At 72.3% G+C, this 110,259-nt stretch carries 107 protein-coding genes (1 of these 107 only partly in view); 52 read left to right on the top strand and 55 right to left on the bottom strand.

Going from position 1 to position 110,259, the window contains the following annotated elements; genetic code table 11:
• Nucleotides 1-600, bottom strand: the 5' portion of a protein-coding gene (locus ACWEVS_RS08470; RefSeq protein ID WP_449922455.1) for a magnesium transporter CorA family protein. It extends 447 nt beyond the left edge of the window; only the first 600 of its 1,047 coding nucleotides appear in the window; the start codon lies at nt 598-600; the stop codon falls past the left edge of the window.
• A gap of 441 nt (nt 601-1,041) precedes the next feature.
• Here ACWEVS_RS08470 and ACWEVS_RS08465 point away from each other — a divergent pair, with 441 nt between their 5' ends.
• On the top strand, nt 1,042-1,833 hold the full coding sequence (locus ACWEVS_RS08465; protein WP_452415229.1) for a DUF2785 domain-containing protein: 792 nt from the start codon (nt 1,042-1,044) through the stop codon (nt 1,831-1,833).
• A 181-nt stretch (nt 1,834-2,014) separates the two neighbouring features.
• Here ACWEVS_RS08465 and ACWEVS_RS08460 read toward each other — a convergent pair whose 3' ends face one another.
• Nucleotides 2,015-2,422: an SRPBCC family protein gene (locus tag ACWEVS_RS08460; RefSeq protein WP_452415230.1), complete on the bottom strand. Its 408-nt coding sequence runs from the start codon at nt 2,420-2,422 to the stop codon at nt 2,015-2,017.
• Nucleotides 2,419-3,252, bottom strand: coding sequence for a helix-turn-helix domain-containing protein (locus ACWEVS_RS08455; protein WP_452550603.1), 834 nt, complete (start codon nt 3,250-3,252; stop codon nt 2,419-2,421). The genes ACWEVS_RS08460 and ACWEVS_RS08455 overlap by 4 nt, the downstream gene beginning before the upstream one ends.
• A gap of 285 nt (nt 3,253-3,537) precedes the next feature.
• Here ACWEVS_RS08455 and ACWEVS_RS08450 point away from each other — a divergent pair, with 285 nt between their 5' ends.
• The 4 genes from ACWEVS_RS08450 (at nt 3,538) to ACWEVS_RS08435 (ending at nt 6,572) form a co-directional block, all read left to right on the top strand.
• Entirely contained in the window at nt 3,538-3,903 is a 366-nt protein-coding gene (locus ACWEVS_RS08450; protein ID WP_449922449.1) for a VOC family protein, read from the top strand.
• 493 nt (nt 3,904-4,396) lie between these two features.
• On the top strand, nt 4,397-4,984 hold the full coding sequence (locus tag ACWEVS_RS08445) for an ArsR/SmtB family transcription factor (protein WP_452550601.1): 588 nt from the start codon (nt 4,397-4,399) through the stop codon (nt 4,982-4,984).
• Nucleotides 4,981-5,712 (top strand): SRPBCC family protein, encoded by a 732-nt coding sequence (locus ACWEVS_RS08440; protein WP_452550600.1) that lies wholly within the window; start codon nt 4,981-4,983, stop codon nt 5,710-5,712. The genes ACWEVS_RS08445 and ACWEVS_RS08440 overlap by 4 nt, the downstream gene beginning before the upstream one ends.
• 263 nt (nt 5,713-5,975) lie before the next feature.
• Nucleotides 5,976-6,572, top strand: coding sequence for a dihydrofolate reductase family protein (locus ACWEVS_RS08435; protein WP_449922445.1), 597 nt, complete (start codon nt 5,976-5,978; stop codon nt 6,570-6,572).
• A gap of 414 nt (nt 6,573-6,986) precedes the next feature.
• Here the strand turns inward: ACWEVS_RS08435 and ACWEVS_RS08430 are convergent, their stop codons facing one another.
• Nucleotides 6,987-7,166, bottom strand: coding sequence for a ferredoxin (locus ACWEVS_RS08430; RefSeq protein WP_452550598.1), 180 nt, complete (start codon nt 7,164-7,166; stop codon nt 6,987-6,989).
• On the bottom strand, nt 7,163-9,151 hold the full coding sequence (locus tag ACWEVS_RS08425) for a cytochrome P450 (protein ID WP_452550596.1): 1,989 nt from the start codon (nt 9,149-9,151) through the stop codon (nt 7,163-7,165). The genes ACWEVS_RS08430 and ACWEVS_RS08425 overlap by 4 nt, the downstream gene beginning before the upstream one ends.
• A 937-nt stretch (nt 9,152-10,088) precedes the next feature.
• Between ACWEVS_RS08425 and ACWEVS_RS08420 the strand changes: the two genes are divergently transcribed.
• The 4 genes from ACWEVS_RS08420 (at nt 10,089) to acs (ending at nt 14,766) form a co-directional block, all read left to right on the top strand.
• Nucleotides 10,089-10,430 (top strand): ArsR/SmtB family transcription factor, encoded by a 342-nt coding sequence (locus tag ACWEVS_RS08420; RefSeq protein WP_449922436.1) that lies wholly within the window; start codon nt 10,089-10,091, stop codon nt 10,428-10,430.
• 68 nt (nt 10,431-10,498) lie between these two features.
• Nucleotides 10,499-12,142, top strand: coding sequence for a SulP family inorganic anion transporter (locus tag ACWEVS_RS08415; RefSeq protein WP_452550792.1), 1,644 nt, complete (start codon nt 10,499-10,501; stop codon nt 12,140-12,142).
• A gap of 173 nt (nt 12,143-12,315) precedes the next feature.
• A complete protein-coding gene (locus ACWEVS_RS08410; RefSeq protein WP_449922434.1) occupies nt 12,316-12,603 on the top strand; it encodes a hypothetical protein in 288 nt (95 codons plus the stop codon).
• 57 nt (nt 12,604-12,660) lie between these two features.
• Nucleotides 12,661-14,766 carry an acetate--CoA ligase gene (gene acs / locus ACWEVS_RS08405; RefSeq protein WP_452550594.1) on the top strand — a complete coding sequence of 702 codons (2,106 nt, stop codon included), beginning with the start codon at nt 12,661-12,663 and terminating at the stop codon, nt 14,764-14,766.
• A gap of 102 nt (nt 14,767-14,868) precedes the next feature.
• On the opposite strand, the gene ACWEVS_RS08400 is transcribed toward acs, so the two are convergent.
• The 3 genes from ACWEVS_RS08400 to ACWEVS_RS08390 form a co-directional block, all read right to left on the bottom strand.
• Complete coding sequence (locus ACWEVS_RS08400; RefSeq protein ID WP_452550593.1) at nt 14,869-15,705, bottom strand: sialidase family protein; 837 nt, start codon at nt 15,703-15,705, stop codon at nt 14,869-14,871.
• A 319-nt stretch (nt 15,706-16,024) separates the two neighbouring features.
• On the bottom strand, nt 16,025-17,449 hold the full coding sequence (gndA, locus tag ACWEVS_RS08395) for an NADP-dependent phosphogluconate dehydrogenase (RefSeq protein ID WP_452550591.1): 1,425 nt from the start codon (nt 17,447-17,449) through the stop codon (nt 16,025-16,027).
• A gap of 57 nt (nt 17,450-17,506) precedes the next feature.
• Entirely contained in the window at nt 17,507-18,196 is a 690-nt protein-coding gene (locus tag ACWEVS_RS08390; RefSeq protein ID WP_452550589.1) for an HAD family hydrolase, read from the bottom strand.
• Between the two features lie 84 nt (nt 18,197-18,280).
• Between ACWEVS_RS08390 and ACWEVS_RS08385 the strand changes: the two genes are divergently transcribed.
• Together ACWEVS_RS08385 and ACWEVS_RS08380 are read left to right on the top strand one after the other, a co-directional pair.
• Nucleotides 18,281-18,934 (top strand): NAD(P)H-binding protein, encoded by a 654-nt coding sequence (locus ACWEVS_RS08385; RefSeq protein ID WP_354921290.1) that lies wholly within the window; start codon nt 18,281-18,283, stop codon nt 18,932-18,934.
• A 5-nt stretch (nt 18,935-18,939) separates the two neighbouring features.
• The gene (locus ACWEVS_RS08380; RefSeq protein ID WP_452550587.1) at nt 18,940-19,980 is read left to right on the top strand and encodes an aldo/keto reductase; all 1,041 of its coding nucleotides are present in this window, start codon (nt 18,940-18,942) and stop codon (nt 19,978-19,980) included.
• Here ACWEVS_RS08380 and ACWEVS_RS08375 read toward each other — a convergent pair.
• Nucleotides 19,977-22,502, bottom strand: a complete 2,526-nt coding sequence (locus ACWEVS_RS08375) for an ATP-dependent Clp protease ATP-binding subunit (RefSeq protein WP_452550585.1) — start codon at nt 22,500-22,502, stop codon at nt 19,977-19,979. The genes ACWEVS_RS08380 and ACWEVS_RS08375 overlap by 4 nt on opposite strands.
• A 147-nt stretch (nt 22,503-22,649) precedes the next feature.
• On the opposite strand from ACWEVS_RS08375, the gene ACWEVS_RS08370 reads away from it, so the two are divergent.
• Nucleotides 22,650-23,513, top strand: coding sequence for a hypothetical protein (locus tag ACWEVS_RS08370; protein ID WP_449922419.1), 864 nt, complete (start codon nt 22,650-22,652; stop codon nt 23,511-23,513).
• On the opposite strand, the gene ACWEVS_RS08365 is transcribed toward ACWEVS_RS08370, so the two are convergent.
• Nucleotides 23,492-23,839, bottom strand: a complete 348-nt coding sequence (locus ACWEVS_RS08365) for an MmcQ/YjbR family DNA-binding protein (RefSeq protein WP_449922417.1) — start codon at nt 23,837-23,839, stop codon at nt 23,492-23,494. The genes ACWEVS_RS08370 and ACWEVS_RS08365 overlap by 22 nt on opposite strands.
• Nucleotides 23,840-23,891: 52 nt before the next feature.
• Here ACWEVS_RS08365 and ACWEVS_RS08360 point away from each other — a divergent pair, with 52 nt between their 5' ends.
• The gene (locus ACWEVS_RS08360; RefSeq protein WP_449922415.1) at nt 23,892-24,926 is read left to right on the top strand and encodes an NAD-dependent epimerase/dehydratase family protein; all 1,035 of its coding nucleotides are present in this window, start codon (nt 23,892-23,894) and stop codon (nt 24,924-24,926) included.
• Nucleotides 24,927-25,010: 84 nt separating this feature from the next.
• Here the strand turns inward: ACWEVS_RS08360 and ACWEVS_RS08355 are convergent, their stop codons facing one another.
• Genes ACWEVS_RS08355 through ACWEVS_RS08345 form a run of 3 tightly spaced genes read right to left on the bottom strand, consistent with a single transcriptional unit; the run spans nt 25,011 to nt 30,526 of the window.
• Nucleotides 25,011-25,481, bottom strand: coding sequence for a DUF6789 family protein (locus tag ACWEVS_RS08355; protein ID WP_449922413.1), 471 nt, complete (start codon nt 25,479-25,481; stop codon nt 25,011-25,013).
• Nucleotides 25,482-25,505: 24 nt separating this feature from the next.
• Entirely contained in the window at nt 25,506-26,771 is a 1,266-nt protein-coding gene (locus ACWEVS_RS08350; protein ID WP_452550583.1) for a M1 family metallopeptidase, read from the bottom strand.
• The gene (locus ACWEVS_RS08345) at nt 26,762-30,526 is read right to left on the bottom strand and encodes a Pls/PosA family non-ribosomal peptide synthetase (protein WP_452550581.1); all 3,765 of its coding nucleotides are present in this window, start codon (nt 30,524-30,526) and stop codon (nt 26,762-26,764) included. Before ACWEVS_RS08345 ends, ACWEVS_RS08350 begins: the two co-directional genes overlap by 10 nt.
• 119 nt (nt 30,527-30,645) lie before the next feature.
• Between ACWEVS_RS08345 and ACWEVS_RS08340 the strand changes: the two genes are divergently transcribed.
• Nucleotides 30,646-31,467: a class I SAM-dependent methyltransferase gene (locus tag ACWEVS_RS08340; RefSeq protein ID WP_449922407.1), complete on the top strand. Its 822-nt coding sequence runs from the start codon at nt 30,646-30,648 to the stop codon at nt 31,465-31,467.
• A gap of 6 nt (nt 31,468-31,473) precedes the next feature.
• On the opposite strand, the gene ACWEVS_RS08335 is transcribed toward ACWEVS_RS08340, so the two are convergent.
• Nucleotides 31,474-31,890, bottom strand: coding sequence for a hypothetical protein (locus tag ACWEVS_RS08335; protein WP_449922405.1), 417 nt, complete (start codon nt 31,888-31,890; stop codon nt 31,474-31,476).
• 74 nt (nt 31,891-31,964) lie between these two features.
• Here ACWEVS_RS08335 and ACWEVS_RS08330 point away from each other — a divergent pair, with 74 nt between their 5' ends.
• Nucleotides 31,965-33,194 (top strand): lanthionine synthetase LanC family protein, encoded by a 1,230-nt coding sequence (locus ACWEVS_RS08330; protein WP_452550579.1) that lies wholly within the window; start codon nt 31,965-31,967, stop codon nt 33,192-33,194.
• 44 nt (nt 33,195-33,238) lie between these two features.
• Here ACWEVS_RS08330 and ACWEVS_RS08325 read toward each other — a convergent pair whose 3' ends face one another.
• Nucleotides 33,239-34,654 carry an AAA family ATPase gene (locus ACWEVS_RS08325; RefSeq protein WP_452550578.1) on the bottom strand — a complete coding sequence of 472 codons (1,416 nt, stop codon included), beginning with the start codon at nt 34,652-34,654 and terminating at the stop codon, nt 33,239-33,241.
• Between the two features lie 136 nt (nt 34,655-34,790).
• Between ACWEVS_RS08325 and ACWEVS_RS08320 the strand changes: the two genes are divergently transcribed.
• Nucleotides 34,791-35,312 carry a hypothetical protein gene (locus tag ACWEVS_RS08320; protein ID WP_449922399.1) on the top strand — a complete coding sequence of 174 codons (522 nt, stop codon included), beginning with the start codon at nt 34,791-34,793 and terminating at the stop codon, nt 35,310-35,312.
• A 16-nt stretch (nt 35,313-35,328) separates the two neighbouring features.
• On the opposite strand, the gene ACWEVS_RS08315 is transcribed toward ACWEVS_RS08320, so the two are convergent.
• Nucleotides 35,329-36,075: a nucleotidyltransferase domain-containing protein gene (locus ACWEVS_RS08315; RefSeq protein WP_452550790.1), complete on the bottom strand. Its 747-nt coding sequence runs from the start codon at nt 36,073-36,075 to the stop codon at nt 35,329-35,331.
• Nucleotides 36,075-36,761 carry a nucleotidyltransferase domain-containing protein gene (locus ACWEVS_RS08310; protein WP_452550576.1) on the bottom strand — a complete coding sequence of 229 codons (687 nt, stop codon included), beginning with the start codon at nt 36,759-36,761 and terminating at the stop codon, nt 36,075-36,077. The genes ACWEVS_RS08315 and ACWEVS_RS08310 overlap by 1 nt, the downstream gene beginning before the upstream one ends.
• A gap of 145 nt (nt 36,762-36,906) precedes the next feature.
• Here ACWEVS_RS08310 and ACWEVS_RS08305 point away from each other — a divergent pair, with 145 nt between their 5' ends.
• From ACWEVS_RS08305 to ACWEVS_RS08295, 3 genes are read left to right on the top strand one after another with little or no spacing between them, the layout of a single operon-like run.
• Complete coding sequence (locus ACWEVS_RS08305) at nt 36,907-38,712, top strand: AMP-binding protein (RefSeq protein ID WP_452550574.1); 1,806 nt, start codon at nt 36,907-36,909, stop codon at nt 38,710-38,712.
• 40 nt (nt 38,713-38,752) lie between these two features.
• Complete coding sequence (locus tag ACWEVS_RS08300; RefSeq protein ID WP_452550573.1) at nt 38,753-39,385, top strand: LysE family translocator; 633 nt, start codon at nt 38,753-38,755, stop codon at nt 39,383-39,385.
• A gap of 10 nt (nt 39,386-39,395) precedes the next feature.
• A complete protein-coding gene (locus tag ACWEVS_RS08295) occupies nt 39,396-39,629 on the top strand; it encodes a hypothetical protein (protein WP_354921242.1) in 234 nt (77 codons plus the stop codon).
• A 16-nt stretch (nt 39,630-39,645) separates the two neighbouring features.
• Here the strand turns inward: ACWEVS_RS08295 and ACWEVS_RS08290 are convergent, their stop codons facing one another.
• The gene (locus tag ACWEVS_RS08290) at nt 39,646-40,797 is read right to left on the bottom strand and encodes an MFS transporter (protein WP_452550571.1); all 1,152 of its coding nucleotides are present in this window, start codon (nt 40,795-40,797) and stop codon (nt 39,646-39,648) included.
• Between the two features lie 12 nt (nt 40,798-40,809).
• Nucleotides 40,810-41,304, bottom strand: a complete 495-nt coding sequence (locus ACWEVS_RS08285; RefSeq protein WP_449922390.1) for an FBP domain-containing protein — start codon at nt 41,302-41,304, stop codon at nt 40,810-40,812.
• 66 nt (nt 41,305-41,370) lie between these two features.
• Here ACWEVS_RS08285 and ACWEVS_RS08280 point away from each other — a divergent pair, with 66 nt between their 5' ends.
• Nucleotides 41,371-41,556 carry a TetR-like C-terminal domain-containing protein gene (locus ACWEVS_RS08280; protein ID WP_452550569.1) on the top strand — a complete coding sequence of 62 codons (186 nt, stop codon included), beginning with the start codon at nt 41,371-41,373 and terminating at the stop codon, nt 41,554-41,556.
• A gap of 28 nt (nt 41,557-41,584) precedes the next feature.
• On the opposite strand, the gene ACWEVS_RS08275 is transcribed toward ACWEVS_RS08280, so the two are convergent.
• A complete protein-coding gene (locus ACWEVS_RS08275; protein WP_452550568.1) occupies nt 41,585-42,316 on the bottom strand; it encodes an SDR family NAD(P)-dependent oxidoreductase in 732 nt (243 codons plus the stop codon).
• An 83-nt stretch (nt 42,317-42,399) separates the two neighbouring features.
• Here ACWEVS_RS08275 and ACWEVS_RS08270 point away from each other — a divergent pair, with 83 nt between their 5' ends.
• A complete protein-coding gene (locus ACWEVS_RS08270) occupies nt 42,400-42,978 on the top strand; it encodes a TetR/AcrR family transcriptional regulator (protein ID WP_449922386.1) in 579 nt (192 codons plus the stop codon).
• 102 nt (nt 42,979-43,080) lie between these two features.
• Here the strand turns inward: ACWEVS_RS08270 and ACWEVS_RS08265 are convergent, their stop codons facing one another.
• Nucleotides 43,081-44,787: an asparagine synthase-related protein gene (locus ACWEVS_RS08265; RefSeq protein WP_452550566.1), complete on the bottom strand. Its 1,707-nt coding sequence runs from the start codon at nt 44,785-44,787 to the stop codon at nt 43,081-43,083.
• Nucleotides 44,788-44,953: 166 nt separating this feature from the next.
• On the opposite strand from ACWEVS_RS08265, the gene ACWEVS_RS08260 reads away from it, so the two are divergent.
• Complete coding sequence (locus ACWEVS_RS08260) at nt 44,954-45,424, top strand: pyridoxamine 5'-phosphate oxidase family protein (RefSeq protein ID WP_354921224.1); 471 nt, start codon at nt 44,954-44,956, stop codon at nt 45,422-45,424.
• Between the two features lie 45 nt (nt 45,425-45,469).
• On the opposite strand, the gene ACWEVS_RS08255 is transcribed toward ACWEVS_RS08260, so the two are convergent.
• Nucleotides 45,470-46,231, bottom strand: a complete 762-nt coding sequence (locus ACWEVS_RS08255; RefSeq protein WP_449922381.1) for an SDR family NAD(P)-dependent oxidoreductase — start codon at nt 46,229-46,231, stop codon at nt 45,470-45,472.
• A gap of 101 nt (nt 46,232-46,332) precedes the next feature.
• Entirely contained in the window at nt 46,333-46,776 is a 444-nt protein-coding gene (locus ACWEVS_RS08250; protein WP_452550564.1) for a DNA-binding protein, read from the bottom strand.
• A gap of 122 nt (nt 46,777-46,898) precedes the next feature.
• On the opposite strand from ACWEVS_RS08250, the gene ACWEVS_RS08245 reads away from it, so the two are divergent.
• Nucleotides 46,899-48,203 (top strand): ion channel protein, encoded by a 1,305-nt coding sequence (locus ACWEVS_RS08245; RefSeq protein WP_452550562.1) that lies wholly within the window; start codon nt 46,899-46,901, stop codon nt 48,201-48,203.
• A gap of 279 nt (nt 48,204-48,482) precedes the next feature.
• Nucleotides 48,483-49,469 carry an NAD-dependent epimerase/dehydratase family protein gene (locus ACWEVS_RS08240; RefSeq protein WP_452550560.1) on the top strand — a complete coding sequence of 329 codons (987 nt, stop codon included), beginning with the start codon at nt 48,483-48,485 and terminating at the stop codon, nt 49,467-49,469.
• A gap of 157 nt (nt 49,470-49,626) precedes the next feature.
• Here the strand turns inward: ACWEVS_RS08240 and ACWEVS_RS08235 are convergent, their stop codons facing one another.
• The 4 genes from ACWEVS_RS08235 to ACWEVS_RS08220 form a co-directional block, all read right to left on the bottom strand.
• Entirely contained in the window at nt 49,627-50,337 is a 711-nt protein-coding gene (locus ACWEVS_RS08235) for an SRPBCC family protein (protein ID WP_452415275.1), read from the bottom strand.
• Nucleotides 50,338-50,435: 98 nt separating this feature from the next.
• The gene (locus ACWEVS_RS08230) at nt 50,436-51,626 is read right to left on the bottom strand and encodes an RNA polymerase sigma factor (protein WP_452550559.1); all 1,191 of its coding nucleotides are present in this window, start codon (nt 51,624-51,626) and stop codon (nt 50,436-50,438) included.
• 1 nt (nt 51,627) lies between these two features.
• Nucleotides 51,628-51,969, bottom strand: a complete 342-nt coding sequence (locus tag ACWEVS_RS08225; RefSeq protein WP_452550558.1) for a YciI family protein — start codon at nt 51,967-51,969, stop codon at nt 51,628-51,630.
• A gap of 77 nt (nt 51,970-52,046) precedes the next feature.
• Entirely contained in the window at nt 52,047-53,045 is a 999-nt protein-coding gene (locus ACWEVS_RS08220; protein ID WP_452415281.1) for a GlxA family transcriptional regulator, read from the bottom strand.
• 108 nt (nt 53,046-53,153) lie between these two features.
• On the opposite strand from ACWEVS_RS08220, the gene ACWEVS_RS08215 reads away from it, so the two are divergent.
• Complete coding sequence (locus tag ACWEVS_RS08215) at nt 53,154-54,029, top strand: NAD(P)-dependent oxidoreductase (protein ID WP_452550556.1); 876 nt, start codon at nt 53,154-53,156, stop codon at nt 54,027-54,029.
• A 158-nt stretch (nt 54,030-54,187) separates the two neighbouring features.
• The gene (locus ACWEVS_RS08210) at nt 54,188-56,467 is read left to right on the top strand and encodes a HelD family protein (RefSeq protein WP_452550554.1); all 2,280 of its coding nucleotides are present in this window, start codon (nt 54,188-54,190) and stop codon (nt 56,465-56,467) included.
• A gap of 84 nt (nt 56,468-56,551) precedes the next feature.
• Here ACWEVS_RS08210 and ACWEVS_RS08205 read toward each other — a convergent pair whose 3' ends face one another.
• On the bottom strand, nt 56,552-57,703 hold the full coding sequence (locus tag ACWEVS_RS08205) for an MFS transporter (RefSeq protein WP_452550552.1): 1,152 nt from the start codon (nt 57,701-57,703) through the stop codon (nt 56,552-56,554).
• A 44-nt stretch (nt 57,704-57,747) separates the two neighbouring features.
• Here ACWEVS_RS08205 and ACWEVS_RS08200 point away from each other — a divergent pair, with 44 nt between their 5' ends.
• Nucleotides 57,748-58,125: a MerR family transcriptional regulator gene (locus tag ACWEVS_RS08200; protein WP_449922358.1), complete on the top strand. Its 378-nt coding sequence runs from the start codon at nt 57,748-57,750 to the stop codon at nt 58,123-58,125.
• Here ACWEVS_RS08200 and ACWEVS_RS08195 read toward each other — a convergent pair.
• Nucleotides 58,092-58,601 (bottom strand): MarR family winged helix-turn-helix transcriptional regulator, encoded by a 510-nt coding sequence (locus ACWEVS_RS08195; RefSeq protein WP_354921189.1) that lies wholly within the window; start codon nt 58,599-58,601, stop codon nt 58,092-58,094. The genes ACWEVS_RS08200 and ACWEVS_RS08195 overlap by 34 nt on opposite strands.
• 112 nt (nt 58,602-58,713) lie before the next feature.
• Here ACWEVS_RS08195 and ACWEVS_RS08190 point away from each other — a divergent pair, with 112 nt between their 5' ends.
• The 3 genes from ACWEVS_RS08190 (at nt 58,714) to ACWEVS_RS08180 (ending at nt 64,137) form a co-directional block, all read left to right on the top strand.
• Nucleotides 58,714-61,914: an efflux RND transporter permease subunit gene (locus tag ACWEVS_RS08190; RefSeq protein ID WP_452550549.1), complete on the top strand. Its 3,201-nt coding sequence runs from the start codon at nt 58,714-58,716 to the stop codon at nt 61,912-61,914.
• Between the two features lie 67 nt (nt 61,915-61,981).
• Nucleotides 61,982-63,412 (top strand): adenylosuccinate lyase, encoded by a 1,431-nt coding sequence (gene purB / locus ACWEVS_RS08185; protein ID WP_452550548.1) that lies wholly within the window; start codon nt 61,982-61,984, stop codon nt 63,410-63,412.
• Nucleotides 63,409-64,137 (top strand): GNAT family N-acetyltransferase, encoded by a 729-nt coding sequence (locus ACWEVS_RS08180; protein WP_449922352.1) that lies wholly within the window; start codon nt 63,409-63,411, stop codon nt 64,135-64,137. Before purB ends, ACWEVS_RS08180 begins: the two co-directional genes overlap by 4 nt.
• Here ACWEVS_RS08180 and ACWEVS_RS08175 read toward each other — a convergent pair.
• Nucleotides 64,098-64,478, bottom strand: a complete 381-nt coding sequence (locus ACWEVS_RS08175; RefSeq protein ID WP_452550545.1) for a DUF3817 domain-containing protein — start codon at nt 64,476-64,478, stop codon at nt 64,098-64,100. The two genes, ACWEVS_RS08180 and ACWEVS_RS08175, sit on opposite strands and share 40 nt — an antisense overlap.
• 165 nt (nt 64,479-64,643) lie before the next feature.
• Between ACWEVS_RS08175 and ACWEVS_RS08170 the strand changes: the two genes are divergently transcribed.
• Nucleotides 64,644-65,660: a DUF4037 domain-containing protein gene (locus ACWEVS_RS08170; RefSeq protein WP_452550544.1), complete on the top strand. Its 1,017-nt coding sequence runs from the start codon at nt 64,644-64,646 to the stop codon at nt 65,658-65,660.
• An 82-nt stretch (nt 65,661-65,742) separates the two neighbouring features.
• Here the strand turns inward: ACWEVS_RS08170 and ACWEVS_RS08165 are convergent, their stop codons facing one another.
• Complete coding sequence (locus tag ACWEVS_RS08165) at nt 65,743-66,678, bottom strand: LysR family transcriptional regulator (RefSeq protein WP_449922346.1); 936 nt, start codon at nt 66,676-66,678, stop codon at nt 65,743-65,745.
• 134 nt (nt 66,679-66,812) lie between these two features.
• Here ACWEVS_RS08165 and ACWEVS_RS08160 point away from each other — a divergent pair, with 134 nt between their 5' ends.
• The 3 genes from ACWEVS_RS08160 (at nt 66,813) to ACWEVS_RS08150 (ending at nt 69,235) form a co-directional block, all read left to right on the top strand.
• Nucleotides 66,813-68,057 carry an MFS transporter gene (locus ACWEVS_RS08160; RefSeq protein WP_449922344.1) on the top strand — a complete coding sequence of 415 codons (1,245 nt, stop codon included), beginning with the start codon at nt 66,813-66,815 and terminating at the stop codon, nt 68,055-68,057.
• 235 nt (nt 68,058-68,292) lie between these two features.
• Nucleotides 68,293-68,925, top strand: coding sequence for a cysteine hydrolase family protein (locus tag ACWEVS_RS08155; protein WP_452415300.1), 633 nt, complete (start codon nt 68,293-68,295; stop codon nt 68,923-68,925).
• 43 nt (nt 68,926-68,968) lie between these two features.
• Entirely contained in the window at nt 68,969-69,235 is a 267-nt protein-coding gene (locus tag ACWEVS_RS08150; protein ID WP_452415302.1) for a Tn3 family transposase, read from the top strand.
• Here ACWEVS_RS08150 and ACWEVS_RS08145 read toward each other — a convergent pair.
• A complete protein-coding gene (locus tag ACWEVS_RS08145; protein WP_449922339.1) occupies nt 69,165-69,884 on the bottom strand; it encodes a TetR/AcrR family transcriptional regulator C-terminal domain-containing protein in 720 nt (239 codons plus the stop codon). The two genes, ACWEVS_RS08150 and ACWEVS_RS08145, sit on opposite strands and share 71 nt — an antisense overlap.
• Before the next feature lie 66 nt (nt 69,885-69,950).
• Between ACWEVS_RS08145 and ACWEVS_RS08140 the strand changes: the two genes are divergently transcribed.
• From ACWEVS_RS08140 to ACWEVS_RS08130, 3 genes are all read left to right on the top strand, one after another.
• The gene (locus ACWEVS_RS08140; protein WP_452550542.1) at nt 69,951-71,666 is read left to right on the top strand and encodes an ABC-F family ATP-binding cassette domain-containing protein; all 1,716 of its coding nucleotides are present in this window, start codon (nt 69,951-69,953) and stop codon (nt 71,664-71,666) included.
• A gap of 187 nt (nt 71,667-71,853) precedes the next feature.
• Nucleotides 71,854-72,681, top strand: coding sequence for an alpha/beta fold hydrolase (locus ACWEVS_RS08135; RefSeq protein ID WP_449922335.1), 828 nt, complete (start codon nt 71,854-71,856; stop codon nt 72,679-72,681).
• A gap of 277 nt (nt 72,682-72,958) precedes the next feature.
• Nucleotides 72,959-73,756, top strand: a complete 798-nt coding sequence (locus ACWEVS_RS08130; protein WP_452550540.1) for a putative protein N(5)-glutamine methyltransferase — start codon at nt 72,959-72,961, stop codon at nt 73,754-73,756.
• A 63-nt stretch (nt 73,757-73,819) separates the two neighbouring features.
• On the opposite strand, the gene ACWEVS_RS08125 is transcribed toward ACWEVS_RS08130, so the two are convergent.
• The gene (locus tag ACWEVS_RS08125; protein ID WP_452550539.1) at nt 73,820-74,584 is read right to left on the bottom strand and encodes a MerR family transcriptional regulator; all 765 of its coding nucleotides are present in this window, start codon (nt 74,582-74,584) and stop codon (nt 73,820-73,822) included.
• Nucleotides 74,585-74,665: 81 nt separating this feature from the next.
• Between ACWEVS_RS08125 and ACWEVS_RS08120 the strand changes: the two genes are divergently transcribed.
• From ACWEVS_RS08120 to ACWEVS_RS08105, 4 genes are all read left to right on the top strand, one after another.
• A complete protein-coding gene (locus tag ACWEVS_RS08120; protein ID WP_449922330.1) occupies nt 74,666-75,436 on the top strand; it encodes a MerR family transcriptional regulator in 771 nt (256 codons plus the stop codon).
• A 2-nt stretch (nt 75,437-75,438) separates the two neighbouring features.
• The gene (locus ACWEVS_RS08115) at nt 75,439-75,963 is read left to right on the top strand and encodes a GyrI-like domain-containing protein (RefSeq protein ID WP_449922328.1); all 525 of its coding nucleotides are present in this window, start codon (nt 75,439-75,441) and stop codon (nt 75,961-75,963) included.
• A gap of 190 nt (nt 75,964-76,153) precedes the next feature.
• Complete coding sequence (locus ACWEVS_RS08110; RefSeq protein ID WP_449922326.1) at nt 76,154-76,870, top strand: helix-turn-helix domain-containing protein; 717 nt, start codon at nt 76,154-76,156, stop codon at nt 76,868-76,870.
• Nucleotides 76,871-76,882: 12 nt separating this feature from the next.
• On the top strand, nt 76,883-78,052 hold the full coding sequence (locus tag ACWEVS_RS08105) for a cytochrome P450 (protein ID WP_452550536.1): 1,170 nt from the start codon (nt 76,883-76,885) through the stop codon (nt 78,050-78,052).
• A gap of 371 nt (nt 78,053-78,423) precedes the next feature.
• Here ACWEVS_RS08105 and ACWEVS_RS08100 read toward each other — a convergent pair whose 3' ends face one another.
• From ACWEVS_RS08100 to ACWEVS_RS08070, 7 genes are all read right to left on the bottom strand, one after another.
• Complete coding sequence (locus ACWEVS_RS08100) at nt 78,424-79,053, bottom strand: LysE family translocator (RefSeq protein WP_452415311.1); 630 nt, start codon at nt 79,051-79,053, stop codon at nt 78,424-78,426.
• A 150-nt stretch (nt 79,054-79,203) separates the two neighbouring features.
• Complete coding sequence (locus ACWEVS_RS08095) at nt 79,204-80,235, bottom strand: tyrosine-type recombinase/integrase (protein ID WP_452550534.1); 1,032 nt, start codon at nt 80,233-80,235, stop codon at nt 79,204-79,206.
• A gap of 108 nt (nt 80,236-80,343) precedes the next feature.
• The gene (locus ACWEVS_RS08090) at nt 80,344-81,873 is read right to left on the bottom strand and encodes a helix-turn-helix domain-containing protein (RefSeq protein ID WP_449922319.1); all 1,530 of its coding nucleotides are present in this window, start codon (nt 81,871-81,873) and stop codon (nt 80,344-80,346) included.
• A gap of 49 nt (nt 81,874-81,922) precedes the next feature.
• Nucleotides 81,923-83,596, bottom strand: coding sequence for an enoyl-CoA hydratase-related protein (locus tag ACWEVS_RS08085; RefSeq protein WP_452550532.1), 1,674 nt, complete (start codon nt 83,594-83,596; stop codon nt 81,923-81,925).
• A gap of 384 nt (nt 83,597-83,980) precedes the next feature.
• Nucleotides 83,981-84,223 (bottom strand): hypothetical protein, encoded by a 243-nt coding sequence (locus ACWEVS_RS08080; RefSeq protein ID WP_452550530.1) that lies wholly within the window; start codon nt 84,221-84,223, stop codon nt 83,981-83,983.
• A gap of 17 nt (nt 84,224-84,240) precedes the next feature.
• The gene (locus ACWEVS_RS08075; protein WP_449922317.1) at nt 84,241-84,699 is read right to left on the bottom strand and encodes a ribosomal protein L7/L12; all 459 of its coding nucleotides are present in this window, start codon (nt 84,697-84,699) and stop codon (nt 84,241-84,243) included.
• Between the two features lie 718 nt (nt 84,700-85,417).
• Nucleotides 85,418-85,567, bottom strand: coding sequence for a hypothetical protein (locus ACWEVS_RS08070; RefSeq protein ID WP_452550528.1), 150 nt, complete (start codon nt 85,565-85,567; stop codon nt 85,418-85,420).
• A gap of 306 nt (nt 85,568-85,873) precedes the next feature.
• On the opposite strand from ACWEVS_RS08070, the gene fxlM reads away from it, so the two are divergent.
• Nucleotides 85,874-87,109, top strand: coding sequence for a methyltransferase, FxLD system (gene fxlM / locus ACWEVS_RS08065; protein ID WP_452550526.1), 1,236 nt, complete (start codon nt 85,874-85,876; stop codon nt 87,107-87,109).
• Between the two features lie 846 nt (nt 87,110-87,955).
• On the opposite strand, the gene ACWEVS_RS08060 is transcribed toward fxlM, so the two are convergent.
• Nucleotides 87,956-88,342 carry a nuclear transport factor 2 family protein gene (locus ACWEVS_RS08060; RefSeq protein WP_452550524.1) on the bottom strand — a complete coding sequence of 129 codons (387 nt, stop codon included), beginning with the start codon at nt 88,340-88,342 and terminating at the stop codon, nt 87,956-87,958.
• Between the two features lie 56 nt (nt 88,343-88,398).
• Between ACWEVS_RS08060 and ACWEVS_RS08055 the strand changes: the two genes are divergently transcribed.
• Genes ACWEVS_RS08055 through ACWEVS_RS08045 form a run of 3 tightly spaced genes read left to right on the top strand, consistent with a single transcriptional unit; the run spans nt 88,399 to nt 90,895 of the window.
• Nucleotides 88,399-89,331: an ABC transporter ATP-binding protein gene (locus ACWEVS_RS08055; protein ID WP_449922309.1), complete on the top strand. Its 933-nt coding sequence runs from the start codon at nt 88,399-88,401 to the stop codon at nt 89,329-89,331.
• On the top strand, nt 89,331-90,089 hold the full coding sequence (locus ACWEVS_RS08050) for an ABC transporter permease (RefSeq protein WP_449922307.1): 759 nt from the start codon (nt 89,331-89,333) through the stop codon (nt 90,087-90,089). The genes ACWEVS_RS08055 and ACWEVS_RS08050 overlap by 1 nt, the downstream gene beginning before the upstream one ends.
• Before the next feature lie 2 nt (nt 90,090-90,091).
• The gene (locus ACWEVS_RS08045; RefSeq protein WP_354918504.1) at nt 90,092-90,895 is read left to right on the top strand and encodes an ABC transporter permease; all 804 of its coding nucleotides are present in this window, start codon (nt 90,092-90,094) and stop codon (nt 90,893-90,895) included.
• On the opposite strand, the gene ACWEVS_RS08040 is transcribed toward ACWEVS_RS08045, so the two are convergent.
• Nucleotides 90,874-91,191, bottom strand: a complete 318-nt coding sequence (locus ACWEVS_RS08040; RefSeq protein WP_354918507.1) for a DUF952 domain-containing protein — start codon at nt 91,189-91,191, stop codon at nt 90,874-90,876. The genes ACWEVS_RS08045 and ACWEVS_RS08040 overlap by 22 nt on opposite strands.
• Complete coding sequence (locus ACWEVS_RS08035) at nt 91,188-92,204, bottom strand: aminotransferase class V-fold PLP-dependent enzyme (RefSeq protein WP_449922303.1); 1,017 nt, start codon at nt 92,202-92,204, stop codon at nt 91,188-91,190. The genes ACWEVS_RS08040 and ACWEVS_RS08035 overlap by 4 nt, the downstream gene beginning before the upstream one ends.
• Nucleotides 92,205-92,344: 140 nt before the next feature.
• On the opposite strand from ACWEVS_RS08035, the gene ACWEVS_RS08030 reads away from it, so the two are divergent.
• Both ACWEVS_RS08030 and ACWEVS_RS08025 read left to right on the top strand, forming a co-directional pair.
• Nucleotides 92,345-92,908 carry a GNAT family N-acetyltransferase gene (locus tag ACWEVS_RS08030; protein ID WP_354918513.1) on the top strand — a complete coding sequence of 188 codons (564 nt, stop codon included), beginning with the start codon at nt 92,345-92,347 and terminating at the stop codon, nt 92,906-92,908.
• 1,001 nt (nt 92,909-93,909) lie between these two features.
• The gene (locus ACWEVS_RS08025; RefSeq protein ID WP_449922301.1) at nt 93,910-94,542 is read left to right on the top strand and encodes a class I SAM-dependent methyltransferase; all 633 of its coding nucleotides are present in this window, start codon (nt 93,910-93,912) and stop codon (nt 94,540-94,542) included.
• A 322-nt stretch (nt 94,543-94,864) separates the two neighbouring features.
• On the opposite strand, the gene ACWEVS_RS08020 is transcribed toward ACWEVS_RS08025, so the two are convergent.
• Genes ACWEVS_RS08020 through ACWEVS_RS08010 form a run of 3 tightly spaced genes read right to left on the bottom strand, consistent with a single transcriptional unit; the run spans nt 94,865 to nt 96,404 of the window.
• A complete protein-coding gene (locus tag ACWEVS_RS08020) occupies nt 94,865-95,290 on the bottom strand; it encodes an arsenate reductase ArsC (RefSeq protein WP_452550522.1) in 426 nt (141 codons plus the stop codon).
• Nucleotides 95,287-96,027 (bottom strand): aquaporin, encoded by a 741-nt coding sequence (locus tag ACWEVS_RS08015; protein ID WP_452550521.1) that lies wholly within the window; start codon nt 96,025-96,027, stop codon nt 95,287-95,289. Before ACWEVS_RS08015 ends, ACWEVS_RS08020 begins: the two co-directional genes overlap by 4 nt.
• Nucleotides 96,024-96,404, bottom strand: coding sequence for a metalloregulator ArsR/SmtB family transcription factor (locus ACWEVS_RS08010; protein WP_452550519.1), 381 nt, complete (start codon nt 96,402-96,404; stop codon nt 96,024-96,026). Before ACWEVS_RS08010 ends, ACWEVS_RS08015 begins: the two co-directional genes overlap by 4 nt.
• Before the next feature lie 90 nt (nt 96,405-96,494).
• Between ACWEVS_RS08010 and ACWEVS_RS08005 the strand changes: the two genes are divergently transcribed.
• On the top strand, nt 96,495-96,998 hold the full coding sequence (locus ACWEVS_RS08005; protein ID WP_449922291.1) for an ArsI/CadI family heavy metal resistance metalloenzyme: 504 nt from the start codon (nt 96,495-96,497) through the stop codon (nt 96,996-96,998).
• A gap of 176 nt (nt 96,999-97,174) precedes the next feature.
• Here ACWEVS_RS08005 and ACWEVS_RS08000 read toward each other — a convergent pair whose 3' ends face one another.
• Nucleotides 97,175-98,734, bottom strand: a complete 1,560-nt coding sequence (locus ACWEVS_RS08000; protein ID WP_452550517.1) for an OmpA family protein — start codon at nt 98,732-98,734, stop codon at nt 97,175-97,177.
• Nucleotides 98,735-98,793: 59 nt separating this feature from the next.
• Nucleotides 98,794-99,210, bottom strand: coding sequence for a RidA family protein (locus ACWEVS_RS07995; RefSeq protein WP_452550515.1), 417 nt, complete (start codon nt 99,208-99,210; stop codon nt 98,794-98,796).
• Nucleotides 99,211-99,358: 148 nt separating this feature from the next.
• Between ACWEVS_RS07995 and ACWEVS_RS07990 the strand changes: the two genes are divergently transcribed.
• Nucleotides 99,359-99,793: a MarR family winged helix-turn-helix transcriptional regulator gene (locus ACWEVS_RS07990; RefSeq protein WP_354918524.1), complete on the top strand. Its 435-nt coding sequence runs from the start codon at nt 99,359-99,361 to the stop codon at nt 99,791-99,793.
• Nucleotides 99,794-99,916: 123 nt separating this feature from the next.
• Here the strand turns inward: ACWEVS_RS07990 and ACWEVS_RS07985 are convergent, their stop codons facing one another.
• Entirely contained in the window at nt 99,917-100,858 is a 942-nt protein-coding gene (locus ACWEVS_RS07985; protein WP_452415328.1) for a GNAT family N-acetyltransferase, read from the bottom strand.
• Nucleotides 100,859-100,940: 82 nt separating this feature from the next.
• Nucleotides 100,941-101,987, bottom strand: coding sequence for a methyltransferase domain-containing protein (locus ACWEVS_RS07980; protein ID WP_452550513.1), 1,047 nt, complete (start codon nt 101,985-101,987; stop codon nt 100,941-100,943).
• Between the two features lie 151 nt (nt 101,988-102,138).
• On the opposite strand from ACWEVS_RS07980, the gene ACWEVS_RS07975 reads away from it, so the two are divergent.
• Nucleotides 102,139-105,120 carry a BTAD domain-containing putative transcriptional regulator gene (locus tag ACWEVS_RS07975; protein ID WP_452550511.1) on the top strand — a complete coding sequence of 994 codons (2,982 nt, stop codon included), beginning with the start codon at nt 102,139-102,141 and terminating at the stop codon, nt 105,118-105,120.
• Here ACWEVS_RS07975 and ACWEVS_RS07970 read toward each other — a convergent pair.
• The 3 genes from ACWEVS_RS07970 to ACWEVS_RS07960 form a co-directional block, all read right to left on the bottom strand.
• Nucleotides 105,107-105,841: a PIG-L deacetylase family protein gene (locus ACWEVS_RS07970; RefSeq protein WP_452550509.1), complete on the bottom strand. Its 735-nt coding sequence runs from the start codon at nt 105,839-105,841 to the stop codon at nt 105,107-105,109. The two genes, ACWEVS_RS07975 and ACWEVS_RS07970, sit on opposite strands and share 14 nt — an antisense overlap.
• On the bottom strand, nt 105,838-107,019 hold the full coding sequence (locus ACWEVS_RS07965; protein ID WP_452550508.1) for an MFS transporter: 1,182 nt from the start codon (nt 107,017-107,019) through the stop codon (nt 105,838-105,840). The genes ACWEVS_RS07970 and ACWEVS_RS07965 overlap by 4 nt, the downstream gene beginning before the upstream one ends.
• Nucleotides 107,020-107,169: 150 nt before the next feature.
• Nucleotides 107,170-108,105, bottom strand: a complete 936-nt coding sequence (locus ACWEVS_RS07960) for an NmrA/HSCARG family protein (RefSeq protein WP_452550506.1) — start codon at nt 108,103-108,105, stop codon at nt 107,170-107,172.
• Nucleotides 108,106-108,233: 128 nt separating this feature from the next.
• Between ACWEVS_RS07960 and ACWEVS_RS07955 the strand changes: the two genes are divergently transcribed.
• Both ACWEVS_RS07955 and ACWEVS_RS07950 read left to right on the top strand, forming a co-directional pair.
• A complete protein-coding gene (locus tag ACWEVS_RS07955) occupies nt 108,234-108,821 on the top strand; it encodes a TetR/AcrR family transcriptional regulator (RefSeq protein WP_452550504.1) in 588 nt (195 codons plus the stop codon).
• Between the two features lie 114 nt (nt 108,822-108,935).
• Nucleotides 108,936-109,091 (top strand): hypothetical protein, encoded by a 156-nt coding sequence (locus ACWEVS_RS07950; protein WP_452550502.1) that lies wholly within the window; start codon nt 108,936-108,938, stop codon nt 109,089-109,091.
• 12 nt (nt 109,092-109,103) lie between these two features.
• On the opposite strand, the gene ACWEVS_RS07945 is transcribed toward ACWEVS_RS07950, so the two are convergent.
• Together ACWEVS_RS07945 and ACWEVS_RS07940 are read right to left on the bottom strand one after the other, a co-directional pair.
• Nucleotides 109,104-109,781: a TetR/AcrR family transcriptional regulator gene (locus ACWEVS_RS07945; RefSeq protein WP_452550500.1), complete on the bottom strand. Its 678-nt coding sequence runs from the start codon at nt 109,779-109,781 to the stop codon at nt 109,104-109,106.
• A complete protein-coding gene (locus ACWEVS_RS07940) occupies nt 109,778-110,101 on the bottom strand; it encodes a DMT family transporter (protein ID WP_354918551.1) in 324 nt (107 codons plus the stop codon). The genes ACWEVS_RS07945 and ACWEVS_RS07940 overlap by 4 nt, the downstream gene beginning before the upstream one ends.
• Between the last annotated feature and the right edge of the window lie 158 nt (nt 110,102-110,259).

The following is a 110,259-nucleotide window of genomic DNA, read 5'->3' as shown; positions in this document are numbered from 1 at the left end:
GCGTACGGCCAGCAACCCGTGCCGGGCGCGGAACAGCTCGTTGAGGAACTCCTCGGGATCGCCCACGCGCTGGCCCGTGACCCGCTGCTCCAGCTGCCACACGTCGACGGTCACCTCCTCGACGTACGCCTCCTGGAAGCGGATCAGCGCGGAGACGATCGCGTACGACAGCTCCATGGGCGTGGCCGGATGGACCCGCCCCGCCTGCAGCCTGGCGAGCACGGCGCCGGTCTCGCGGAGGGGGACCCCGGGCGCGACGGCCGGGTTGACCGGGCCGTGCACGGTCACCAGGTAGTTGCGGCCCACGAACTGGTCGAGCTCGATGTAGTGCACGTGGCCGGCCGCGCCGCGTTCGGGCGAGTGCAGGACGACGAACACGTGGTCCAGGTAGGCATGCACCTTGGGCACCCGGTTGCGCTCCACGCACTCCTTGACGGCCATCGCGTGGAACCCGAACACCTCCGACAGCACCCGCACCGCGTCCTGGTCGCACACCGGCATGTCCACCCAGACCAGGCCGTCCTCGCCGTCGAGCAGCGCCGGCAGTTCGTCGACGGAGCGCTCCTCGACCTTGTCATCGTGTACGAGACGAACGTCCATACGGCTCGCACCCCCCGCCATCACAGCGCCGCCAGGGTGGTCGGTGCCCTCCTCTTCCACCGTAGGCGCACAACCCGTCACCGGCCAGCCACGCGCACCGGTCCGCAGCCGTTCGACCGGTTCCGAGTCAGCGAGGAAGGCCGGCCCAAGGGAGACGAGGCCGGCTCCGCCCTCCGTCTGCCGCCCTCCGTCTGCCGCCGTAAGTCCGCCGTCCTCCGCCCTCCATCCGCGAGAGCAGCGGGCAGCGGACCGGACCGGACCGGGCCGGGTCGGACCGGGTCGGGTCGGGACAGGGTCGCAGCGGGTTGGCGATCAGCGTGCCCGGCCAGGACCCGCGGATCTCGCGGACAAGCGGCCGTTCCGCGGCGGCGAAGACGATGTGCAGGCGCGTCTGGCCAGGACGGTTCCATCCCTGCCGTCCGTTTCCGGCACAATGCCGGGATGACCGACTGGAAGGCCGTCCACGCCGACGACTGCGCCGTTCCCGGCGACCGTCCCCTCGACGAGCTGGTGGAGGAGCTGGCCCTGGCGTTGCGCGACCCCGACCCCGGCATCCGGGACGGCGAGCCGTACGTGGTGCTGCGCACGTGGATCGAGCGGGACGTGATCGATGCCGGGCGCCGGGCCAAGCTCGGCGCGGTGATGGCGGAGCGGTTCGCGGACCCGGAGATCCAGGCCAGGACCTTCGCCCCGCTCGTCCTCGACATGATCGTCAAGCGTGGCGACTTCGACCCGGAGTGGCTGGCAGCCTTCGCCCGCTGGTACGCGGCCGAGGCCGACCTGCGCGGTCACGACCCGCGACTGGGCTGGCTGCACGCCGTGGCCCACGGGGCCGACTTGCTGGGAACCTTCGGCGTGCATCCCCGCGTCGACCCGGCCGCCATGCTCGATCTGGCCGCCGCCCGGCTGCTGGCCCGCACCGGTTACCTGTTCGCCGAGCAGGAGGACGACCGCCTCGCGCAGGCCGTCGCCCGCGTCCTGACCCGTCGCGAGCTCAGCGAGGAGCAGTCGCTGGCCTGGCTGGACCCGATCGAGGCCGACTTCGCGGCGATCGGCTCGGGGCCCACACCGGTGTACGCCTCCAACGGCATGCGCACCCTGCGGACGCTCTACATCCTGGCCGACCTCGGCGTCCGGACGAGCCGCGGCGCGCGGCCGGTGCCGCTCAGGCACGCCGCCGCGATCAAGGCCAGGCTCGCCGAGGTGCTGGCCCTGGTCTTCCAGCACTCCTGAGGAGATCCGCGCGGCGGGTGACCAGGCTGCTTGCGGGCGTCCGCCCGTGGGCTGCCGGACCGGGGTGGATCGGCGCGAATCGGTCGAATGGGTTTACGGGACGGTGTACCCGGTGGGCGGAGCCTGCTGGTTCGGCGCCAGCCGGTGGGCGCCAGCGCGGACACGTCAGCCCCCCGGACGGTCACGACTCGACGTGGCGGCGCAGATTGGCCAGGTGAACCCGCCACCCTGCCCGATGGTCGGCCGCCATCGCGACCCCGTCGGGAAGGCCCTCCCACCCTGTCTCCCTGATCCGCACCTCCGTGCCGGAACCATGCGCCATGAGAACGATCTCCACATCGGTCGAGGCGGGCTGTCCCTCGTCGGACCAGCTGAACGCCAGCACCTCAGGCGCTGCCGCACGCGTCACCAGCCCCCGGGTCACCACCGGCTCGCCGTGCTCATCGGTCCAGCGCTCCTCCAGCGAACCACCCGGGACAGGCTCGATGAACAGGTAGTCCCACCACTCGGCCCGATCGACGTGGTCGGTGAACGCCCGCCACACCCGCTCGACGGGCGCGGCCACGACAGCGGTCTCGTCAACGATCACTGGCGGGCCCCTCCGGACAGCAGGCGCCGCAGTGCCGTGGGCGTGTGGCCGAGGTGGCTGCGAACGGTGCGGGTCAGGTGCGCCTGGTCGGCGAAACCCAGCTCGGCGGCCAGCTCGGCCAGGCCCGCCGCGCCGTTCTCCAGCCGCTCGAGTGCCCGCCCCACCCGCACCCTGTTGCGGTAGTGCGTCAGAGAGACGCCCATTTCCCGGGTGAAGGCCCTGCTCAGCTGGTACGGCGAGGCGCCGAGGAACTCGGCCAGCGAGATGAGCCCCTGGGCGGCGGGATGGTCGGCGATGATCGCCTCGCGAGCCGCCGAGACCAGCCGCCCACGCGCCTTCGACGAGCGAGGCGCGGCCATCGCGGCGGGCGGACCGAGGTCGGCCGATGCCTGCCTGAGAGTCGCGCCCAGCAGGCCCAGCAACCCCTCGGCGAGCGCGTAGCCCGCGTCACCGCTCTTGGTCGCGCGAAGGAAGGCGCGGTGCGTCAGCTCGACCCGGGCGTCCACGTAGACGGTCGGGCGCAGCCGTCCCGCCCCCTCGCCGGTCATCGAACGCCAGAGGGTGGGGGAGAGACTGAGCGCGGTGCACACGTCGCCGCCGGAGGGATGGGAGAACCGCTCCTCCTCGCCGGGAACACCCAGATAGGCCATCGTCGGATCCGCGAGCGCCGCGACCCCGCCGGCCATCCGCCCGAACCTGCCGCTGCGGACCAGCACCAGCCGGTAGTCGTCGTGGACCTCGACCTGCGACCAGCCGCGATGGTCGTCGGCGCAGGTCACGGCATCGACGGTGAAGCCTGGTCCGATGCCGAGACGACGGTTGGAACGCATGATGCGTACGGTACGCGCCACCACTGACATTTCCGGGCGAAGGCCCGCCCGCTGTCCTCCCGGCCAGGCACCTTTCTGGGGTCCGTCTTCCCTCCGCGTCCGGTGGCGGGCCTCGCTGGCTTTCCGCGGTCCCGCTTGCCTCCCTCCTTCGCCCAGCGGCGGCGGCCGCACCCAAGGCGAAGACGACGGGTGCACATCGCGACATGTCAGCAGAACCTCGAGTAGCCAGGTCAGCGCGCAAGGATGTTCAAGACCCCGCCCCTGGGCGCCGAGCAGCCTGGACCCATGGCAACGAACACCGCCGCACTCGCGGAAATCTCCACCATCGTCTTCGACTCACTCCGCCCTGCCGCGTTGGCCGAGTTCTATCGCACCGTGCTCGGCGGCCAGGTCACCCACAGCGACGACGACTACGCCGCGCTCGACGCGGGCGCCGTCCAGCTGGCCTTCCCGCGGACCGAGGACTACCAGGCCCCGGCGTGGCCGGGCGGCACCAAGCAGATGCATCTCGACCTCAAGGTGGCCGACCTCGACGCCGCCGAGAAGGAACTGCTCGACCTGGGCGCCACCAAGCCCGCCTTCCAGCCCGGCGGCGGTGACTGGGTGGTGCTGGCCGACCCCGAGGGACATCTGTTCTGCATCTCGTCCTGAACCGGGATCCCGAACGAGTGACAGGGGATCCCGAGCCAGGGACCGGGAACCCGAACCGCAGACCGGAATCCCGAACCGGGGTTCCCGGCCCCGCCAAGGCACAGCGAGAGCCGGGAACCCGTCCTTGCCAACGCTGGAACACCCTTGTGCCGACGAGGACATCTGCAGGAGCGGCCCGCCGATCGCGCGGGCCGCTCCTGCACGTACGTCCGCAGAGCTGCGGACGTGCGCAGCGTGCGTCGGTCCGGTTCGCGTTCTGAAGGCGGCAGGGGCACCGACGGACCTCCAGCAAGGACGGTGACCGTACAGATCAGCGCCATCGCCCGCAGCTCCACGCCGCATCGGCCGATCCACCCGGAACAGGAGCAGGCGGGAGAGGTACGTCTGGCACATTCCAAGGGGCCTGTCCCCTGAGGACGGTACTCGGCGGTGTGCCGCTCCGGGCAAATCTCGCTGTCTTGACAAGAAAATTAGTCGGTCATAGTCTGCAGTCATGCAGGATGTCGCTGTGATCGAGGACCCGGCCGCCGCCGAGATCTCACTGGACCCCATCAGAACCCGGCTGCTCGCGGAGCTGAGCGAGCCCGGCTCCGCGACCATGCTGGCCGCCAAGATCGGCTTGCCCCGGCAGAAGGTCAACTACCACCTCAAGACGCTCGAGGCGCACGGGCTCGTCGAGATGATCGAGGAGCGGCGCAAGGGCAACGTCAACGAGCGCATCATGCGCGCCACCGCGGCGTCCTACGTGATCTCCCCGGCCGCGCTGGCGTCGGTCCAGCCCGACCCGGCCCGCTCTCCCGACCAGCTGTCGGCGAGCTGGTTGTTGGCCGTCGCGGCCCGGCTGGTCCGTGACGTGGGGGCGCTCATCCGAGGCGCCGCCCAGGCCCGCAAACGCGTGGCGACCTTCGCGATCGACGGCGAGGTGCGCTTCGCGTCGGCCGCCGACCGGGCCGCGTTCGCCGAAGAGCTCGCCGGGGCCGTCACGGCTCTGGTGTCCAAGTACCACGACCAGTCCGCCGAGCACGGCCGCGACCACCGGATCGTCGTCGCCGTCCACCCCAGCATGAAGGAAGCCCGATGACGCACCCGTTCGAGCTGAACCTCGAGGTCGAGCTCGGCGCCACGCCCGAGCAGGTCTGGGACGCGATCGCCACCGGACCTGGTGTCGACTCCTGGTTCATGGGACGCACTGAGCTCGGCACCGCCCAGGGCGGCCCGGCCAACCTGACCATGCTGGGCCACACCGAACAGGCCACGATCACCGCCTACGAGCCAGGCACCCGCCTCGCGACCCGCGGCGCGGAGGCCCCCGACGGCCGGTTCATGGCGCTCGAGTACCTGATCGAGGGGCGCGGCGGCGGCTCGACCGTGCTCCGGATCGTGCAGAGCGGCATGCTCGGCGACGACTGGGAGACCGAGTTCGAGGCGATGAAGGCCGGCTGGCCCATCTACCTGGAGACCCTCAGGCAGTACCTCACCTACTTCGCCGGCCGTACCCCCTCGGTCACGACCGCCTTCCGCCCTGGAGCGGGCGGCCCGGACACCGTCTGGAAGATCGTCACCCAGTCGCTGGGCGTCACGCCGGACGTCGCCGAGGGTGACGCCGTGCAGCTCCCCGACGGCTCCGCCGGCGTCGTCTACTACGCGAACCTGCCCGTCAACCTCGGCGTCCGGACCGACGCGGGTCTGTACCGCTTCATCCACTCCGGTACGGCCCGCGGCGACGCCCTGGTGCTCGGCCACCAGAACTTCGCCGGCCGCGAGGAGCAGGCCGTATGGGACGCCTGGATGGCCGAGCACTTCGGCTGACAGCGCGGAAGGAGGCGAACGCCTCCCGGCGGGGTTCTGGTCATCGCGTGACCGACCCCGCCGGTCCCGACAGACCCGTGGCGATGCGCTCGTCCCGGTGCCCGCCGCCGACGTGAGGCCAGGCCAGGGACGTGCCCTCGCGCGCCCACCCGCCTTCCGTGACCACCTCGAATCGGTCACGCCAAGCAAGACCTTCATCGTCGCGCCGCGACGCGATCAGTGATGCCAACACTCAGCGACACCATCCCAGAGGAGAGAGTCCCATGCGTATCGTTGCTACCGAGTTCATGAGCCTGGACGGCGTCGTGCAGGCCCCCGGCGGCGCCAAGGAGGACACCGACGGCGGCTTCGCCCACGGCGGCTGGACGCACCCCTTCTTCGACCCGGACGTGGTGGGCGGCGCCTTCGACGACGCCCTCGCCAAGGCTGATGCGCTGCTGTTCGGGCGCCGCACGTGGCAGACGATGGCCGCGGCGTGGCCCGGGCGAGCCGGTGACCCGTTCGCCGACCGGATGAACGCCATCCCCAAGTACGTCGTGTCCGAGACGCTCGGCGACGACGAACTGACGTGGAACAACACCACGCGCATCCCCGGCGGCGAGGCGGTCGCCCGCATCAGGGAACTGCGCGACACCGACGGCGGCTCCCTCCTGATCATGGGCAGCCCGTCGCTCGTTCGGGCCCTCCTCAGCGAGGACCTGATGGACGAGCTCCGCCTCATGATCATGCCGGTTCTCCTCGGCGGTGGTAAGACGATCTTCCCCAGCGACGGTGCGCTGCGCACACTCGAACTCACCTCCACGGTCATCAGCGACGCGGGCGTGCACGTGTGCACCTACCAGTCGGTCGCCAAGAACTAGGTCGAACCCGCGCCGGAAGCCGACCAGCCGCCGGCACCGTTTCCCGGCGCGCGTCGCCGGTCGAGCGTCAGCGCGGGTAACCGAGCGTGGGTCGCCGGTCGGGCGTCAGCGCGGGTAACCGAGCGTGGGTCGCCGGTCGGGCGTCAGCGCGGGTAACCGAGCGTGGGTCGCCGGTCGAGCGTCAGCGCAGGCCACCCAGCGTGGGTCGCCGGTCGAGCAGCAGCGCAGGCAACCTAGCGCGGGTAGCGAACTGATCGCCTCTCCGGGCTTACCCGCGCGGGCTGCGGCGCGGCTTCCGGCCGACGGCCCGCGCCGGGAAGACACGCGACCTGCTCAGGCGGCCCCGACCGTCCACACCGCGCAGCCCTTCCCGGAGGTGAGCGGCGTGGGCGACGTGGGGGACACCGCCTCGGCTCAGTCCGATCTGATCGCCTGGGTCGGGCAACCGGTTACGGCTCGCCGTATCGCGGGGCCCGTGGCCGTCTCGTCGAGCAGCACCACGCGCCCGTCCTCCTCGTCCTGCGTGAACGCCTCCGGTGCCGACAACGCGCACTGCCCCGAGGAGGCGCACCGCTCGCGGTCCACCCTGATCACCACTCCACCTCCAACCGGTGCACGCCGTAGATCGCCATGTCTTTCTTGAACGGCACCTCCGCCAGGGGGACGGCCAGCCGCAGCTCGGGTAGGCGCCGGAACAGCGCCGGGTAGGCGATCTCCATCTCCATCCGCGCGAGGTTCTGGCCGAGGCACTGATGCGGTCCGAAGCCGAAGGCCACGTGCGGTGACTTGGGCCTGGTGACGTCCAGCTCGTCGGGCCGGTCGACCAGCGCGGGGTCGCGGTTGGCGGCGGCGAGCGAGCAGGTGGCGGCGAGCTCGCGTTCGGCCGGGTCGAGCAGGTCCCAGCTCCAGGCGACCACGGCGCGCAACGTGCGATGGCGGGGCAGCGCCGTACGGCTGCCGCCGGTCAGCAGGCGGAACCTGTCGTCGAGCCGGGCGGCCACCTGCTCGGGAGTGAGCGCGCGCAGCCGCGCCGCGGCCAGCTCGATGGCCAGGGGCAGGCCGTCGAGGGCGCGGCAGATGCGCAGCACGGAGGGCAGGTTGGCGTCGGTGACGGCGAACCCGTGGCGTACGGCAGCCGCCCGGTCGGCCAGCAGCCGCACGGCCGGATGTTCGCGCGCCACGGCCAGCGGCAGGTCGTGCAGCGGCCGGGGGAGAGGCGGGACCGGCAGGACCTGCTCGCCGGGGATGTGGAACGGCTCGCGGGAGGTGACCAGCATCCGCACGCCTGGGCACTCGGCGAGGATCCGGTCGGCCAGGAGGGCGGCGGGCTCCACGAGGTGCTCGCAGTTGTCCAGCAGCAGCGTGACGGCATGGCCGGCGAGAGCGGCCACCAGCGCGTCGGCGGGCGGCTGGATCGTGGGGACGGTCAGCGGGCGCGGCGGCTCGGTGTGGGTGTGCGGGAGGCCGAGGGCGGTGAGCACGGCCGCCGCGACGTCGGAGCCTGGGCGCAGCGGGGCCAGTTCGACGAAGCAGACCTCGCCGAGACCCGCTGCCGCCTCGATCGCGAGCCGCGTCTTGCCCGCGCCGCCGGGACCGCTGAGCGTCACCAGGCGGCTTTCCCCGAGCAACTCGCGCACCAGCAGCACCTCCTTGTCGCGGCCGACGAAGCTGGTGCGCTGCGGCCGTGGGCCGCGCGGGCGCAGGGCCGAGGTGCCGGGGAGGGCGGGCCCGCCCGAGGGGGGTGCCGCCGTCACCCAAGCGTTCGGGGGCGCTGCTCCGGTGGCGACAGCGGGTGAGGCACCCGGGAAGGAGGCAGCCGGGGGCCGGGGAACCCAAGCCTCGGGATGATCGGCCGCGGGCCGGCGGTGCCCGGGGGCGTGCGTGTCGCGGAGCAGGCTGAGGTGCAGGTTCGCCAGCGCCGGTGAGGGGTCGGCGCCCAGCTGGTCGGCCAGCGTCCGGCGCGCGTCCTCGAAGGCCTCCAGCGCCTCGGCTCCACGGCCCGCCGCCGCCAGGGCCCGCATGTGCTGCCCGCGGAGCCGTTCGCGCAACGGGTGACGCATGACCAGCCCACCGAGCTCGGACACCAGCTCGCCCACGGGCACCGACCCCTCGAGCAGATCGGCCTCCAGCCTGTCCTCCAGCGCCGCGAGCCGCAGCTCCTCCAGCCGGGCCGCCTCACCCCCCGCGAACGGCAGGCCAAGCACGTCGGCGAGCGCGGGACCGCGCCACAGGGCGAGCGCCTGGCGCAGCAGCCGCGACCGGTCGGCGGGGCCGGGCACCCGTCTGGCCTCGGCGACCAGGCGGGTGAACAGGTGCGCGTCGACCTCCAGCGGATCGACCACCAGCCGATAGCCGGCCGCGGCAAGCTCCAGCGGCACGCCGACGACCGCACGCAGCCGCGACACCTGCGACTGCAGCGCGTTGATCGTGCCCGCCGGGCCGTAGATGTCGCCGATCAGGCGCTCGACCGACACGACCCGGCCCGCCTCCAGCGCCAGGAGCACGAGCAGGCCGCTGAGTCTGGCGCCCCGCACGGGGACGCCGAACACCTCCGTGGGGCCGAGCACGCCGAATCGCATACCTAGATTGTCGTCGGCGGGGCGGAGCGCGGCGTTTTGGAATCCGGTTCTGTGGATAACCTCGGGGGCATTCTTCGCCGTGCCGACATCGAGCACGTCCCGGCTCCGCATGGGTGACGGTCATCGCCGACCCGGCGACCGTGCCTTGCGACGACGGAGACAGCCGACGTGCTGATCGGGCGGTCTGGACGATTAGCAGGCTCGCCGCGCGGGTCATGCCGGCAGCGATGGCAGGCCTCGCGATCGGCGATCCGATTCCGATCGGCTCTTGCGGCAGAAGGCCCGGCTGGTCGATCACCCACAACCATGTGCCGTCATCCTGGCGACGCGCCACCTCGACGGTGACACCGCCGCCGGGCAGGCGTACCGAGGTGAGCGCCAGGTCGCCGCTACGCGGCGTGGGCTGCTGTTGGCCAGGGGCAGAAGTGGGCGCATCGGCGAGCAAGCGCTCATACGCCTGGCGGATCTCCCTGGCTCCCTTGGCGACCTGGCCGTTCGGCGCCGATCCGGGCGGCGAGCTGCCTGGTCGACAGGCCCGGCAACGGTGATCGCCGCGTAGGAGCGGTGGAGGTCGACTCCCCGTACATGGTCGCTCCGGCGCAGGCCGGCCAAGGTCGCGCTGTCGGCGACGGAACAGCCCCATCGACTTCACGAATTGCGAATGTGCGCAATCCATTACATGATGGAGTGGACTTCGAGACGGATCGACGGGCAGGGGTGCTGTGAGCGGGTCTTTCGCTGCGGAGGTCAGACAGCGGGCACGCCGGGCGAGCGCGGCGTTGGAGGCGGCCCGCCACGGCGATGACGCCGACGCGCTCGCCTTGGCCGAAGCCGAATGGGAGCACGTGACACGGCTGGCGCGCACGCACGGCATAACGATCGGCTCGTCCGAGGCCGGGCAAGGTGAGGCTGATCCGGCCGGGGGGAGCGGGCTGTGATGTCGGTGCCGTTGTACGAGGCCAAGGCGGAGCTGTTCCGGCTGCTGGGCCACCCGGTCCGGATCCGGGTGCTGGAGCTGTTGCAAGACGGGCCGAAGCCGGTGCGGGACCTGCTGGCGGCCATCGAGGTCGAGCCGACCGGGCTGTCGCAGCATCTGGCCGTGCTACGCCGTTCGGGCATGGTCAGCGCGCACCGCGACGGCTCCACCGTCGTCTACGCCCTGGCCGGCGGAGACGTGGCCGAGCTGCTGCGCGCGGCCCGCCAACTGCTGACGCACAAGCTGTCGGGGCAAAGCGAGCTGCTGAGCGAACTGATGCAGGCGGAGGCCGGCGCCTCGTGACCTCCCTGTTGCCGGCCGCCTGGGCCCGCCTCCGTTCTGTGCTGCCCGAACGTGGCGAGCTGGCCGCGATGGGCCGCCATCCCCGGCGTGATCTGCTGGCCGGGCTCACGGTGGCGATCGTGGCGTTGCCGCTGGCGCTGGGCTTCGGCATCTCCTCCGGTCTGGGCGCCGAAGCCGGGCTGGCCACCGCGGTGGTCGCCGGAGCGCTGGCGGCGCTGTTCGGCGGCTCCGGCCTGCAGGTGTCGGGGCCGACCGGCGCGATGACGGTGGTGCTGGTGCCGATCATGCACGCCCATGGCGCTTCGGGGGTGTTGACGGTCGGCGTGCTGGCCGGGCTGCTGCTGCTCGCGCTGGCGCTGGCGCGCGCGGGCAAGTACATGGCGCTGGTGCCGGCGCCGGTGGTGGAGGGCTTCACCGTCGGCATCGCCTGCGTGATCGGCCTGCAGCAGATCCCGGCCGCACTGGGCGTGCCGGCCCCGGAGGGGGACAAGGTCATCGGCGTGTCCTGGCAGGCCGTCCAGGACTTCCTCGCCCATCCACGCTGGTGGGCACCGGCGGTCACGCTGGCCGTGGCGGCGACGATGCTGCTTGGCGCACGCTGGCGGCCGACCCTGCCGTTCTCGCTGCTGGCCGTCACGGTGGCCACCCTCGTCGTCGAGCTGGCCGGCCTGCCGGTGGCCCGGATCGGCGACCTGCCTGCCGGGCTGCCCGCACCGTCGCTGGCCTTCCTTGAGGTGGGCGCGCTGGGCTCGATGATCGCCCCGGCGATCGCGGTCGCCGCCCTGGCCGCGCTGGAATCGCTGCTGTCGGCCGCGGTGGCCGACGGCATGAGCGTCAACCACAGGCACGACCCCGACCGGGAGCTGTTCGGACAGGGTCTGGCCAACCTCGTCGCGCCGCTGTTCGGCGGGGTGCCGGCCACCGGCGCCATCGCCCGCACCGCGGTCAACGTCCGCTCCGGCGCCTCCTCCCGGCTGGCCGCCCTGGCGCACGCGGGCATCTTGGCCGTCATCGTGTTCACCGCCGCCGACCTGGTCGCCAAGATTCCGCTGGCCGCGCTGGCCGGCGTTTTGCTGGCCACCTCGGTGCGCATGGTGGAGGTCGGCTCGATCAAGGCGATGATGCGCTCGACCCGCGGCGACGCCGTGGTCCTGGTCCTGACCGCGATCGCGACGCTGGCGCTCGACCTGGTCCAGGCCGTCATCGTCGGCCTGGCCGTGGCCGGGGCGCTGGCTCTTCGCGCCGTCGCCCGTGACGTCCGCCTCGATGAGATGCCGATCGCCCACGACCTGCCCGGCGACCACACCGAAGACGAGCACGCCCTGCTCGCCGAGCACATCGTCGCCTACCGGCTGGACGGGCCGCTGTTCTTCGCCGCCGCACACCGATTCCTGCTGGAGCTGTCGGAGGTCGCCGACGTCTCCGTGGTGATCTTGCGGATGTCCCGCGTCACCACCATCGACGCCAGCGGCGCCCTGGTCCTGGGCGATGCCATCGACCGCCTGCAACGCCGAGGCATCACCGTCTATGTCTCCGGCATCCGCGACGGCCACCATCAGCCCCTGCACGCCCTTGGCGTCATCGCCCATCTCGACCAGGCGGGCCGGGTCTTCGCCACCACCCCCGAAGCCATCGCCGCCGCTCGCGACCAACTCCACCACGCCGGCCTCCTGCCTGCTCCCTCCCGCCGCCACCCCGTCCTGCCCCGCTGAGGCAGCCAGAAGGGGGCCGGCGGGATCGCCCCGCCCGCCCACGGCGGCAAGACAAGGGACGGCTCGCCCGCGCCGGACAGGACGACGCGAATTCCTGCCAGAGCGCAGGTAGTCGTCGATCGGCCGGCGGAGTTACGATGTGCACCTCCCAGACTCTGGGAGGTGCGGCCGAGATGACACAGCAGTATCTCGCGGGCGAGTTGTCGCAGCTCTTGGGACGGTTGGGGGCCGCCACCACGAGCGAGGCGGCTGCGCGGGCGGTAGGCCTGCTGCGGCACGAGGCCGAGACACAACCGATCAGTGCGCTGACCGCGGTGACCGTGCAAGCCCTGGCATTGACTGACAGGCTGTGTTGGGAATCGCTTTCGCTGGCCGACACGTCTGCCTTCGCCCGTCAGGCGGAGATCAGCGCCGCGCTGCACGAGTTCGGCGTCTGCGCGGGCTGGCTGGAGGACGACTGACGACTCGGATCGTGGCGGCTGATCGGTCACACCCTTGACATAGCGGAGGTTTCCGCGATGACGGCAGAAAATCCCTCGGAAGCCCAGATCGCCGTCCACTGGCGCGAAGAGGACTATTACCAGCCCCCGGCGACCTTCATCGCCCAGGCCAACGCCGCGGATCCGGCCATCTTCGACCGGTTCGCAGAAGAGCGTTTCCCCGAGTGCTTCAAGGAATACGCCGATCTGCTCGACTGGGACGCCTACTGGCACACCACGCTGGACACCAGCAACCCGCCGTTCTGGAAGTGGTTCGTCGGCGGCCGGCTCAACGTGTCCTACAACTGCGTGGACCGGCATCTGGCCAAGGATCGCAACAAGGCCGCACTCATCTGGGTGCCGGAACCCGAGTCCGAGGACCCACAGGCCGTCACCTACCAGGAGCTGCACAAGCGGGTCAACGAGTTCGCCGCGCTGCTGCGTGACTTCTGCGGCCTCAAGACGGGCGACCGGGTCACCTTCCACCTTCCGATGGTGCCTGAGCTGCCCGTCTCCATGCTGGCCTGCGCCCGCCTCGGGGTGATCCACTCGGAGGTGTTCGGCGGGTTCAGCGGTACGGCATGCGGTGACCGCGTCGCCGACTCCGGCAGCCACATCGTGGTCACGATGGACGGCTACTACCGCAACGGTGAGCTGGTCGACCACAAGTCCAAGGCGGACGAGGCCGTGGAGGCCGCGGCCAAGCTGGGCGTCGAGGTGGAGAAGGTGCTCGTCTGGCGGCGGCGGCGCGGGCAGTACGCCTCCAAGGCGGCGATGATCGAAGGGCGCGACTTCTTCGTCGACGAGGTCATGGGCGACTACCGCGGCTCGCTCGTGGAGCCGGTCTCCATGCCCGCCGAGGCGCCGCTGTTCCTGATGTACACCAGCGGCACCACCGCCCGGCCGAAGGGCTGCCAGCACAGCACCGGCGGCTACCTGGCCTACGTGACCGGCACCTCGAAGTACTACCAGGACATCCACCCCGAGGACACGTACTGGTGCATGGCCGACATCGGGTGGATCACCGGCCACTCCTACATCGTGTACGGCCCGCTGTCGCTGGGGACCACCAGTGTCATCTACGAAGGCGTGCCGACATATCCGGATCCGGGACGCCCATGGCGCATCGCCGAACGCCTGGGCGTCACGATCTTCCACACCGCGCCGACGGCCATCCGGATGCTGCGCAAGCTCGGCCCTGACGAGCCGCTCAGGTATGACTACCGGTTCAAGCACATGACCACGGTCGGCGAGCCGATCGAGCCTGACGTCTGGCGCTGGTACCACGACGTCGTCGGCAAGGGCCAGGCCGTCATCGTCGACACCTGGTGGCAGACGGAGAACGGCGGGTTCCTCGGCAGTACGCTGCCGGCCGTACATCCCATGAAGCCGGGCAGTTGCGGACCGGGGGTGCTGGGTGTCTATCCGGTGATCTACGACGAGGATCGCAACGTGGTCGAAGCAGGCAGCGGAAAGGCCGGAAACATCTGCATCCGTAACCCGTGGCCGGGCATCTTCCAGACCATCTGGGGCCAGCCGGAACGGTTCGTCGAGCTGTACTACGCCAAGTACTGCGCCGACACCGACAGCAAGGACTGGCACGACTGGCCGTACCTCGCCGGGGACGGCGCCACGCTCGGCGCCGACGGCTACTTCCGCATCCTGGGCCGCATCGACGACGTCATCAACGTGGCCGGCCACCGGCTGGGCACCAAGGAGCTGGAGTCCGCGGCCCTCACGGTCGAGGAGATCGCCGAGGCCGCGGCCGTCCCGGTCATGGACGAGCTGCGCGGCCGGGCGGTGGAGATGTACATCGCCTTGAAACCCGGCATCGCGGCCAGCAAGGACATCGAGGACAAGGTGGTCGCCGCGATCGACAGCCGGATCGGCAAGATCGCCCGGCCGAAGAACGTGTGGACCGTCGCCGACATGCCCAAGACCCGCTCCGGCAAGATCATGCGCCGGGTCATCGCCTCCATCTCCAACTTCGCCGACGTCGGCGACATCACCACACTGGCCAACCCGGAGATCGTCGACGACATCCGCCACCGTGTCCAACGCGAGAAGAGCGTGCGCGGTGAGGTGCCCCGCGAGCTCACCTCCCAGGAACGCGAGGAGATCGAAGCTTACGGCCAGACCGACTGACGACGCGGTCCTGGCCAGGTGGAGGTCGTGGCCGTTCTGTCGCACGACGACGCCCAGGTGGGCATCGCGACCGCGAGCACGATCACCATCGGCATGGTGTCATCACGCGGCCCCGCCATCCATGGCAAAGAAGCCTTTAACGTAATAATTCGGGAGCTGGGGGTCCAAGGTCATCGGTGCCCAGGTGAGCCCCCCGTCCGCGCTCGTCGACACCGCCGCGTAGGCCGCGTGGGCACGGTACCTCGCGTCCCTGTCCTCCGGGGACGTGCCGCCCCGCAGGTCGAGCGCCCTGGCCACCATCACCAGGCCGCCCTCCTGGGAAGGCGTCACCCGGGGTTCCTCCACCCCGATGCCCGGCGGCGGCTGCGCCGATCCGCCCGGGCGCCAGGTCCGCGGGTCCGTCGAGCCGAGCACTCCTGCCCGCGTCCCGCCGCAGGTCTGCCGCCAGTACGGCAGCAGCCACACACCGTCGTGCTTGATCGGTTTCCCGTCGGCGACCACACGCCGGCTGTTGGGCGGCACGTCGACCGTGAGGGGAAGGTCGTGCAAACCGGCACCAGAGTCCGTACTGCGCCTGGCGACCATGCCGACAGGGAATCTGTCGACGTTCCCCGTCCGGTCGCGGTCCTCGGCGATCGTGATGCGTCCCAGGAGGGCGTAAATCGCACCTGAGTCGTTGAGGAAGACGACGTAGTGGCAGCGGCGCGTGCCCGTCGCCGGGGCGAGAGTGCCCGTGGTCCAGGTGCGCCCGTCGTCGGAGGAGCGCGCGAAGCTGATCGAGCCCTGGTCGTCGGGCGTGGCGTCCAGGGGATCGGAGACCCTCGCCCGCCGGCCGACCACCAGCCGGTCGGCGTCCGGCACCGCGATGTCCGGCACCCTGTCGCCCTCGTGCGCCGGTTCCCCGTCGGCACGCCTGTCCGCCGTGCTGAAGACCGTCACGGGCGTGCCCGCGCACGGCCCCACCGCGTCCGACTCCGGCCAAGTCTCCCACCCGTCTTCCGTCGCCGCCCCGCCGCCGGGTGCCCGTGATCACCTGACGTTCACGTGCCCGTCCCCTGACGGCAAGCATCCGGAAGCCCACCGTAGTCACCGGTGACCCTCTGTCCATGCACGCCACTCCAGCGGGACTTCGGTGCTCGCCGTTACATCGGGCTCGTACCCCTCCACTCCTACAGGACGCGGGGTAAAGACGTGGAAGACCACAAAAAGCCCCGCAGCTCGGACGCTGCGGGGCTGGAAATCTACAACGTAAAGGCGCTCACGCCGGGTGCTCAGCCCGGTCTCCCGACCAGTCGGTGTGGAAGGCGCCCTCCTTGTCGACCCGGTGGTAGGTGTGCGCGCCGAAGTAGTCACGCAGCCCCTGCACGAGGGCGGCCGGCAGCCGGTCCCTACGCAGGCCGTCGTAGTAGGCCAGCGCCGAGGAGAACCCGGGCGTCGGCACGCCGATCCGCACGGCCGTGGACACCACCCGCCGCCAGGCGTCCTGCGCGGCGGCCAGCGCGCCCGCGAACCCCTCGTCGGCCAGTAGCGTCGGCAGCGCCGGGTCGGCGTCGTAGGCGGCGCGGATCCGGTCGAGGAAGCGCGCCCTGATGATGCAGCCGCCGCGCCAGATCGTGGCCATCGCGCCGAGGTCGACGTTCCAGCCGTACTCCTTCGAGGCCGCCGCGATCTGGTCGAAGCCCTGCGCGTAGGCGACGATCTTGGAGGCGTACAGCGCCTGCCGTACGTCCTCGATCAGCTCCTTGCCCGCGACGCCGGCCTGCGAGGGGCCGCGCAGGTCACGGGCGGCCGCGCGCTGCTCGGGGTGGCCGGACAGGGCGCGGGCGAAGACCGCCTCGGCGATGCCGGTGACCGGGATGCCCAGTTCGAGCGCGCTCTGGACGGTCCAGCGGCCGGTGCCCTTCTGCTCGGCGCGATCGACCACGACGTCCACGAACGGCCGGCCGGTCTCGGCGTCGACGTGGTCGAGCACCTCGGCGGTGATCTCGATGAGGTAGGAGCCGAGGTCACCCTCGTTCCAGTCGCGGAACACCTGGGCGAGCTCGGCGGGGGAGGCGCCGAGCGCCTGGCGCAGCAGGTCGTAGGCCTCCGCGATGAGCTGCATGTCGGAGTACTCGATGCCGTTGTGCACCATCTTCACGAAGTGGCCGGCGCCGTCCGGGCCCACGTAGGTCGCGCAGGGGACGCCCTCGACCTTGGCGGAGATGTCCTCCAGCATGGGGCCGAGCGCCTCGTACGACTCGCGGGAGCCGCCCGGCATGATGCTCGGACCGAGCAGCGCGCCCTCCTCGCCGCCCGAGATGCCGGCGCCCACGAAGTGGATGCCGGCATCTCGCAGCGCCGCCTCCCTGCGCCTGGTGTCCTCGAAGTGCGCGTTGCCGCCGTCGACGATCATGTCGCCCGGCTCCATGAGGTCGGCCAGCTGGTCGATGACGGCGTCGGTGCCCGCGCCCGCCTTCACCATGATGATCGCCCTGCGTGGTCGTTTGAGCGAGGCGACGAAGGCCGCCATGTCCTCCGCGGGCAGGAAGGTGCCCTCGCCGCCGAACTCCTTGACCAGCGCCTCGGTACGGCCGTGCGAGCGGTTGTGCACCGCGACCGCGTAGCCGTGGCGGGCGAAGTTGCGGGCCAGGTTGCGGCCCATCGTGGCAAGTCCGGTGACGCCGATGTCTGCCAGATCCATGTCAGCTCCTCTTGCGGAGATACGCATCCTTCACGTGATCGGTTTGGCGGTGCGCGGTTATTCCCTGAGGCGTACGCCCAGCTCGTCGAGCCGGTTGAGCATGTCGGCCGGGTCGGCGTAGACGCGGAAGGCGCCCGAGCGCTCGAGCTCGTCCCTGCCGTAGCCGCCCGACAGCAGGCCGACGCCCAGCGCGCCCGCCCTCCTGGCGGCCAGCAGGTCCCAGACGCTGTCGCCGACGACCATGGCGTGGTGCGGGTCGACCCCGAGGAGGGCCGCTCCGGCGAGGAACAGGTCGGGGTCGGGCTTGGCGCGCCGTACCAGGTCGCGGGTGACCATCGGGGTGTCGTCGGGCAGCTTGAGCATGGACAGCGCCAGCCGGGCGGTCCGCGCGTAGCCGCTGGTGGCGATGGCCCAGGGGACCTGGCGCGCGGTCAGCTCGCGCAGCAGCTCCACCGCGCCGGGCAGCGGCCTGACCGAGTCGACCTGCTCGGTGTAGGCGTCGGCGTGGGCCCGCTGGAGGTCGTCGATCTGGTTCTGGCTGAGGGTGATGCCGGTCTCCCTCAGCAGCGCGGTGACGAACAGGCCGCCGCTCATGCCGATCCTGCGGTGGATCCGCCACACCGAGAGGTCGATGCCCATCCCCGACAGGGCGCTGCGCCAGGCGATGACGTGCTGGTAGACGCTGTCGATCAGGGTGCCGTCGAGGTCGAACAGGAAGGCGGGGCCCGGTGGCTCGGTGTAGTCCATCTGCCCATTCTCACCACGCCCGCCCAGGACCCCGCGGAGCGGGTCCTGACTGCGTCAACTACACCCGTGTGACACGCTGGAGGCATGCGTGTGGTGATCGCGGGTGGACACGGGAAGATCGCGCTGCGGTTGGCGCGGAGGCTGGCCGAGCGGGGCGACCAGGCCGTCGGGCTGGTCCGCAACCCGGGCCACCAGGCCGACGTGGCGGCCGCGGGCGGGCAGGCGGTCGTCTGCGACCTGGAGGGCGCGAGCGCGGAGGAGGTCGCGCGGGTGCTCGACGGCGCCGACGCCGCCGTGTTCGCCGCGGGCGCGGGCCCGGGGTCGGGCGCGGCCCGCAAGGACACCGTCGACAGGGCCGCCTCGGTGCTGCTGGCGGAGGCCGCCGAGCGCGCGGGCCTGCGCAGGTTCGTGCAGATCTCCTCGATGGGCGCGGGCGCGCCGCCCGCCGCGGGTTCCGACGAGGTGTGGGCGGCCTACATCGCGGCCAAGACCGCCGCGGAGGCCGACCTGCGCGGGCGCGACCTCGACTGGACGATCCTGCGGCCCGGCGGCCTGACCGACGAGGAGGGGCAGGGCAGGGTCCTGCTGGCGCCGCCGCCGGTGGCCAGGGGCACCGTGCCGCGCGACGACGTGGCCGCGGTCGTGGTGGCGCTGCTCGACGCGCCGGCCACGGTCGGCAGGACGCTGGAGCTGGTGCGTGGCGAGGTGCCCATCGCCGAAGCCGTTCGGGCACTCTAGGGAGAGTGACTGAATACCGCGTACTCGGCAGAACCGGTCTCAGAGTCAGCCCGCTGTGCCTCGGCGCCATGATGTTCGGCGGGTGGGGCGAGCCGTCGGTGGAGGAGTCGGCCAGGATCATCGATCGCGCCCTCGACGCGGGCGTCAACTTCATCGACACCGCCGACGTCTACTCGGCCGGCCAGTCGGAGGAGTTCGTCGGCCACGCCCTGGCCAAGTCGGGCAGGCGCGACGAGGTGGTGCTGGCCACCAAGGTGCACGGCGTGATGGGCGAGGGCCCCAACCAGCGCGGCAACTCCAGGCGCTGGATCTTCCAGGCCGTCGAGAACAGCCTGCGCAGGCTGGGCACCGACTGGATCGACCTGTACCAGATCCACCGCCCCGACCCCGACACCGACATCGAGGAGACCCTCGGCGCGCTGACCGACCTGGTACGGCAGGGCAAGATCCGCTACCTGGGCAGCTCCACGTTCCCGGCCCACCACCTGGTCGAGGCGCACTGGGCGGCCGAGCGGCGCGGTCTCGAACGGTTCGCCTGCGAGCAGCCGCCCTACTCGCTGCTGGTGCGCGGCATCGAGGCCGACGTGCTGCCCGTGGTCCAGAGCTACGGCATGGGCGCCATCGTGTGGAGCCCGCTGGCGGGCGGGTGGCTGACGGGCGCCTACCGCAAGGGCGCCGAGCTGCCGCGCTCGCGCAGGGCCGAGCGCCTGCCGGAGCGCTACGATCTGGCGCTGCCGGCCAACCAGCGCAAGCTGGAGGTGGTCGAGGCGCTGGCGCGGCTGGCCGAGGAGGCGGGGCTGACGCTGATCGAGCTGGCGCTGGCGTTCACGCTGCGGCACCCGGCGGTGACCTCGGCCATCATCGGCCCGCGGACGATGGCGCACCTGGACAGCCAGCTGCCCGCCGCGCAGGTGAGGCTGAGCGACGACGTCCTCGACCGGATCGACGAGATCGTCCCGCCGGGCGTCACGCTCAACCCCGGCGACCGGGGCTGGCAGCCGCCCGCGCTGACCGACCCCCGCCTGCGCCGCCGCCCCGCCTCCTAGAGGTCCGGGCGCCGGCCGTCCGCGCCGTGGGCGGCGAGCACCCGCAGCCGCAGCTCGCCGCCCTCCACGTCGGCCCGCACGGTGTCGCCCGGCCCCGCCTGGCCGCTCAGTACCAGCGTCGACAGCCTGTTGTCCAGCTCCCTGCGCACGGCCCGGGGCAGCGGCCGCGCGCCCCACTCGGGATGGTAGCCCTGCTCGACCAGCCAGTCCTTGGCCTGGTCGGTGACGGCCAGCTCGATGCCCCGGCCGCGCAGGCGCCGCCTGGTCCTGTCCAGCAGCAGGTCGACGATCTGGCGCAGCTGCTCTCCGTCGAGCCTGGCGAAGACGATGGTCTCGTCGACGCGGTTGAGCAGCTCGGGCCTGAGCCTCGAGGCCAACAGGTCCGTGAACCGTTCGCTGAGCGGCCCGCCGCCCTCCATGACGAGGTGGGCACCGAGGGCGCTGGTCATGATCACGACGGTGTCGGTGAAGTCGACGCTCCGGCCCCGCCCGTCGGTCAGGCGGCCGTCGCCGAGTATGCGCAGCACCAGGTTGGTCACGTCGGGGTGGGCCTTGTCGATCTCGTCGAGCAGCACGACGGCGTGCGGGCGGCGCCGGACGGCCTCGGTGAGCTGCCCGGCCTCCTCGTGGCCGGCGTACCCGGGCGGCGTGCCGGCCAGCCTGGCGACGGTGTGACGCTCCATGAACTCGCTCATGTCGATGCGCACCAGGTGGTCCTCGCCGCCGAACAGGGTCTCGGCCAGCGCTCGGGCCAGCTCGGTCTTGCCGACGCCGCTCGGGCCGAGGAACAGCAGGCCGCCGATCGGCCGGTGCGGGTCCGACAGGCCGGCCCTGGCCCGCCGTACCGCCTCGGCCACGGCGGTGACGGCCTCGTCCTGGCCGATGACGCGCTCGCGCAGGCGCTGTTCGAGCGTGATGAGCCGGGTCCGCTCGTGCTCGGTCAGCCGGGCGACCGGGATGCCGGTGCGGCGCGAGACCACCGCGGCGACGTCGGCCGCGCCGACCGAGGGCACGCCGTCCCTGTCGTGGCGGGCGCCCGTCAGCCGGGGTTCGAGGGCCTCGATCTCGGCCGTGAGCTGTTTGGCCCGGTCGAAGTCGTCGCCGGTGACCGCCTGGTCCTTGTCCCTGCGCAGGGACGCCAGCCGTTCCTCCAGCTCGCGCACGTCGGCGGGAGGCGTACGGGCGCGCAGCCGCACCCTGGCGGCGGCCTGGTCCATCAGGTCGACGGCCTTGTCGGGCAGGAACCGGTCGTCGATGTGGCGGGCCGACAGCGTGGCGGCCGCCTCGAGCGCCTCGTCGGTGATGCGGACCTGGTGGTGGGCCTCGTAGGCGTCGCGCAGGCCGCGCAGGATCTCCACCGTCTGCGCCACGGTCGGCTCGGGGACGAGCACCGGCTGGAAGGTGCGTTCGAGGGCGGTGTCCTTCTCGAGGGTCGCGCGGTACTCGTCGATCGTGGTGGCGGCGATGACGTGCAGCTCGCCGCGGGCCAGGGCGGGCCTGAGCACGCCGGCCGCCGCCGTGCCGCCCTCCCCGGGGCCCGCGGCCGTGCCGCCTCCGACCGGGCCCCCGAGCCCGCTGCCGGTCGCCGGACCCGCGCCGGCCAGGGTGTGGACCCCGTCGACGAAGACCACGATCCCGTCGGCGTGCGCGCGCACCTCGTCGACGACCTTCCTGACGCGCTCCTCGACCTCGCCGCGGTACCGGGCCCCCGCCACCAGGCCGGTCAGGTCGAGGGCGATGACGCGGCGGTCCTTCAGCGTGTCGGGCACGCCGCCGTTGACGATGCGCTGGGCGATGCCCTCGACGACGGCGGTCTTGCCGACGCCCGGCTCGCCGATGAGGACGGGGTTGTTCCTGGTACGGCGCGAGAGCACCTCGATGGCCTGCTCGATCTCCTCCTCGCGGCCGACGACGGGGTCGATGTCGCCCTGCCTGGCCGCCTCGGTCAGGTCCCTGCCGTACTCGTCGAGCGCGGGCGTGCCGCCCGTCCCGCCGGTGACGTCCGCCGCCGGGCGCCCGATGGCCGCCTGCCGCAGATCGCCGGGCGAGAGCCCCTGCTCGGCCAGCAGGCGGGCGGCGGCGGAGTCGGGATGGGCGGCCAGCGCGAGCAGCAGGTGCTCGGGGCCGATGTAGGAGGCGCCGAGGGCGCGCGAGATGCGCTGGGCGTCGAGAACGGCCCGCTTGGCGGCGGGGGAGAGGGCGGCGGGCGGCTCGCCCGGTGTCGCGCCGCGGGCCATGCCCTCGATGCGGTCGCGCAGCTTGCCGAGATCGGCGCCGGCGGCCGACAGCAGTCCGCGTGCCGGATCGTCCTGGGTGGCGGCGGCCAGCAGGTCGAGCTCGTCCAGGTCGGTCGCGCCGCGGTGGGCCGCCGTCTCGACCGCGCGGGCGAGCAGCGCCCTGGCCGGTTCGCTGAGCAGCCTGCCCACGTCGACCCGCTGGACGCTGGGATGCCTGGGGGGCCACGCGTCCGTGCCGGCACCGAAGGCCCGCCCGGTGAGCTGCTCGAATCCCCTGAACGGCATATCCGACATAAATAGCCGATTGCCTGACATTTCCCCGTGCAAGCCCAGGGGGTGGCAAAGTCCTACCGACCGGCCCGGCCAGGCCGGCGTACTCGGGCCCCGGCCGCCTGGGGAGGCGGTCGGTCAAGATCTGGTAGACATGGGCGGGTGCGAACCAAGCCCTGGGCGGCCGTGGCGGCCGCCGTACCCCTGCTCGCCGCGACCCCCGCGACCCTCGCGACGGCCGAGGTCCAGCCGAGGATCCCGCCGGGCACGACGGCCGCGTACGTGGTCTTCGACCGGGTGGCGGGGAAGATCGTCGCCCACCGCCTGGCGCACCGGGCCTTCAGGTCGGCCTCCGTGGTCAAGATCCTGATCGCGATCGACTTCCTGGAGCGGACGGCCCGGCCGGCGGGCCGCGACCTGGCCTCGCTCAAGATCATGCTGCGCTCCAGCGACGACGACGCGGCCTCGGCCCTGTGGGACAGGGGCGGCAAGGGGCAGATCATCACGCGGATGTCCAGGAAGCTGGGCCTGGCCGACACCGGCCCGCCGCCCGCCCACAAACCGGGCTTCTGGGGCTACACCTCGCTCAGCGCCTACGACGTCGCCAGGACCTACCGCTACCTCATGGACCGGGCCGACGCCAGGGTCCGCGACCTCGTCGTCGGACACCTGCGCCAGGCCACCCCCTGCGGCACCGACGGCTTCGACCAGTACTTCGGCATCCCGCGCGGCCTGCCGAAGCCGTGGGCGGTCAAGCAGGGCTGGTCGGGCTTCGGCACCGTGCCGCCGGTCAGGTGCTCGCCCACGGGGGCGGGCGGCGCGCTGGTCACCCCGCGGACGCAGGTGCTCCGGCCGCTGGTGCCCGACCTCGGCAGGCCCGTCCTGCACACCACGGGCCTGGTCGGCGCGGGCGACCGGCTGATCTTCGTGCTGCTCACCGCGCACCCGGCGGGCGGCGGGTGGAACGACTCGGTCAAGCGCACCACGACCCTGGCGCGCGACCTCTACCGCAGCGTCTCCAGGTAGGCGGCGTAGACCTTCTTCGGCACGCACATCCGCCACGCCTCGGTCACCAGCTCGCGCATCTCGGGCACGTCGAGGGCGGCCATCCGCGCCTCCACCCAGTGGAAGCGCAGGTCGCTCTCGCGCGGCAGGAGGAATGTGCCCGGCTCGGCGGCCACCAGCGCCTCGCGCTCCTCCTTGGGGAAACCGAACCCCATGATCGTCTCGTCGCGGGAGAAGGCGACGTAGACGATGGAGCCCACCCGGAACTTCACCCGGTCGTGGATCAGGTGCTCGGAGGAGCGGGGCAGTCGCGAAGCCAGGGCGCGCACGTCGTCGACGGTGACCATCCAGCCAATCTAGCGCCGGTTTGATCCCTTGGCGCCGGGGCAGTCGCGGTTCATGAGAGTCATCGTGGTCGGCGCGACGGGCAACGTCGGCACCAGCGTCCTGCAGGCACTCGAGGCCGAACCCCTCGTCACCTCCATCGTCGGCGTCGCGCGCCGCCGCCCCCGCTGGAGCCCGGGGCCCAAGACCTTCTGGCGTGCCGCCGACGTGGCTGAGGAGGACCTGACCGCGGTGTTCGAGGGCGCGGACGCGGTCGTGCACCTGGCGTGGCTGTTCCAGCCGACCCGTGACCCGCTCACCACCTGGCGGGCCAACGTCCTGGGCAGCATGTCGGTCTTCCGCTCCGTCGCCCAGGCCAGGGTGCCCACCCTGGTCCACGCCTCCTCCGTCGGCGCCTACTCGCCCGGCCCCAAGGAGGACGCCGTGGACGAGTCGTGGCCCACCCACGGCTGGCCCCGCGCCGCCTACGGCAGGGAGAAGGCCTACGTCGAGCGCGTCCTCGACGTGTTCGAGCGCGACCACCCGGACATCAGGGTCGTCAGGATGCGTCCGGCGTTCATCTTCAAGAAGGAGGCGGCCAGCGAGCAGCGGCGGCTGTTCGGCGGGCCGTTCGTGCCCGGCCGGATGATGCGCCGCGCGCCTCTCATCCCCGACATCCCGGGCCTGCGGGTGCAGGCGCTGCACGCGGCCGACGCCGCCCAGGCCTACCGGCTGGCCATCGTCTCCGACGTCTCCGGGGCGTTCAACCTCGCCGCCGAACCCGTCCTCGGCCCTCCCGAGCTGGCCGGGCTGTTCGGTGCCCGCCTGGTGCCGATGTCGCCGTGGCTGGCCAGGACCGCGGTGGCGGCCGGCTGGCACGCCCGTCTCATCCCCGCCAGCCCCGGCCTGCTGGAGATGGCGCTCAACCTGCCCATCATGGACACCACCCGGGCGCGCACCGAGCTGGGCTGGCAGCCGGCGTACGGTGCCACGCAGGCGATGCGCGAGATGCTCGACGGCCTGGCGGAGGGCGAGGGCATGGACACCCCGCCCCTGGCGCCCGGCCACCTGCGCACGGAGTTCACGACCGGGGTCGGCGCCCGGCCGTGACGCCCGAGTAGACGCCCAGCAGACCCTCAAGAGATCCCCAGGAGATCCCCGAAGCCCGTGGGCCCTGGAGCCATGGCCGGGGTCTCACGGCGCCGGCGGCGTCTCCTGTTCCTGCGCCCGGCGGTTCCGGTGGCGCAGGGACGCGGCCAGCACCGAGCCGAACACGACATGACCGAGCGCCATCACCAGCTGCCGGCCGGGCTGGTCGCGATGGGCGGGCGGCAGCCGGGTCAGCGACGGCACCCAGCCCTCGTAGCTGGCCAGCCAGATCGCCAGCCCGTAGGCCACGCCGACCGGCAGCGGCGCCCCCCTGCCACGGGTCACGAGCGCCAGCAGCGCGCCCGCGCCGGCGCCGAAGGCGTAGTGGGCCAGCACCGCCATCGGCTTCTCGCCCGGCTTGGGCCGGTGCGGATGGCCGGGCAGCAGCGCGCGAGTGATGTGCTTGGGCGGGTGCTCGCGCATCAGCCCCACCTTGTCGCCGGCGAGCATGACCGCGCTCATCGCCGTCGTGGCGGTCGTCCCGGCGAACGCACCTCTGACCAGTTGGCTCATCATGGAGTGCCGCCTGCCCTGGCCGGCTCAGCGGAAACGGGGGAGCGTCCTGCCGTACAGCCAGCCGGAGAACACCGGCTCGAGCGAGCGGGAGGTGTGGCGCTGCGCGTGGGCCACGAACTCCTCGGTCGTGACGGTGCCGTGACGGTGCTCGGAGGTCCACGCGCGCACCATCCCGAAGAACGCCGGATCGCCCATCTCCTCGCGCAGCCGGTGCACCGTGAGCGCCCCCCGCTTGTAGACACGGTCGTCGAACAGGCGGCGCGGGCCTGGATCGGCGAGCGTGAAGTCCTGCGGCATGACGGCCAGGTGCTGGTGCCAGCGCCTGGCGTGCGCGGAGGCGGGCTCGCCGCCCGAAGCCTCCGACCACAGCCACTCGGCGTAGGCGGCGAAGCCCTCGTGCAGCCAGATGTCGCTCCAGCTCCCGATCGTCAGGCTGTTGCCGAACCACTGGTGAGCCAGCTCGTGCGCCACCAGCCGCTCGAAGCCGCGCCTGCCGTCGACATGGTTACGGCCGAAGATCGACATGCCCTGCGCCTCGATCGGGATCTCCAGGTCGTCGTCGGCGACGACCGCGGTGTAGCCGTCGAACGGGTAGGGGCCGAACCTGTCGCTGAACAGTGCCAGCATCTCGCCCTGACGGCCGAAGTCGTACCTGGCGCGGGCGGCGAGCCTGGCGGGGCAGGCCAGCCCGTCACCGAGCTGGTAGCGGCCGATCTGCACGCTGGCCAGATACGTGGCCATCGGGTCGGTGCGGGAGAAGACCCAGGTCGTGTCGCCGCCCGAGCGCCGCTTGAGCACCAGCGCGCCGTTGGTCAGCACCTGGTACGGCGAGGCCGTCGTCACCGTCATGGTGTAGGTGGCCTTGTCGCCGGGCCTGTCGTTGCACGGGAACCACGACGGCGCGCCGATCGGCTGGCTGGCCACCAGCGCGCCGTCGGTCAGCTCCTCCCAGCCCACGCCGCCGAACGGGCTGGAGACCGGCCGTGGCTTGCCCGCGTAGGAGACCTCGACGCCGAACGCCGTCCCGCCCTGGCGCACCCGGCCGAGCGGCACTCTCAGCTTGCCCGCCCGGTGGGCGTGGCGGACGCGGACGCCGTCGACCTTGACCGCGTTCACCGTGAACGGGCCCAGATCGAGCGCCAGTTCGGTGACCGGCTCCGCGGCCTCGACCGACAGCGTGGCCAGGCCGGCCAGCCAGTTCGTCGAGACGCGGTAGCGCAGGTCGAGGTCGTAGTGCGTGACGCCGAAGCGCGGATCGCCGTGCCCGGGGAAGTAGGGGGTCACCGCCATGGCGAGATGGGGTTGCCGAACCAGCGCGTCCCCTCGGGCACGTTCTCTCCCCGCATCACCAGTGAGGCGGGGCCGACCGTGGCGTGCGCGCCGATCGTGGCGGCGGGCAGCACGACCCCGTGAGGGCCGAGTGTAGCGCCCGCGCCCAGCTCGACGGTGTCGATGCTCATGACGCGATCGTGGAACAGGTGCGTCTGCAGCACGCAGCCGCGGTTGACGCACGCGCCGTCGCCGAGGCTCACCAGGTCGGCTTCGGGCAGCCAGTAGGTGTGGCAGGAGACGCCGCGGCCGATGCGCGCCCCGAGCGAGCGCAACCACACGTTCAACGGCGCGGTGCCCAGCCACGGGTCGGCGAACCACGGCGCGGCCAGCACCTCGACGAAGTTGTCCGCCAGCTCGTTGCGCCACACGAACGAGCTCCACAGCGGCCGGTCGCCGGCGGTGATCCGGCCCAGCAGCGCCCACTTGGCCAGGCTCGCCACCGAGGCGGCCACGACGCCCGCCACCAGGAGCACCACGCCGCTCAGCAGGGCCGCGGCGGCCATGCCGTACCGCGAGGCGATCCACAGCAGGGCGCCCGCGCTCAGCGCGGCCAGCGCGGTCGTGCAGGTGGCGGGCAGCAGGCGGCACAGCTCGACCAGCGCGCGGGCGGCCTTGAGCCGCGCGGGCGGGTCGTAGGTGCGGCTGCGGTCGCCCTCCTGGCTGGTACGGCGCAGCTTCACCGGCGGCATGCCCAGGTAGGACGAGCCCGACTTGGCCTTCTTCGGCGTCGCCGACAGCACGCCGACCAGGCCGTCCTTGGGCACCTTGCGGCCCGCCGCGGTCATGCCGGAGTTGCCGAGGAAGGCGCGCTTGCCGATGCGGGCCTCGGCGATGCGCATCCACCCGCCGTCCAACTCGTAGGGGGCGACCATGGTGTCGTCGGCCAGGAACGCACCGTCGCCGACCGAGGTCATGGACGGCAGCGCGAGCACCGTGGACAGCTCGGCGTCGCGGCCCACCCTCATGCCGAGGGCGCGCAGCCATCCCGGGGTCAGGATGCTGGCATACAGCGGGAACAGCCACACCCTGGCGGCGGCCATCAGCCTGCCGGTCGCCCACGCCTGCCAGGCGGGACGGCTGTGCACGGGGTACCGGCCCGGGTGCAGGCAGATCGCCAGCAGCCGCACACCCACCAGCGTCACCAGCGCGTAAGCCGCCATCCCCGCGACCGTCGCCACGGGTAGCGCCCACATCGTGCCGGCGGCCGTCAGCACCGCCAGCCCGGCGCCGACCCCGAGTGCGGGCAGCAGGCTCAGCGCCACGGCCGTCAGCGCGTACACGCCCACCCAGAATCGCGACCTGGGCGGCCGCTCCTCGACTTTGCGGGCCTTGCCCTGCCTGGTGGCGGGCACGCCCGCCCACCGCGTGCCTGCGGGGACCGCGCCCCTGACGGCCGAGCCGGGCGCGACCTGCGCGTGCTTGCCGATCTTGGTGCCTGGCAGCAGCGTCGAGCGGGAGCCCACCGACGCGCCGGCGCCGATCCTGATCTCGCCCACGCGCACCTGGTCGCCGTCGTACCACACCCCGCTCAGGTCGACCTCGGGCTCGACGGAGGCGCCCCTGCCGATCCTGAGCATGCCGGTGACCGGCGGCGCCGAGTGCAGGTCGGCGTCCGCGCCGACCTGCGCGCCCAGCAGCCTGGCGTACCACGACATCAGCGGCGCGCTGCCCAGGTCGGGCAGCCCCAGCCTGGCCGCGAACTGCTCGGCGAACCACAACCTGACGTGGACGGCCCCGCCACGCGGATGGCGCCCCGGCGTGAGGCCGCGCAGCACCAGCCGGGCGACGGCCGCCGACAGCACGAGCCGGCCCGGCGGCGACAGCAGCACCAGCGCGCCCGCCGCGACCCACCACCACGACAGCACCGGCGCCCACAGCAGGTTGGCCAGCGCCGCCACCACGACCAGGAAGCGCAAGCCCGTCACGGTCATCAGCGGCACCATGAGCGCCGCCTGCGCCAGCGAGGCGCGCACCGGCATCGGTGCGATCTCGCGCGCCGGGCCCTGGGCCTCCTGCGGCTCCTCGTCGCCCAGCAACGCCACGAGCGCGCCGAACGTCGAGTGCTCGTAGAGGTCGGCGACGGTCACCTCGGGATGGCGGACGCGCAGCGCCGACACCAGCCGGGCCGCGGCCAGGCTGCCGCCGCCCTCGGTGAAGAAGTCGCTCTCGGGACCCTCGGGCGCCACGCCCAGCACGGCCGCCCACTGCTCGGCCGCCCAGCCGCGCTGCGCCTGCCGCCGGGGCAGCGGCCACGGCAGCGCGTCACGGTCGATCTTGCCGGAGGTCCGGGTCGGCAGGTCGTCGACGATCGCCAGCCTGGGTACGAGCGCTGCGGGCAGCCGGTCTTGCAGCAGGTCCCTGGCCTCGGCCGGGTCGAAGCCGTCCGCCACGACGAGGTAGCCGACCAGGAGCTGGCCGCGCACGGCCGCGGCCGCGCCCGCCACGCCCGGCAACGCCTGAAGGGCCGCGTCCACCTCGCCGAGTTCGATGCGCCGCCCGCCCAGCTTGACCTGCTCGTCGGCGCGACCGGCGAAGACCAGCCCCTCGGGTTCGGCACGCACGAGGTCGCCGCTGCGGTAGGCGCGCTCCCAGCCCAGGCTGGGCAGCGGCGCGTACTTCTCGGCGTCCTTGACGGGGTCCAGGTAGCGGGCCAGGCCGACCCCGCCGATGATCAGTTCGCCGGTGCCGCCCATCGGGACGGGCTCGCCCCGCTCGTCGACGACCGCCAGGTCCCAGCCGTCCAGCGGCAGCCCGATCCTGACCGGGCCCTCGCCGGTCATCAGCGCGGCGCTCGCCACGACCGTGGCCTCGGTGGGGCCGTAGGTGTTCCAGACCTGCCTGCCGGGCACGGCCAGCCGTGCCGCCAGTTCGGGAGGGCAGGCCTCGCCGCCGAAGATGAGCAGGCGGACCTCGTCGAGCGTCTCGGCCGGCCACAGGGCCGCCAGCGTCGGCACCGTCGAGACGACGGTGATGCCGTGGGCGACCAGCCACGGGCCGAGGTCCATGCCGGTGCGCACCAGCGATCTCGGGGCGGCGACCAGGCACGCGCCGTGCCGCCAGGCCAGCCACATCTCCTCGCAGGAGGCGTCGAAGGCCACCGACAGACCGGCCAGCACGCGGTCGCCCGGACCGAGCGGGCGGTCGGCGAGGAACAGGCCGGCTTCGGCGTCGACGAACGCGGCGGCGTTGCGATGGGTGACCGCCACACCCTTGGGTTTGCCTGTCGAGCCCGAGGTGAAGATGATCCACGCGTCGTCGTCGATCGCCGGCCTGCCGCCCCGCGCTCCTGAGGCGGGCTCGCCGAACACGGTGACCTTGTCGGTGACGACCGCGCGCACGTCCGCCTCGGAGAAGACCAGCTCGGCCCGCTCGTCGGGATCGTCGGCGTCCACCGGCACGTAGGCCGCGCCCGCGGTCAGGACGGCCAGGATCGTGACGTAGAGGTCGATCGTGCCCGACGGCACCCGCACGCCCACCCTGTCGCCGCGCCGTACCCCCGCCTCGGCCAGCTCGCCGGCCAGCCGCGCCACGCGCGCGCCGAGCTCGCGGTAGGTCACCGAGACCTCCCCGTCGTCGAGCGCGGGCGCGTCGGGGTGGGCCGCCGTCGTGGTGTCGAGGATGTCGAGCAGGGTGCGCGGCGGCGGCGCCGAGCGGCCCGCGGCGTAGACGGCGCGGGTGGCGAGCTCCTGCTGGGCGACCACGGACAGTAACAAGGCGCAACTCCTGAGATCGACGGCAACAGGACGCAACGTGGCATTGTGCTGCGCTATTCCCTGGTCCATGAGGCTTCTCCCGACACTGTCTCGTGATATGAGACATATGTTCTCGGAATATGGGAATACCGATAGTGTGCGACACCATGAACGCCGTCTACACCCACGGTCACCATGAGTCGGTGCTGCGCTCCCACCGCTGGCGCACCGCAGAGAACTCGGCCGCCTACCTGCTGCCGCATCTGAAGCCGCACATGAAGGTCCTCGACGTCGGCGCCGGGCCCGGCACCATCAGCGCGGACCTGGCCGCCCTGGTCGGCCACCTGACCGTCTCGGAGGTCTCCACCGAGGCGCTGGAGCTGGCCAGGGCGGAGGTGACGGCGCGCGGCCTGACCAACGTCGACTTCGCCGTCGCCGACGTGCACGCGCTCGACCATCCCGACGACACCTTCTGCGTCGTCCACGCCCACCAGGTGCTGCAGCATGTCGGCGACCCGGTCCAGGCCCTGCGCGAGATGCGGCGCGTCACCAAGCCGGGTGGATACGTCGCGGTCCGCGACAGCGACTACGCCGCCTTCGCCTGGTATCCGAGACTGCCGGAGCTGGATTCCTGGATGGAGCTCTACCAGCGGGTCGCCAGGGCCAACGGCGGCGAACCCGACGCCGGGCGGCGGCTGCTGTCGTGGGCCCGCGCGGCCGGTTTCACCGACATCACCGCCACCTCCTCCACCTGGTGCTTCTCCACCGAGGAGGACCGGCGCTGGTGGGGCGGGATGTGGGCGGAGCGAATCCTGCGCTCCGACATGGCGCGCCAGGCGCTGGCGTCGGGCGCGGCCACCGAGGCCGACCTGCGGCGGATCTCGGACGGCTGGCGCGCATGGGCGGACTCGGCCGACGGCTGGATCTCGATCCTGCACGGCGAGCTCGTCTGCCGTGCATGAACGGCGTTAGACGCCCAGCGTGCGGGCCCTTTCCCAGGCCGGGTCGCGATGCAGCACCACCTCGGTGCCGTCGAGGAGCTCGTCGGGGGCCGACACCATCACGATCTCGCCCGCGGCCTCCAGCTCCAGGAGCAGGTCGCGCACCCGCGGACCCACGGGCAGGCGTCCGGCGGGCAGGTCGAGCATCGCCCTGACGGTGTCGGCGACCTGCGACAGGTGGAAGGGGCCGCGCGCCTGCCGTACGAGGTCGCGGACGACGGGCAGCGTGATGAGCTGCTCGGCCTCGAGATGGGCCAGCTGCCAGATCAGCTGCTCGCGGCGGCGCCCGGTCCCCGCGCACGCCCGGCACGCGCGGGTCACGCCGGGCACGATCTCCTCCTGCGCCGAGCCCAGGCAGGCGGTGCACATGTCATCGTTCGTCATCGCCCACACTGTACTAAACCACATTAAACCTATTGGGTTTGCGGGTTATTGGGTGCGGTGGGAGACTGATGGTCATGAGCCCGATCGAGGCCCCTGTGCAGGCCGCCGTCGCGGCCGCGCAGTGGATCCGCGCGTGCGCCGTCGACGACGCCCGGGGCCGCCACTGGCACGCAGGCGAACGCGCCGCGCTCCCGCACCGGCCCGCCTCGCTCTACTCGGGCGCGGCCGGCATCGTGCTGTTCTTCCTCGAGCTGGCCGCCGCCACCGGCGACGACTCCTACCTGGAGGACGCCGCCGAGGGCGCCCGCTACCTGGCCGCCGTCTGGCCCGAGCAGCGCGACCCCACCTTCCACGACGGCCTGGCCGGCGTGGTGTTCGCGCTGGCCGAGGCGGGCTGGGCCATCGACGACGCCTTCACCGTCGCCGCCGCGCGCGCCGCCGACCGGCTGGCCGCCGCCGGCCCCGCCTGGACGGGCGATCCGTGCCAGCGCGGCGACGGCGGCATCATCCTCACCCTGCTGCACGCCTCCGCCCTGCTCGGCGAGCCCGCCTACGAGCGCGTCGCCGTCGAGGCGGGCCTGCGCGCCGCCGACCTGCCCGTGCCGGGCCACCGCTTCGGCGCCGAGCCGCCCGCCGACCTGCCCGTCGACGCCGTCACCCCCGGCTTCCTGTCCGGTACGGCCGGCACCGCCTTCCTCCTGGCCCGCCTCCACGCGGTGACCGGCGACCGGCGCTTCCACGACGCGGCCGCCAGAGGCGCCGGCTTCGTCAAGGCGATCAGCGAGGTCAACGGCTCGTGCGCGCTGGTGCCCCACCACCTCCCGCAAGGCCGCCACCTGCACTACCTCGGCTTCTGCTCCGGCTCGGCGGGCGTGGCCAGGATGTTCCACGAACTGGGCGACAACGACTGGGTGGAGCGCCTGGCCCACGGCATCCTCACCAGCGGCGTGCCGTACCGGCGCACTCCCGGGTTCTGGGAGGTCATGTGCCAGTGCTGCGGCGCGGCCGGGCTGCTGGAACTGTTCGTCGGGCTGTGGGCGGCCACCGGCGAGCAGGCGTACCGGGCCTTCGCCCTGACCCTGGGCGAGCACCTGGTCGGCGCGGCGCGCGAAGGCCGGTGGTGGCAGGCATACCGCAGGCTGCGGCCCGCCGAGATCACCGCCGACACCGGCTACATGGTGGGCGCGGCCGGCATCGGCGCGGCGCTGCTGCACCTGGACGCGGCCGAGCGCGGCGACAGCCGCAGGCTCATCCTGCTGCCGGACAACCCCTTCCCGCTGACGGTGTGGTCGGGGCTGTCCTGACGTGGGCGGTCAGCAGAACCGCGAGGCGGTCCTGACGTGGGCGGTCAGCAGAACCGCGAGGCGGTCCTGGCCTGCCGCCCGTCGCCGCCCGCGCCGAGCAGGGAGCGGGTCAGCGCCTGCTCGTCGCCCGACATCGCCGCGAAGGCGGCGTCGAAGTGCGTGTCGGTCAGCGCGTGCTCGCCCGACCTGATCGCCAGCAGGATCACCCGGCGCAGCAACTCCTTGACGAAGGCCGCCGTCACGCCCTCGGTCGCCGCGACCACCTTGGCGACGTCCGCCTCGACTGGCCGGTTCCTGGCGTACAGGCGGATCAGCCGCTCCCTGTCGGCCCCGGACGGCGGTGGCACCTCCACCGCCAGATCCACCCGGCCGGGCCGCTGCACCAGCGCCTTCTCCAGCGTCTCGACCCTGTTGGTGGTCAGCACGAACGACACGTCGGCGTCGCCGGTGATGCCGTCCATCGCATCCAGCAGCGAGAACAGCAGCGGCGAGGTCTCGAAGTGGCTGCGGTCCTCGGCGATCAGGTCGACGTCCTCGATCACCACGACGGACGGCTGCAGCTTGCGGGCCAGCGCGACCGCGTAATCGAGGTGGCGCATCCCGGGGCCCGACATCAGGATCGCGGTGTGCTCGCGCAGCCTGCCCACCAGGTAGCGCACGGTGTGGGTCTTGCCGGTGCCGGGCGGGCCGTACAGGAGCAGGCCCCTGCGCAGGTGCTGCCCGGCCTCGATCAGCTGCTCCTTCACCGCCGCGATGCCGACGACGTGGTCCTCGACCGCGGCGAGGCGCCCCTCCGGCAGCACCACCTCCTCGGCCGCCAGCTCCGGCCTGGGCAGGAAGGTGAGCAGCTCGTTCTCCTTGTGCTCGCTGAAGCCGAAGCTCATCACCTGGCACCTGAACGGGTCGTGCCGGCGCTTGAGCCGTTCGATCTCGTCGCGCGTGGCCGAGGCGGCGGTCCTGGAGGAGGACAGGACGGTCAGCATCGAGTGCCCCTGGTAGTCGTCGACGCTGGTGACCACCAGCACCACGGGCGTGCCGTCCGGCGCCCGGCTGGCCACCATGCCGAGCTGGACCACCTCCATGCTCTCGGCGGGCCCGACCGGGGCGCTGCCGTAGTCGGGCCTGCCGAGCAGGCGGCTGCCGTCGCGCAGGGCGTAGAGCAGCATGTTGATGACGCTCTCCCAACGGCGTTCGCCGCCCATCACGCCGAACCACTCGGCGCCGGGGGAACGGGCGGCCAGATAGCGGTCCGTGCCGGCCTGCAGCCCGGCGTGCTCCCACAGGCGGTACTTCGCCTCCACCACGACCGCCTCCGACAGCGAGCAGCCCAGATGCCCGGTCACCCTGGCGACCAGCGGGGAGGCGGCGTTGTCCTCGACGATCCTGGTGGACACGGCGTCGTAGACCTTGGCGAGGCTCACGGCGAGCGCCTGGGCGGCGCGGTGATCGAGATCAGTCACCCGCACACTGTCGCAGGCTCCCGCCGGCATGGCATGAGTAGCCCGTACTCACCCGATCACATCGGCGCCCGCGTGAACCAGATGCGCGATGTGGTCATCAAACCGGGAAAAGGACTCATGACGACGGAGGATCACCATGACGCACACGGTTGCCACGAGGCTGGGCCGCTCGCTGCTGGTCGCCGCGCTCGCCGGCGGGGTGCTGCTGGCGGCGGCGCCTGCCGCCACCGCCGAGCCGGCCCTGCGCGCGGGGGAGAAGCTGGGCCCGTCCGGCTTCGGCGGCGTCCGGCTGGGGATGAGCGCCAAGGAGGCCAGGGCCACGGGGGCGATCGTGCCCAAGACGCGGGGTGGCAGTTGCTCGGGCTGGGACCTGAAGGCGCACCCGTCCGGCCAGGACCGGGTCGGGCTCTACATCTCCAAGAAGCTGGGCGTGGCCGTGATCTTCGCGCCCGAAGGGGTCACGACGCCCCAGGGCATCGGCCTCGGCTCGACCGGCAAGCAGCTGAAGGCGGCCTACCCCAAGCTGAAGCGGGCCGCCAGCGGCTTCCCCGTCGTCAAGGTCCCCGGCAACCCGAAGGCCTCCTACTACTTCCTGCTGTCCGACGACAAGATCTACGAGATGGGCCTGGTGCTCACCGACCAGGACTGCGTCAACTAGGGACCGGCCAGGAGCGTCAGGCTCGCGGCGACAGGTCGGCGAGCCGCGCCCGCACCACCAGGTCGTGCAGGGCCTCGCCCGCCGTGGCCGCCTCGGGCAGGCGCGAGGCCTCACGCTCACGCTCCAGGCGCGCCGTCATCCGCGCCACGTCGTCGGCGGCCGACGTCAGCGCCGGCGCGGGCCCGTGCTCGGCCTCCCGCTTGGCCGCCACCAGCTCGGGCAGGTAGGCGGGGCCGTACTCCAGCAGCCTGGTCAGGTCCGTCTCCAGGGTTCCGGTCCGCATCAGGTGGATGCCGGTGGCCAGGACCCTGAAGGTGTACAGCAGCGGCTTGAGCTCGCCGGTCCTGCCGAACAGCCGCCACTGGGTGCGCGCGAACCCCAGGTAGTGGTGGGCGTGGTTGCGGGTCACGCACGCCGGGGCGAGCGCGACCAACTCCTCGTGCACCGGCGAGGAGAGCACCACCAGCGGGGACAGCAGCTGCTCCAGCACGTACCCGTTGCGCCGCAGCAGCAGCCCGCAGAACTTCACCAGGTCGTGCGTGACCAGGTCGACCTCGACCCCCGAACGGGTCCACGACCTGTCGATGGTCTCCCGGCCGACCCGCAGCCCGACGACCTGCTCGACCGGCAGCACGTGCACGCCGCGCAGGTCGACGTCGGAGTCGGCCGAGGGGAACCCGTACAGGTGGGCGCCGCTGACCGTCGCGAACGCCAGCGGGTACGGCTGCTCGCCGGCCACCTCGGCCAGCCAGGAAGGAAGCATCACAGGCCGGCCCTCCGCACCTCGACCAGGAACTCCTCGACCGTCGCGCGGTCGGCCGCGGCGGGCAGCACGCTGTGCGGCGCCGCCCGCTCGAAGGCGGACATCAGCGCGGCGCGCCACTCCGACAGCTCCTCCCACGACAGCCGGCCCTCACGCACGTCGAGCAGCCGCCGGCGGTGGGCGCTCATGTCGACCAGCGGCTCGCCACGCTCGACCAGGTGGATGCCGCTCAACAGCAGCCTGATCATGTGCATGGCCTGCTTCCACCTGGGGGCGGCCGGGTCGAGCCGGCGGAACTGCGCGTCGGCGTACCGCGCGAACGTGGCGTGGGCCCGGCGCGACAGGAACGCCCCGCGCAGGTCCAGCAGCCGCCGGCCCATCGGGGTGACCACCTCGGCCAGCGGCGACCACAGCGTCTCCAGCACCGTGGGGTTGGCCTCCAGCGCCAGCGCGCAGAACCGCTCCACCTCCCACGAGAACTGCTCGGCCAGCGGCCCGTCACGGTGGGTGGGCGGCTTGTCCAGCCGCCAGAACGCCTCGGTGGGCGCCACGAAAACGCCCCTTCTGTCGGTGTCGGAGGCCGTGGTGTGGAGCCCGTAGGCCCGCGACCCGACGATCACCGACAGGATCAGGTCGTCTCCGCCCAGCTCCCCCGGCCCGCGGCCCGCAGCGGTGTCGTCGTCCAAGGGGCACCTCCTCGCCGGGCACGGAAAATCTTGATCGTGCACCCTATCGCCCGGTCTCGGCTGGTGTCGCCCGGGATACGGCCCCGTCCCGCCGACCGGCCCCGGAGGGTTGCGCCTGCCCGCCCCGCCCTGATCTGATCGATGGGTGAGCGAGCTCGACTGGGGCGCCGCCGCCCGCGCGATCACCTGGGACGTCGAACCGCGCACCGTCTTCGCCGACGGGCGCTGGTTCCCCGACGGGCGGCTCAACACCTGCTTCAACGCCCTCGACCGGCACGTGGCCGCCGGCCGGGGCGAGCAGGCCGCGCTCATCTACGACAGTCCCGTCACCGGGGTCAAACGCACCTACACCTACGCCGGGTTGCGCGACGAGGTGGCCAAGGCCGCGGGCATGCTGCGCGAGCTGGGGGTGGGCAAGGGCGACACGGTCGTCGTCTACATGCCGATGGTGCCGGAGGCGGCCGTCGCGATGCTGGCCTGCGCCAGGCTCGGCGCCGTCCACTCGGTGGTGTTCGGCGGGTTCGCCGCGGCCGAGCTGGCCGTCCGCATCGACCACGCCAGGCCCAAGGTCGTGCTCAGCGCCTCGTGCGGGATCGAGGTCAGCAGGGTCGTGCCGTACGCGCCGCTGCTGGAGGCGGCGCTGGAGCAGGCCGCCCACCGGCCCGACGCCGTCGTCGTCCTGCAGCGGCCCGAGCATCCCGCCGAGCTGGGCCGAGGCTGGCACGACTGGGCCGGTTTCGACAGCGAGCCTGCCGGTTGCGTGAGCGTCGCGGCGACCGACCCGCTCTACGTCCTCTACACCTCCGGCACCACCGGCGCGCCCAAGGGGGTGCTGCGCGACAACGGCGGCCACGCCGTCGCGCTGCACTGGAGCATGTCGCACATCTACGGGGCGGCCCCCGGCGAGGTCTTCTGGGCCGCCTCCGACGTCGGCTGGGTGGTCGGCCACTCCTACATCGTCTACGGGCCGCTGCTGGCCGGATGCACCAGCGTGCTGTACGAGGGCAAGCCGGTCGGCACCCCCGACCCGGGGGCGTTCTGGCGCGTGGTCGCCGAGCACGACGTGCGCACGCTGTTCACCGCGCCCACCGCGATCCGCGCCATCAAGAAGGAGGACCCGGAAGGGTCCTACCTGCGCAAGCACAACCTGCGCCATCTGTTCCTCGCCGGCGAGCGGCTGGACCCCGACACCTACCACTGGGCCACCGGCCTGCTGGAGGTGCCGGTGATCGATCACTGGTGGCAGACCGAGACCGGCTGGCCGGTGGCCGCCAACTGCGTCGGCATCGAGACCCTGCCGATCAAGCCGGGCTCGCCCACCAAGCCCGTTCCCGGCTTCGACGTGCGCATCCTCGACCCCGCCGGACGCGAGTGCCCGCCGGGCGTCGAAGGCGCCGTGGTGATCAAGCTGCCGCTGCCGCCGGGCTGCCTGCCCACCCTCTACCGCGACGACGAGCGCTTCCACGCCGCCTACCTGTCGCGCTTCCCCGGCTACTACCTGACCGGCGACGGCGGCTACATCGACGACGACGGCTACCTGTTCGTCATGGGCCGCACCGACGACGTCATCAACGTGGCCGGCCACCGGCTGTCGACGGGGGCGATGGAAGAGGTCATCTCCGCGCACCCCGACGTGGCCGAGTGCGCGGTGATCGGCGTCGCCGACGAGCTGAAGGGTCAGCTGCCGCTCGGTCTGGTGGTGCTCAAGGCGGGGGTGAACCGGCCCGAGCACGAGGTGGAGGCCGAGCTGGTCGCCCTCATCAGACAGCGGATCGGCCCGGTGGCCGCCTTCCGCAGGGCGGTGGTCGTGGCCCGGCTGCCCAAGACGCGGTCGGGCAAGATCCTGCGCGGCACCATGCGGGCCATCGCCGCGGGCGACGACTACCCGGTGCCCTCGACGATCGAGGACCCGGTCGTGCTGGAGGAGATCGCCGGGGTGCTCGGCCGGTAAAGGCGTTGCCGTCCCGGAGCGGCGACGTCAGGATCGGGACATGTATCTGATCGCTTTCATCGGAGCGTGCGTCCTCGTGGCGATGGTGCCGGGGGTGAGCACCGCGGTCATCCTGCGCCAGACGATCAGGTCGGGCAGGGGCTCGGGGCTGGCGGCCACGCTCGGCAACGAGACGGGCATCCTGCTGTGGGCGCTGGCAGCCGCCTTCGGCCTGTCGGCGCTCGTGCTGGCCTCCGAGCTGGCCTACGACGTCATGCGCCTGGCCGGCGCGGCGGTCCTGATCTGGATGGGCGTGCAGTCGCTGCGCCGCAAGCACCCGGGTGACCTTCCCGGTGACCTCGCCGGGGAGGTCACCGGGGTCAAGGCCGTCGACGGGTGGCGCAGGTCCTATCTGGCGGGGTTCGGCACGTGCCTGGCCAACCCGAAGGCGGCGGTGTTCGCGATGTCGTTCCTGCCGCAGTTCGTGCCGGAGGGGCAGGACGTGCCGCTGACGCTGGTCACGCTCGCCGTGGTGTGGGTGCTGGTCGACACCCTCTGGTACGGAGCCGTCATCTGGGCGGTGGCCAAGGCCAGGGTGGTGCTGGGGCGGCCCGCCGTACGGCGCCGCCTGGAGCAGGCCTCCGGCGTGGTCCTGATCGCGCTGGGCGTGCGGCTGGTGGCCGAGGCCAGATAGCGTGGTCGGTATGACGGACGACCTGGCCACCCTGGTGCGGCAGACGGAGGACGACGATCCGCTCCTGGCGCTGCGGGCCACCGCGGCGCTGCGCCGCGAGATCGAGCGCATGGAGGCGGTCCAGGTGCGCAGGGCCCGCAACAAGGGGCTGGCCTGGTCGGTGATCGCCGAGGCGGTCGGCGTGACCAAGCAGGCCGTCCACAAGAAGCACGGCGGGCGGGGCCTGCTCGGCGGAGGGGCGTAGCCGCCCGGGCTCGAATCTACTTTGTAAAGGGCCGGGGCCGGAGCGACACCGCCGAAGCCGACATGAACAGGCAGCAGGCGACCGGTATCGCCAGCGCGAGCGGCAGCCCGGCCAGCTCGGCGACGCCGCCGATGATCACCGGTCCGAGCATGAGGCCGGCGTAGCCGAGCGTCGCGACCTGGGCGATCGCCGCCCCGGCCCGCGCGGGGTCGTGGTTGCCGGCCGCGGAGAACACCTGCGGCACCATGGTGGCCAGACCCAGGCCGAACAGGGCGAACCCGGCGATGGCCGCGACCGGCTCGGCCACCAGCAGCGCGAGGCCGAGCCCCGACGCGGCCAGCAGGCCCGACCAGCGCACCAGCGCGACGGGGCCGCACCACAGCGCGAGCCGGTCGCCGGCGAAGCGGCCCAGCGTCATGGCGGTGGAGAAGGCCGCGAACGCGATGGCCGCGAGAGCGGTCGCCGCGCCGAGCTCCTCGTGCAGGTAGACGGCGCTCCAGTCGCCCGCCGATCCTTCGCCGAGCAGCCCGGCGAAGGCCATCGCGCCCATGAACACCACCCGGCCGTGCCACCCGAACCCCGCCCGCCCGACCCTGCGCCGGTCTTGGCGGCCGGGCGCGGACGGCAGCAGCCAGGACCTCACCAGGACCGCGAGAGCCGCCAGGGGGACGGTGACCGCGGTGAAGGTGAGGCCGGGGGACAGCCCCAGCCACGCCGACAGCGCGCCGGCCGCGGCGCCGAGCAGCCCGCCCGCGCTGTACATGCCGTGGAAGGAGGACATCAGCGGCCGGCCGTAGGCGCGCTCGACCTCGACCGCGTGGGTGTTCATGGACACGTCGAGCGAGGCGTTGAGCAGGCCCCACACGAACAGGGTGCCGACGAGGACGGCGAGGCCGGGGGCGGAGCCGGCGGGGATCATCGCCAGGGCGCAGGCCGCCCCCGCGGGGGCGACGACCCTGGCGCTGCCGAGGCGGTCGGTCAGCCGTCCCGCGAACTGCATCCCGACGACCAGGCCGACGGCGACGGCGAGCAGGGCCAGGCTGAGCTGTCCGTCACTGAGGTGCAGCGACTGCTTGACGGTCGGGATGCGGGCGGCCCACACCCCTGAGACGATGCCGAGCAGGGCGAAGGAGAAGCAGACGGCGATCCTGGCCCGGCGTGCGATCACGTTGTGAGTCTGTCAGACGAGCACCTTGGCGACGAAGTCCGCGAGCTTGCCGCGGGTGCGCTCGATCTGCTCCTCCATCGACAGCGACTCCTCCATCCTGCCGCCCGGGTCGGGGCTCTTCAGGCCGCGCACGTACAGCGAACAGGCCAGGTCGGCGCAGATGTGGACGCCGACGGAGTTGTTCTGCCGTCCCGCCTCGCCGGCCCTGCGCGCCGTCATCAGCGAGACGCCCGTGCCGGGGTGCGTCGTCAGGCACAACGAGCACATGCTGCGCTGCAGGAACCCGCGCTGCTGGGTGGGAAGCCTGAGCGCCACGCCGACGAGCCCGCCGTCGTGCTCGGCCACGATGTAGCTGCGCTCGGGCGCGCCGGGGTCGCGCCAGCCGAGGAAGTCCAGGTCCTCCCACGGCCGGTCGGTGAGATCACGTGGAACGGCCAGGCGCTTGGCCTCGCCTTTGGAACAATTGACGAACGACGCGCGAATGGCCTGTTCGGTGAGCTGTTTCATGCGTCGAACGGTACATTTTCCTAGGATCATTAGGCAAAACCTTTTAGGGATTCAGATGGGCGTGCGATGCTGCGCGGCTACGGCCTGTCCGAGCCCGGCCTGACCGGCGCGGTGCACGTGGTGCGCAGCGCCTTCCACGGCTTCGTGAGCCTCGAGGCGACCGGCGGCTTCGGCCATCCGCGCGATGTCGCGGCGTCGTGGGAGCGCGCCATCGGCGCCGTCCACGCGACGCTGGAGCGCCGGCCCGGCTGATCGGGACCGCTCAGGCGGTTCAGGCGGATCAAGCGGTGGTGCCCGCGTCGACGGTGACGGCGGCGCCGGTGATGTTCCTGCCGCCTTCGCCCGCCAGATGGGCGACCGTCGCGGCGATGTCGCGGGGGTCGCAGTAGCGGCCCAGCGCGGTGTACGCGCGCTCCTGCTCGGCCTCGGGGCTGTCGGCCGGGTTCATCTCGGTGTCGGTCGAGCCCGGGTGGACGAGGTTGACGGTGATGCCGCGCGGGCCCAGGTCTCTTGCCAGCCCCTTGGTCAGGCCGATCAGCGCGGACTTGCTCATCGCGTAGAGCGTCCATCCGGGGTAGGGCACCCGCTCGGCCAGGCTGCTGCCGATGCTGATGATCCGCCCGCCGCTTCCCATGTGCCTGGCGGCGGCCTGGGCCAGGACGAACGCGGCGCGCGCGTGGACGGCCATCGTGGTGTCGACCTCCTCCAGCGTCACCTGCTCCAGCGGGCCGAACGGGGCGATGCCGGCGTTGTTGACCAGGACGTCGAGGCGGCCGAAGGCGGTGACCGTACGGTCGACGGCCGCGACCAGCTGGGCGGCGTCGGTGGCCGCCGCCTCCAGGGCCAGCCCGCGGCGCCCGGTGGCCTCGACGCGCCGGACGACGGCGGCGGCGCGCTCGGCCGAGTGGGCGTAGGTGACGACCACGTCGGCGCCGTCGGCGGCCAGCCTCTCGGCGATGGCGGCGCCGATGCCCCGGCTTCCTCCGGTGACGAGCGCGACTCTGTGCGGCATGAGTTCTCCTTATCCGGAACCTGTTCCGGTTGAGCATAAAGCGGAACGGGTTCCGGTTGCAAGGGGTCCAGTAGCCTGTGATCGTGAACGCCGTCGCCAACCGGCGCGAGCGGGTCGACGCCGCTCGCAACCGGGTCAAGATCCTCACCGCCGCCGCCGGCATCGTGGCCGCGAAGGGCGTCGAAGGGCTGTCCATGGCGGAGGTGGCCGCGGCGGCTGGGGTGGGCGTCGGCACGCTCTACCGGCGCTTCGGCGACCGCTCAGGGCTGGCGTACGCGCTGATCGATGAGCGCGAGCGGGAGTTCCAGGAGGCGTTCCTCGAGGGGCCGCCGCCGCTCGGGCCCGGCGCCGCCCCGCCGGAGCGGATCCGCGCGTTCCTGCACGGCCTGACCGACAGGACGGTGGAGCAGCTGGACCTGCTGCTGATGGCGGAGACAGCGGCGCCGCTGGCCAGGTTCGGCGGCGCGTACGCCGCCCACCACACCCACCTGTCGATGCTCATCGCGCAGGCCAGGCCGGGTGCCGACGGCTACGTGCTGGCCGACGCGCTGCTGGCGCCGCTGGCCGCGCCGCTGCTGGCCCACCGGCTGCGGGCGTGCGGGGTGACGGCCGAGCGGGTGAAGGCCGGGCTGGACGACCTGCTGGCCGCCTTCACGACCTGACCGGCCGCCTGCTCGACTTGACTGGGCACCTGCGTGGCCTGACCGCCACCGTGCCGGACGGCGCCGTGTCCGCGGAAACCCGCGCACCGGCGCGTACCGGCCTCACAGCGCCGCCCGGGGCCGCTGGGCCCGCACGTGCAGCATCTCGCGGGAGGGGGGCAGCGGCCGGGTGGGGTCGGTGGCCAGCAGGCTCGCCACCGTGTACAGGTGCCAGACGAGCGGCGCCTTGGTGAGCCTGCCGCCCTCGAACAGCGCGGGCACCTTGTCCAGCCGCACGATCTGGCCGAGACCGGACGACGACATGATCGTCCGCTCCAGTTCCCTGGCGATCTCCTCGCCCGGTTCGGCACGCCAGTTCCACGGCTTGGCCTGCTTGGACGGCAGCCGCTGCGCCCTGCTCCACAGCCGGGCGAGGCGCCCTTCGGACCTGAAGCGCCACTGCCCTCCCTCCAGCGGCACCGCCGCCAGCGCCGGCGCGAACATCTTGATCAGCTTGTGGACCAGGCGCTCCGAACGCCGGAACCCCGGATCGAGCGCGAGCGCGGCGGCGACCACCCGGTTGTCCAGGAACGGCTGCACGGGCGTCCCCCTGCGCAGCATGGCCGCGCGGGAGGCCGCGTGCCAGCGGCCCACCCGGAAGCGTAGATACAGGTGGTCGGGCACGTGCAGGGTGTCCGAGCGCCAGGCCAGCTCCTCGGCGTGGGCGTTGGCCGCGTCGGTGAACAGGGCGCGGTGGGCCAGGAACAGCGACTGGGTCTTGCGCCGCACCGCCTCCGGCGTGGCCTCCTCCATGCCCGACAGGTAGCCGCCGCGCAGGATCTCCCCGTTGTGCCCGCCCAGCGAAGGGCGCCGGCTGTAGGGGCCGTCGCCGGTGATGTTCTCGTAGGCCGACAGCATGCCCTCGCACACCCGCAGCACGTTCTGGACGCGGTCGGCGGGATGGGCCACCCGCAGCTCGCTGCGCGGCGTCAGCGACGGGGCCTGCACCTCGTGCTCGATGCCGAGCGCCGCGGCCACCTGGCGGGCCACCACCACGTCGGGGTGGTCGTCGAAGCCGGAGGTGACCGCGTGGAACGGGATCCCCGCCGCGTGCAGCAGGGCCGCGACCAGGCGGCTGTCCCTGCCGCCGGTGAGCGTCAGCCGTACCGGGTCGGGTGTCTGCAGCAGCGGCTCCACCGCCGCGAGCATCCCGGCGGCGACCCGCTGCGTCCCGGTACGGCTCTCGCCCTCGGGCAGCGGGTCGGTGGTGACGGTCAGCCGCTCGCCCGCGACCAGCAGGGAGGCGGGCGGCAGCGACCGGACGCCGGCGTAGGGCGTCTCCTCCGACAGGAAGTAGCCCTGGCGGGCGACCGACTGCAAGGCGGGCACGTCGTGGCGGACCTCGCCGAAGGCGGCCAGCCGTACCAGCAGGGCCCGGTTGCCTGCCACGTGGAGGTCGCCCGTCTGAGCGTAGTAGACCGGGTCGGCGGGGGCGAGCGACGTCGAGGCGCTGAAGCCGTGCTCGCCGGCCCGGAAGAGGGCGAAGCAGCCTGGCTCGCCGGCCGCGGGGCCGTCCAGCGTGCGCGGGTCGCCCGGGTGGTGGCCCGCGACCGCGGTGACGCCGTCGGGGGTCGCGATCGGCGCCCAGTCCGGCTCGTTGGTCCAGGCCAGCAGGTGGACGCCGCCGTGCGAAGCCTGCCACTCGGCGGCGCGGACGCGCTCCGGCCTGCTGGGGAAGGCCGCGCCGATCGCGTCCTTGGCCCGCTGGACGGCCTGCCGTACGGCCTCGCGCTGGTGCGGCTTCCCGGCCACGACAAGAAAGACCCTCATGATGCCCCCGGAGGTTGATGCCTTTCTAGGTATCCGCCGATGCGGCGTTCTGCTTTCGCACCCGGATGTCCGAGCCGGTGGCGAGGGCGGGCCGATGCGGGCCGGGGTTCTGCGCGCCGGGGCAGGCCGCCCCGAACTGTCGGCGGCGGGGTGCACGATGGTCGGCATGAGTTCGTGGCAGGAATTCGAGAGACAGGCGCCCGGCCTGGCGGCGACGGTGCGGGCGCTGTTCGACGCCCACAAGCACAAGACGCTGGCCACCATCAGGAAGGACGGCTCGCCGCGCATCAGCGGCACGGAGGTCGACTTCAGGGACGGGGAGCTGTGGCTGGGGTCGATGCCGGGCGCGATGAAGGCGCTCGACCTGCGGCGCGATCCGCGGTTGGCGCTGCACGCGTGTCCGTCGCCGCAGGAGGAGGCGGATCCGTCCGCCTGGGCCGGTGACGCGAAGCTGTCGGGCAGGGCGGCCGAGGTCACCGATCCCGAGGTGGTGGCCGGGTTCGAGATGCCGGGTGAGGGGCCGCACCTGTTCCGGGTCGAGGTGACGGAGGTGGTGTGGACCAGGGTGGAGGGTGATCAGCTGGTGATCGACATGTGGCACGAGGGCCGCGGCGTCCGGCAGGTGAAACGCCAGTAGCGAATCTACTTTGTAAAGGCGCCGGGACGGTGACCCGGGCTCGGGTCAGTGCACGGAGAAACCGCCGTCGACGTAGAGGCTCTGGCCGGTGACGAAGCCGACGGCGTCGCCGGCCAGGAAGACGGCCGCGCCCGCGAAGTCGGCGGGCACGCCGTTGCGGCCGACCATGTGGCGGGCGGCGAGCTCCTCGGTCCGTCCGGGGATCGCCTGGGCGGGCTCGGTGAGCGGGGTCAGCACGAACCCCGGGATGATCGTGTTCACCCGCACGCCGTACCGTGACCATGCCTCGGCCTGGGAGCGGGTCAGGCCGGCGATGCCCGCCTTGGCGACGCCGTAGACGCCGCTGTCGCCGAAGGCGCTGATCGTCTGCTGGGAGCCGATGTTGATGATCCGGCCCCAGCCCTGCTCGACCATGTGCCGGGAGAAGTGCTGGCCCAGCAGGTAGGGGGCGGTGAGGTTGACGGCGATGGTCTGCTCGTAGTCGGCGTCGGTGAGCTCGGCCATGGGCTTGCGGATGTTGTTGGCCGCGTCGTTGACCAGGATGTCGATGGCGCCCGCCTGCGCGCACACGCGGTCGACGTCGGCGCGCAGGCCGAGGTCGGCGCTGATCCACGAGGCCTTGACGCCGTGGTCGTGGAGTGCGGCGGTGGCCCGGCGCAGCTCGTGTTCCCTGCGGGCGACGATGGTGACCTCGGCGCCCGCGCGGCCGAGGGCTTCGGCGACGGCGTAGCCGATGCCGGAGCTGCCGCCGGTGACCAGGGCTGTTCGGCCGTGGAGGGAGAAGAGCTCGCGCAGGTAGTCGGACACGAGGCGACACGGTAGCACCCGGTCGGCCGCCGGTCGGCCGGCGCGTCCTCCTGCGGGCGTGTCCCGTGACAAGGGACTCCAGCGCCCGCAGGGGGACGCCGTCAGGCGGGGTCGTCGGCGGTGGTGCGCCCGACCAGCCGCTCGTAGCGCTGCCTTGCGGCCTGGGGGGTGCCGAGTCCGAGGCCGAAGGCGATCTCCGGCCAGGTCATGCCGCGTCCGCGCGCCATCTGCAGCAGCCCGGCCTCCAGCTCGTCCATCTCCCCGCGCGCCAGCGGGATGAGGGTGAGGGCGGCGGTGATGTCCGCATGGTCCACCTCGGGCTCGCCGTCGTCGAGCTGTGCGGCCCCGCTGAGCAGGAAGGAGACGAGCCTGACGGCTTCGTGCGGGCCGACGGCCGAGGGGTGGACCTGGCGGCCGCGCTGGGCGTCGGTGGTGGCGTGCCGTTCGGCGATGCGGTGCAGGGAGGCGTAGACGCGGTGTGCGCGCGCCTGCTCCGGGCGCGGGGGAGTGAACGGGTCGGCGGCCTGGCCGGAATCAGCTGACATGGTGATCAGGATGCCGAAGACACGATTCGATGTCAACAAACCATTGTGAACGACTTGTTTGCATAGCCAAGTCGTCACCTCCCTTTGCGAGCGCCTGACCCGGCCCGGGAACCCTCCCACTCATGACGCGGTGCGGCGGCTCAGGAGGCGAGCAGGGCGATCGCGCCGAGGGCCCCGCCGGCGCGGCCGCGATGCCCTCGGCGCGCGGCCAGGCCTGGGCGCTGGCGCGGCTGGCGCTGCCCGCCCTGGTCGTGGGGGTGGTGTGCAGCGCGATCCTGCTGGCCGTCACGGCCGTGGAGCACCTGCTCCAGCAGGCGCTGTGGCATCACCTGCCGTCGGCTCTGGGAGCGGACGGCGCCTCCTGGTGGTGGACCCTGGCCGTCCTGACGTTCACCGGGCTCATGGTGGGCCTGGTGGTGTGGAAGATCCCCACAGGGCCTGATCCGGCGACCGAAGGCCTGGTCGGGCCGCCGCTGCCGGTCAAGGTCGTCCCGGGCATGCTGGTGGGGGTCATCCTGTCGATGGCCGGCGGCGTCAGCCTCGGCCCGGAGAACCCGGTCACCGCGGCCAACATCGCCCTGGCCGTGGCGATCGGCGGCCGGCTGCTGCCCGGCATCGTGGCGCAGACCTGGCTCGGTCTGGCGGCCGCCGGCACGATCGGCGCGCTGTTCGGCACGCCGGTCGCCGCCGCGCTGATCCTGTCGGAGCTGACCCTGGGCGGCCGGCCGACGCCGCTGTGGGACCGGCTGTTCGCCCCGCTGATCGCGGCGGGGGCCGGGTCGATCACCACCGTCATGCTCGCCGCCCCGGTCCTGTCGGTGCAGGTGCCGCCGTACTCGCCGCACGCCGGTGACCTGCTGGCCGCCGCCGTGATCGCCTCGGTCGGGGCAGTGCTCGGGCTGGCCGTCGTCCTGGCCTTCCCGCACACGCACCGGCTGGTGCACCGGATCAGGCACCCCGTCGTACGGCTGACGCTCGCCGGCGCGCTGCTCGGCGTGCTCGGCGTCGTCGGGGGCCGCATCACGCTGTTCCGGGGCGTGGAGGAGATGAAGGAGCTCACCGCCCAAGCGGCCGCCTACACCGCCGCGGGGCTGGCCCTCATCGTGGTGGTGAAGCTGGCCGCGCTGCTGCTCGCCGCCACGGCGGGGTTCATCGGCGGCCGGATCTTCCCCGCGGTGTTCGCCGGGGTGGCTCTCGGCCTGCTGGCCAACGCGCTGGTGCCGTCCGTCCCGGTGAGCCTGGCGATCGCCTCCGGGCTGCTGGGCGTGGTGCTGGCCGTCACCCAGCAGGGGTGGCTGAGCCTGTTCATGGCGGCGACCGTCGTGGCGGAGCTGCAACTGCTGCCGGTGCTGTGCCTGGCGCTGCTGCCGGCGTGGCTGCTGGTCACGGGCAGGCCGCAGATGGTCATCGAGGAGCGGGCCGCGTAGGACGCCCCCGAGGAGCGAGCCGCGGCGACCGTCCACACCTCGGCAGAGCACTGCCCGATCTGCGCCGCCGCCCACGGCAAGCCCTGGCGCGCCGGCTCGAACTCCGGGCGGCGGGAAGGGCGGCGCAGGTCGCTCGTCCTCACCTGCGGCGCGATGCCGCGCCGGCTGTCCTGGGCGGGGCGGCGTCCATGGCGGTGGGCGCCATCCGCTCTCGGCGAAGCGCGTGCGCCTGCAGCGAACCCGCCCGGTGCCCGGAGGGCGCGGTGCTTGGGTGTCACCATGGAGATCTTGATTCTGGGTGGGACGGCATGGGTGGGCCGGGAGCTGTCGCGGCAGGCGGTCGCGCGGGGCCATCGCGTGACGTGCCTGGCTCGCGGCGAAAGCGGGCAGGTCGCCGACGGGGCGCGGCTGGTGGCCGCCGACCGGCGGGATCCCGCGGCGTACGAGCCGTTGCTCGACCGCACATGGGACGCGGTGATGGAAGTCTCCTGGCAGCCTGGCTTCGTGCGTGAGGCGCTGGAGGAGCTGGGTGGCCGGGCCGGGCACTGGAGCTATGTCTCCTCCGTCAACGCCTACGCCGCTCATGCCACGCCGGGCGCCGACGAGTCGGCGGACCTCCTAGCTCCGACGGACCGGCGTGAGGTCGACCGCGCGCTGTACGGCGAGGCGAAGGTCGCCTGCGAGCAGGCGTCGGCTGCGGTGGTGGGCGACCGCCTGCTCATCGCGCGTGCCGGCCTCATCGGCGGACCTGGCGATCACAGCGGGCGCACCGGCTACTGGGTGGCGCGTGCCGCGCGCGATCCGCACGGGCCGATGCTGGTCCCCGACTCGCCGGTCCAGCCGACGCAGACGGTTGACGTGCGGGACCTGGCCGCCTGGCTGCTCGACGCCGCGGAGAAGGGGACCGTCGGCACCTTCAACGCCGTGGGTCCGACCGTTCCGTTCGCCGAGTGGATCGAGCTGTGCCGCGCTGCCGGCGGCCATACCGGTCCGGTGGTGGCCGCCGACCCGGCCTGGCTGGTCGAGAACGGCGTGGCCCAGTACATGGGGCCCGAGTCGCTGCCGATGTGGCTGGTCGAGCCCGGCTGGGAAGGATGGTCGGCTCGTAGCGGGTCGGCGGCGGGCGTCGCGGGGCTGCGTCATCGGCCCCGGGCGGAGCTGCTGGCCGACACGCTGGTCTGGGAGCGCGAGCAGGGCCTGGACCGGGTGCGGCGGGCCGGCCTCAGCGCCCAGCGCGAGCGCGAGCTGCTCGAGGCTCTCGGCTGACGGCTTCGGCCTGTCGCCGAGGCTGTCGTCGTCGTCGTCGCCGCCGACGACGACGGTGCCGGGGTCGGGTGATGACGGTGCCGGGTGATTCCGGGTGAGGGTGCCGGGTGATGGAGGTGCCGGACGCCTGGGGGCGGTGTCCGGCACCGGCCGGTCGTCAGGCGGCGTGTTCGGCCAGCCACGCGGTCCAGGCGCGGTCGGCCTCGTCGGGGTCCGTGCCGGGGGCGAACAGGTGGTGCTGGGCGACGACGCCACCGCCGAAGCCGTTGACGAAGCGGTACATCGCGTCGGCGGTGCGGATGCCGAGCGTCTGGGCGCTGGTGTGGTAGACGACCCCGCGGGTGGGCCGCTGCCCTGGCGGGGTGATGGTGACGGAGTCCCCGGTGGCGGGGTCGCCGAGGCGGTCGATGAGGGCGGCGTAGCCGCCCGCGCCGAAGGCGGTGACGGGTACGGCGGTGCGCCCGGTGAAGTGCGTGAGGTACTCGGCGAGGGTGGCGTGGAACAGGGCCAGGCCGGTGCGCATGGCCTCGAACTCGTTCTCCCAGTCGTCGCCGGGCAGGAAGCCGCTGGTGACGATGCGGACGACCGTGCTGCTCTCCGAACGGCCCTCGATGAGGAACTCGTAGGCGATGAAGCGGCCGTCGTCGGCGGTGGGCGACTTGCTGGCCAGGCGCTTGCCCGGTTCCCAGGCGGTGATGGGGTTGGCGGGGTTGTAGTCGCCGAAGGCGGTGCGCATGACGCCGTTGTCCACCTGGTTGCGGCCCATGAACCAGGAGTCGATGCCGGGTCCGGTGGCGATGGCCTCCCAGACCTGTTCGGGGGTCGCGGCCAGGGAGAGCTCGTGCTGCAGCTCGAACTCGTGTGACATCTCAGGACTCCTGGGTGTGCTGGGCGGCGCTCGCGTGGACGGCCCGTCCTCCGCGCGGCAAGAAGACGCTCCCACTCTCCCACCGACAATATTTGTTGTCAAAGCCTGCCGGCCTGCTCCCGCAGGAAGGCCCGTTCGGCGTCGTTGCCCGCCAGGTCGATCGCCGCCGCGTAGGCCGCTCCGGCCTCGGCCATGCGGCCCAGCCGGCGCAGCAGGTCAGCGCGGATGGCGTGGAACAGGTGGTAGGAGCCCAGATCCAGCTCGCCGACCAGTTCCAGCGCCGCGGCCGGGCCGCTGACCTCGGCCACCGCCACCGCCCGGTTGAGCGCCACGACGGGGCTCGGCGCGATCGCCAGCAGCTGGTCGTACAGCGCCAGGACCTGCCGCCAGTCGGTGGCCGGACCGTCGCTGTGCACGGCGTTGATCGCCGCCTGGATCTGGTAGGGGCCCGGCCGGTCGCGGCGCAGGCACGCGCGCACGATCGCCTGGCCCTCGGCGATCAGGTCGCGCTCCCACAGCGAGCGGTCCTGCTCGGCCAGCCGTACCAGCCGGCCCTGGGCGTCGGCGCGGGCGGCGCGGCGCGCGTGCAGCAGCAGCATCAGTGCCAGCAGCCCCCACACCTCGTCCTCGTCGGGCATGAGCTCGGCCAGCAGCCGGCCCAGCCGTATCGCCTCGGCGCACAGGTCCTCGCGTTGCAGGCGCGCGCCGGCGCTGGCGGCGTAGCCCTCGTTGAAGATCAGGTAGATGACGGCCAGGACCGCGCGCAGCCGGTCGGGCAGGTCGGCCTCGCGCGGCACCCGGTAAGGAATGCGCGCGTCGCGGATCTTGCCCTTGGCGCGCACCAGCCGCTGGGCCATGGTCGCCTCGGGCACCAGGAAGGCGTGGGCGATCTCGGCGGTGGTCAGGCCGCCCAGCAGCCGCAGCGTGAGCGCCACCCGGGCGGCGGGCGCGAGGGCGGGATGGCAGCAGGTGAAGATGAGGCGCAGCCGGTCGTCGTGCACGGGCCCTTCCTCCGTGGGCTCGTCGGGGGCGCGCAGCAGCGCGGCCTGGGCGTGACGGTCCTGGCGGGAGGCCTCGCGGCGCAGGCGGTCGATGGCGCGGTTGCGGGCGGTGGTGATGATCCATCCGGCCGGGCTCGGCGGCGGGCCCGCCGCCGGCCAGCGGCGGACCGCCTCGGCGAAGGCGTCCTGGACCGCCTCCTCGGCGAGGTCGATGTCGCCGAAGTGGCGGACCAGGACGGCGACGGCGCGGCCGTACTCCTGGCGGAAGACGCCTTCCACGAATGACATGTCAGTCGTGCAGCGGACGGACCTCGATCGGCAGCCTGGTGGCCAGGCCGGCCTTGCGGCCCCATTCGAGCGCCGCGTCGAGGTCGGCGGCCTGGATGACGACGAAGCCGCCGATGTGCTCCTTGCCCTCGGTGTACGGCCCGTCGGTCAGCAGCGGCTCACTGTCCTTGTGGCGGATCACGGTGGCGGTGCCGGCAGGGTGCAGGCGGCCGGTGAACACCCAGGCGCCGGCGGCCCTGAGCTCCCGGTCCCACGCGTCGACGTCGCGCATGATCGCGGCCAGCACGTCGGGTGCCGGCGGCTCGCCGTCGGGCTGGTAGATGCTGAGCAGGTACTGCTTCATGGTGTCCTCCCGGATGTCGTCTCATCCCTTACACGAACGGCCGGCGGCCGGATCGACACCACGCTGCCGACTTTCTCCTACGAGGTGCGGGGAAAGGCGCGGCGGTAGTCGCTCGGCGAGACCCCCACGTGCTTGAGGAAGTGGTGGCGCAGGTTGTTGGCCGTGCCCAGGCCGCTCAGCTCGCCGACCTTCTCGACCGGCAGGTCGGTCGACTCCAGCAGGCTCTGGGCCCGGCCCAGGCGCTGGTTGAGCAGCCACTGCAGCGGCGTCATGCCGGTGGCGGCCTGCAGGCGGCGGTAGAGGGTGCGGGGGCTCATCGCGGCCCGGCGCGCGAGGTCCTCGACGGTCAGCGGCTGGTCGAGCCGGGCGCGCGCCCATTCCAGGACCGGCGCCATGCCGCCGTCGTCGGAGTCGGGCACCGACAGGTCGATGAACTGGGCCTGGCCGCCGGGCCGGTGGGCGGGCACGACCATGCGCCGGGCGAGCTGGTTGGCCACGTGCGCGCCCAGATCGCGCCGGACCAGGTGCAGGCACAGGTCGAGTCCGGCGGTCAGTCCGGCGCTGGTCAGCACGTCGCCGTCGTCGACGTACAGCACCGAGTCGTCGACCTGGACCTTCGGGTAGCGCTGGGCGAGCTGGGCGGTGTGCATCCAGTGGGCGGTGGCGCGGCGCCCGTCGAGCAGCCCGGCCTCGGCCAGGGCGAAGGCGCCGGTGCACAGCGACACCATGCGGGCGCCGGCGTCGTAGGCGCGGCGCAGGGCGGTGATGAGCGCGGGCGGCAGCGGCGCGCCGTCCTCGACGCAGGCGTCGGGCACCGAGGGGACGATGACGGTGTCGGCGCCGGCGAGGTCGTCGAGCCCGTAGGGGGTGCGCAGGGCCAGTCCCGGTACGGCTGCGCCCTCGGGGCCCGCGCCGGGGGTGCCGCCCGTCCCGCACAGGCGCAGCTCGTACCACGGGTCGGCCAGGTCGGGCTGCGGCTTGCCGAAGACGGTGCACGGGATGCTCAGCTCGTACAGGTCCCAGGAGGGGACGGCGATGTCGTCGGTGACGACCACGGCGACGGATCCGGCGCTCATGGCCTCAGCGTATGGCAGGAATTTGGTGGTCGCCGTCATGGGTGTCACTGTCGTGGCCCGGCACGCGCCTGCGAACGTGGTCCGGCACACGAAACAAGGAGTTGTGACATGAGAGTGACCGTGCTCGGGCTGGGTTCGATGGGGTCGGCGCTGGCCGGCGCCCTGCTGGACAAGGGTGTGGAGACGACGGTGTGGAACCGTTCGGCGGGCAGGGCCGAGGCGCTGGTGGCGCGGGGCGCGCGGGCGGCGGCCACGCCGCGGGAGGCGGTCGAGGCCGGCGACGTGGTGATCGCGTGCGTGCTGGACTACGGCGCGCTGCTGGAGGTGCTCGAGCCGGTCACCGGGTCGCTGGCGGGCAGGGAGCTGGTCAACCTCACCTCCGGTTCTCCCGAGCAGGCCAGGCAGATGGCGGCGTGGGCGCTCGCGCACGGCGTGGGCTACCTGGATGGCGCCATCATGACGACGCCGCCGGGGGTCGGCAGCCAGGAGATGATGTTCCTCTACAGCGGTTCGCGGGAGGTGTTCGAGGCTCGCCGTGAGGTGCTGTCGGCGCTGGGCGACCCCGTGCGTCTGGGCGACGACCCCGGCATGGCCTCGCTGTACGACGCGGCGCTGCTCGGGTTGATGTGGGCGACGATGACCGGCTGGTTGCACGGCACGGCGATGGTCGGCGCGGACAAGATCGCGGCCACCGCCTACACGCCGGTCGCGATCCGCTGGCTGACGGCGGTGGCGGGTTTCGTCGCGACGTACGCGGCCCAGGTGGACGCCGGTCGCTACCCCGGTGACGACGCCACGGTGGACGTGCAGATCGCCGCGATCGACCACCTGATCCACGCGGCCGCGGAGCGGGGTGTCGACAACGCGCTGCCCGAGCTGTTGAAGGCCACGATGGTGCGGGCCAGGGCGGCGGGGCACGGCTCCGACAGCTTCGGCAGCGTCATCGAGGTGCTGCGCGGTCCGGCCGAGGGCGCCGAGGGGTGACGCCGAGGGGTGAGCCGGGCCCGGCCGTGAACAGGTGACCGGATCGCGGGGTGGAAGGCGGATCGGCGTGACGGCGGCCCCAGTGCGGGGTAAGCTGCGTCACTTAGGCACGCCAAAAAGAGGCTGCTAAACCTCTCTACGAGGAGGGTAACAGTCGTATGTCGATTCGTCAAGAGGGCTTGGCTGAAGCCATCAGCGCCGAGCAGTCCCGCGTCACCATGCTCTACGGCTGGCTCGACGCCGCCAAGGGCCGGGCCGGGCGCGTCCTGCGCGAGGTGCTCGGCGGCGGCGGCACGGTGGCCAACGTGCAGGGCCGGGTCGAGCGCGAGGTCGCCGCCGCCGAGCAGGCGCGCCGCCTGGCGCAGCTGACCGCCGTGGAGCGGGGGCTGTGCTTCGGCAGGATCGACGACCGCGACGGCGCCACCACCTACATCGGCCGGATCGGGCTGCGCGACGAGGAGCACGAGTCGGTGCTGATCGACTGGCGGGCCCCGGCCGCCCGGCCCTTCTACGTGGCGACCCCCGGCGCGCCCGGCGCCCTGGTGCGCAGACGCCACCTGCACCTGAAGGGACGCACCGTCGTCGGCCTGGACGACGAGGTGTTCGACCTGGAACGGATGAGCGACGGCGAGCGGCGCACCCTGGTGGGCGAGGCGGCGCTCCTGGCGGCGCTGCGGCGCGGCCGTACCGGGCGGATGGGCGACGTGGTGGCCACCATCCAGACCGAGCAGGACAGGGTGATCCGCTCGGGGCTGCAGGGCGCGCTGGTGGTGCAGGGCGGGCCGGGCACCGGCAAGACCGTGGCGGCGCTGCACCGGGCCGCCTACCTGCTGTACGCCCACCGCGAGACGCTGGAGCGGCGCGGCGTGCTCGTCGTCGGGCCCAACAGCATGTTCCTGCGCTACATCGAGCACGTGCTGCCCGCTCTGGGCGAGACGCAGGTGGTGATGTCCACGGTGGGGGAGCTGTTTCCCGGCGTGCGGGCCGTGGCCGAGGACCCGCCGCGGGTGGCCGTGGTCAAGGGCGATCGGCGGATGGCGGCGGTGGTGGCGGCGGCCGTACGGGATCGGCAGCGGGTTCCCGACGGCGACCTCGAGGTGGAGGTGGACGGCACGCCGCTGCGGGTCGGCCACGAGACGTGCGTGCGCGTCAGGGACCGGGCTCGAGCCGTACGGCTGCCGCACAACATGGCGCGCAAGCTGCTGGTCACCGAACTGCTGCGGGAGCTGGCGCGCGACCTGCTGGAGGGCGTGGAAAGGTCGCTGGCGCTGGAGAACTTCCTGCCGGCCGAGGTGGTGGCCGAGCTGGAGCGGGAGCTGCCCGCCCCGCAGGAGCCCTACACCGAGCAGGACCTGGCCTACGAGGCCGCACGGCTGTGGTCCTTCCCGCAGGTGCGGGACGCGCTGGAGGAGCTGTGGCCGGAGCTGACGCCGCAGCGGCTGGTGAGCGAGCTGCTGTCGTCGCCGGAGCGGCTGGCCTCGGCCGCCGCCGGGCTCGACTGGGCGGTGCTGGCGCGGCCGGCGGACGCCCCGTGGACGGTCGGTGACGTGCCGCTTCTCGACGAGGCGGCCGAGCTGCTGGGCGAGGACGACTCGCCGGCCAGGCAGGCCGCGCGACAGGCTGAACAGGCGCGTAGGGAGGCCGAGCGGTACGCCCGGGAGGTGCTGGTGTCGACCGGCCTGGCCGAGGCGGAGCTGATGGAGGCGGCGGCGCTGGCCGAGCGGCACGACGACGGTGGCGACGCGCTGACGACGGCCGACAGGGCGGCCGCCGACCGCACGTGGGCCTACGGGCATGTGATCGTCGACGAGGCGCAGGAGCTGTCGCCGATGGCCTGGCGGATGGTCATGCGCCGGGTGCCGGCCCTGTCGCTGACCGTGGTGGGCGATGTGGCGCAGACCGGTTCGGCGGCGGGGGCGCGCTCGTGGGCCGAGGTGCTCGATCCCTACCTGGCGGGGCGGTGGCGGGAGGAGCGGTTGCTGGTCAACTACCGGACCCCGGTGGAGATCATGGAGGTGGCGGCCGACGTGCTGCGCGCCGTCGATCCGGCGTTGCGGCCGCCGGAGTCGGTACGGCGGGGCGGGGACCGGCCGCTTGCCGTACGGGCGGGGCTGGGTGAGGTGCCGGCGCTGGCCGAGCGGGAGCGTGGCCGGATCGGCGAGGGCCGGGTCGGGGTGGTCACCTCGGACGGGGTCCACGCGCGGGTGGCGGCGCTGCTGCCGGGCGGCGACGACCTGGAGGCGCCGGTGGCGGTGCTGACGGTCACGCAGGCCAAGGGGCTGGAGTTCGACGCCGTGGTGGTGGTCGACCCGGAGGGGATCCTCGCCCAGTCGGCGCGGGACCTGTACGTGGCGATGACGAGGGCGACCAGGCGGCTGACGGTGGTCTACCAGGAGCGCCTGCCGGCCGTTCTCGCCCGCTTGGAATCTACTTTGTAAAGGCGCTGGGTGGGGCGGCCGTTAGCCGCCCTTCATTCAAGGACTGAAGACCGTCTTCAACAAGCAGGGGCGGCGTCGTGGTGGTCACGTCGTCGCGGCTGGGGGGCGGGCGTAGGTGACGGCGGGCAGGATGCGCCAGGTGAGGGCGAGGATGGCGAGTGCGGCCCACGGGAGCGCGGCGGGTCCGGCGTGGTCGAGGACGAGGCCGCCGGTCAGGGAGCCGGCGGCGATGCCGAGGTTGTAGACGGTGGTCTGCATGGCGGTGGCGAGGTCGGCGTGCCGGGGTCCTGAGGCGCTGACGAGTGCTGCCTGCAGGAGGGTGGGGGCGGCGCCGAAGGCGGTTCCCCAGACGGCGGCGGCGATCAGGACGGCGGCGGGGGTGAGGGCGAGGGTGAGCATGGCTGCGGTGAGCAGGGCGAGGGCGGTGGTGAGGGCGGCGCGCGGGTGGTGGTCGACGAGGGCGCCGGTGATGAGGATGCCGGCGACGGTGGCCAGGCCGAAGACGAGCAGGGTCAGGTCGGTGCGGCCGCCGGTGTGCTGGGTGTAGGGGGCGATGTAGGTGTACATGGTCTGGTGGCCGAGCAGGACGACGGCGGTGAGGGTGAGGACGCGTCTGATGCCGGGCAGGTGGCTGACCTGGCGGAGGGAGGGGCGGAGGGAGGTGGTCTGGTCGCCGGGCAGGGGTGGGACCTGCCAGCGGGTCCAGGCGGCGATCAGGAGTGAGAGTACGGCCAGGGCGGCGAAGGTGGCGCGCCAGCCGTACAGGTCGGCCAGGGCGGTTGCGGCGGGGATGCCGGCGCACAGGGCGATGGTGATGCCGGCGGAGACGATGGCGATGGCGCGGCCGCGGTGGGTGGGGGCGACGATGCGGGTGGCGTAGCCGACGAGCATGGCCCACAGGGTGCCGCCGAGGGCGCCGGCGAGCAGGCGGGCGGCGAAGGTGAGGGCGTAGATGTCGGACAGGGCGGTGATGAGGTTGCAGGCGGCGAATCCGGCGAGGGTGGTGAGCAGGACGGGGCGTCGGGGCAGGGAGCGCAGGGCGGCGGTGATGGGGATGGCGGCGGCGCAGGAGGTGATGGCGTAGCCGGTGACGAGGTGGCCGGTGGTGGCGGGGCTGGTGTGGAGGTCGTGGCTGATGTGGGGGAGCAGTCCTGCGGGCAGCAGTTCGGTCATGACGGCGGTGAAGGCGGCGCTGAACAGGGCCGGTAGTGCGCCGAGTGGTGTTCGGGCGGGCATGCGGCCATGCTTGGACCTTCACATCAGTGTGAAGGCAAGGGGGTGTGGTGGTGCGGATCGGTGAGTTGTCGCGGCGTACGGGGGTGCCGTCGCGGATGCTGCGCTACTACGAGGAGCAGGGTCTGCTGGGGGCGTCGCGTTCGGACAACGGTTACCGGTGTTATGGCGAGGCGGCGGTGTCTCGGGTGCAGCAGATCAGGGGGTTGCTGGATGCGGGGTTGACGACGGAGATCATCCGGCGGATTCTGCCGTTCCTGGAGGGGCCTGAGGGGATCCATGTGCATCCGGCGTGTCTGACGCCGGAGCTGGAGGGGTTGTTGCGGGGGGAGGTGGCGCGGATCCAGGCGCGGATCGACTGTCTGGCGCGTAACCGGGATGCGTTGCTGGGTTATCTGGCGGCGGTGCGGCCGGGTTCGCCTTGAGTGGGGACGTGCTGGTCGTCGTCGTGCCAGGGGAGGTCGCGGGCGATGTCGGCGATCTTGGCGGTGATGTCGGCGAGGGTGCGCAGGGTGTCGAGGTCGAGGCGTTGCATGATGCGGCGGTAGTGGCGCAGGCCGGCGTCGTTGAGTTGTTCGATGAGGGTGCGGCCGGCGTCGGTGAGTTCGACGCGGCGGACGCGGCGGTCGTGGGGGTCTTCGTGGCGGGTGACCAGGCCGTGGCCGATGAGGCGGTCGACGATGCCGGTGACGGTGGCCAGGCCGACGCCGAGGTTGGTGGCGAGTTCCTGGCCTGAGGCGGAGCCGGTGTAGGCCAGCAGGATGATGACCTTGAGCTGGCTCATGGTGAGGTTGGAGCTGAACAGGGGTGAGGATCGGTCCTGCGCGAAGACGCGGCCGAGCTCGCGCTGGGTGTCGCTGATCTGTCGGATCAGCTTGTCGCGTTCGTCGTTCACTCTCACCTCTCGCTTCCTGAGAAGGTTATCAGGAAAGCCGCCTCGGGCTAAATATTCGTGCGAGGCAAAGTGTTAGTGTGGGCCGAAATCTTTGTCCCGTTTGCCCTGTGAGGAGCGGATGACAGCTCTGGCCCGGTTGAGCCTTGCCAACCGCAGTCTGGTGATATTGGTGGCGATCGTGTTGAGCGCGTTCGGCGCCTACACGATCCCGCAGCTGAAGCAGCAGTTGCTGCCGTCGCTGTCGTTTCCCGGCGCGTTCGTCGTCGCGTCCTACCCGGGGGCTTCTCCGGAGATCGTGGAGGATCAGGTCACCAAGCCGATCGAGGACTCCTTCGCCGGGATCGACGGCCTGGAAGAGATGACCTCGACTTCGAAGGAGGGGTTGGCGCAGGTCCAGGTCTCCTTCGCCTACGGCACCGACATCGAGGAGTCGGTGGCCACGATGCAGACGGCGATCGGCAAGATCAGGGCGCAGTTGCCCGATGGTGTCGATCCTCAGGTGGTGGCGGGTAACACCGACGACATCCCGGTCGTGGTGCTGGCGGTGGGCGACGGCGGCGACGAGCGGGCGATGGCCGACAAGCTGGATCGCGTGCTGGTGCCGCAGCTGCAGGGCATCGACGGGGTGCGCGAGGCGGAGGTCACCGGCGCCAGGGGCGAGACGGTGGTCATCACGCCGGACGCCGACAAGATGGCCGACAAGGGTGTGTCGCCGGCGCAGATCCCGGAGGTGCTGAAGGCCAACGGGACGCCGGTGCCGGCCGGCACGCTGAAGGAGTCGGGTAAGGCGCTGACGGTGCAGGTGGGCTCGCGGATCGAGTCGATCGAGGCGCTGGAGGACCTGTATCTGGTGCCGGCGGCGCCGCAGGCCGCCGCCCCGGCCCAGGCGCAGGGGCAGGCGCGGCAGGTGCCGGGCAGGGCGATGCCGCCGGGTGCGGGGCAGGCGCCGGTGCAGGCCGCGCCGAAGCCGCTCAAGCCGGTGCGGCTGGGCGATGTGGCCGACATCGAGCGGCGCAAGAGCGAGGCGACGACGCTGACGCGCACCAACGGCGAGCCGAGCCTGGGTGTGTCGGTGACGATGACGCCGGACGGCAACGCGGTGGCGATCTCGCACGCCGTGCGGGAGAAGCTGCCGGCGATGGAGTCGGCGCTGGGCGCCAAGGCGACGGTGATCTTCGATCAGGCGCCGTACGTGGAGCGGTCGATCGAGGACCTGACGACCGAGGGGCTGCTGGGGCTGGTTTTCGCCGTCCTGGTGATCCTGGTGTTCCTGCTGTCGTTGCGTTCGACGCTGGTGACGGCGGTGTCGATCCCGCTGTCGGTGGTGATCGCGCTGATCGCGTTGTGGGCGGGTGACTACTCGCTGAACATGTTGACGCTGGGCGCGCTGACGATCGCGGTGGGCCGGGTGGTCGACGACTCGATCGTGGTCTTGGAGAACATCAAGCGGCATCTGGGCTACGGCGAGCCGAAGCGTACGGCGGTGACGGCGGCGGTGCGTGAGGTGTCGGGCGCGGTGACGGCCTCGACGCTGACGACGGTGGCGGTCTTCGCGCCGATCGCGTTCGTGGGCGGCATGGTGGGCGAGCTGTTCGCGCCGTTCGCGATGACGGTGACGGTGGCGTTGCTGGCTTCGCTGCTGGTGTCGCTGACGGTGATCCCGGTGCTGGCCTACTGGTTCCTGAAGGCTCCGGCGCTGGAGCCTGAGCAGGCGCGGGCGGTGCGGGAGGCGGCTGAGGCCAAGGAGCTGCGCAGCCCGTTGCAGCGGATGTATCTGCCGGTGTTGCGCTTTGCCACGCGCCGGCGCCTGGTGACGGTCCTGATCGGGGTGGTGGTGTTCGCGGCCACGATGGGGCTGGCCGGCAGGCTGGAGACGAACTTCATCGACTCCTCCGGCCAGGACACGATCTCGCTGAGCCAGAAGATGCCGGCCGGCACGGATCTGGCTGCCACGGACGCGGCGGCCAGGAAGGTGGAGAAGGTGCTGGCGGATCTGGACGGCGTGCAGTCGTACCAGGTCAACGTGGGTGGCGGCAACGCGATGCGGGGCGGGGCGGGCGGCGGTGCCGACCGTGCCTCCTTCTCGGTGACGGTCGCCGAGGGCAGTGACACGCCGGCGCTGGAGGAGCGGCTGCGCCAGGAGCTGAAGGGCCTGTCGGGTGTCGGTGAGGTGACGGTCGGCGGGCAGGGCGGCGCCGGGTTCGGCTCGGATTCGGTCGAGGTGATCGTGCAGGCGCCCGACACTGCCACGTTGCGTGCGGCGGCCGGGCAGGTGGCCACGGCTGTCGGGCAGGTGGAGGGGTTGCGGGACGTCTCCTCGGATCTGGAGTCGAGCGCGCCGCGGATCGAGGTGGTCGTCGACAGGAAGAAGGCGGCGGCCAAGGGTGTCACCGAGGCTCAGGTGGGTCAGGTGGTGGCGCAGGCCTTCCGTGGCGCGCCGCTGGGCCGGCTGACCTTGGACGGTGTCGACAGTGACCTGATCCTGCGGGGTGGCGACGAGCCGGAGGGCGTCGAGGAGGTGGAGAAGCTCAAGGTCGGCGCGGTGAAGGTGTCGCAGGTGGCGACGGTGTCGCAGGTGGACGGGCCGACGCAGATCTCCAGGATCGACGGTGAGCGGTCGGCGACGGTTTCGGCCAAGGCTTCGGCCAGCGATCTGGGCAGGTTGACGCAGGCGCTGACGAAGAAGCTGGACGGGCTGGCGCTGCCGGCGGGTGCCGCCTTCACCGTCGGTGGTGTGTCGGCTGACCAGGCCGACGCGTTCGCCGATCTGGGGGTGGCGATGCTGGCGGCGATCGCGATCGTCTTCATGATCATGGTGGCGACGTTCCGCAGTTTCGTGCAGCCGCTGATCCTGCTGGTGTCGGTGCCGTTCGCGGCGACGGGTGCGCTGGGGCTGCTGCTGGTGACGGGTACGCCGATGGGTGTGCCGGCGCTGATCGGCATGCTGATGCTGATCGGCATCGTGGTGACCAACGCGATCGTGCTGATCGACCTGGTCAACCAGTACCGGGAGCAGGGCCTTGGTGTGGTGGAGGCGGTCATCGAGGGTGGCCGGCGCAGGTTGCGGCCGATCCTGATGACGGCGGTGGCGACGATCTGCGCGCTGACGCCGATGGCGCTGGGGGTGACCGGCTCGGGCGGGTTCATCTCGCAGCCGCTGGCGATCGTGGTGATCGGCGGGTTGATCTCTTCGACGCTGCTGACGCTGGTGCTGGTGCCGACGCTGTACACGATGGTGGAGCGGGTCAAGGAGCGGTTGGGCGGGCGTGGCGGGGCTGTGCCGGCGCCGGCCGCCGAGAAGGTGGGCGCGCCGGTCTAGGGCGCTGGGCCGTCCCGTCACCCCCGCTTGCCGGGCGGGGCGGGGCGGCCCCATACACTGGGGCAACGTGACTTCCAAGCCGCGCATCCCGAACGTTCTGGCCGCCCGCTACGCCTCTGCCGAGCTGGCTCGCCTGTGGTCTCCCGAGTCGAAGGTGGTCGCCGAGCGGCGGCTGTGGTTGGCGGTGTTGAAGGCGCAGGCCGAGCTGGGGGTGGCGGTGCCGCAGCAGGCGATCGACGACTACGAGAAGGTGGTCGAGCAGGTCGATCTGGCTTCCATCGCCGAGCGGGAGCGTGTCAGCAGGCACGATGTGAAGGCGCGTATCGAGGAGTTCAACGCGCTGGCCGGGCATGAGCATGTTCACAAGGGGATGACCTCGCGTGACCTGACGGAGAACGTCGAGCAGCTGCAGATCCGCGACAGTCTGCTGCTGGTGCGTGATCGGGTCGTGGCGTTGCTGGCCCGGCTGGGGGCGCTGGCCGAGCAGTACGAGGCGAGTGTGATGGCGGGCCGTTCCCACAATGTGGCGGCGCAGGCGACCACGCTGGGCAAGCGGTTCGCGAGCGCGGCCGACGAGCTGCTGGTGGGTTTCGCGCGGCTGGAGGAGTTGATCGGCCGCTATCCGCTGCGGGGGATCAAGGGGCCGGTGGGCACCGCGCAGGACATGCTCGACCTGCTGGGTGGTGATCGCGGCAAGCTGGCGGAGCTGGAGGAGCGGGTGGCCGCGCATCTGGGCTTCGAGCGGCGCTTGACCAGTGTCGGGCAGGTGTATCCGCGGTCGCTGGACTTCGAGGTGGTCGGTGCGCTGGTGCAGTTGGCGGCGGCGCCGTCCTCGCTGGCCAAGACGATCAGGTTGATGGCCGGGCACGAGCTGGTGACCGAGGGGTTCAAGGAGGGTCAGGTCGGCTCGTCGGCGATGCCGCACAAGATGAACACCCGTTCCTGTGAGCGGGTCAACGGGCTGACGGTGATCCTGCGCGGGTATGCGTCGATGACGGCCGAGCTGGCCGGTGACCAGTGGAACGAGGGCGACGTGTCGTGCTCGGTGGTGCGCAGGGTGGCGCTGCCGGATGCGTTCTTCGCCTTCGACGGGCTGATGGAGACCATGCTGACGGTGCTGGCCGAGTTCGGCGCTTTCCCTGCGGTGATCTCGGCCGAGCTCGACCGTTATCTGCCGTTCCTGGGCACGACGAAGATGCTGATGGCGGCGGTGCGGGCGGGGGTGGGCCGTGAGCAGGCCCACGAGCTGATCAAGGAGCACGCGGTGGCTTCGGCGCTGGAGATGCGTTCGCAGGGGTCGGCCAACCGGCTGCTGGAGCGGCTGGCGGCCGATGAGCGTTTCCCGCTGGATCGGGCGCGGCTGGAGGAGTTGCTGGCTGACCGGGTTTCCTTCACCGGCGCGGCCGGCGACCAGGTGCAGCGGGTGTGCGGGCTGGTCGGCGAGGTCGTGGCGCGCTATCCGCGGGCCGCCGGGTATGTGCCGGGCGCCATCCTGTGATCCGCGAGCTGTCCACGCCGGGTGAGCTGGAGGCGGCCTGCGGCGATGACGATCTGGTGATGTGGGCGGCTCAGGGCCTTGCGGGTGGTGGACGGGCGTGGGCGGGCGGCCGGGCGGTGGTGGCGGGGGCGCCGGGCATCTCCCGCCGTGACCGGCTGGCGGTGTGGGGGGATCCGGCTGATGCCGCCGCCGTGCTGCGGCACGCGCTGGCCGAGCTGGGGCCGTCGTATCGGCCGCTGGGTGAGGCGGACCTGATGCGGCAGGTGGCGGAGCGGGTGCCGGGGCTGGGGCGGGTGGGGGTCTTCTCCTGGATGAGTCTGGAGCAGGTGCCGATCGGTCCCAGTGACGGGGTGTCGTGGCTGGAGGGTCGCTTCGAGGGGCAGATCGGCCGGTTGCTGGCCGAGCATGCGCCCGACTCCTATGCGGTGCCCGGTGGGCAGGGTGTGGCTCGCTGGGCGGGGGTGCGGGTGGAGGGCAGGCTGGCGGCGGTGGCGGCTGACGCGTGGAGCGCGCCGTCGGTCGGTTTCGTGGCGGGGGTGGCCACCGCCGCGCCGTGGCGGGGTACGGGGTTGGCCGGGCGGGTGTGCCGGTGGGTCAGTGGCCGTCTGGTGGCCGCGCACGGCAGGGCGGCGTTGATGGTCGACGACGACAATGTGGCGGCGTTGCGGTTGTATGCGGGGCTGGGTTACCGGCGGCGGGCGGTGGCGGCCTGCGTGGTGTCCTGAACGCCGCTGTCCTGGCCGGTGCTGTTGTGCGCGGTGGCGGGGGTGGTGGTGGTCTGCCGGGCGCGTTCGTGGCGCGTCTGGCGGCGTTCGAACCACACGGTGGCCAGCGGCGGCACCGCGCACACCAGGCCCACCACGACGGTGCCGCGTGACCAGCCCCGCTCGCGGGCGACCAGCAGCACGGCCGCCACGTACAGGACGAACAGGCCGCCGTGGATGGGGCCGAACACCTTCACGCCGACCTCGCCGGCCTGGAGGATGTACTTGACGTACATGCCGGCCAGCAGGCCGATCCAGGAGAAGGCCTCGGCGATGGCGACGGCACGGAACAGGCGCAGCACGGTGAACAGCCCTTTCGCTGGGTTTCGGGGTGGCCGCACGCCAGCCTAACGGCCGGGTGGGGCGGTCCGGCCCGCGGGCGGGACCGCCGCGAAAACCGGGTGAGGTTCCCGATGCCGTCAGGCACAGTTGACATAGTGATGTCTGGATTTGTGCCTGGAATTGAGTTGAGCCGCGCCTTCTACAACGAGGTGGTGGCGCCGCTGGTGGCCGGGGTGCGGCACAGCGCCGCGCTGATCGGGCCGGGGTCGGAGGTGCAGGCCTTCGACACCGAACGCAGCGCCGACCACGACTGGGGGCCGCGTGTGCTGCTGTTCGTGGCGCCGGAGGCGGTCGGCGAGGTGGAGGAGCAGGTCGCGGCCGGCCTGCCGGCGCGTTTCGGCGGGTATCCGACGGTGTTCGCCCAGAGTGGGTTGCTGCGCCACGGGGTGCGGGTGCACGAGCTGGGCGGGTGGCTGGCCGGCAGGCTCGGGTTCGATCCGCGCGGGCGGGTGAGCACCCTGGACTGGCTGTCGGCGCCGTGGCAGGCGCTGGCCGAGGTGACGCGCGGGGAGGTCTTCCACGACGGGCTCGGCGAGCTGGCCGCGGTACGGCAGGCGCTGGCCTGGTATCCCGACGACGTGTGGCGGTATGTGCTGGCCTGCCAGTGGCGGCGGATCAGCGCGGAGGAGTCCTTCCCCGGCCGGTGCGCCGAAGTGGGTGACGAGCTCGGTTCGGCGGCGCTGGCGGCGGGCCTGGCGCGGCAGGTGATGCGGCTGGCGTTGCTGCAGCGCAGACGCTACCCGCCGTACGCCAAGTGGCTGGGCAGCGCGCTGGCCCGCCTGCCGGGTGCGGCCGAGCTCGGTCAGGCGCTGGCCGGGGCGGTGGCGGCCCGCTCCTGGGGTGAGCGGGAGCAGGCGTTGTGCTCGGCCTATGAGCGGCTGGCCGCCGTGCACAACAGGATCGCGCTGACGGGGCCGCTCGATCCGGCGGTGCGGCGTTTTCACGCGCGGCCGTTCCGGGTGATCGGCGGGGACCGGTTCGCGGCGGCGTTGCTGGAGTCGATCCGTGATCCGGAGGTGCGGGCGCTGCCGCCGGCGGGCAGCATCGACCAGTTGTGCGACAACGTGGACGTTCTGACCGAGCCGGCGCTGGCCAGGGCGTTGACGTCGGCGGCGCTGGCCCCGTCGCGGGCGGCGGCCTGACCGGCGCGGGCCGTCGCCGGGCGGCGGCGGCGCGTCCGCCGGGGCCGTCCACCTGACCCGGTCCGGGCTGCCGGGGTGGCGTTCAGCGCGGGATCGCCCAGTCCGGCGCCCAGGTCCCGGCGGCGCCGGGACCGGCGGCTGTGGCGGCGAGGTGGGCGCGGAGGGTGGCCAGCGCGGGGTGGGGGTTGTCGCGGCGCCACAGGAGCGAGTGCGGGTAGACGGGTATGGGGTCGGTCACCGGGATGCGGCGCAGGCCGTGGCCGGCGGGCCAGACCAGGCGGGTCTGCCCGCCCATGAAGGTGGCCAGGGCCGGGGTGTCGGCGATGGTGTCGAGGAGCGCGTCGGAGCCGAAGTTGGGGCCGGTCGCCTCGATGGTGAGGCCGAACTCGGCGACGAGGTCGTCGTAGTAGGCGGCCCACTCGGTCCCGGGGACGATGCCGGGCATCCAGATCCGGTGCCCGGCGAGCTGAGCGACGGTCACCGACCGGGCGCCGGCCAGCGCGTGGGCGGGGCCGGTGAGGAGCTGGAGCGGCTCGTCGAGAACCCGGACGGAAGCGATGTCCTCGGGAAGGGGCCGGCCGGGCATGGCGACGGCGCGGAAGGACGCGTCGATCGCGCCGGAGCGAATGGCGGCGACGGCCCGCTCGATATCGAACAGCATCACCACGTCGAGGTCGATCTCGGGGTGCGCGCGGTGGAAGCCGCGCATCAGGCCCGACGCCGCGCTGCGCGAGGCGATCATGTCGACGCGCAGCGGACGGTGGCCGGTGCGCACGGAGGCGAGCGCGCGCTCGGCGACCCGGAGCAGTTCTCGGGCGTGGGGCAGGAACGCCTGCCCGTCGATGGTGAGCTCGGCGCCGCGCGGCGTGCGGGTGAACAGCCGCACGCCGAGGTTGCGCTCCAGCGCTGCGATGCGCTTGGAGACGGCCTGCTGGGTGACCGCCAGCTCGGCGGCGGCCTCCTGGAATTGCCCCGCGTCGGCGGCGGCGACGAAGGTCCGGACGGTGTCGTGGTCCATGCGGCCAACCCTATGGATACAACCGTGGGTTGTGTCCGGGCGGCCCTGTGGTTGTTTGATCCCTGGGCATGCTGCTCGCTTTGATGCTTCCGATCGCGGATCGGTTGTGCACGTGAGTGACGAGGAGCGTCGGCATGAGGAACGGGCACCGGTTGGGGCGGCGGTTCGGGTGGCTCTGGGGAGCGTACGGGACCAGCGCGCTGGGCACATGGCTCGCCTTCGGCGCGTTCCCGCTGATCGCGGTCCAGGTGCTGCACGCCGGGCCGGCGCAGGTCGCGGCGCTGTCCTCCGTGGGGGCTTTGGCGGGCGCGGCCGTGGCAGTGCCGCTGGGCCCGTGGGTGGAGTCGCGCCGCAAGCGGCCGGTCCTGATCGGGACGGACCTGGTGCGGTTCGCGGCGCTGCTGACGATCCCGGCCGCGTTCGCGCTCGGCGTGCTGTCCTTCGTCCAGCTCCTGCTGGTCGCGGTCGTCGTCGCGGCCGCCGACATCACCTTCCGCGCCGCCTGCGGCGCGTACCTGAAGACGCTGCTGCCGGCCGAGGACCTGCTCGTCGCCAACGCCCGATTCGAGTCCACGACCTGGACGACCACGATCATCGGACCGCCGCTGGGCGGTGCCGCGATCGGGATCCTCGGTCCGGTGGCGACGGTGGTGGCCGACGCGGTCAGCTACCTGCTGTCGGCTCTGGGCATCGGCGCGACGGGCGGGCAGGAGCCGCGGCCCGATCGCCGGCAGGCCGCGCGCATGCGGGCCGGGGACCTGCTCGACGGCTGGCGGTACATCCTCGCCGACGCGAGGCTGCGTCCGCTGTTGTTCAACACCGCCTTGTTCAACGGCCTGGTGATGGCCACCGACGCGCTGCTGGCCGTTGTGATGCTCGGCCAACTCGGGTTCGCGCCCTGGCAGTACGGCCTGGCCTTCGCCGCGCCCGCGATCGGCGGGCTGCTCGGTTCGCGGCTGGCCCGGCCGCTCGTCACCCGGTTCGGGCGGCACCGGGTCCTGGTCGCGGCCGGGACGCTGCGCGCGATCTGGCCCGTCGGGCTGGCCTTCCTGGGGCCGGGGACCGGAGGGCTGCTGCTGGTGATGGGCGTCGAGCTCGGGCTGATCTTCTGCTGCGGGGTCTTCAACCCCGTCTACGCCACCTACCGCCTCGAGCGCACCGCGACCGAGCGGGTCACCCGCACGCTGTCGGCCTGGTCGGTGACCACCAAGGTCTCGACCGCGCTCCTGACGGCCGTCTGGGGCGTGCTGGGCGGCCTGCTCGGCCCGCGCACGGCCATCGGCCTGGCCGGCGTGCTCTTGCTGGCGACCCCGCTGCTGCTTCCCCGACGCGCCGCGGCGCCCCTCGCCGAGCCGGAGCCGGCACCCAGCCGCGCCTGACGGGCCGCACCTGACGGGCCGCAACGGCCGTCACCGCGATCGGGCCGAGCCGCCCCTGCCGGAGCGGTTCGCCCCCGCGCGCAGAGCTCGCGGATGAGCGTGACGACCTTCACCGTGGCCGGTGGGGTCGCGGCGCGGCACATCGCGGCACATCGCGGCTCACGCGCCCATGTGCAGTCCGGCCCTGGCGTGCGATCTCGCCTGTCAGGGCGCCCTCATCTCCCAAGGAGACAACATGACCGTCACGACCCCGGCGCTGGACCCCCGGACGGCCGCACTGCTCGTCATGGATTACCAGCAGCACATCCTGGCCTCGCTCCCCGGCCTGGCAGACCCGCAAGCGCTGCTGTCACGGGTGGCCGGCGCCATCGCCGACATGCGAGCGCACGGCGCCGCCATCGCCCACGTGCGAGTCGCATTCACCGCAGCCGACTGGGCGGCGATCCCGCCGGCCAACAAGACCTTCTCCTTCCTCGGCCGGCAGCGCCTCATGCACCACGCGGATCCCGCCACGGACTTCCACCACCAGCTCGCTCCCGAGCCTGGCGACATCACCGTCCGCAAGACCCGCTACGGCGCGCTGTCGACGACAGACCTGGACCGGCAACTGCGGGATCGCGGAATCACCACCCTGGTCATCGCCGGCATCAGCACCAGCGGCGCCGTCCTGTCCACCGTCACCGACGCCGCCGACCGCGACTACCAGCTCTACGTCCTGTCCGACGGCGTCACCGATCCGGACCCGCAGGCCCATCAGACCCTGATGGCCGGCGTCTTCCCGAGGCTGGCCCACATCATCGACACCGCCGAACTGCGCTCGCTCCTGCCCGCGAGCCGTCCTGATCGGGCAAAGCCCGGCAGGGCATGACCGCTCGGTCTGCGGCACGAGGGCCCCCACCGGGTGACTCGGCGTGCCCGGCACGCTGCGCGACCGGCTGTTCGTCCTGGACGCCATCCACGCCCGCGACGGCGGTCCGAAGCCAGCAACCGTCATCACCGACACCGCGTCGTACGTCGACATCGTTTTCGGGCTGTTCGCGATCTGCGGCTACCAGTTCTCGCCCCGGATCGCCGACATCTCCGACGCACGGCTGCGGTCCCGCTGTCTCACTGGCGGGCGTGGCTTGCAGCCTTCGTGGATGGCCCATTGGCAGCGCCGCCGGCACTGGAGGCACTGATGGTGGCTTGGATGCCGTCGAGGAGCCAGGTAAGGCCGAAGGTGAAGCTGGTTTCCCAGTCGCTGTCCTCGGCGAGGGGGCCATGGGTGGCCAGGACGGGGTACCGGTCACGGTTGGCGCGAAAGTAATCCTGAGCGGCGGCTCGCGTGGCCTGCTCCTCTCCGGCCGTCCAGGTCGCCTGCATGAGTGCGGAACCGATGACGAAGTTGGACAAGCCGTACGCGGCGGCGGTCAAGTGCGGCTCGGTGGCCCCGGCATCCAGGAGGGTGGCGTACAGGAACTCGCTGCGGGCAAGTACATGGGGGCCCAGCATCGGACGGCCGAGCAGCGCTGCCGACCAGGGATGTTCCAGCAGGACGGCACGCCACCCGCTGATCAGCGCGGTGATGCCGGCACGCCAGTCCTGGCGGTCTGCGCGCGGGATCTCAACCGCTGCGAAGATCGCGTCGAGGGTGAGGTCAAGGACATCGTTCTTGGTTTTCACGTGCCAGTACAGCGTCGTGGAGCCGGTCCCCAGGCGCTCGGCGAGCCGCCGCATGGTCAGCCGGTCGGCGCCTTCCTCATCGAGGAGGGCTATGGCCTCGTCCACGATTCGGTCGCGGCTCAGCGGCGCTTCACGCGCCGCCCGCACCGGCGGCCGCAGCCACACGTCCCCTGGCGATCCTGAGTGTTTCGTTCCCAATGCGTCCCTCCCCTTGGCGAAGGCAAGTCTAGTATGGTGTTCGAGCACTGGATCAATGATCTGGTTGCCAGAACGACGGTCCGATCATGGTCCGAAGTGCGACCGGCAGGGAGGAACACGGTGGCGGGACACATCGAGGTGGACCGGCTCACATACGTGCTGCCGGACGGCCGGCTGCTCCTTCACGAGGTGTCGTTCCGCATCGGCGAGGGCGCCAAGGCCGGGCTGGTGGGACCGAACGGCGCGGGCAAGACCACCCTGCTGCGACTGATCGCCGGAGATCTGCAACCGGACGACGGCCGGGTGGCCTGCTCGGGTGGGCTGGGGGTGATGCGGCAGTTCATCGGCAGCGTCCGCGACGACCGGACCCTGCATGATCTGCTGCTGTCCGTGGCCTCCGACCGGGTCCGCGCCACCGCCGCCGACCTGGAACGGGCGGAATCAGCGGTGGCGGAACGCGACGACGAGACGACGCAGCTGGCCTATGCGCAGGCGATCAGCGACTACGCCGACGCCGGCGGCTACGACATGGAGGTGGTGTGGGACACCTGCGCGACCGCGGCCTTGGGCCTGCCCTACGACGCGGTCCGGGAACGCCCCGTGAGTACCCTGTCGGGCGGCGAGCAAAAGCGCATCGTCCTGGAGGCGCTGCTGCGCGGGCCGGATCAGGTCCTGCTGCTGGACGAGCCGGACAACTACCTCGACGTGCCCGCCAAGCTATGGCTGGAAGATCAGCTGCGTGCCACTTCCAAGACCGTGCTACTGGTCTCCCACGACCGGCAGCTGCTGGCTAACGCAACGGACCGCATCGTGACCGCGGAGTCGCGCGGCGTCTGGGTCCACGGCGCGGGCTTCGCCACCTACGCTCAGGGCCGCCAGCACCGTATCGACCGGTTGGAGGAACGCCGCCGCCGCTGGGACGAGGAGCACGCCAAGCTCAAGCGCCTGGTGCAGACCCTCCGGCAGACAGCGGCCAACAACGACGCGCTGTCGTCCGCCTACCGGGCCGCCCGCACGCGGCTGGCGCGCTTCGAGGAGGCAGGCCCGCCCGAGCGCCCGCCCAAGCGGCAGAACGTGCGGATGCGACTGCGCGGCGGCCGGACCGGCAAACGCGCCGTCGTCTGCGACGCCCTGGAACTCACCGGACTGATGCGGCCGTTCGACGCCGAGATCTGGTACGGCGAACGCGTGGGCGTCCTCGGCTCCAACGGCTCGGGCAAATCTCATTTCCTGCGATTGCTGGCCGAAGCGGCGGACGGCGCGGTCCCCTCGGTACGTCACAGCGGTTCTGTACGGCTGGGCGCCCGGGTTGTGCCCGGCCACTTCGCGCAGACTCACGCCAGGCCCGACCTGCACGGCCACACCCCCGCCGAACTGGTCACAGCAGGGCATGCCCTCACGCTGAACGAAGCCATGGCCGCGCTCGCCCGCTACGAACTCGCACCCGCCGCCCATCAGCGGTTCGAGACCCTGTCCGGCGGGCAGCAGGCCAGGCTGCAGATCCTGCTGCTGGAACTGTCGGGTGCGACGCTGCTGCTGCTCGACGAACCGACCGACAATCTCGATCTGGCCAGCGCCGAGGCCCTGCAACAGGGCCTTGCGTCCTTCGCCGGCACCGTGTTGGCCGTCACCCATGACCGCTGGTTCGCCGCCGACTTCGACCGCTTCCTCATCTTCGGCGCCGACGGAACCGTCTACGAGAGCAGCGAACCGGTCTGGGACGAAGCTCGGGTCGAGCGTGCCCGCTGAAGCCCCTGCCACCAGCGCCCTCACCGAAGCGGGCTGTATCCGGATCTTCGCCGACGAGAAGTCCGGCAAGCACGCGCAGCGCCACGGGTCGGCCGCCCCGCCCCGCCTCCTACAGCCGGCGGCGGCCGTGCACGCCGGTGGCGAACATGATCGCCGCGGCGGCGGCCGTCCCGCTAGGTTGCCCGGCATGCTGAGTTACGAAGAGGCGGGCCACGGGCCCGCGGTGATCCTGATCCATGGCGCCATCGCCGATCGCCGCATGTGGGACCACCAGTTCGCCGCGCTGGCCGCCGGCCACCGGGTGATCCGTTACGACTGGCGCGGATACGGCCGCTCCGGCGACACCGACGGCCAGGTGTGCCACCACGAGGACCTGCTGGCGCTGATGGACAGACTCGAGGTCGAGCGGGCGGCCCTGGTGGGCTGCTCGATGGGCGGCGCCTACGCGGTCGAGGCCGCGCTGGCCGCCCCCTCCAGGGTCAGCGGCCTGGCGCTGATCGCCTCCGGGCTGGCCGGGCACACCTGGCCGCCGGAGATGCTGGAGCAGGCCCGCGAGCGGGTGAACAGCGCGGTGCCGGCCGAGCGGCTGGCCCGCTACCGGCAGGGCGGCGCCGAGGTCGAGCCGGGCGACGCGCTGGCGATGGCGCGGGCGCAGGTGCTGTGGCAGGTCGCCGGCCCTTCGCGGGGGCGGGCCGACCTGACCGACCAGGTGTGGGAGCGGGCGGTGACGATGTGCCGCAAGGTGTTCGAGCGGCTGTGGAGCGGCCCGCCGACCGTCCAGAGGTTCCTGACCCCCGCGGCCGCCGAACGGCTGGGCGAGGTGCGGGTGCCGACGCTGGTCGTCAACGGGCTGTGTGACGTGCCGGGCATCCAGCAGGTGTCGGACCTGCTGACGGCCGGGATCGCCGGGGCGCGGCGCGTCGACCTGCCCGGGACCGGCCATCTGCCGCCGCTGGAGCGGCCCGAGCAGGTCACCGCGCTGCTGACCGGCTTCACCGCGGAACTGGCGAGCTGAGCGGCCGGCCCCCGGCGGCCCCTGGGAGGCGGCCGAACCCCGGCCGACGGAACCCCGGCCGACGCCCTGGCTTCCTCGCGCCGGCCGCGGAGGGCACCCCGGGTGACGGCGCCGGGGACGCTCCGGTATCGTGGCGATCTCCAGCACGGCAGCGACCAAGGAGGTGAGACCCATTTCGCCACGTCAGGCTGGGTGCTCCCACCGCACAGCCGCCCGGGCCGCCACACGCGCGTGACCCGGGGGAGCGCCCACAGGATCTTTTTCCCGAAAGGCGCCCATGCCGGCTCCATTGCTGTCCCTCATCGTCACCACCCTGCGCTCGGCGGGTTGCGTCTTCGCCGAGGACGAAGCCGAACTGCTCATCGCCACGGCCGCCACCCCCGACCAGCTGACCTCCATGGTCGAACGGCGCGCCGCCGGCCTGCCGCTGGAACACGTCCTGGGCTGGGCGCGGTTCTGCGGCCTGCGCGTGGCGGTCGATCCCGGGGTGTTCGTCCCGCGCCGCCGTACCGAAATCCTCGCCCGGCAGGCCATCGAGCTGGCCCGCCGGGCCGGCGCCCCCGACCGGCCCGCCGTCGTGGTCGACCTGTGCTGCGGGTCGGGCGCCCTGGGCGCCGCGGTCGCCACCGCCGTGCCCGGGCTCGAACTGCACGCCGCCGACATCGAGACGGCCGCGGTGGACTGCGCCCGCCGCAACCTCGACGGGCTCGGCGGTCACGTCCACCACGGCGACCTGCTGGCAGCGCTGCCCGAGCGGCTGCGCGGCCGGATCGACGTCCTGATCGCCAACGTCCCCTACGTGCCCAGCCAGGAGGTCGACCTGCTGCCCGCCGAGGCCCGCGTGCACGAGCCGCGGGTGGCGCTCGACGGCGGAGCCGACGGGCTGCAGGTCATGCGCCGGGTGACGGACGCCGCCCCGGTGTGGCTGGCGCCCGGCGCGAGCCTGCTGGTGGAGACCAGCCGCCGGCAGGCGCCGCAGGCCGTCGAGACGTTCACCAGCAGCGGGTTGCGCGCCCGCGTGGTCACCTGCGAGGAGATGGAGGCCACCGTCGTCATCGGCACCCCCGGCCCGTAGCCGGTGCCCGGCAGCCTTTGACGGTCCGCTGACGGCCCGCCCTGCCGTACCGCCCGCCTGCTCTCACTCGGCCCGCAGGCGGGCGGTGTTGGCCCGGATGGCTTCGCTCAGGTAGGCGGCAAGGCCCGGCGCCTGCGCCTCGAACGTCGCGGTGAAACGCGGGTCGTTCACATACAGTTCGCCCAGGCCCCGGTGGACGTCGGGTGAGCACGGGTAGAACCAGCGGCTGATGTGCAGGCGGTGCCGCTCGGCCAGGTCCATCACCTGCCCGCTGCCGGCGGGCAGCCCGGCTTTCAACGCCTCCACCAGGTCGGCGGTGATCGCCTCGGCCTCGCCGCGCTGCCGCACCCAGTCGGCCTTGGTGTAGGAGGCGACGCGGCGGCGGCTTTCGGCGTAGAGGGGGCTGTCGCCCCAGCGCCGCTGCGCCTCCGCCTCGTAGGCTTCGGGCCGGAAGTCGCCGAAGACCTCCAGGCGTTCCTCGGGCGTCAGCGTGATGTTCATGGTGTGCGCCTCCATCGCGACCTCCACGGCCGCCACCATCTGGCGCAGCCGGTCGATGCGCGCGGTGAGCAGCTCGTGCTGGCGGCGCAGGTGCGTCATCTCGTCGCTGCCCGGCTCGTCGAGGATGCCGATGATCTCCTCCAGGCCGAAGCCGAGCTCCCGGTAGAACAGCACCTGCTGCAGCCGTTCGAGGTCTGAGTCGTCGTAGCGGCGGTAGCCCGCCTGGCTGCGCCGGCTCGGCGACAGCAGCCCGATCTCGTCGTAGTGGTGCAGGGTCCGCACCGTCACCCCCGCCAGGCGCGAGACCTGCCCCACGGACAAACTCATGCCCCCAGCATGGACCCTCCCGATACGTGAGGGTCAACGTCGGCTGGACTCTCCCTCGGTGGGAGAGTCCATGCTTGAGCCATGGATCTTCTGCCGATCGGGCAGTTCGCCCGCCTCAGCAGGCTCAGCGTCAAGCAGCTGCGCCACTACGCCGAGCTCGGCCTGCTGCGGCCCGCCCACATCGACGACGACAGCGGCTACCGCTACTACCACCCGTCCCAGGCCCGCCAGGCGCTGTCGATCGGGTTGCTGCGTTCGCTGGACGTCCCGCTGGCGGTCATCGGCCAGGTCCTGTCAGGAACCGAAGGCGCGCTCGGCCGGGTCCGCGACGACCTGGAGGCCGAGCTTCGAAGGCGGCGGCGCACGCTGGCCGCCCTCGAAAGGGTCATGAGCGAAGGGCTGCCGTCCGCGCAGGTGGTCGAGGTGGAGGAACCGTCACGGCTGGTGGCGGTGACGGGGGAGCAGGCCGCGGGCGACCTGGACATCGCCCGCGCCACCTCCGCCTGTGTGGCCCGCCTCCTGGCGGCAGCCGGTACGGCCGTGCGGGAGCCGCAGCTGATCGGGTTGTTCCCCGTCGAGCTGACCGAACCGTGCACGGTCGAGGTGGCGCTGGTGACCGGCGAGCCGATCGCCGGGACCAGGCCGCGCGTGCTGCCTGGCGGCCGGTTCGCCCAGGCCACCCACGTCGGCCCCTACGACCAGGTCACGCTGACCGCCCACGCCCTGCTGGCCTGGTGCGCCGAGCGCGGCCAGGCCGCAGGTGGCCCGATCCGCGAGGTGTATGTCTCCGACCCCGCCCGGACCCCTCCTGACCAGCTCGTCACACATCTGCAGATTCCTTTGGAGGATTGATCATGAAGACCAGCTATGGGCCCGTCACCGCGCTGACCGTCACCGGTCTGGGCGAGCCGGGCGGCCCGGAGTACGGCGCGGCGGTCACCGCCCTCTACACCGTGGCCGGCGCCATGAACGCCGCCGTCGGCCCGATGGAGGGCCGCTGGTGGGTGGAGGACAGCCGCCCGCCGCTGACCGTGCCGCGCGCCGAGTGGCGCTGGCACCTGCACCTGCCGCTGCCGCAGGCGCCCGAGCCCGGCGCGATGGAGGCGGCCAGAGAGGCCGCCCGTCCCTCCGGCGCGGCGGTCGACCGGGTGCAGGTGGTCACCTTCACCGAGGGCGAGTGTGTGGAGTTTCTGCACGAGGGGCCCTTCAGTGAGGAGCATCTGACGCTGGCGGCGATGGAGGAGTACATGAAGGAGCACGGCCTGGTCCACAACGGGCCGCATCACGAGGTGTACCTGTCGGACCCGCAGGAGCAGGACCCGGCCAAGCTGCGCACCCTGCTGCGCCAGCCGGTCAGGAGCGCCGCCACCACGGGCTGACAGGACGGGCTCCTGGTAGCGGAGGTGTTGTCTACGCATCTCGGCCGGCCAGGAGCCCGTGGTTGCCTGCCTACACGACAGCTCGCCGGACGGCCGCGCGGCGGCAGGGGGTGAGTTAGGGGTTCGATTCCGCGTCCACCGTTCGCTTAATCGCTGGCGAACGCGGCGGCCCACCGGGTTGACTGCACGGGTGACCGCTCCGCCCGTGCCCGCCGACCTGACCCACCTGGTGTCCGGGAATTGGGTGCTCGACGGCGACGTGGTGCCCAGAGGGTTGCCGCAACCCGCCGTCGACCTGCTGGTCATGCCTGATGGGGCGTGCTGGTTGGCCGGGCCGGAGACGCGCGCTCGGCAGGGGGCGCTGCCCGAGGGCGGGTCCCTGGTGGGGGTGCGGCTGCGACCGGGGACGGTGACCGGGCTGTTCGGGGTCGCGGCCGACGAGGTGCCGCTGGCCGGGGCGCCCATCGAGGTCGGGCGCCTGGACGGGCCGGTGATCGAGCGGCTGGCAGGGGCGCTGGCACTGGTGCGGGCGCGGGCTGGGCGATGCCGGGTCGACGAGCGGGTGCGCATCGTGCTGGCGGCCATGCACGCGGCGCCAGGTGCGCCGGTCGACCGGCATGCCGCCCAGGCTGGGTTGTCCGAGCGGCAACTTCGGCGGCGGTTCATGGTGGCGGTCGGGCTGCGGCCCAAGTCCTACGCGCGCGTGGTGCGGCTGCACCACGCGCTCGCCGCCGCGCACGCCGCGGTGGCCAAGGGCGAGCGCCCGAACTGGGCGGCCATCGCCGTGCGCAGCGGCTGCTACGACCAGTCACACCTGCTCGCCGAATTCCGGCACGCGGTGGGGGCGCCGCCGACCACGTTGCTGCCGGATGTCCGTTTTCTCCAAGCCTCGACCAGCCGGGGCTAACACACTCGACGCATGGCTGATGACGTTGTCATGGAGATCCTCGACTGGCACCGGGAGACCGCACGGGACGGTCTGGCCGGGGACGGGGTGCGTTTCGTCGAACCGTTCGGTGCCTGGGTGGTGCACGGCTACACCGAGGTGAACCAGGTGCTCACCGACTACTCGACGTTCTCCTCCGACGAGCTGCGCTACAGCTCGCAACCCGTGCCGCACCGGGACAACCCGGTTCTCGGCGGTCTGTCGACGATGGACCCGCCCCGGCACCACCTGCTGCGCCGACTGGTCAGCCGGGCCTTCACGCCCCGCGCGATCCAGGCGTTGCTCCCCTCGATCACCGACACCGTGCGGATGCAACTGGCCGATGTGGACGGTGAGCTGGACGTGATCGGCCAGCTCGGCTACCCGTTGCCGGTGCGCACCATCGCCGCACTGCTCGGAGTCGAAGCCGACCGGCAACCGGACTTCGTGCGCTGGACCGAGGCGATCACCTCCTTCGCCGGCTCGTTCGCCGAGGACCCGGTACGTCAGGCCGCGTTCCGCACCGCACAAGCCGAACTGGTCGAGTACCTCATGGAGGTGTTCGCCGAGCACCGCGCCCGGCCCCAAGGCGACGTGATCGACACTCTGCTGGCCGCCGAACCGGACGGCAGCCGGCTGTCCGACGATGAGTTGATCAACTTCTGCACGCTGCTGCTCATCAACGGCCACGAGACGACCAAGACCCTGCTGGTCAACACCGTGCTGTGCCTGGCGGCTCACCCGGACGCACTGGCCCAGCTGCGTGCTGACCCTGGACTGGTACCGGATGCTGTCGAGGAGGTGCTGCGGTTCCTGCCCCCGATCGGTGGCACCGACCGGTTCACCACCGGCCCGGCCGGCATCGCCGGGCACACCATCGAGACCGGCCAGCGGGTGATCGCCATGGTGCTGTCGGCCAACCGGGACCCCCGGGTGTTCGCCGAGCCGGAGGAGTTCCGTCCCGACCGAACGCCCAACGAGCACCTTTCCTTCGGCCACGGCGTGCACTTCTGCCTCGGCGCGCATCTGGCCAGGCACGAGCTCGCGGTCGCGGTTCACGCACTGCTGCACCGGTTCCCCGGCCCGTGGTCGGTGGGCCGGATCGCGACCGAGCGCACCCCGGTTGGCATCGACCTGCTCGATCTAGCGCTGGTCAGCCCGTAGCTGGGGCTGATCCCGGGCCGAGGGCGCGCAGAGGAGCTTGACGGATCATCTCCCCGCCGCGCCGGAAGACCTTCAGCATCGGCTGCTGATCGGCCGCTGGCCTTCCGCTCGGGGTGTCACCGGACGCGGCACCGGGGGCGCAGAGACGCAGCCGCACGTCCCCGGTCAGGGACACACGGGGACGGGCGCCAGGCACGAGACGCGGGGGAGAGGCGCCCAGGCAGCGCGGCGGGGCGGAGGGACAAGCGTCATCGGTGAGGCCCGCCACCCGCACCACCGCGCCCGCCATGCAGGTCATGCGGGTGCAGGCCACGCACACCGCCCATGGTCGCGCACACCGCCCATGGTCGCGCACGCACCCACCACCGGCGCTACTGCGGCGACAAGGCCAGCCGCACCCCGAAACCCACCAGCACCGCCCCGGTCACCCCGTCGACGACCCTGCGCGCCCACGCCCGCTCCAGCCACGACCGTGCCACCTGCGCCCCCGCGATCAGCACCGCGAACCACACCATGCCCTCGAGGTTGTGCACCAACGCCAGCAGCAGCCCGCCCACCAGCGGCGGCGCCTCCGGCGGCAGGAACTGCGGCAGCAACGCCACGTAGAAGACGCCGATCTTCGGATTGAGCAGGTTCGTCAGCGCGCCCCGCGCCCACGCCGCCAGCACACCACCGCCGCTCCCGGCTGGCGCGGGCGCGGACGCCGCCAGACCCTCCCGCCACGACTTGACGATCAACGACACGCCGAACCACACCATGTAGGCCGCGCCCGCGTACCGCACCACCGTGAAGGCCACCTGCGAAGCGGCCAGCAGCGCCGACAGGCCCGCCGCGGCCGCCGCCCCCCACACCAGCACACCGGTGTTGATCCCCAGGGCGGTCGCGAACGCCTGCCGCCTGCCCTGCGTCAACGCCGAACGCAGCACCAGCGCCGTGTCAAGGCCAGGGACGATCGTGAGGAAACCCGCGACAACCGCGAACGACAGCACAGCCGACATCATGCCTCCATCATGGCCGCCCGTCGCCCGCCCCGGCCACGCGCCCCCGAGCAGGCGCATCCCTGACGTCATGAAGGAGCGGGGCCTCCGCTCCCGCGACGACAGCGGGCCCTGGACGGGCAGAGGCCGGCCACCGCCTGCCGTACCCGACGATCACCCACGCCCGTCGGGCGGCGGCTTCAGCAGCGGATGGACGCGCATCGCCACCTCCAGCTCACCCGGCAGCTCGTCACGGTAGCGGCCCAGCGTCGACAGGTCACTGTGACCCAGCACCCTGCGCACCGCGTCCATGTCGACCGCGTCAGCCAGCAGATGCGTCGCCGTCGTGTGCCGCAGCCCGTGCGGCGTCACCGAACGCCGCTGCGCCGGATCCACCCCCTGCTGCACCCTGTCGATCACCGCCTGCACGTCACCACGCGCCAGCCGCCGCCCCCGCCACGACAGCAGCAACGCCTTGTCGGCCGACTCGGCCCGCCCGCCCGCCAGGTACGCCTCCAGCGCCTCGGCCACCACCGCGGGCAACGGCACGTCCCGCGTCCTGCCGCCCTTACCGAAGATCCGCCAGTAGCGCACCCCGTCGTTGGTGTAGAAATCCTCCACGTTGGCCCGCACCAGCTCCGACACCCGCGGCCCCAGCGTCGACAGCAGCAGCACGATCAACCCGTCACGCAGCTCCATCCGCTGGTCGCCGCGCCTGCGCCGCCCCCCGGCCGCCGGCTCGGCCGGCCGCAGCTCCCGCGCCGCCCCGATCAAGCCCTGCGCCTGCTCACGCGTCAACGCCCGCCGTTCGGGCCGCAACCCGCCGCGCTCCCTGGCCGTCACCGTCGCCGCCGCCATCGGATTGATCTGCACCCAGCCGGCCAGCGTCGCGTGCTTGAACAACGCCGAGATCGACCGCCGGAAACGCGCCTGCGACGAAGCGCGCTGCAACCCCCCGCCCGCACCGGAGCGCCGCCCGTCCGGCTTGCGCGCGAACGCCAGCAAGATCGCATCCACGTCCTCGCCGGTCAGATCGTCGAGCACGGTCTCCTCACCGGCCAACGCCACCAGCGTCGCCGCGTCACGCGCGTACACCTCGGCCGTCGAGGCCGACAGCGCCCCCGTCACCGTCCTGGCGCGCACCAGCTCCACATAGCGGTCGACCGCCTGCGCCACCGTCAGCCTGTTGAGCTCCGCCGGCCGCATGCCCCTCCTCGCCTAGAAGATCCGCGGCACGACCGTATCGAGCGGCACCGACAAAAGCACAGCCGGTCCGGGGCCGGCCGGCTCGTCCGCCGGCCCCGGACCCGCACCCTAGATGTCGCGGAAGATCTCGATCCGCGCGCCCAGCGCCGTCAACCGCTCGGCCAGATCCTCATACCCCCGGTTGATGACGTAGACGTTGCGCAGCACCGAGGTGCCCTCGGCCGCCATCATCGCCAGCAGCACCACCACCGCCGGACGCAGCGCCGGAGGGCACATCATCTCCGCCGAACGCCACCGCGTCGGCCCCTCCACCAGCACCCGGTGCGGATCCAGCAGCTTCACCGACGCCCCCAGCCGCGTCAGCTCCGTCAGGTAGATCGCCCGGTTATCGTAGACCCAGTCGTGGATGAGCGTCGAGCCCTGCGCCGTGGCCGCGATCGCCGCGAAGAACGGCACGTTGTCGATGTTGAGCCCGGGAAACGGCATCGGATGGATCTTGTCGGTGGGGGAGACCAGCCGCGAGGGCCGCACCGTCAGATCCACCAGCCGCGTACGGCCGTTGGCCGCCCGGTACTCCGCCCCCCGGTCATGGTCGAGGCCCATCTCCTCCAGCACCGCCAGCTCGATCTCCAGGAACTCGATCGGCACCCGGCAGATCGTCAGCTCCGAGGAGGTCACCACGGCGGCCGCCAGCAGGCTCATCGCCTCCACCGGATCCTCGGAGGGGGAGTAGTCCACATCCACCTCGATGTGCGGCACCCCGTGCACCGTCAGCGTCGTGGTGCCGACCCCCTCCACCTTCACACCCAGCTCCTCCAGGAAGAAGCACAGGTCCTGCACCATGTAGTTGGAGGAGGCGTTGCGGATCACCGACACCCCGTCGTGACGCGCCGCGGCCAGAAGCGCGTTCTCCGTCACCGTGTCGCCCCGCTCGGTCAGCACGATCGGCCGGCTGGGGGAGACCGAGGCGTCCACCTTGGCGTGGTACATCCCGCCCGTGGCCGTCACCTCGAGCCCGAAGTGCCGCAGCGCGCTCATGTGCGGCTGCACCGTCCGCGTCCCCAGGTCGCACCCGCCGGCGTACGGGATCTCGAACTGGTCGGTGCGGTGCATCAACGGCCCCAGGAACATGATCACACTCCTGGTACGGCGGGCCGCCTCGGTGTCCATCGAGGCCAGGTCCAGCCGGGCCGGCGGCACGATCTCCAGATCGCCGCCGCCGTTGATCCACCGCGCCCGCACCCCGATGGAGGCCAGCACCTCCAGGATCCGGTAGACCTCCTCGATCCGCGCCACCTTGCGCAGGATCGTCCGGCCGGAGTTCAGCAGCGACGCGCACAGCAACGCCACGCAGGCGTTCTTGCTGGTCTTCACCTCGATGCTGCCCGACAGCCGCCGGCCGCCCACCACCCGCAGGTGCATCGGACCGGCGTAGCCCAGGGACACGATCTCGCTGTCGAGCGCCTCACCGATACGGGCGATCATCTCAAGACTGATGTTCTGGTTGCCCTTTTCGATGCGGTTGACCGCGCTCTGGCTGGTGCCCAGCGCCTCCGCGAGCTGCTGCTGCGTCCACCCGCGGTGCTGGCGCGCGTCCCTGATCAGCTTACCGATCCGTACAAGATAGTCATCTGCCACAAGAGGCAACATATCTCACATATGAGATCTTGCAGCGACAGGCGTGACCTCAGAGACCAGACACACCACGATGAGACGCAAGATGCTCAGGCGTCACCACCGCCTTAACCTTCCCCACAAAATCCCGCCGCGCCGCTGCGAACCCCCGCCGATCATCGAACATGTCCCGGCTCATCTCCGCCAACTCCTCGATCCGATACGCGTCCAACGGCTTGCGCCGCTCATCCTCCTCCCGCCGCGCCAGCTTCCTCCGCACCAGATCCCCATGGTCATCACGCCCCGCCAACCGCTCGGCGTACTCCAGAACCTCCTGCTCGAACTCCTCCCGCGACCCCTTCACCACCCGATCGGCCAAGCCCATCGACACCGCCTGCTGCGCCCCCACCGGCAAAGCCGCACCCGTCAACTCCTGCGCCCGCTCCACGCCCACCCGCGCCGGCAACACATACGTCCAATACTCCGAACCGAACAACCCCATCGTCCGATAGTGCGGGTTCAGCACCCGACCCTCCCGCACCAGCACCCGATCGGCCCCCAGCGCCATCATCACCCCACCGGCACCAGCATTACCACCCACCGACGCCACCACCAACTGCCCCGTACACCCGATGATCTCCCGGCACACCCCGTTGATCGCATTGATGTTCATCCACGCCTCCATCTCCGGATGACGCGCCGACTCGATCACATTGAGATGGATCCCGTTGGAGAACACCTCACCACCCCGCACCACCAGCACCCGCGTGTCCTGCGCCACCGCGTACTGCAGCGCCTCCACCAACCGCCGGCACTGGTTGGTGGCCATCGCCCCGTTGTAGAAGTCGAAACTCACCACCCCCACCCGGCCGGCCCGCTGATACGTGATCTCCGAGAACCCCGGCTGAGAAGCCGGAGCCCGCCCCAGCCGCCGCCGCAGCACCGACACCGCCGGCAGCTTCACCCCACCACGGTCCTCACGCCGCAACTGGCCCACCCACACCGTCCCGTCCCCGGTGTGCACCAGCACCGCCCCACCCCGGCGCGCCGCCACCGAACCCGGCTGACCCAGAAGCTGCGGCCCCAGCCGCGCGTCGAACACCCGCACGTCCATCCCGCACAACACCGCCGCCGCCCCCGGCGCCCCGTCAGCGGCCCTGATCCGCCGCACCACCCGATCCGACGACTCCGCCCACGAGAACTCCCGATCCGCCCGCCGCATCGCCGGCCGCAACCGGCCCCACACCTCGGGCCGCCCGTAGTCCAGCGGCGCCGGCACGAACGACGGGTCCTCCGCCTTGCGCGCCACCTCCAGCACCAACTCCGTGGCCGCATCGGTCACCAGGCCGTTGTACAGGCTGCTCTTGCGCATCGGATCCTCCGGCAGCGCGAACTCCCGCCACCCCCAGATCGGCCCCGCGTCCATCTCCTCGGCCGCCTGCAAGGCCGTCACGCCCCAGCGCCGCTCGCCGTCCAGGATCGCCCAGTCCAGCGACGACGGTCCCCGGTCGCCGCGCGGGCCGGGGTGAATGATGATCACCCGGTGCTCGCGCCAGAGCCGCTCGGGCACCCGGTCCTTCAGGAAGGGGCAGATGATCAGGTCCGGCTTGGCCAGGGACACCGCCTCGAGCATGACCTCCTCGGAGATCGCGAGTTCGACGGTCACCTCGTGACCGGCTTCGCGCAACTCGATCCACGCGCGCTGGGTCAGGCCGTTGAACGCCGAGACAAGAAGCAGAATCCGCACTTTGGAGCATCCTTCAGAGCTGAACCTTCGACTAGGCAAGTGATGCTGACACGCCCAAGCAAACCCGAGTGACAGAACAGCGCAAATTCCCGATTTTTCCGGCGCCGAGATCTGGGCGAAAGGGGATAAAGCGGGCATTTCGCATGGGTTTGTGGCGTGAGCGAAAGCGGGCCGCGCCGGGGGAGAGGGTGTCACGCGACCCGATGTGCTCGCATGATCCGCGACCGGGGGAGAGGCGGCGGGGGGAGCGGCGCCGCGCCCGCTTTGTGGAGCCGGTTGCGGGAGCCGGCTGCGCGCGTGAGCCGTCGAGGGCAGGCCGGAGGTCCGGTTCGCCCCGTTTTCTAAACCAAACAGAATTCACCTTCTGTCCGGTTTAGCGTTGATTCATAGCTTCCGTACGAATCGGGTGGCGGCGCGGTGACTCATGCCCGTTTCGCCGCGCACCAGGAAGACCGCGTCCTGGAACTGGCCCGTCGCCTTCAGTTCGCGCGCCTGGTCGGTGATGTCCAGGCTGGGCAGGAGCCGGTTGCGCGGATGCCGCGTCAGCCGTACGGCCAGGACGATCAGCGAGATGATCAAGGCGGTCACGAGAACGGTCAGCAGGACGAGGGAGCCCATGCTCGTCATGATGCGATCGTAAGGGATCACAGGGTCCGGACGAAGGTCTCGGCGTCGCCCAGGCTCATGCCCGTCTCGCCGATCACCAGGTGCACGGCCTGCTCGGTACGGCCGGCGGCCTTGAGCTCGCGGACCCTGGTGGCCAGGTCGGGCCTGGCCAGAGCGGGTGCGGGCGGTCGCAGGCGGGCCAGCGCGGGGTGGTCGCGGCCCGCGGCCATGGCCTCGACGGCGTCCTTGGCGGATTTGAGTCCGAGGCCGGTGTGCTGACGCAAAAGCTTGATGGCGTGGATCTGCTTGCCGTCGGCGATCAGTGTGCGCAGGGCGCTTTCCAGGTCGTGTGGCGGCAGCGGGCCGCCGGTGCTCATGTGGGTGACGGAGGTGCGGCCTGCGCGCGCGGCGGCCGTCACGACGAGGACGACGGCGATGGCGATGACGGCCAGGACGGCGACGAGGATGCCTATCTCGGGCACTCCGATGTTGGGCATGGCGCGATCGTACGCGATCAACGTTTGCTCGATAATGAACATTATGTCAAGTAGTGCTTTCGCCGCGCTCTCCTGACGGAGGCTTTGACGGTTCGTGGGAAAGGCTGACCCGGGATGGGCGTGTCGCATAGTGTGGGTAGTCCGTACGTCGGATAAGGGAGCACACGTGGGGAACGACGCGGTCTTGTGCCAGGTGTGCCAGGGGGTTCTGCCCGCTTCGGGGCGTGAGTCGTACACGGCGACTCGTGCTCGGCTGATCGTCACCAACGGTTACTGCGAGGGCGGGTGTGCCGAGCGGATCGCCGCGCGGCAGCAGCCGCAGCTTCACCAGCAGCCGGTGGAGGTCGTACGGCAGGCGCCCGTGGCGGTGCCGCAGTCTCCTGGTGTACGCGTGTTGACGTCCTAGGTTCTTCAACCGGGCGTGATGGCCTGCGGGGTACGGCCCTGCGGGCCTTTCGGTGTTCGGGCGTGCTCCTCTCCCCCGCTGCCCGGTTCGGGGTGCTTCGGCCGGTCCGCCTGGGTCGCGCACGGTAATGGTCAGGAGCGGTTCGGTAGGCGCAGGCCGTTCATGAATTCGGTTTCGGCCTCTTCCGCGGTGGCGGCGGTGAGGATGGCGTCGGCCGTCTCGACGGCGTCGAGGCGTCTTCTATTGAGCACCTGGCGGGCGGGCTGGCCGAGTCGGCCGACAAGGCGTTGCTTCTGTCTTGGCGGGTTGATCTCAAGGCTTCAGCGGGGTGCCGAGCGTGTCGGTGGTGGCCGCGATCCTGCCCTGGTGGGCGGCGGCGGGGTGCCGGAGGGGGCTCCACTTCTCCGCCATCGTCTCGGCGCGCTCCCCCGCGGGGATGAGCTCTCGTGCCGAGATGGGCATTCTCGTCGCCGTCCTGGCCGTCATCGCCCTCGCCGTCGTCCTCGTCGTGGCGGCCGCCGCCCATGGTCACGCCGCCCATGGTCGGCCCCTGCCCGCACACCCGCCTGCCCCCGCCCACCTGCCTTCCCCTGTCCTGCGCCGGCCTTCCTGGCGTTCGGCGGGAGCAGGCCCCTGGCGTGCGGGGGGCTGATCTTTCGTGGCGGTTGGGGAAGGTCCGGGTCGCCGCTTGCGGGTGGCATTGGCCGGGGCTGTCCGTACCTCGCCCGCAGGCCCGGGACTGTCGCCGGGCGAACGTAGTGTTGGCCGATGACCGCAGACGCCCCGTCATCCGAGACGCCCGACCGCCTGCGCGCCGACATGGTCGCGGCGCTGACCGAGCGGGGCTCGATCCGCTCCCCCGAGATCGCGACGGCCTTCGCGAAGGTGCCGCGCGAGAGGTTCGCGCCGGAGGCGCCGCTCGAGGCCGCCTACTCCGTGCAGGACGTGGTCGTCACCAAGCGCGATGACGCGGGCAGGGCGACGAGCTCGATCAGCGCGCCCTGGCTGCAGGCGGAGATGCTGGAGGCCGCCCGGCTCTTTCCCGGGGCGAAGGTGCTGGAGATCGGGTCGGGCGGGTACAACGCGGCGCTGATCGCCGAGGTGGTCGGCCCGGCGGGTCTGGTGGTCACCGTGGACATCGACCCGTTCGTCACCGAGCGGGCGGGCCGTTTCCTGGCCGAGACCGGCTATCCGCAGGTGACGGTGGTCCTGGGGGACGCCGAGGACGCGGCCGACGGGTACGTGCCGGTCGAGGGCTTCGACGCCATCCTGGTCACGGTCGGGGCGTGGGACTGCCCGTGGGGGCGCCTGCTGGCCGTGGGCGGCCGGATGGTGGTTCCGCTGGTGTTCGGGACGATCACCAGGTCGATCACGTTCGTGCGTGAGGGCGACGGGTTCGTCGGGCTGGATCCGACCGTGTGCGGGTTCGTCGCGATGCAGGGCGCGGGGGTGCATCCGCATCAGGAGGCGGTTGTCGCGGATGGTGGTGTGCGGCTGACGATCGAGGGCGGGCCTGAACTCGACGTCGGCGCGCTCGACCGGGCGCTGACGTCGAGCCGGGTCGAGGCGTGGACTGGGGTGACCGTGCGGCGCGGCGAGTCGTTCGACTCGCTGAACCTGTGGATCGTGACCATGGATGAGTCTTTCGGCATGATCTGGCGGGACTGGGAGCGCGACGGCGGCCGGGTCGTGGAGCCCGCCACGCGCTGGTACTGCCCGGCCCTGATCACGCCGGACAGTTTCGCCTATCTCACCCTGCGCGAGGCTCCGGTGGACGGCGAGGCCGGGGAACGCGGGTGGGAGCTCGGTGTGCACGGGCACGGGCCCGGCGCCGCAGAGCTCATGCGGCGGCTTCATGGCCATGTGCGGACGTGGGATCGTGACTGGAGGGGGCATCCCGGTCCGGATTTCGCGCTCTATCCCGCTGAGGTCGCGGTGCCGGTTCCGGCTGTCGGCCGCGTGTTCGCCAAGCGTCACACCCGGCTGGTCATGGCCTGGGCGTGAGACCGGTCGGCCGTATGGTGGCCGGATTCAGCACGTGGCGATGCGAGTTGCCGCAGTCCTGCAGACCGGTCATCGGAGACGGGGGTCAAGCGGAGAACCGGGTTAGGTGTCGCCCGGACACGGGGCCCTGGGACACCTGGGTCCTGAGTCACGGGGTCATGGTGGGGTCGTGCGTCGCGGGGGTCATGCGGTTGCGTGAGGTGCGGCGTGAGGCGTGAGGCGGGGTGATCGTCCCGCTCCCCCGGTCTGCGCTGGTGTTGCCGGCCCGGGTGGGAGGTGCCTCTCCCCCGCTGGCGGGCGGCGCCGGGCGGTACGCGTCCGACGGCGGCGAGTTGGTGGGCTGGCGAGCCGGCCATGGCTCTGCGCTGACGGTGCGGGGCCGGCGGTGCTGAGGGGTGGAAGTGTGGGAGGCCCGGAGTTGTGGGGCGCGCTGGGTGTCGTCGAGCCGGTGGGGCGGCCGGCGTCGGACGCGGGCGGCGACCTCTGGCAAGGCGCGGCGGGGATGCAATCCCCCACGGACCGCCGGACGGCCGGATGGGCTGTCGGCTCTCCTGGCCGTCCGCGGGAGGCGCCCGCGCCCACCCGTAGTCCACGCCACCCGTAGTCCACGCCACCCGTAGTCCACGCCATCCGCAGTCCACGCCCACCTGTAGTCTGTGCCGCCTGCCGCCTGCCGCCTGCCGCCTGCCGCCTGCCGCCTGCCGCCTGCCGCCTGCCGCCTGCCGCCTGCCGCCTGCCGCCTGCCGCCTGCCGCCTGCGCTGCTGGCGTGGGCTGGTCACCGTGTGCATCGATCGGTTGTCCCCGATGGTGGTGGCGGTGGGGTTGGCGACGGGGCCGCGGGTTCGTCACGGTGTGTGATCGTGCGGTTCCGGTTGGGTGTGCCAGTAGTCGCGGGTTTCGACGGCGAGGCCGTCGGGGTCGAAGCGGGCGAAGACGCAGCCGGCCAGGACGGTGGGCTGGTCGCCGTCGAGGGCGTGGACGCGGAACTCGATGGCGGCGCGGTCGGCGTCGACGAGCGGGGTGTGGAAGGTGACGGTGATGGGGGTCTCGCCGTCGAAGGACCAGCGGATGTAGTCGAGGATGGCCGCTTTGCCGTGGTGGGGTGGGCGGAAGGGCATGCTGGTGTGGACGGCGTGGTCGGCGTAGAGGCTGGCGAGGGCGTCGATGTCGTGGTGCGTCCAGGCCTGCTGCCAGGTGTCGGCGAAGTGTTGGGCGGCGGTGCGGGTGTCCATGGCGTTGATTTAATCGGTTGCGGTTTTGTCGGTGGGGTTGGTTAGGGTGCGGGCTCGTGGCTGCTCTTCATCCTCTTATCTACGCGCGCGGGCTGGTCAAGCGGTTCGGTGACTTCACCGCGGTGGACGGCATCGATCTGGAGGTGGCGCCCGGCGAGGCGTTCGGGTTCCTGGGGCCCAATGGGGCCGGCAAGTCGTCGACGATGCGGATGATCTCGTGTGTGTCGATGCCGTCGGCCGGTGAGTTGCGGATCCTGGGGATGGATCCGGTGCGGGAGGGGCCGGCGATCAGGGCGCGGCTGGGTGTGTGCCCGCAGTTGGACAATCTCGATCCCGATCTGACGGTGCGGGAGAACCTGACGACGTATGCGCGTTACTTCGGGTTGTCGCGGGCGCAGGCGCGGGAGCGGGCGGCGGAGATGCTGGAGTTCGCGCAGTTGACGGAGAAGGCGTCGAGCAAGGTGGAGCCGCTGTCGGGTGGGATGAAGCGGCGGTTGACGATCGCGCGGGCGTTGGTGAACGAGCCTGATCTGGTGTTGCTGGACGAGCCGACGACGGGGCTGGATCCGCAGGCGCGGCATCTGCTGTGGGAGCGGTTGTTCCGGTTGAAGCAGCGTGGGGTGACGTTGGTGTTGACGACGCACTACATGGACGAGGCCGAGCAGTTGTGTGATCGGCTGGTGGTGATGGACGGCGGGCGGATCGTGGCCGAGGGGTCGCCGCGGTCGCTGATCGAGACGTATTCGTCGCCCGAGGTGGTGGAGTTGCGGTTCGGGGGTGCGCCGCTGCGGGGGTTCACGGAGCGGTTGTCGGGGGTGGGTGATCGGGTGGATGTGCTGCCTGATCGGATCCTGCTGTATGCCAAGGACGGGGACGAGGCGGTGGCGGAGGTGCATCGCAGGGGGTTGGCGCCCTCCAGCGTGCTGGTGCGGCGTTCGTCGCTGGAGGATGTGTTCCTGCACCTGACCGGCCGGACGTTGGTGGACTGATGGCGCATCCGACGGTGGCGGTGCTGGAGCGGCATCTGACGCTGTACAGGCGGTTGTGGCGGGCGTCGTTGTTCTCGTCGTTCCTGTTGCCGCTGTTGTTCCTGGCGAGCATCGGGCTGGGTGTCGGCGGTTATGTCGGCACGGTGGGTGGCGTGCCGTACGTGGAGTGGATCGTGCCGGGGGTGTTGGCCTCGACGGCGTTCCAGATGGCGGTCGGTGAGTGCACCTACAGCGTGATGGGTGAGTTCAAGTGGACGCGGGGTGCGCACGCGATGTTCGCCACGCGGGTGTCGGCGTGGGACATGGTGCGCGGGTGGATGCTCTACATCGTGTTCCGGGTGCTGATCGCGGCCGTGGTGTTTCTGGTCGTGGTGGGTGCGTTCGGGGCGTTGGCGTCGGTGTGGTCGGTGGCGACGGTGCCGGTGGTGGCTTTGCTGGCGGTCGCGGTGGCGGCGCCGGTGACGGCGTTCGCGGCGTCGATCGATCATGACAGTTACTTCGCGTTGCTGTTTCGGTTCGTCATGATTCCCTCGACGTTGTTCGCGGGGGTGTTCTTTCCGGTGGAGCAGTTGCCGGCGCTGGTGCGGTTGGTGGCGTATGCGTCGCCGTTGTGGCATGCGGTGGAGTTGTGCCGGGCGGCGACGCTGGGTGCCGCTCCCCCGTGGCCGGTGTGGGCGCACGTGGGTTATCTGCTGGTGTTGTGTGTGGCGGGGTTGTATTGGGCGGCCGTCGCCTACCGTAAGCGACTTCAGGACTGATCATGGTGACCTTGGTGGTGGCCCGGCGGGTGTCGGCGGGGCGGGTCGGTGCGGTGGTGGGCCGCAATGTGGGGGCGTTGCGGAGCGGGGCCTCGTACTGGCTGGTGCTGGTGTCGGGGTTTTTCGAGCCGTTGCTGTACCTGCTGTCGATCGGGATCGGTGTGGGTGCGCTGGTGGGGCGGATTCCGCTGGGTGATGGGCGGGTGGTGTCCTATGCGGTGTTCGTGGCTCCGGCGATGCTGGCGGCGTCGGCGATGAACGGTGCGCTGGCCGAGACGACGTTCAACTTCTTCTTCAAGATGAAGTACGCCAAGACGTTCGAGGCGATCCTGGCGACGCCGGTGCGGCCGATCGAGGTGGCGCTGGGTGAGCTGACGTGGGCGATGATGCGCAGTGCGTTCTATACGGCGGCGTTCTTGCTGGTGATGGCGGTGATGGGGTTGGCCGAGCCGTGGTGGGCGCTGGCGGCTTTTCCTGCGACGATGCTGGTGGGGGTGGCGTTCGGGGCTGCGGGGATGGCGGTGTCGACGTTCTTGCGGGGGTGGCAGGACTTCGATCTGATGACGGCGGCGCAGTTCTCGTTGTTCCTGTTCTCGGGGACGTTCGCGCCGGTGGGGGGTTATCCGCCGGTGCTGGCGGCGGTGGTGGAGGTGACGCCGCTGTATCACGCGGTGGAGTTGGTGCGGGGTCTGGCGTTGGGGCGGCTGGAGTGGGCGCTGGCGGGGCACGCGCTGTATCTGGTGGTGCTGGCGGGGGTCGGGTTGTGGGTGGCGTCGCGGCGGATTCAGCGGGTGTTGTGTTCGTGAACGGCGGTCACTGAGCTGGTGGGCAGGGGGCCGTACAGGTGGGGGAAGGTCTCGTCGGTTCCGGGTGGGGTTTCGTAGCGGATGTCGAGGCCGGTGGGGTCGATCTCCAGGAGGAGGAGCGGCTCGGTGACGTCGGCGTAGAAGCGGTCGGTGACGGTTCGGGCTTGGCGGCGGTCGGCGCTGAGGTGGATGAAGCCTTCCTGGTCGAGGGTGCGGCCGCGGGTGGAGATGCGGTATTCGCCGCTTTGCTGGGCGTGGTGCCAGTCGGTGGCGTAGGCGATGTGCAGCACGGTCATGCCAGGGCCTCCAGGGCGAGGTCGACGTCGAGTTCGGTGGTGTAGAGGTGGAAGCTGGCGCGTAGTTTTCCGGCGCGTACGGCCATGCGGACGCCTGCGCGCTCGAGGCGTTGGGGGGTGTCGGGGTGGGGGCTGTCGAGGGAGACGATGGCGCTGTCGCCGGGCGGTTGGCCGAGGCCGGTGCGGAAGCGGTTGGCCATGGCGAGGTTGTGCCGGTGGATGTCGTGGATGTCGAGCTGGTTGAGCAGGTCGAGGGTGGGGGCGGCGGCGACGTAGGAGAACCAGGCCGGTGACAGGTCGAAGGCGCGGGCGTCCGGGTGGTGGGTGAGCGGCATGCCGTACATGCTGGTGCCGGAGTACCAGTTGGCGGCGGTGGGTGTCATGCGTTCGCGCAGGCGGGGTGACAGGTAGCCGAAGGCGGCGCCGCGGGGGCACATGAGCCATTTGTAGGCGGCGCAGACGAGGGCGTCGAGGCCGTCGGTGGTGAGGGGTAGCCAGCCGCAGGCTTGACTGGCGTCGGCGATGACGAGGGTGTCGTGGGCGCGGGCGGCCTGGATGATGTCGTCGAGGGGGGCGAGCTTGCCGGTGGCCGACTGGACGAGGCTGAAGGCGACGGCGGTGGTGTCGGGGGTGATGGCGTCGGCCAGCCGGTCGGGTGGTGCGGTGTCGACGTGGGCGGCGATGGCCCACGGGTAGACGTTGCTGGTGAATTCGATGTCGGGGATGAGGACGCGGGCGCCTGGTGGGAGGGCGGTGGCGAGTTGGGAGATGATCTGGGAGGCGGTGGAGCTGACGGTGATGTCGGCGGTGGGGGCGCCGATGAGGGTGGCGAAGGCGGCGCGGGAGTGGGTGACCTGGTCGTCCCAGGGTTGCCAGTCGGTGCTGCCGTGGCGCCATTGGGTGAGTGCGGTCTGGAGCTGGTCGTAGGCGGGGGTGGGCGGCAGGCCGTAGCTGGCGGTGTTGAGCCAGCCAGGGGTGGGTTGCCAGAGTTTGCGGGCGGCGTCGAGGTGCATGCGGGTCAGCTTAGGTGGCGCGGGTGTGCGGGCCTGTGGGGAGGGCGGCTGTGGGGGGTCGGCCGGGAGCTGGTGTCGCCGGTTCTGCCGCAGATGGAAATTGTGTCGCTTTCGGGGGGTGTGGTTTCTAGACTGCGGGCGTGCTCACGCCTTCTTTTCCGATCGTGACGGATCGGCTGTCGTTGCGTCCTTTCACCCGTGATGATCTCGCGGCTGTTCATGCATGGGAGCGGTTGCCCGAGGTGGCGCGGTTCCTGTACTGGGAGGCGCGGGATCTTGAGGGTTCGCGCGAGATGCTGGACCAGCGGGTGAGGCGGGTGGCGTTGCGGGAGGAGGGCGATCTGCTCGACCTTGCCGTGACGTTGCGGGAGTCGGGGCAGGTGATCGGGCAGGCGCTGCTGATCTGGACCAGCCGGCAGCACGAGCAGGGTGAGATCGGGTACGTGCTGCACCCTGACTACCACGGCAAGGGGTATGCGCCGGAGGCGAGCAGGGAGATGCTGCGGCTGGGGTTCGAGGAGCTGGGGCTGCATCGGATCGTGGGGCGGCTGGATGGCCGCAATACGGCTTCGGCGCGGGTGCTGGAGAAGCTGGGGATGCGGCGTGAGGCGCACCTGGTGGAGAACGAGCTGGTCAAGGGCGAGTGGACCGATGAGGTCGTGTACGCGATGTTGGGCTCGGAGTGGGCCGGCCGGTCGCGGTAGCGGGGCCGCCTGTTCCTAGCGGGTCGCCTCTTCATCGGATGATGCGGGAGATCTGCGCCCCTACGGTCAGCCTGTGACCGAGCAGCTGGTGGTGCGCCACCGGCAGCGCGTCGAGCATCGTCGGTGCGACTGCGACTGCGACTGCGACTGCGACTGCGACTGCGACTGCGACTGCGACTGCGACTGCGACTGCGACCGCGACCGCGGATTGGGAGGGGTGCAGGGTGCGGCATGCGGAGATCGCTGCGCTGTGCGGCGCGGAGGCGCGCTGCGCTGCTGTCGAGTGTGGGCTCGTGAAGGCGGCGTGTGATCTGGACGCATGCGGGCCGTGCTGGGTGAGGACCGTCTGAACGCTCTGCGGCGCCTTTTGCGACGGTCAGGTGTGGGGGTTCGCGCGGGGCGGGCAGGCAGGTGCCGCACTCCCCCGGCGATCCAGCGAGGGATTCCGTTTCGCCGTGGCTCCGGCATGCAGCGTGGCGCCGTGGCTCCGGCGAGGGATTCCGTGGCGCCGTGGCGCAGGGTCGCTGTAGCGCAGGCAGGGCGCAGCGCCGCGCTGGGCGGCCGGGCTGCGTGGCCGGGCTTAGGAAGAGATGCGTTCTGGGGTCGGCGAGGGCGGATCGGCCCCTGGACAAACTGCAAGGCGTCGACTCTGGCGCTCTTGTCCAGCGGGTGCGCCGGAAGCGTGCTGAGCGGGATCAGCCATCAGCTCGGCGAGTCGCCGGCGTCCGGCGCGTGAGGGCGGCGCCGCGGACGGCGGATCGGTTCCTGGCGGGGTTGTAGAGCGTCGGCTGCCGGCGGCGCGCATCGGCGAAGTCGGCGCAGAAGGAGACCTTCACCGTCGCAGCAGGAGTCGCAGAACCTCTACGCCGCGCAGATGTAATCGACGCGGGGCTCGGCTCCACCGACCTGCTCTACGACGCCGGCGGCAGCCTCGCGTTGTCCTCGCGCCTGGTGATCGCGGTGGGTAGGGTCGAGGAACTGGGAGAAGGGCTGGTGCCGTGGTGGCTGACTCCGATACGCGCAACGTCCGGTTACGTACGTTCTGGGACCGCCAGGCCCCGGCCTACGACCGGAAGATGGCCTTCGCTGAACGCCGGTTCTTCGGCGACACCCGCGCGTGGCTCTGCCGGCAGGCGTCCGGCGAGGTGCTGGAGGTCGCGATCGGTACCGGCCTGAACCTCGGGCACTATCCGGGCGGGGTGCGGCTGACCGGTGTGGAGTGGAGCGAGGCGATGCTCGCGGTGGCCAGGCGTCGTGCCGGGGTGCTAGGCGTGCCGGCCGATCTGCGGCAGGCCGACGCGCAGGCGCTGCCCTTCCCCGACGCGTTTTTCGACACGGTGGTCTGCACGTTCGCGCTGTGTGCGATCCCCGACGAGTCGCGGGCGCTCGCCGAGATGGAGCGTGTGCTGCGGCCGGGCGGCCTGCTGCTCCTGGCCGACCACGTCGCCTCCTCGTCGTGGCCGATCCGGGTGCTGCAGGCGGCGGCCGACCTGGTGAGCGTTCCGTTGCAGGGTGAGCACTTCCGCCGCCGGCCGCTGCCGCTGGTCCAGGCCATGGGGCTGGCCGTGGAACGGCACGACCGTTTCAAACTCGGCATGATCGAGCGGTTCGCCGCCCGTAAGCCCGTCGCCTGACGACGACCGGCCCCGCCCCGCCCCGTCTTCGGCGTCGCACGCGCTGAACCTTCAGCGTGCGCCCGGGCCAGGGCGCCCGTCGTGGGACGAGGTCGCCGCACGTTGCCGAGCCTACCGACCGAGTACCCGGCTGTCGGGGTCGAGGGCGAGCAGGCGGTGGGCGGGGAGCTTGGCGGCGTCGAACTCGGTCCAGGTAGGGGCTTGGGTTTCGAGGTGGCGTGACCGGTGTCGATCCCGGCCTGGTAGATGGCCGGCACCTGGTCGGCGTAGTCGGGAAGCGTCGGCCCGATCCGAACCCCGGCGGCCGTCGTGTGGGGATTGGTCATGTGGTCGTGGGGACGCCGAGTTCGGCGAGCAGGCGGCGGACCCGGCGTTCAATCTCGTCCCTGATGGGCCGGACGGCGTCGACGCCCTGCCCGGCGGGGTCGTCGAGGACCCAGTCGAGGTAGCGCTTGCCGGGGAAGAACGGGCAGGCGTCGCCGCAGCCCATGGTGATGACGACGTCGGCGGCCTCGACGGCGTCTGCGGTCAGAACCTTGGGAGTCTCGGCGGAGATGTCGATCCCCACCTCGCGCATCGCCTGGACGACGGCGGGGTTCACGGTGTCGGCGGGGGCGGATCCGGCGGACCGGACCTGGACGGCGTTCCCGGCGAGGTGGGTGAGGAACGCTGCGGCCATCTGGGAGCGGCCGGCGTTGTGGACGCACACGAACAGTACCGAAGGGGCTGCGGCTGGCGGGGTGGTCATGGGGTGGGAACGCTTCCTTGCTCGGCGGGGGCGGGCAGCGGCACGGCGGGTGCCGAGGGGGTGAGCGGTCCGAAGGTGAGAACCATGAGGCCGACGCCGAGGACGGCTCCGGCGAGCTGGGCGGCGACGAACGCCGGGACGCCGGCGGGGGCGATTCCGGCGAAGGTGTCGGTGAACGCGCGCCCCAGGGTGACGGCGGGGTTGGCGAAGCTGGTGGAGGCGGTGAACCAGTAGGCGGCGCCGATGTAGGAGGTGACCGCGACGGGCGCCAGGTGGGCGCGGCGGGTGCGGGCGAGGCCGCCGGTCAGCCAGATCAGCCCGGCGGTAGCCACGACCTCCGACAGCCACAGGTGCGGGGCGGAGCGGTCGTGCGTCGACCAGGCGATGAGGGGCTGGTCGAACATCGCGTCGGCCAGGATCGCGCCGCCGATCGCTCCGGCGGTCTGCGCGGCGATGTAGGCGGCGGCCTCGCGGAGGGTCGGGCCGTCGCCGGTGCGGCGCCCGGACCACCAGGCGACCAGGGTGACGGCGGGGTTGAAATGCGCGCCCGACACCGGGCTGAGCAGCACGATCAGGACGCCGAGCCCGAACATGGTGGCCAGGGAGTTGGCCAGGAGTTGGAGGCCGACGTCGTGCGTCAGAGCGGTGGCCTGGATGCCGGAGCCGACGACGACCGCGACCAGCACGGCCGTGCCGAGCGCCTCGGCGACCGTGCGGCGGGCCGGCGAGACGCTCACGCCGAGACCGTCGCGACGGCCTCGGGGGTCTGGAGCAGCGCCGACAGGCGTTCCAGGGCATGCGGGAGCACCCAGTAGTACACCCAGGTGCCGCGCCGTTCCGACCCCACGAGCCCGGCCTCACGTAGCACCTTCAGGTGGTGGGAGATCGTCGGCTGGGACACCTCGAACGGGCCGGTCAGATCGCACACGCACGCCTCCCCTCCCGCGTGCGAGGCGATCAGGGACAGCAGTCGTAGCCGGATCGGGTCGGCGAGGGCCTTGAACATCTTGGCCAGCTCGACGGCGTCGGTCTCCCCGAGAGGCTCACGCGCCATCGGCGCGCAGCACGCCGCGTCGTCCTGGTCGATGACCGGCAAACCACTCTGATTCGACATGTCTCTATGTTGACAGATGTCTAATCAGGATGGCAATCTCCGCTGTATCGACAGACGTCGAAACAGTCTCATTGTGAGGAGGGACTCGTCATGTCCCGTGTCCAGCTCGCCCTACGCGTCGCCGACCTGGAGGACTCGATCGCCTTCTACTCCAAGCTGTTCAGCGCCGAACCCGCCAAGATCCGCGACGGGTACGCCAACTTCGCGATCACCGAGCCGCCGCTCAAGCTCGTCCTCATCGAAGGCGAGGCCGGCGAGGCGACCCGCCTGGACCACCTCGGGGTCGAGGTCGCCACCACCGCCGAGGTCACCGCCGCGGCCACCCGCCTGGCCGAGGCCGGGCTGGTGACGTTCGAGGAGAACGACACCTCCTGCTGCTACGCCCTCCAGGACAAAGTGTGGGTCACCGGCCCCGGCGCCGAGCCGTGGGAGGTCTACACGGTCAAGGCCGACGCCGACAACCTCGGCAAGAGCGCCGGCGGTGCCCCGCAGGCCTGCTGTACCAGCACCACCGCTCCGGCCGACGCCACCGTCGGTGCCGCGGCGCGGACCTCGGCCGAGGGCGGCTGCGTGTGCGGCCCGTCCGCGCCCTGACCGGACGAACGAGCTCCGGCAACCCGATCAACGGGACACCGGGGCTCGATGCTTCATCAATTCGAACCTGGATCCGGCCACGCGACAGCGGCCACGGGCGCCACTGACACGAAGACCCTACGTTGGGGCTGGGGACGCCTTCGGGAGCGGAGGGCCGGGTCGCGTGGGTGGGGCGTTCACCGGACGGGGACCTGGAGGTCGCGGAAGGAAGCGATCTTGACGTTGAGGGTCCTGGTGTCCGGGAGGGCGAACAGGCTCCAGAACTCGCGGGTCTGGCCGGGAGCGAACTTCTCGGTGGCGAGGCGGACGCCGGAGACGTCGGTGCAGGCGCAGTAGGAGTCCACGCCGTTGTCGGTGGGGACCTGGAGGCGGCCTGGCAGGTACTGGCGGCGGGCGGTGGCGTCGGTCAGGCGGACGTTGCTGGCAGCCTGGTACTTGTAGGACTCCCAGTCCGAGGCGTGGTGGAGTTCGTTGAACCACGCCTCGGCCGAGCCCTCGTTGGTGACCTTGTAGGTCAGCAGGCCCAGGCCGCCGTCCAGGCGGCGCAGGCCGGTGATCTCCATGGCGATGGGCTGGCCTGCCGCCTTGCCCGTGGCGGTCAGGTCCGCGTCGGGGCCGAGGGTGGAGACGACCTCGGCGGCGGGGTCGGCGGGTTTCGGCTGCGGCTTGGCGAAGGTCACCGTCACGCGGCGGTTGCGGCGCTTGCCCTCGTCGGTGTCGTTGCCGTACAGCGGGCGGCGGGAGCCGTATCCCTTGGCCTGGAAGCGGATGCCGTTCCTGGTGAGACGGCCGGACAGGGCGCGCTGCACCGCCTGGGCGCGGCGCAGTGACAGGGGGTCGTTGATGGCGTTGTTGCCGGAGGAGTCGGCGTGGCCGTCCACCTTCACCACGGTGGTGGGTGAGGAGTCGATCAGCTTGGCCGTGCGGGCCAGGACGGCCTTGGCCCGCGGGGTCAAGATCGCTTTGTCCACCGCGAACAGCACGTCGGAGGAGAGGTTGACCTGGAGGTCGGTGCCGTCGTCCGCGGTCTCCTCCGACTTGTCCAGCGACTCCGACGGCAGGATGACGCGGCGTGTGACAGGGGTGACGGGTTCGGCCTCGGGGTCGGGGAAGTCGCCTGCCGGTGGGGCGTCGCTGATGGGGACGTCCGGCATCGGCGCACCCACGGGGGTGACGACGGTGGTCGTGGCGGGATCACCCGCCGGGGCGGGGGTGACCGCGTAGACGGTGATCGATTGACCGGGGTCGATGAAATGGCCGAGGTCGTCGCGGTCCTGGTCGCTGCACAGGCACGGGGAGCCGGCGGGCTTGTACGGCAGGATCCAGGTACGGGATCGGGCGTCGAGGACGCCGATCCCCGAGGCCCATTTCATCTCGCCGAGCGGGCGGGTCTGGTCGCCCATGTCGGCGGCCCAGGGCAGGTCCTCGGTGCCGGTGTTGGACAGGCGGATCTGTACGACCAGGTGTTTGCCCTTGACGCGGTTGAGCCCGACCACCTCGACCTTCATGGCCGCGTTCTCGGTGCTGGTGGTCTCCGCCAGGGCCGGGCGGGTGTCCTGGCTTGACGGTGTCGCCGTGGCGGCCGGGGCGCTGGTGGCCGGGGTCGCCGCCGGTGGGGCCGCGGTGGGCGGGGCGCTGTCTGGTGGTGGCGGTGCGGCCTCGCGCGGCGGCAGGGCTCCGCACCCGGTGGCGGTGAGGGTGAGGGCGGTGGCGAGGGCCAGGATGCGGTGCGGCATGGCGGAGATTGTGCCATGTCCGAAATATCTCCCGGGTCGCTTCCGGGGAGCGGCCGCCATCAGTCGCGTCCACCGGCCAGAACGGCGACGGCCTCCACCTCGACGAGCTGGTGGTTGTAGCCGAGCACGGTGACCCCGAGCAGGGTGCTGGGCACGTCGTGGTCGCCCATGTACTCCCGGTACACCTGCCAGGTCCGCCCCAGGTCGTCCTGCCGGGACGAGGCCACGTACACCGTCGTCTTGACCACATCGGTCAGCGAGGCGCCCGCCCCTTCCAGCGCGGTCACCAGATTGCGCATCACCTGATGGGCCTGGCCCGCGTAGTCGCCGATCGCGACGGTCTGGCCGTCGCGGTCGAGGGGGCAGGCGCCGGCCACCCAGATGGACCGCACGGGCGCGTCGGCGACCGCGGCGTAGGCGTACTCCACGGTCGAGGCGAGCTGGTCGTTGCGAATCAATCGGACGCCTGTCGTCATGGCATGCTCCTCAAAGGTGAAAGTCGGTGCGGCCGGTTCGGTGGGTGGCCGCGGCTTGGCCGGCGGCCCGCGAAGAGGCTGCGAATTCGTAGACGTCCGCATATAATCTACATGTGCTTATTTTCTGTCAACGAGTTTTCCCGGCCGCATGACAGAGCGCCGCGACCTCGCCGCCATGCTGCAGCCTCTGGTGCGGTCGCTGATCGCCGCCGAACTGCCGGTGCTGAAGGCGCACGGGATCTCCATGTGGGGCTACGCCGTCCTGAGCGCGCTCGACGACAGCGCGGTGCGCACCCAGGCCGCCCTCGCCGACTCGATCGGCGCCGACAGGACCCGCATCATCAGCACGCTCGACAGACTCCAGGAGTCGGGGCTGATCTCCCGCACCCCGGACCCCCGCGACCGCCGCGCGAGAGTGCTGGCCATCACCGAGGACGGCCGCGGCGTCCGCAGGTCCGTGCAGGCCGGCATTCACGCCAACGAGGACCGCGTGCTCGCCCGCCTGCCCGCCGCCGACCGTCAGGCCTTCCTGCGCTGCGTGCGGACGCTGTCGGAGCTGTCCCGCGAGGACGTCACCGGCTGAGCAGCCACCGGCGACCCGTGGTCCCGCCGGGCCCGGCCTCCCCCGGTCCGGTCAGGCCCGCTCCGGTACGGCCGGGGCCGCTGGTGCCGGGCCCGGGGCGGGCCGTGGCTCATGCCGTCCAGCTCATGCCGTCCAGCTCATGAGGTGGAAGCGGCGGGTGACCCGGTAGCCGGCCTTGGCGTACAGGTTGGCGGCCGGGCTGTCGGCGCCGGTCCACAGGAACCAGGAGGAGTGCAGGCCTTCGGCGCGCATCCTGGTCATGGCGAGGTGGAGCAGGATCGTGCCCAGGCCGGTGCCGCGCTCGCCGGGGTCCACGCCGAAGGGCCCGAACCGCTCGGGGATGCCGCGGTAGGCGCCGTAGAGGGCGAATCCGGCGAGCCGGTCGCGCCGGGTGGCGATGACCATGCGGGTGGTGTCCCTGTGATGGCGGATCGCCTCGCCCCAGTCGGGGTTGAACGTCTCGGCCGCGAACCTGATCAGCTGGGGCAGCCGGCCGTCGGTGGGGTCGCCGAAGCGGTACCCCTGGCTCTGGCGGGCGGCGCGCAGCCGGTGCACCTCGGGCGGGGTGTGGTAGCCGACCAGGGTGCGGTCCATGGCGACCGGGGTGGACCGGGTGGTGAACCCCAGGCTGGTCAGCAGGCCGAGCGCGGCGGGATACAGGTCGGGGTCGGCGCCGGGCAGGACGTAGTGGGGCGTGTATGAGGCGAAGTCGATGCGGGTCCGCCCGGCGGCCCGCAGGAAGTCCAGTGCTTGGGTGAGCAGCCGCCGGCCGAGCCCGTGGCCGCGGTGTGCGGGGGCGACGAAGAAGAACGGGATCCAGCCGGTCTGCGGTTGCAGGTCGGTGCCGGGGGCCGGCGGGATGAGCCGGCGTACGGCGTAGGCGCATCCCACGACGTTCCCGCCGGACACGGCCACACGCAGGCCGTCGGGGTCGAAGTTGGGGTCGAGCAGCACGCAGTCGCGAAACCACGCCGCGGTCGTCGGGTCGGCCGGGAGGCTGTGGTTCCAGGATTCGATCAGGGAGCGCTCGTCTCCGGGGGCGAACGCGCGGACTGTGATCGTCATGCCGACGAGCTTGGCGACGGGCGGGGGCGCGGATCAAGAGGGCGGCGGCCGAACCGGGGGCGCGACCGCCGCCCCGCCGTCGTTACGGCCTGATCTCGTACACCAGGTTGAAGGGGGTCTGCGCGGCCCTGCGGAAGCGGGTGAAGCCCGCCTGTTCGGCCAGCTCGCGGACGGCGCCCTCCCCCGCCTGGGCGCCCAGGGCGTAGCCGCCCGGCTGGGAAAGGCCGTTGGGCACGCACAGGAAGGTGGAGGCGCTGTAGTACAGCCGGCCCACGGGGGTGAAGTTGTCCTCGAGCTTGTCGCAGGCGTACGGCTCGACCAGCAGCCACGTGCCGTCGGCGGCCAGCGCCTGCCGTACCCGCCGGGCGGCGCCGAGCGGGTCGCCCATGTCGTGCAGGCAGTCCAGCGTCGTCACCAGGTCGTAGCCGGCGCCGCTGAAGGTCTGCGCGGTGGCCACCTCGAACTCCACCCGGCCGGCCAGGCCGGCCTCGGCGGCCCGCTCGCGGGCCAGCGTGATCGACTCGGTGTGGTAGTCGGAGCCGGTGACCGTGATGCGCGGGTAGGCCTCGGCCAGCAGGATCGACGACGAGCCGAGCCCGCAGCCGACGTCGGCCACCCGGGCGCCGGCGGCCAGCTTGGCCTCGACTCCCTCCAGGGCGGGGATCCAGCTCGGGATGAGCTCGGCGACGTAACCGGGCCGGAAGAAGGCGTCACATCCGACGAACACGTCCTGGTCGTGCTCGTGCCAGCCGAGGCCCGCCCCGGTGCGGAACGCCTCGGTGATGCGCGGTTCGGCGCGCAGCATTCCCAGCGATATCAGGAAGGCCGCCGGCGCGTTCGGGCCGTTCGGGTCGGCCAGGCAGTAGGCCTGCTCCTCGCTGAGGCGGAACTGTCCGGTCCGTGGTTCGTAGTCGACGTATCCGCCGGCGGCCTGGCCGCGCAGCCACTCGGTGAGGTAGCGCGGGTGGCAGCCGGTGCGCTCGGCGAACCGCTCGGGCGTGGCGGGCCCCTCGGCCAGCGCGCGGTACAGGCCGAGCCGCTGGCCGACCACGACCGAGCCGGCGGCGTCGGTGGCCGCCAGGTCGGACACGATCCGGCCCATGAACGCCGTCACCTTGTCGTGGTTCATCCCTGGTCTCCTTCCCGGCGGGCCGGCTGGTGCCGGCCTGTGAGGAAAGGTTCGGCGCGGGGGCTGTCACGGCGTTCGCACGGGCTATCTTCGTGCTAACAGGCTGAGATCTGTCCTGGTCGCGGGGGTATGCCGGCCGTGGGGAGGTGCCATGTCAGTCCGGTGCGCGCCGCTGGTGCGGGTGGAGGTGCTCGGGCCGCTGCGGCTCCTGGTCGACGGCGCCCTCGTGAAGGTTCCCGGGCCGAAGCGGCGGGCGGTGCTGGCGCTGCTGGCCCTGGCCGAGGGCCGTATCGTGACGACCGATCGCCTGGTCGACGCGCTGTGGCCGGCGCAGGTGCCCGAGTCGGGGCGTCAGGCCCTGCACAACCACATCTCCCGGCTGCGGGCTCACCTCGGCCCGGCGGCGGTCCGGCTCGAGACGCGGCAGGATGGTTACCGGCTCGACCTCGGGCCCGACGAGCTGGACGTGGCGCAGGCGCGGCGGCTGCTGGCCGCGGCGCGTGCGACGGCGCGCCAGGACGCGGCCGCGGCGCTGGAGCTGCTGCGGCGGGCGCACGGGCTGTGGCGGGGGGCGCCGCTGGCCGACCTGACGGGGGTGGTGCCCATCGCCACCGCGGTCGAGGAGTACGCGCAGCTGCAGCGCGAGGTGAGCGACGCGCTGGTCGCCGCCGCGGTCGCCGCCGGGCAGGCCGACGGCGTGCTGGGTCTGGCCGCCGCCTGCTCGGCCGCCGACCCGCTGCGCGAGCCCGGCGTTCTGCTGCTCATGCGGGCGCTGGCGGCCACCGGGCAGGCGCCGCAGGCGCTGCGCGCCGGCCGGGAGTACCGGCACCGGCTCGTCGAGGAGACCGGTCTGGACCCCACGCCCGCGCTGGACGAGCTCGAGCGGGAGATCGCCGGCGGGCAGGCCGCCTGCTCGCCGCCCGGCCGGTCCGAGGCGCCGGCCGGGCCGGCCACTGCGCTGATCGGCCGCGAACGGCAGGTGGCGGCGCTGCGCCGGCTGCTGGCCGGCGAGCGGCTGGTCACCCTGGTAGGGCCCGGCGGCGTCGGCAAGACCCGGGTCGCCCTCGAGGTGGCCCGGCAGAACGGCGCGGCCACGGTGCTGCCGCTGGCGCCGCTCACCGACCCGGCCGCGCTGCCACACGCGCTGGCGGCGGCCCTGAACCTGCAGGTCGTCCAGGGCGATGTGCTGTCGGCCTGCCTGGCGCTGCTGGGTGACCGTCCCGGCCTGCTGGTGATCGACAACTGCGAGCACCTGCTCGACGGCGTCCGGGACCTGGCCGATGTGATCCTGTCGTGCTGTCCGGGCCTGTCGGTGCTGGCCACCAGCCGCGAACCGCTCGGGCTGGCGGCCGAGTACGCCGAACGGCTGGCGCCGCTCGCGCTGCCCAGCCCCGGCGAGGATCCCGCGCGGGCCGCGTCGGTGGCGCTGTTCGTGGAGCGGGCCGGCCGGGTGCGTCCCGGGCCGCCGCCGTCGCCGGCCGAGCTGGGTACGGTCGCCGAGATCGTGTGCCGGCTCGACGGGATGCCGCTGGCCATCGAGCTGGCCGCCGGCCGGCTGTCCACCTTCTCCCTCACCGATCTGCGTGACCGCCTCGACCGCTCGCTCGACCTGCTGGGCGGCGGCAGGCCCAGCGCCGACTCCCGGCACCGGACGCTGCGGGCGACCATCGAATGGTCCTACCAGCTGCTCACGCCCGACGAGCGGCGGCTGTTCCGGCAGCTGTCGGTCTTCGCCGACGGCGTCGACCTCGAGACCGCCGAACGGCTGGCCGCCGAGCTCGGCCTGGACAGCGATCCGGGAAGCGTGCTGGCCCGCCTCGTCGACGCCTCCATGATCGAGGCCTGTTTCGGCGGCGGCACCCGGTACCGCATGCTGGAGACGCTGCGGGCCTTCGGGCTGGACCGGCTGGCGGCCGCCGGCGAGCAGGAGGCGGCCGCCGGGCGCATGCTGCGGTGGGCGGTCGAGCTGACCGCGTGGATCAGCGCCGCCATGACCACCGAGCGGGAGCCGAAGGCCGACGCCGTCCTGCGCCGCGAGATGGCGAACCTGCGGGCCGCCTGGCGGCTGGCCCGCAGCAGCGGGTCCGTGGACGAGGCCGCGGCGATGGTGGTGGCGCTGTTCGACGCGATCGCCTACCGCGATCTGCTGGAGATCCTGGACTGGGCCGAGGAACTGGCCGAGGAACTGGCCGGTGATCCGGCGCTGGCCGCGCACCCGCGTGCCGGGGCCGTGCTCGGCACGGCGGCCGAGGCGGCCTACCATCGCGGTGACTACCGCCGGGCCGACCGGCTGGCCCGCGCCGGGCTGGAGAAGGCGGCCCGCGGCACCGGGTCGTGGCACTGCCTGGTGGCGCTGTCGGCGGCCGACCTGGCGCGCGGCGCCTACGACGAGGTCGTCGAGCACGCGCTGGCCGCGGCGGTCCTGGCCGACCGGCAGCTGGAGAGCTTCGGGATCGCGGCGCTGGCCAGAGCGTACGCGGGTGACCTGGAGCAGGCGCGCAGGCTCAGGGAGCGGCAGCGGCACGGCGGCGCGGGATCGCCCACGATGGCCTCCTGGGGCGCCTACGTCACCGGGGAGATCGAGAGCAGGGCCGGCCACAGCGAGCCGGCCGAGTGGCACTACCTTCGCGCGATCGAGCTGGCCCGCGCCTCGGGCGCGACCTTCCTGGTCGGTGTCGCCACCGTCGGGCTGCTGTCGGTGCGCGCCGGCGCCGGCCGCGTCCACGAGGCGCTGGGCGGCTACCGCGAGGTCATCGCCTATTTCGCCCGCAACGGCAACTGGACGCACCTGTGGGTCACCCTGCGCAACCTCGCCGGGCTGCTGCGCCGGCTCGGCGACGACGAGCCGGCCGCGCTGATCGAGGCCGCGGCCGAGCAGGCTCCCGACGCTCCGGCGGGAAGCGGCAGTCGCGGCGCCGAACCGCTGCCCGGCGCCCCCGCCGGAAGCCGTCCTTCCGGCGCCGTCCCCACCGGGGACGGCCCCACCGGCGGCCCCACCGGCGGCCCCACCGGAGGCGGCCGTCGCGACGGCGACACGCATGCCTGGGCGGCCGGGGCGCCGCCGGTGCCCAACCGGGTCGCCGTTCTGGAGGTGGCGCGGCAGGCGATCGAGCGGAACCTCACCCGCTCATGAGACTCCGCTCGACGAACGCCTCGTCGCTCACCCACGCCGTGTAGAGATCGACGCCCAGGCCGGCGATGAGCCCGGCGGTCTGGCTCTCCTGCGCCGCCAGGGCGCGGACCTTGCGGGCCGCGGTCGCCGGGTCCAGCACGAGGTCGACGGCCAGCCGGTGGGCGGGCGTCATGATCGGGTGTCCCGGCGGGAAGACGCCCAGGCTCTGGTTCAGCGCGCTCCAGCGCGGTGCCCGCCGTTCGGAGAAGGTGGCGTACAGCAGCCGCGCCCCCGGCGGGGCGGCGCGGTCGAAGGCCGCGCTCGCCCAGGCCGAGACCGCCCGATGGTCGGGGTGGCCGGTGATGCCGTTCGGGCCGAAGGTCAGCACGGTGTCGGGGCCTACCTGTTCGATCAGCTCGCACAGCGGCGCGACCGCCTCCGGTTCGGGAACCGCCGCGCAGTGACCGTCGCGGTGGTCGAGCCAGTGATGTTCGGCGACGCCGAGGATGCGCAGGCAGCGTGCCAGCTCGCCGGTGCGGGCGGCGGCCAGCCGGGGCGGCGGCCAGTCCACGTGGGCGGTGCCGCGCTCGCCGCGGGTGGCGGTCACGCACACCACGCGCGACCCGTTGTCGCGTGCCATCGCCATCAGCCCGCCGGACAGGTAGGCCTCGTCGTCCGGGTGCGCCCAGATCCCCAGGACGGTGCCCAGCCCGGCGACGACGGCCGCAGAAGAGTCGATCATGATGTGCCGGCCTTTCTGGTGTGGATCTTGTGGAGGGCCAGCGCCGCGGCCAGGCACGCCACGGCCGGCAGCCACAGGCGGCCGGCGCCGGCCGTATCGACGAGGAGGCCGCCGAGCAGCGCGCCGGTGGCCGACCCGAGGTGGACCGCGCAGCTGTTGAGGGCCAGCGGCAACGGCGCGGGCCCGTCGCCCAGGCCGATCAGGCGGTGCTGCTGGGCGGGGACGAAAGCCCAGGCCGCGATCCCCCACCCGGCTGTGACGGCCAGCGCCCCGGCCGGTACGGCCGCGACGTGCGCGAGCGCCGCGAACATGACCGCCAGAGCGGTGAGCGCCGGCACGACGACCCGGCCGGCGCCGCTGCGGTCGGCCGCGCTGCCGCCCCACCACACCCCTGCCAGGCCGCCGATGCCGAACGCCGCGACGGCCGCCCCGAGCTGTCCGGGCGCGGCCGCCAGCAGCGACGGCAGGTAGGTGTACATGCCGAAGGAGGCGGTCATCACCAGGAAGGTCACGCCGAGCGCCCCGGCCACGGCCGGCGAACGCAGCGGGCTCAGCCGCTCGCGCAGCGTCGCGCGTGCCGGCGGGGCGGACCCGGCCGGGGTCAGCAGCAGAGCGCCGACGGTGACCGCCGCGAGCACGGCGACCAGCCCGAACGCGGCCCGCCACGACAGCGCCGCGGCCAGCGTCACACCCAGCGGGGCGCCCGCCACCATCGCCGCCGACGTGCCGGCCAGGATCACCCCCAGTGCGCGCCCTCGGTGCGCGGCGGGGACGGCGGCCACGGCCGCCGCGCCGGCGGCAGGCACGTAGACCGACGCGGCGAGCGCGGCCGGCACCCTGACGGCCAGCAGCGCGGGGAAGGCCGGTGCCGCCGCCGCCAGCACGCTCAGCGTCCCGAACAGCGCCATCGAGCCGACCAGCACCCGCCGTGGGGGCCGCCCTCCCAGCAGGGCGCTGAGCAGCACCGCGCCGATCGCGTACGCCAGCGCGAACACCGTCACCGTCAACCCCGCGGTGCCGATCGTGACGTCGAGGTCGTGGGCGATCCCGGCGAGGAGGCCGGCCACGACGAACATGTCGGTTCCGATCGCGAACGTGCCGGCGGCGAGCGCCGCGACCGGGAGCCAGCGCCGCTGCCGCCCGGGTGTGCGGGTCGTCCGGTCCAGGACCGTTGCCATCTCATCACCTCCGTGGTCCTGCTTGCGATGCTCGGAGCACGGCCTGGCACGGCACTACCGCGGCGCTGACACGGCGATAACACGGCGATAACACGGCGCTAACACGGCCCTGATGCAGGCCCGCGGCGAGAGATGCCCGGCGCCGGCCGCTCACTGGTGCCGCGGCGCGGGGTCCTCGCCGGCCAGGAAGCGCGTGATCTGGGCCGCTCCGGTTCTGGCCAGCCAGGTGCGCAGGTCCATCAGGCCGGGGTGCAGCGCGCGGGTGAAGGCGACGTCGGCGCGGTAGCCGCGTTCGTTGAGCCAGGTGTAGGCGTAGGCGAACTCCTCGCCGATCTGCGCGATCACCCCGATCGGGATCTGGACGTACGGCAGCCGCCGCCCGACGGCCTCGGAGACGGCCGCGGCGAGCCGTACCGGGGTCAGCTCGTCCCCTGCCAGGTCCACCGCCCGGCCGATCCAGTCGTGCGGGTGGGCGAAGGCCATGGCGGCGAAGACGCCGACATCGTCGACGGCCATGATCTGCTGCGGCACGTCGGCCGCGAACGGGGCGGTCACGCTGCCGTCGCGCAGGTGGTAGCCGCCGGTGTAGTTCTCCATGAACGAGACCGGGCGCAGGAAGGTGGCGGGCAGGCCGAGGCGGGCGATGTGCTGTTCGACGCGCCACTTGCTCACCACGTTCTGGGGCAGCTTCTCGGTGTTGTGGCGGCCCGCTCCGGCGACCGAGGCGTACACCAGGTGCCGGACGCCGGCGGCCTGTGCCGCGTCGGCGACGTTGCGGCCCCAGCGGACCTCGTCCTCGGTGGAGAAGCCGGCCGGGGTGCCCGGGGAGCCGACGGTGGGCTGCACGCCGAACAGGCCGTGCGCGCCGTCGGCCGCGGCGATGAGGGAGGCGACGTCGTTCATCTCGGCGGTCACGAGGTCGGCGCCCGCCGCCGCGAGCGCCCTGGCGCGGGCGCCTTCCGGGTCGCGGGTCACCGCGCGTACCCGCCAGCCGTCGGCCAGCAGGTGCGTCGTCACGGTACGGCCCTGCAGGCCGGTCGCCCCCACCACCACGATGGTGTTGTCCGAGGGGTTCACAGTGTTCACAGTGTTCACGTTGTGGCTCCAGAAGGTGGGCATGCTGAGGCCGCCCCATTAAGTGGGGCGTCCCTCCGGTTATAGTCGGGCTAGAATATGGAGGGCCACCCCGTTTCTGCAAGCCCCCAGGAGAACCGATGCCGTCCGAGCGGCCGATGCGCGCCGACGCGCGCCGTAACTACGACCGCCTGCTCGCCGCCGCCGCCGCGGTCGTCGCCGAACAGGGAGCCGAGGCGTCGCTGGAGGAGATCGCCCGGCGCGCGGGCGTCGGCTCGGCCACCCTGCACCGGCACTTCCCCTCCCGCCGGCGGCTGCTGGAGGCTGTCTTCCGCGACAAGGTCGAGACCCTGTGCTCCGCCGCCACCGACCTGGCCGGCGCCCCCGACCCCGAACAGGCGCTGGTCAGCTGGCTCGGCGCCGTGGCCGCGCACGCCGTGTCCAACCGGGGCCTGGCCGCCTCACTGATGGGCGGCGCCGACGACGGCGATCCCCTCGTGGGAGCCACCTGCCACACGATGATCGTCGAGGCCGGACAGGGCCTGCTGGCCAGGGCCCGGCAGGCGCACGCCGTACGGTCCGACGTCTCGATCGTCGAGCTGCTCACCCTCGTCCACGCCATCTCCCTGGCCGCCGAGCAGCAACCCGACGGCGCGGCCCTGGCCGACCGGCTGCTCACCCTCGTTCTGGACGGCGTGCGCCCCCGGCCGGAAGGCCCGCCTCGCTGATGGCGCCGCAGGGTGAGTATCGGCTCCCCGGCGAGGCGTGACGCTCACCGGCCACCCGCCGCGACGGACCGGAGAAGGATCTCGGCGGCCAGCCGCCAAGCCGGCCCTGGGGAGGTGCGAGCCGCCCGCGGGGTGGGCGACTTCACCGGCCGGGCCCGCGAGCTGGGGCCGCTGGGTGAGCCGGTGGGCAAGGCCGCACCCGACCGCGTGCGAGGGGTGCCGAAGGAGTTCGCCGTCGAACGCTCCCGGTCACCGCGAGGATCGTCGTGAATGCCTGGCGGCTCAGCCGATGGCTCGCAGGGCCAGGTCGAGCAGGGCGCGGGCGTCGCCGGCCGGGCGCTGCTCGACCACGTGTTCCAGCCACAGCGCCGAGACGGTGGTGTAGAGCAGCCGCACGCGGGCGTCGGAGGCGGGCAGGCCGAGCGCGTCGGCGATGACGGCCACGCAGCCGTCGGTCCAGCGGCGGGCGATCTGTTGCAGGACGGGATCGCGTCCGGCGTGCACGTACAGCTCCCACAGCGCCAGCTGGCGCATGCGGTCGGCCGCGACGACCTCGTCGAGGACGGCTCGCGGCCCGTGGTCGGCCACCCATCGGCGGGTGGCGGCCAGCTCGACGTCGACGAGCCGGCCGAACGCCTCGGCCAGCAGCTGGTCGCGGGAGGCGAAGTAGTAGGTGGTGGCCGCCAGCGGGAGCTCGGCCCGCTGGGCGACGGCGCGATGGGTCACCGCGGCGAAACCGCCCTCGGTGAGCAGGTCGACGGCCGCCTCCAGCAGCGCGGCCCGGCGCTTTCGGGCGCGCGTCTGCTGCGGCCGGCCGGCCGCCTCAGGCATGTCCCGCTGCGCGGTCCGCGCAGGCCGTTCCGGCCGCTCGGGCCCCTGGGGCTCCTCGGGCTGTTCCGGCTGCTCGGGCCGCTCGGGCCGCTCGGCCGGTACGGCGGGCCCGGCCGCCCGCCCCGTCAATGGGCACCGGCCAGGTTGAGCACGACCACCCCGCCGATGATCAGCAGGATCCCCGCGACCTTGGCCAGGGTGAGACTCTCCCCCAGGAACGCGGCGCCGATGAGCGCGATGGCGGCGGTGCCCACACCGGACCAGACGGCATAGGCGGTTCCGACATCCATGTGCGCCTTCAGCACCTGGGCCAGCAGGACGAACGAGGCGACGTATCCGGCGACGACGACCAGGCTCCAGCCGAGATGGCTGAAACCGTTACTGAGTTTGAGCGCGGACGTCGCCACGACCTCTGTCGCGATCGCGCCGAAGAGCAGCAGCCAGGCCATGGGTGACCCTCCCGCGAAAACTGGTACGACCGTACCAGTTTAGCTGGTGGCCTGCCACGACGCCTAGGAGCTGTTTCTTAGATCTCCTGACGGTGAGCGCTGGTCTTGTCACTCTTGGCATATGGGTCGTGGTGATCTGACGAACGCCGAGTGGGCAC

The organism is Nonomuraea sp. NPDC003754, from assembly GCF_053605785.1.
This window is presented reverse-complemented; position numbering and strand designations above follow the sequence as displayed.

Excerpts from the sequence above, each read along its gene's own strand:
- ACWEVS_RS08465 (WP_452415229.1), top strand. The coding sequence starts at position 1,042 with ATGACCGACTGGAAGGCCGTCCACGCCGACGACTGCGCCGTTCCCGGC.
- ACWEVS_RS08455 (WP_452550603.1), bottom strand. The coding sequence starts at position 3,252 with ATGCGTTCCAACCGTCGTCTCGGCATCGGACCAGGCTTCACCGTCGAT.
- ACWEVS_RS08450 (WP_449922449.1), top strand. The coding sequence starts at position 3,538 with ATGGCAACGAACACCGCCGCACTCGCGGAAATCTCCACCATCGTCTTC.
- ACWEVS_RS08445 (WP_452550601.1), top strand. The coding sequence starts at position 4,397 with ATGCAGGATGTCGCTGTGATCGAGGACCCGGCCGCCGCCGAGATCTCA.
- ACWEVS_RS08440 (WP_452550600.1), top strand. The coding sequence starts at position 4,981 with ATGACGCACCCGTTCGAGCTGAACCTCGAGGTCGAGCTCGGCGCCACG.
- ACWEVS_RS08435 (WP_449922445.1), top strand. The coding sequence starts at position 5,976 with ATGCGTATCGTTGCTACCGAGTTCATGAGCCTGGACGGCGTCGTGCAG.
- ACWEVS_RS08425 (WP_452550596.1), bottom strand. The coding sequence starts at position 9,151 with ATGCGATTCGGCGTGCTCGGCCCCACGGAGGTGTTCGGCGTCCCCGTG.
- ACWEVS_RS08420 (WP_449922436.1), top strand. The coding sequence starts at position 10,089 with ATGTCGGTGCCGTTGTACGAGGCCAAGGCGGAGCTGTTCCGGCTGCTG.
- ACWEVS_RS08415 (WP_452550792.1), top strand. The coding sequence starts at position 10,499 with ATGGGCCGCCATCCCCGGCGTGATCTGCTGGCCGGGCTCACGGTGGCG.
- ACWEVS_RS08410 (WP_449922434.1), top strand. The coding sequence starts at position 12,316 with ATGACACAGCAGTATCTCGCGGGCGAGTTGTCGCAGCTCTTGGGACGG.
- acs (WP_452550594.1), top strand. The coding sequence starts at position 12,661 with ATGACGGCAGAAAATCCCTCGGAAGCCCAGATCGCCGTCCACTGGCGC.
- gndA (WP_452550591.1), bottom strand. The coding sequence starts at position 17,449 with ATGGATCTGGCAGACATCGGCGTCACCGGACTTGCCACGATGGGCCGC.
- ACWEVS_RS08390 (WP_452550589.1), bottom strand. The coding sequence starts at position 18,196 with ATGGACTACACCGAGCCACCGGGCCCCGCCTTCCTGTTCGACCTCGAC.
- ACWEVS_RS08385 (WP_354921290.1), top strand. The coding sequence starts at position 18,281 with ATGCGTGTGGTGATCGCGGGTGGACACGGGAAGATCGCGCTGCGGTTG.
- ACWEVS_RS08375 (WP_452550585.1), bottom strand. The coding sequence starts at position 22,502 with ATGCCGTTCAGGGGATTCGAGCAGCTCACCGGGCGGGCCTTCGGTGCC.
- ACWEVS_RS08365 (WP_449922417.1), bottom strand. The coding sequence starts at position 23,839 with ATGGTCACCGTCGACGACGTGCGCGCCCTGGCTTCGCGACTGCCCCGC.
- ACWEVS_RS08360 (WP_449922415.1), top strand. The coding sequence starts at position 23,892 with ATGAGAGTCATCGTGGTCGGCGCGACGGGCAACGTCGGCACCAGCGTC.
- ACWEVS_RS08355 (WP_449922413.1), bottom strand. The coding sequence starts at position 25,481 with ATGATGAGCCAACTGGTCAGAGGTGCGTTCGCCGGGACGACCGCCACG.
- ACWEVS_RS08350 (WP_452550583.1), bottom strand. The coding sequence starts at position 26,771 with ATGGCGGTGACCCCCTACTTCCCCGGGCACGGCGATCCGCGCTTCGGC.
- ACWEVS_RS08340 (WP_449922407.1), top strand. The coding sequence starts at position 30,646 with ATGGGAATACCGATAGTGTGCGACACCATGAACGCCGTCTACACCCAC.
- ACWEVS_RS08335 (WP_449922405.1), bottom strand. The coding sequence starts at position 31,890 with ATGACGAACGATGACATGTGCACCGCCTGCCTGGGCTCGGCGCAGGAG.
- ACWEVS_RS08330 (WP_452550579.1), top strand. The coding sequence starts at position 31,965 with ATGAGCCCGATCGAGGCCCCTGTGCAGGCCGCCGTCGCGGCCGCGCAG.
- ACWEVS_RS08320 (WP_449922399.1), top strand. The coding sequence starts at position 34,791 with ATGACGCACACGGTTGCCACGAGGCTGGGCCGCTCGCTGCTGGTCGCC.
- ACWEVS_RS08315 (WP_452550790.1), bottom strand. The coding sequence starts at position 36,075 with ATGCTTCCTTCCTGGCTGGCCGAGGTGGCCGGCGAGCAGCCGTACCCG.
- ACWEVS_RS08300 (WP_452550573.1), top strand. The coding sequence starts at position 38,753 with ATGTATCTGATCGCTTTCATCGGAGCGTGCGTCCTCGTGGCGATGGTG.
- ACWEVS_RS08295 (WP_354921242.1), top strand. The coding sequence starts at position 39,396 with ATGACGGACGACCTGGCCACCCTGGTGCGGCAGACGGAGGACGACGAT.
- ACWEVS_RS08285 (WP_449922390.1), bottom strand. The coding sequence starts at position 41,304 with ATGAAACAGCTCACCGAACAGGCCATTCGCGCGTCGTTCGTCAATTGT.
- ACWEVS_RS08280 (WP_452550569.1), top strand. The coding sequence starts at position 41,371 with ATGCTGCGCGGCTACGGCCTGTCCGAGCCCGGCCTGACCGGCGCGGTG.
- ACWEVS_RS08275 (WP_452550568.1), bottom strand. The coding sequence starts at position 42,316 with ATGCCGCACAGAGTCGCGCTCGTCACCGGAGGAAGCCGGGGCATCGGC.
- ACWEVS_RS08265 (WP_452550566.1), bottom strand. The coding sequence starts at position 44,787 with ATGAGGGTCTTTCTTGTCGTGGCCGGGAAGCCGCACCAGCGCGAGGCC.
- ACWEVS_RS08260 (WP_354921224.1), top strand. The coding sequence starts at position 44,954 with ATGAGTTCGTGGCAGGAATTCGAGAGACAGGCGCCCGGCCTGGCGGCG.
- ACWEVS_RS08250 (WP_452550564.1), bottom strand. The coding sequence starts at position 46,776 with ATGTCAGCTGATTCCGGCCAGGCCGCCGACCCGTTCACTCCCCCGCGC.
- ACWEVS_RS08245 (WP_452550562.1), top strand. The coding sequence starts at position 46,899 with ATGACGCGGTGCGGCGGCTCAGGAGGCGAGCAGGGCGATCGCGCCGAG.
- ACWEVS_RS08240 (WP_452550560.1), top strand. The coding sequence starts at position 48,483 with ATGGAGATCTTGATTCTGGGTGGGACGGCATGGGTGGGCCGGGAGCTG.
- ACWEVS_RS08235 (WP_452415275.1), bottom strand. The coding sequence starts at position 50,337 with ATGTCACACGAGTTCGAGCTGCAGCACGAGCTCTCCCTGGCCGCGACC.
- ACWEVS_RS08230 (WP_452550559.1), bottom strand. The coding sequence starts at position 51,626 with ATGTCATTCGTGGAAGGCGTCTTCCGCCAGGAGTACGGCCGCGCCGTC.
- ACWEVS_RS08225 (WP_452550558.1), bottom strand. The coding sequence starts at position 51,969 with ATGAAGCAGTACCTGCTCAGCATCTACCAGCCCGACGGCGAGCCGCCG.
- ACWEVS_RS08220 (WP_452415281.1), bottom strand. The coding sequence starts at position 53,045 with ATGAGCGCCGGATCCGTCGCCGTGGTCGTCACCGACGACATCGCCGTC.
- ACWEVS_RS08215 (WP_452550556.1), top strand. The coding sequence starts at position 53,154 with ATGAGAGTGACCGTGCTCGGGCTGGGTTCGATGGGGTCGGCGCTGGCC.
- ACWEVS_RS08210 (WP_452550554.1), top strand. The coding sequence starts at position 54,188 with ATGTCGATTCGTCAAGAGGGCTTGGCTGAAGCCATCAGCGCCGAGCAG.
- ACWEVS_RS08205 (WP_452550552.1), bottom strand. The coding sequence starts at position 57,703 with ATGCCCGCCCGAACACCACTCGGCGCACTACCGGCCCTGTTCAGCGCC.
- ACWEVS_RS08190 (WP_452550549.1), top strand. The coding sequence starts at position 58,714 with ATGACAGCTCTGGCCCGGTTGAGCCTTGCCAACCGCAGTCTGGTGATA.
- ACWEVS_RS08165 (WP_449922346.1), bottom strand. The coding sequence starts at position 66,678 with ATGGACCACGACACCGTCCGGACCTTCGTCGCCGCCGCCGACGCGGGG.
- ACWEVS_RS08160 (WP_449922344.1), top strand. The coding sequence starts at position 66,813 with ATGAGGAACGGGCACCGGTTGGGGCGGCGGTTCGGGTGGCTCTGGGGA.
- ACWEVS_RS08155 (WP_452415300.1), top strand. The coding sequence starts at position 68,293 with ATGACCGTCACGACCCCGGCGCTGGACCCCCGGACGGCCGCACTGCTC.
- ACWEVS_RS08140 (WP_452550542.1), top strand. The coding sequence starts at position 69,951 with ATGGTGTTCGAGCACTGGATCAATGATCTGGTTGCCAGAACGACGGTC.
- ACWEVS_RS08135 (WP_449922335.1), top strand. The coding sequence starts at position 71,854 with ATGCTGAGTTACGAAGAGGCGGGCCACGGGCCCGCGGTGATCCTGATC.
- ACWEVS_RS08130 (WP_452550540.1), top strand. The coding sequence starts at position 72,959 with ATGCCGGCTCCATTGCTGTCCCTCATCGTCACCACCCTGCGCTCGGCG.
- ACWEVS_RS08125 (WP_452550539.1), bottom strand. The coding sequence starts at position 74,584 with ATGAGTTTGTCCGTGGGGCAGGTCTCGCGCCTGGCGGGGGTGACGGTG.
- ACWEVS_RS08120 (WP_449922330.1), top strand. The coding sequence starts at position 74,666 with ATGGATCTTCTGCCGATCGGGCAGTTCGCCCGCCTCAGCAGGCTCAGC.
- ACWEVS_RS08115 (WP_449922328.1), top strand. The coding sequence starts at position 75,439 with ATGAAGACCAGCTATGGGCCCGTCACCGCGCTGACCGTCACCGGTCTG.
- ACWEVS_RS08105 (WP_452550536.1), top strand. The coding sequence starts at position 76,883 with ATGGCTGATGACGTTGTCATGGAGATCCTCGACTGGCACCGGGAGACC.
- ACWEVS_RS08100 (WP_452415311.1), bottom strand. The coding sequence starts at position 79,053 with ATGATGTCGGCTGTGCTGTCGTTCGCGGTTGTCGCGGGTTTCCTCACG.
- ACWEVS_RS08095 (WP_452550534.1), bottom strand. The coding sequence starts at position 80,235 with ATGCGGCCGGCGGAGCTCAACAGGCTGACGGTGGCGCAGGCGGTCGAC.
- ACWEVS_RS08080 (WP_452550530.1), bottom strand. The coding sequence starts at position 84,223 with ATGACGAGCATGGGCTCCCTCGTCCTGCTGACCGTTCTCGTGACCGCC.
- ACWEVS_RS08075 (WP_449922317.1), bottom strand. The coding sequence starts at position 84,699 with ATGCCCAACATCGGAGTGCCCGAGATAGGCATCCTCGTCGCCGTCCTG.
- ACWEVS_RS08070 (WP_452550528.1), bottom strand. The coding sequence starts at position 85,567 with ATGCCCATCTCGGCACGAGAGCTCATCCCCGCGGGGGAGCGCGCCGAG.
- fxlM (WP_452550526.1), top strand. The coding sequence starts at position 85,874 with ATGACCGCAGACGCCCCGTCATCCGAGACGCCCGACCGCCTGCGCGCC.
- ACWEVS_RS08060 (WP_452550524.1), bottom strand. The coding sequence starts at position 88,342 with ATGGACACCCGCACCGCCGCCCAACACTTCGCCGACACCTGGCAGCAG.
- ACWEVS_RS08050 (WP_449922307.1), top strand. The coding sequence starts at position 89,331 with ATGGCGCATCCGACGGTGGCGGTGCTGGAGCGGCATCTGACGCTGTAC.
- ACWEVS_RS08045 (WP_354918504.1), top strand. The coding sequence starts at position 90,092 with ATGGTGACCTTGGTGGTGGCCCGGCGGGTGTCGGCGGGGCGGGTCGGT.
- ACWEVS_RS08040 (WP_354918507.1), bottom strand. The coding sequence starts at position 91,191 with ATGACCGTGCTGCACATCGCCTACGCCACCGACTGGCACCACGCCCAG.
- ACWEVS_RS08035 (WP_449922303.1), bottom strand. The coding sequence starts at position 92,204 with ATGCACCTCGACGCCGCCCGCAAACTCTGGCAACCCACCCCTGGCTGG.
- ACWEVS_RS08020 (WP_452550522.1), bottom strand. The coding sequence starts at position 95,290 with ATGACCACCCCGCCAGCCGCAGCCCCTTCGGTACTGTTCGTGTGCGTC.
- ACWEVS_RS08010 (WP_452550519.1), bottom strand. The coding sequence starts at position 96,404 with ATGTCGAATCAGAGTGGTTTGCCGGTCATCGACCAGGACGACGCGGCG.
- ACWEVS_RS08005 (WP_449922291.1), top strand. The coding sequence starts at position 96,495 with ATGTCCCGTGTCCAGCTCGCCCTACGCGTCGCCGACCTGGAGGACTCG.
- ACWEVS_RS08000 (WP_452550517.1), bottom strand. The coding sequence starts at position 98,734 with ATGCCGCACCGCATCCTGGCCCTCGCCACCGCCCTCACCCTCACCGCC.
- ACWEVS_RS07995 (WP_452550515.1), bottom strand. The coding sequence starts at position 99,210 with ATGACGACAGGCGTCCGATTGATTCGCAACGACCAGCTCGCCTCGACC.
- ACWEVS_RS07990 (WP_354918524.1), top strand. The coding sequence starts at position 99,359 with ATGACAGAGCGCCGCGACCTCGCCGCCATGCTGCAGCCTCTGGTGCGG.
- ACWEVS_RS07985 (WP_452415328.1), bottom strand. The coding sequence starts at position 100,858 with ATGACGATCACAGTCCGCGCGTTCGCCCCCGGAGACGAGCGCTCCCTG.
- ACWEVS_RS07980 (WP_452550513.1), bottom strand. The coding sequence starts at position 101,987 with ATGAACCACGACAAGGTGACGGCGTTCATGGGCCGGATCGTGTCCGAC.
- ACWEVS_RS07975 (WP_452550511.1), top strand. The coding sequence starts at position 102,139 with ATGTCAGTCCGGTGCGCGCCGCTGGTGCGGGTGGAGGTGCTCGGGCCG.
- ACWEVS_RS07970 (WP_452550509.1), bottom strand. The coding sequence starts at position 105,841 with ATGATCGACTCTTCTGCGGCCGTCGTCGCCGGGCTGGGCACCGTCCTG.
- ACWEVS_RS07965 (WP_452550508.1), bottom strand. The coding sequence starts at position 107,019 with ATGGCAACGGTCCTGGACCGGACGACCCGCACACCCGGGCGGCAGCGG.
- ACWEVS_RS07955 (WP_452550504.1), top strand. The coding sequence starts at position 108,234 with ATGCCGTCCGAGCGGCCGATGCGCGCCGACGCGCGCCGTAACTACGAC.
- ACWEVS_RS07940 (WP_354918551.1), bottom strand. The coding sequence starts at position 110,101 with ATGGCCTGGCTGCTGCTCTTCGGCGCGATCGCGACAGAGGTCGTGGCG.